Consider the following 115,343-nt stretch of genomic DNA (forward strand, 5'->3'; position numbering starts at 1 on the left):
GCCAGACGCAGGGCGCGGGCGGCGGTATACAGGCCAGCCAGCGGCAGATCTTCAGACAGACCGCCACCACCATGCATCTGCATGGCCGCATCGATGATCTGCTGCGCCATATTCGGAGCGATCACTTTGATCTGAGAGATTTCACTCATCGCCCCCATGGCACCGACTTTGTCGATCATCCAGGCGGCTTTCATGACCAGCAGACGGGCCTGCTCGATGTTCATTCGGGCGTTGGCGATGATGTCGCGGTTACCACCCAGGTTCATCAGTGGTTTGTGGAAAGCGGTACGGCTGGCGGCGCGGATACACATCAGTTCCAGCGCTTTTTCCGCCATGCCGATCAGACGCATGCAGTGGTGGATACGGCCAGGTCCAAGGCGACCCTGGGCAATTTCGAAACCACGACCGGGGCCGGCAATCATATTGCTCAGTGGCACGCGCACGTTATCGAAGCTGACTTCGCCGTGGCCGTAGGGCTCATCGTAGAAGCCGAATACCGGCAGCATACGCTCGATTTTTACGCCCGGCGCATCGAATGGGAACAGCACCATAGAATGCTGCTGGTGACGCGGTGCATCGGGATTGGTCAGGCCCATAAAAATACCGACTTTGCAGTTTGGGTGGCCAATACCTGTGCTCCACCATTTGCGGCCGTTAAGCACAACTTCGTCACCTTCGACGGTGGCCGTGGCTTCCATATTGGTGGCGTCAGAGGAGGCGACCCCTGGCTCGGTCATACAGAAAGCGGAACGGATTTCACCGGCCAGCAGCGGCTTCAGCCATTGCTCCTGCTGTTCCGGTGTACCGTATTTTTCCAGCACTTCCATATTGCCGGTGTCGGGCGCGTTGCAGTTAAAAATTTCCGGAGCGATAAAAGAACGGCCGGTCAGCTCGGCCACAGCGGCGTATTCCTGAGTGCTCAGGCCGGCACCATAGTGTTCGTCCGGCAGGAACATATTCCACAGGCCAGCGGCGCGGGCTTTGGCTTTCAGTTCTTCGATGATGGGCAGCACCACCCACTTGTTTTCCAGGCTGTGCAGCTCGCGCAGGTAATCTTCTTCAACCGGTTCGATTTCATTTTTTATGAAAGCTTTAACGCGTTTGATGTAGTCCTGTGCTTTGGCTGAATGTTCAAAATCCATAGGAATGCTCCGTAGAGTGGATGGTTAATACAGCCAGTCTACGGAGGCTTTTGATATGTATGAACTGAATAATCTGAATTGCTTGGTATTTATGGCGCTTATGTATTAGCCAGGCGAAATGCCCTGTTATGTCGCGCTGCGATGATGGTTACGGCCATTCTGTTTGGCCTGATACAGCGCCTGATCGGCAGCTGAAAGGATGCTTTCCAGGCTGTTGTGATTACGTGCCAGATAACTGCCGGCGCTGAGGGTCAGGGCGATGGGCTGCTGCTGGTCGTCGAGTACCTCCTGCTGTGCGGCAACAGCCTGGCACAGCCGCTCTCCCAGCTGATCAAGCAGTTGCTGGTCATCGGTGCGGATCAGGATCAGGAATTCATCGCCCCCCCAGCGTGCAGCATGATCGTAAGGGCGCAGCAGATCGGTAATGATACTGGCGGTGGTCATCAGCGCTTGGTCACCACAGGCATGACCGTAACGATCATTAATGCTTTTGAAGTGATCGAGATCCAGCCAGATCAGGCCAAAGGGTTCTCCTTCCCGTTGCAGGCGCTGGTATTCAAGGCTGAGTTGCTGGGTCATGCCACGACGGTTAAGCAGGCCGGTAAGGGTATCGGTCTGGGTCAGGCGCTCCAGCGCTTCGGTTCTTTCCCGGACTTTCTGCTCCAGTTCACTGCGCGCCAGCAGAGTACTGGCTGCCATTTCCTGAAAATGACGCAGCAGCCGGCCGACTTCACCGGCGCGGTGGCGTGGCAGCAGCGGCACGGTGTGCTGCCCGGAGCGCAGCTGGCCGATGGCATCTTCGAGCAGGGAAAGTGGCTTAAGGACGTAACGGTTAAGAGCGATATGAAACAGCAGCAGCGCCAGCAGCAGGCTCAGGCCGGCGGCAATAAATATGCTGTTAAAGGTGCTGAGTGGCAGCAGGGTATTGAGATCGAGCAGGGTGATTTCATACCAGTCGATCTCGGGCAGGTAGATCACTCCGGCCAGATAACGCTGCTGTTCTATGGTGAGATACATGCTGCCGACCTGTCCGGGGTTGTGCATAACCTGCGGCAGTAATGCCTGCAGCTGCGCGCGTTCCCGCGGATCACTCAGCAGCTGCTGGATGGTTTTCTTGTCGCTTGCCTGTTTGGTGATGCTGGCAAAATCAATCTGGCTGGGGTCACGGGATACCTGTATCGCGCCTTCATGGTCAAAAAACAGATTACTGATACCGGGCTCGGTCTGGCTCACAACCTGCTCGATAAAGGTGGTGAGGTCGAGACCAGTACCGACCACGCCCAGCACGTGTTCACCATCGCGCAGCAATACATCGATCCACAGCTTGGTGACGCCCAGCGGAATATCCGGATTCACATTCAGGTGAATATCGCGGTTTTGCCCGATGATGCTGTAAAACCAGCGGTCGTTGGGATTATCGGCGCGCAGGGTGTAGCGGTATTCGGCCCCGGCAAACTCGTTGGCGGCATTGTTATGGTAATAATCGCCGGATTCGCGCAGAGCGACAAAATAGCTCTGGTCGGCAAAGTTATGACGGAAGGTCTCCATTTCTGCCAGAGCCTGGGCTTTTAACTGTGCGTCGTCAGGCTGGCGGGCCCAGGCACGTAATATCTGGGAATCGGCAAACTGCCGGGCAAGGGTAACTTCGCGGATGATTGGCTGCAGGGTGCGGGTTTTCTCCAGTTTTACCTGGGTTTCAAAGTGGCGCAGCGCCCATTCCTGCATAATCCCCAAAGCAATCTGCTGGGTGAGCAGCCACAGGCCTGCACCGCTCAGCGCGATCAGAACGGTGGTCAGCAGCAAAAAACGGGGGCGAAGATTCATGTTATATCCTGATTCATTAATGCATAAAGGATAGGCGTTTACGGCCACATCGTGCGGTTAAGGATATAACTGGTTACAAATTTCCGGCAGACGGAAACAGCGTAACCCATGCCAGCGGCTAAAGTGATAGACAGACAACATTATGGGGATGCCGCTATTTCTCCGGATCAGAACAAGGTCCCGCTGCTGGGCCATGATGCCAGTGTTCTGCGCTCAAAGCGTTTGTTGCAGATCACCAGTCTGACGCTGATGGGGCTGCTGCTGGCGGCATTTGTGGCTACAGGGCATACGCAGCTGACAGTACTGGCTGGCTGTGCCGTGTTGGTGTTGGCCGGTTGGTTTGCTCATCAGCAGCAGCCTGGTATTGCCGCCAATATTCTTCTTTGGGCACTGACGGCTATGCTGTCGGTGCTGGCCTGGCACTCCGGAGGCGTGCGCGATATGGCGGTGCTGGGTTATCCCGGCGTGCTGATCTTCGCCGCCATTCTGGGCAATGTGCGGCTGTTTTCGGGGTTATTGTTTTTTATTGTCAGTTATTGCTCGCTGATGGCCGGGCTGACGATTACTGGTTACTTTCATCCTTTTCTGCCGGAAGTCGAATTCAAACATCTGATTTTTACCGATGTGATCCTGCTTATTACCGGTTTCAGCGCTTACCTGTTATTACGTGATCAGCGCCGTCTGATGGATGGACTCAGGGAGGAAAATCAGCGGGTACGGAACAGCCAGAAGACCATTGCCCGGCTGGCCAGCCAGGATCAGCTGACCGGTTTATCTAACCGCCGCTTTGCTGAAGAATCTTATACCCGGTTATATCAGCAATGTTTGCGTGACGAGCATCCACTGGCGGTGCTTTTTCTGGATCTGGATAGTTTTAAGCCGGTGAATGATTCACTTGGGCATGCCGCCGGCGATTTACTGCTGCAGCAGCTCGCCGGACGTTTGCAGGCACTCAGTCGTCCCGATGATGTGCTGTGCCGTTTTGGCGGTGATGAATTTCTGCTGATGGCGGCACTGGATGGTGATGAGGATCAGCTGACCCGGCTGGCGCAAAGTATGACTGCAGCAGCAACCACTCCCTTTTTTATTATGCAAACCCAGATCGAAATCTCCGGATCGGTTGGGGTTGCTCTGGCTCCGGAACACGGCACGGAATTCAATACCCTGTGTAAGTATGCGGATCTGGCGATGTATCAGGCCAAGCATGAAGGGCGCAATGTTTTCCGCATATACAACGATGATATGGGCCGCGCCAATATCGATAAATTCAATCTGATGACGCAAATCCGTCAGGCATTAAAAGACAAACAATTCCGCCTGTTTTATCAGCCCAAAATTGATATCAGCAATGGCCGGGTCTGTGGTGTTGAGGCGTTGATCCGCTGGCCACAGGCGGATGGTTCTTACATTACACCGGATGAATTTATTCCGCTGGCCGAGAGCAGTGGTGTTATTGCCGATATCGGCCACTGGGTATTACAGGAAGCCTGCGCGGCCTGTACGCGCTGGCGCCGGGAGGGACATTACGGGGTGGGAGTTGCGGTTAATTTATCTTATGTGCAATTCCGTGATGGCTCACTGGAGCGCAATGTACAGCAAGTATTGCAGCAGTCCGGCTTGCCATCGTCGGCGCTGGAGCTGGAGTTAACCGAATCGATGTTAATCGGTGAAGGCGATGATATCAGCCGTCAGCTAAGTACGATTCATAGTATGGGAGTGTCTTTTGCCATCGATGATTTTGGCACCGGTTACTCCAACCTGGGTTACCTGCGCCGCTTTAATGCCTCGCGGCTGAAAATTGATAAATCCTTTATTACAGCTCTGAATGTCTCACAACGGGATGAGCCTCTGGTGCGTGCCATTATTCAGATGGCCGCCAGTCTGGGGTTGCAGTCGGTTGCCGAAGGGGTGGAAGACGAAGCAACGCTGAACCTGTTAAAACAACTGGGGTGTGATGAAGCTCAGGGCTATTTCTGGTCGCAGGCACTGCCCGAGCATGAATTAATAGAATGGCTGAATGCTCATAACAGCCATCAGGAGTTACCGCATTCATCGGAATTGTGACAGACTCAAAGCCTTTCAATAATCAGCGGGAGTCTGTGTGAAACGACGTACTTTGCTTAAAACAGCAGTTGCTGTTCCTCTGGTTCTGGCAGGTGGTGCCGCAGGCGTTAGTGCTGTTGCCCGGAGTAAGGAATATGATCTGTCAGGGTTACTGCAGGAATTGCAGGCACTTAATGGTCAGCGTTTACGCAGTGGTACGGCCTGGTCGGTGAGTGAGGTTTTTCAGCACTGCGCACAAAGTATCCGCGGTTCAATGGATGGCTATCCTCAGCATTATTCTTCCCTGTTTAAACACACCGCCGGCAGTGCGGCGCTGGCGGTATTCCGTGCCGCGGGTTCCATGCGTCACAATCTGACCGAAGGTCTGCCGGGTATGGTGGCAGCCGATCCGGCGCTGGAACAGGAGCTGGCATTGCAGAGGTTGCTGGTGGCTCTGCAGGATTTTATGGCTTACAGCGCAGAGCTGGCGCCCCATTTTGCGTATGGTGAACTGGATAAAACAGCCTATGCGGCTGCGCATGAACTGCATATCCGCAATCACCTGCAGCAGATATTTCCCGCCTGATTTTCTTCACCAGAATGTACGGGGCTTAATAATATGCCCCGTTCTGATGCACGATATTTTCTTTTTTGCGCTTAAACCGCGCGCATATTTTCTGCGTTATTCCTGATTTTTTCAGTGGCTGGTTACAGCAAGCCCGCCAATACCGTGGTTTTGGCTCACATTACGCTGACATAGTAAAAACTGGCACGACTGTCGCTCTGTAGCTTGTATACAAGGTTGAACACACTGGCAGTGCTATGAGCGACATCACATCAGAAAAATCGGGAAAATCATTACTGGGCTGGAGTCTTGGTGACTGGAATCAGGTCTATCGTAACGGCGCTAATGCTAGTGAATTGCTGAATGCATTACGGACAGAAGTGCATCAGCAGGAAAGCTGCAACGGCGTGCTGAAAGAAGGCAGCGTCTGGATTGAACTGGCCAGCGAGCAGCAACTGGGTGCGCAGTTAATTCAGTTGCAGCAATTACTGGATGCCGCCGATGGCGATATGCAGGCGCTGCCGTTATACGGCGTTCCTTTTGCGGTAAAAGACAATATCGACGTTGCCTGTTTTGCGACAACCGCAGCCTGTCCGGAGTTTGCTTATGAGCCTCCGGCGGATGCCACCGTGGTGCGTTTACTGCGTAATGCCGGTGCCATTGTATTGGGCAAAACCAATCTCGATCAGTTTGCCACCGGGCTGGTGGGCAGCCGTTCGCCCTATGGCGCGGTGGCTAATCCATTTAATGAAAACTATATCAGTGGTGGTTCCAGCTCAGGTTCTGCGGTTGCGGTTGCGCGCGGTTATGTGCCTTTTTCATTGGGTACCGACACGGCGGGCTCTGGTCGTATTCCGGCAGGCTTTAATCATATTGTCGGGTTGAAAGCCAGTAAGGGGGCGCTCAGTACTCAGGGTGTTGTACCGGCATGCCGCAGCCTGGATTGTGTTTCTGTTTTTGCGTTAAACACCCTCGATGTCGAGCGCATTTTTGCATTGGCCGCGCAATTTGATGCGCAGGATGCGTATTCCCGCCCAGTGGGCAACCCGCCATTAAAAACCATCCGCCGGCTGGCGGTACCAGCCGATATGCCATGGTTTGGTGATGACGTACAGCAGGCTGCATTCACAGCGGCTTTGGCAAAAGCTGAAAGTCTTGGCTTTGAATTAATCACCACCGATTTTTCGCCGTTATCTGAACTGGCTGCGCTGCTCTATCAGGGCCCCTGGGTGGCTGAGCGTTATGCCGCTGTGGGTGAATTTATCCGGCAGGATTTACCCGGCATTAATCCGGTGGTGAAAAGTATTATTGCCGGTGGTAACAGCGGAACAGCGGTTCAGGCCTTTAATGCCGAGTACCGGCGTATGGAACTGCTGCGGGAAATTCAGCAGTTATTTCAGAGCTTCGATGCACTGCTTGTTCCTACCGCACCCTGCTTTCCAACTCTTGCAGAGGTCGAAGCCGAGCCGGTTAAGGTCAACAGCCAACTGGGTACTTATACCAATTTTGTTAATCTTGCCGATTTATGTGCGATTGCTTTACCGGCCAATTTACGCAGCGATGGGCTGCCTTTCGGCATCACGGTTATTGCACCAGCCTTCAGTGAAAATGCATTACTGACTTTTGCTGCGCACTGGCAGGCGGCGCTGCGTTTACCACAGGCGCCGGTATTACTTGGCGCACGCGATGACGAATCGGTGGTGGTGGCGGTGGTCGGCGCCCATTTAACCGGTATGCCGCTGAATCATCAGCTGACCAGCCGTGATGCAATATTGCTGGAGCAAACGCTGAGTGCCAAAAAATACCAGCTTTATGCCCTGGCCAATACAGTGCCGCCAAAGCCAGGCCTGGTGCGCATTAATGATGCATTACTGAATAGTGGCTCTGAAACAGGGCATGAAATCATTGTCGAATTGTGGCGAATGGACGTTGCCGCTTTCGGCAGTTTTGTTGCGGAAATTCCACAGCCCCTGGGAATCGGCACGCTGGAGTTAGCCGATGGCCGCCTGGTAAAAGGCTTTATCTGTGAACCGGAAGCGGTGGCCAGCGCAACCCATATCAGCGGGTTCGGTGGCTGGCGTGCGTATATCGCTCATCTGAAATCCCAGAGCGGAAATTAAGCATGTATCCAACGGATACTGAAGAAAAAAAGCGCCCGCTGAATCTGGCCGAGCGGATTTATCAGCAACTGAAAAACGATATCTTCGATTTCCAGTTGCTGCCCGGTGATCGCTTCAGTGAGAACGAAATTGCCAGGCGTATGCAGGCCAGTCGTACTCCGGTACGTGAAGCACTGTACCGGCTGGAGCGCGATGGGTTTGTGCAGGTGCATTTCCGCAGTGGCTGGCAGGTCCGGCCCTTTGATTTCCGTTATTTTGAAGACTTATACGACGTTCGCACCCTGCTCGAAGTGGCTGCGGTAAAACGTCTATGTGGGCGCGCCGGTCTTAAAGAGCAGCTGGCCGGTTTGCTGACGCTTTGGTGCTGCCATGAAGGCCAGCGGCTGAACGACAGTTCGCTGCTGGCAGAGATGGATGAAGACTTTCATTTTGCTCTGCTGGAGCTCAGCGGCAATCAGGAAATGGCGGCGATTCACCGTATGGTGTGTGAACGTCTGCGCATTATCCGCCGGCTGGATTTCACCCAGCAGGGGCGTATTAAAGCGACCTATGATGAGCACTCTCATATTCTGAATTTAATGCTGAATGGCAACGCAGAAGAAGCGGCCGGTTTTCTCAGCCAGCATATCGATGTCAGTAAAAATACCGTGCGCCATATTACTCTGCACCGCATTCAGGCAGCGAAGAGCCGCTACAACATTAATATCAGAGCAGATTAATGATTTATCTGGCCTGCACCAATGCGGTGAATATTTAAAAGCAGCTGAGCAATAACGGTGCGTGAATTTTCGGTAATGCGGGTTTATTCCTGTATATGGCACCTTGCTGGCTGAAAACTCTTAAAAAACAATTGGTTATAAGTTGGTACAGGCTTTGCTCTACAGGGAATGCTAACTCATAAATGGAGCTGATCAGCAGTAATCGGACTCCGGATAAAATCAAAGTACATTAAGGACGGACTCAAGATGAAAAAACTGGGATTAAACACGCTGTCAAAAGCGACCAAAGTTCTGGCGATGACCACTCTGGCTGCTGGTATCAGTCTTGCCAATGCCGCCGATACCATTAAGGTCGGTGTGCTGCATTCATTGTCCGGCACCATGGCGATTTCCGAAACCACGCTGAAAGATACCGTGCTGATGATGGTGGAAGAGCAGAATAAAAAAGGCGGTCTGCTGGGCAAGCAACTGGAAGCTGTAGTAGTCGACCCTGCTTCTAACTGGCCTTTATTTGCGGAAAAAACCCGTGAGCTGCTGGAGAAAGATAAGGTCGATGTGATTTTCGGCTGCTGGACTTCCGTTTCCCGTAAGTCTGTTTTACCAGTTGTAGAAGAGCTGAACGGTCTGCTGTTTTATCCGGTTCAGTATGAAGGTGAAGAGTCTTCAAAAAATGTTTTCTATACCGGTGCGGCGCCTAACCAGCAGGCTATTCCGGCCGTTGATTATCTGATGAATGACGTTGGCGTTAAGCGCTGGGTTCTGGCCGGGACCGACTACGTTTATCCACGTACCACCAATAAAATTCTGGAAAGCTATCTGAAGTCGAAAGGTGTTGCTGCTAAAGACATCATGATTAATTACACACCGTTCGGTCATTCTGACTGGCAGACCATTGTTTCTGACATTAAAAAATTCGGCAGCGCCGGTGTTAAAACCGCAGTGGTTTCCACCATTAATGGTGATGCCAACGTTCCTTTCTATAAAGAACTGGCGAACCAGGGTGTAAGCGCGGAAGACATTCCGGTGGTTGCCTTCTCGGTAGGTGAAGAAGAACTGTCTGGTTTCGATACCAAGCCTCTGGTTGGTCACCTGGCCGCCTGGAACTACTTTATGAGCGCTGATGGTAAAGAGAACGATGCCTTTATCAAACAATGGCACAGCTTTACCAAAGACGATAAACGCGTAACCAACGATCCGATGGAAGCAACCTATATCGGTTTCAATATGTGGACCAAAGCGGTGGAAAAAGCCGGTACTGCTGACGTCAGCAAAGTACAGGATGCCATGATCGGTATTTCTGTTCCTAACCTGACCGGTGGTATGGCGGTGATGAATAAAAATCACCACCTGTCCAAGCCGGTACTGATTGGCGAAATTCAGGAAGATGGCCAGTTTGATATCGTCTGGCAGACTGAAGGTGTGGTACCGGGTGACGCCTGGACTGACTTCCTGCCTGAAAGCAAAAACCTGATTTCTGACTGGACTGCACCAATCAACTGCGGCAACTACAACACAGCAACCAAAACCTGTGGTGGCGCCGTAGCGGCCGAGTAAGCCCGACCCGCTGCACGTTTGCCGGCGTTGATATAACGCTGCGCAGGCGTGCAGTCCCTTTCCAACAGGATGTTCCCATGTTCACATTATTCAGACGTGTTTTTTTCGCCGTCTTATTACTTTCGGCCAGCCATAATCTACTGGCAAACAATGCTGATACTCAGCCTTCTCTGGCAGAACTCAGTCAGCAATTAATCAGTGCAAACTATAAAGAAAAAGCGGCGCTGGCCGAGCAGATTGCGCTGGCTGAAGATGATCAGGCCATTGTTATTTTGCAGGCATTACTCGACAGCCGCCTGTATTACGTTAAAAGCAACGGGCAATTGTTACTGGTCGACAGTTCCGGTGAGCCGGACAGTGCGCAGGACGCCTTTACCCTGCAAGCCGTCACCGGGCTGGGTAAGCGCGATATTAAAAAAATTGGTGTTAATAATTCATTGCGGGTTGCATTACGCAGCCTGATTTCCCGCGCACAGATTTCATCGAAGCATAAATCACAGCGCATGGCGGCTGCACAGAATCTGCTGAAAAGCAGTGATGATATCGACCGGGCATTTATTGATCAGGCACTGCAGCGGGAAACTGACAATTCTGTGGCTGAGGTTCTGCACCAGGTACGCGCGCTGATGCAACTGAAAGCCGATCAGACTGAAGAGCGGATTGAGGGGCTTACCGCATTGGATGGTGCACTGTATCCGGAAGTGCGTGCCGGACTGAGTGAATTTATCCGCAGTTTCAGTGATGAAGAAAAACTGTCACGTAAAAATGAATACCAGCTGGCGCAAACCACGCTGACCGATATCGAAAAACTGGTCAGCATTAATGGCTATATCGAGAATCTGTATTTTGGTCTGGCGCTGGGCGCGGTCTTGCTGCTGGCAGCTATTGGTCTGGCCATCACGTTCGGCGTGATGGGCGTTATTAATATGGCCCACGGCGAAATGATTATGCTCGGTGCCTATACCACCTATGTGGTGCAGTTGCTGATGCCGGAGCATATCGGCTTATCGCTGGTCGTGGCCGTGCCTGCGGCATTTCTGGTCAGTGGGTTAGTTGGCGTGCTGATTGAACGCAGCGTGATCCGCCATTTATATGGCCGTCCGCTGGAAACCTTATTGGCGACCTTTGGTATCAGTCTGATTCTGCAGCAGGCTGTGCGTTCGATTTTCAGTCCGTTAAACCGTGAAGTGGCCACGCCAGACTGGATGGCCGGTACTTTTATGATTAACCCGGCGCTGGAGCTGACCTGGAACCGTCTGTACATCATTATTTTCAGCCTGATGGTGCTGGCGGTATTGGCACTGGTATTAAAGCGCACCTTGTTTGGTCTGCAGATGCGTGCGGTCACCATGAACCGGCCGATGGCCAGCTCAATGGGGATTAAAACCGGCTGGGTCGATGCGCTGACCTTTGGTCTGGGTTCCGGTATTGCCGGGATTGCCGGCGTGGCCTTATCACAGCTGACCAACGTCGGCCCGAATCTGGGGCAGGCGTATATTATCGATTCCTTTATGGTTGTGGTCTTTGGTGGTGTCGGCAATTTATGGGGCACGCTGGTCGGCGCTATGACGCTGGGTGTGGCCAATAAAATCTTCGAACCATTAGCCGGTGCAGTTCTGGCAAAAATTATGGTGCTGGTATTTATCATTCTGTTTATCCAGAAACGGCCACGCGGATTATTCGCGCTCAAAGGCCGTGCTGTGGATAACGGTTAAGGGGCAGGGATATGACACAGACAAAACAATTCGGCCCTTTAACCCGTTTGCTGATGAACGATGCCGCAGGACGAAAATTACTGCTGATACTGGTGCTGATGGCGGTGTTTATTCCGCTCAGTAATCTGTTATTACCGGAAGGATCATTCTTCCACGTATCGACTTACACCATGACATTGCTGGGCAAATACCTGTGTTATGCCCTGCTGGCGATTGCGGTGGATTTAATCTGGGGCTACTGCGGTATTTTAAGTCTGGGCCACGGTGCATTTTTTGCGCTGGGTGGTTATGCGATGGGCATGTATCTGATGCGTCAGATTGGCGACCGCGGTGTGTACGGTAATCCGGAACTGCCTGACTTTATGGTGTTCCTTAACTGGACGGAGCTGCCATGGTACTGGCTTGGTTTTGATCAGTTCTGGTTTGCCATGCTGATGGTGCTGCTGGCGCCGGGCATTCTTGCTTTTGTATTCGGCGCGCTGGCATTCCGTTCGCGGGTAACCGGGGTGTATCTGTCGATTATTACCCAGGCGCTGACTTATGCCTTGTTACTGGCCTTTTTCCGCAACGATATGGGCTTTGGTGGCAATAATGGGTTAACCGACTTTAAAGATATTCTCGGTTACAGCCTGCAGTCGGATAATACCCGTGCAGTGCTCTTTGTGGCCTCGGTGCTGGCTTTAATACTGGGTTATTTAATCAGCCGCTTTATTGTCACCTCAAAACTCGGCCGGGTGCTGGTGGCTATCCGTGATTCGGAATCCCGTGCTCGCTTCCTCGGTTACCGGGTTGAGCATTACAAGCTGTTTGTCTTTGTGGTGTCGTCGATGCTGGCCGGTGTGGCCGGAGCCTTATACGTACCTCAGGTCGGCATTATTAATCCGGGCGAATTCGCGCCGATTAATTCCATTGAAATTATTATCTGGGTGGCGGTGGGTGGCCGCGGCACACTGTTTGGTGCGGTTATTGGTGCCATGCTGGTGAATTATGCCAAGACCTATTTTACCGGTGCCTTTGCTGAACTCTGGCTGTTTATGCTGGGTGGCTTGTTTGTGCTGACCACTCTGTATCTGCCGAAAGGCGTGGTGGGTTTATGGGCACAGCTGAAAGAAAAATATCAGCAGAAAAAACATCAGGCAGAGGCCGAAGACAATCCGCCGGCGTTGAATACTGAAACGCAAAGCAAGGCTGCACCTGAGCAGCAGGATAAACTGAACTTTGTGCAGGGAGAAAAAGTATGAGCCTGCAAACGCCAAAGCATATTGATAACCCGGCGGTGCTGTATATGGATGGTGTCAGCGTCAGCTTCGATGGTTTTAAAGCGCTGAATTCGTTATCCATGGTCATCGCTCCGGGTGAAATGCGCGCCATTATCGGGCCGAACGGCGCCGGTAAAACCACCATGATGGATGTGATTACCGGAAAAACCCGCCCTGATACCGGCACCATTATCTTTACCGATAATGCCAACAGTCAGCACGACCTGACCCGCTTTGATGAAGCGGATGTCGCCAACCTCGGCGTCGGCCGTAAATTCCAGAAGCCCAGTGTGATCGAAAGCCTGACGGTATTTGAGAATCTGGAAATGTCGCTGAAAGGCGGACGCAGTATCTGGCAGGCGTTGTTGCATAAACTGACCGCCGAAAAAGCACAGAAGCTGGATGAGATTCTGGCCATGATCGATCTGGCGGATAAACGCGATGAACTGGCCGGTAATTTATCCCATGGTCAGAAGCAGTGGCTGGAAATCGGCATGCTGCTCGGACAGGAGCCACAGCTGTTGCTGATCGATGAACCGGCCGCCGGTATGACCGATGAAGAAACCATGAAGACCGCCGAACTGTTTAAGCGCCTGGCGCAGAAACATTCATTAATGGTGGTGGAGCACGATATGGATTTTATCGAAGCGCTGGATTGCAAGGTCACTGTGCTGCACGAAGGTCATGTGCTGGCGGAAGGTTCGCTGGCAACGGTGAAAACTAACCCACAGGTGATCGAAGTCTATCTGGGACGCTGATCCGGTTACGGAGGATGATGGGATGTTAAATGTAAACCAACTGGATGTTTCTTATGGCGCGAGTCAGGCGCTGTATAACGTCTGCATGAGTGCCGCTGTCGGTAAGGTCACCTGTGTGCTGGGGCGCAACGGTGTGGGTAAAACCACGTTAATGAAAGCGCTGTCGGGCCACCTGAGTGCCGGTAAAGGGGATATTCAGTGGCAGGGTACGTCGCTGAACGGCATCGCTCCCTTTGATCGTGCACGTCAGGGCATTGCCTATGTCCCACAGGGCCGGGATATTTTTTCTCAGCTGACGGTGGAAGAAAATCTGCAGACGGCATTTTCAGCGCTGCCGAAAAGTCAGCGCCGTATCGACCCGGAAATCTATTCGCTGTTTCCGGTGCTGCAGCAAATGCTGAAACGCCGTGGCGGTGATTTATCCGGCGGACAGCAGCAACAACTGGCGATTGCCCGGGCGTTATTGCTGAAACCCAAACTGCTGATTCTGGATGAACCGACCGAAGGGATTCAGCCCTCCATTATTAAAGACATCGGCAGTGTGATTAAGCTGCTGCGTGATCGCGGCGAAATGGCCATTGTGCTGGTTGAGCAGTATCTTGATTTTGCCGCCGAACTGGCGGATGAATTTATTATTCTGGAGCGGGGGCGGGTGGTGGCATCCGGCGCTGGCAGCGAGTTAGCCAGCTCGCAGCAGGCGAAAGAGCTGCTGGCGATTTAGCGCGGATGCAGATGCACTAATAGAAAAAGCCGGAGCATGCTCCGGCTTTTTTATGCGCTGCTATTACTGCGTCTGATTCTGCTGCTGTTCCAGCTGGCTGAGTTTGCTTTCCAGCTCCGCCAGTTTCGCCTGGGTGCGGCGCAGCGCTTCCGCCTGTACTTCAAATTCTTCACGGCTGATCAGATTGGCGCTGCTCAGCAGGCTCTGTAACTGGCTTTGCAGCATTAAGCGTACATCGGCTGACAGACCGGCCAGTGGGCTTTGTTGCAACAGTTGTTCGACACGGTTACGGATTTGTTCGCTGTTCATCATAGGGCTTCCTTATATACCGGCGGGAGTTTACCACGCCAGGCAATATGGCCCCAGTAGCGGGCGTGACCTGCGATGCCGCCATGCTTTTGCTTTATGTCAATCCGGGCCTTTGCCCCGTTTTATTTCCCCTGACCTGCTTGTGCATCAATTTAGTGCCTATGCTGATTTGCAGGTGCACCAAAAGGGGCTGAAAAACAGCCCGATGCACCGCCGTTGAACTGCTATGAGGGCTTTTTAGCGGATGGTTGTTGCTAACTCCCTGAAAAACCGCATTTTTTAAAAGTTGGCACAGCCGCTGCTATAAGACATGTACAAGGTAAGTACAGAAAGAAAACGGTGCGCTCACCGGTTTACTTAATAAAAGCTTTGAATAACTGATGAAGGAAAAGAACCATGAAAAAACTGTCTCAAGCAATCGCTCTGGCTGGTGTGATGACTGCAGGTCTGGCCGCTGTTTCTACTGCGCAGGCTGAAGTTGAAGTTTCTGCATCGGCTTCTGTTGCCAACATGTACCTGTGGCGCGGTCAGGATCTGAGTGGCTCAAGCGGTGTTCCTGCTGTATCTGGTGATCTGACTGTTAGTGCATCCGGTGCTTACGCTGGTGTATGGGCTTCCAGTGGTGATGCTGTTCTGGGTCAGGAATATGACCTGTTTATCGGTTACGGCGCTGAAATCGGTGATTTCAGCTACGACGTAAGCCTGTGGACTTATGTTTACCCAAGCGTTGCAGAAACCTCTTATGTTGCGGGCGATGACCCGGAAACTAATGACAAGGTTGAAAGTGCTTACGCTGTAACAGCCGCTGGCCGTGGTAATACGTTTGATGCTTCTGACTTCATTGTCAGCCTGGGCTACAAAGGCGCTTCTTTCGCTTACTACAAGCCAGTTGGTGCTGAAAGCGACGATAACTCCAGCTACATGACTCTGGGTTACGAGATGGATGCTTATTCTGTGACTCTGGGTAAAGCCGATGACGGCGATGACAGTGACTACACCCACCTGGATGTAGGTTATGCCTTTAACGACAACATCGCTTTCACTCTGTCCAAAGTAATCGATCAGAGCGCTGATCTGGACAAAGGCGAAGCCGGTATCGATGAAGATCTGAAAGTGGTTGTTTCTTACAGCCTGCCTATCTCTATGTAAAAAGCATACAATGGCCCGTGCCCCCGCATGGGCCATTAATAAAACCTAAACTCGTAGCGTTTAACAAAGGGGTTTTCTATGAAACTCATTACAGCTGTGGTTAAGCCATTCAAACTCGACGATGTGCGTGAAGCGCTGTCAGAGATTGGCGTTCAGGGCATCACAGTGACCGAAGTAAAAGGTTTCGGCCGTCAGAAAGGTCACACTGAACTGTATCGTGGTGCTGAATACGTGGTGGATTTTCTGCCTAAGGTAAAAATTGACGTAGCGGTAGCTGACGACCTGACTGAAAAAGTCATCGAAGCCATCACCAAAGCGGCGAACACCGGCAAGATTGGCGACGGAAAAATCTTCGTTACCAACCTGGAACAAGTCATTCGTATCCGTACCGGTGAAACCGGCGCAGACGCGATCTGATCCTTCCTCATTAAATGAATCAGAGCCTTATGCGGGGGGCTTAGAATGGAAAATAATATTTTCGAACTCCAGTACGCGTTGGATACCTTTTATTTTCTGGTATGCGGTGCGTTAGTAATGTGGATGGCGGCAGGTTTCGCCATGCTGGAAGCGGGTCTGGTCCGCTCTAAAAATACCACTGAAATTCTGACTAAAAACGTCGCTCTGTTTGCGATTGCCTGCACCATGTATCTGGTGTGTGGTTATCAGATTATGTACGGCGGCGGTTACTTCCTGTCTGGTATCACTGAAGTGGATTCTGCTGCAGTACTGGCTGATTTCGCGGCACGTGAAGATGGTTTCCAGGGTGGTTCTATCTACTCCGGCGCTTCAGACTTCTTCTTCCAGGTTGTGTTCGTAGCGACTGCAATGTCCATCGTATCCGGTGCTGTTGCTGAGCGTATGAAGCTGTGGGCTTTCCTGGCGTTTGCGGTAGTTATGACTGCGGTTATCTACCCAATGGAAGGTGCCTGGACCTGGGGCGGTGCTTCTGTGTTCGGCATGTTCAGCCTGGGCGATGACTTTGGTTTCAAAGACTTCGCAGGTTCCGGCATCGTACACATGGCAGGTGCTGCTGCAGCACTGGCTGGTGTGATCCTGCTGGGTGCCCGTAAAGGCAAGTACGGTCCTAACGGTGAAATCCGTGCGATCCCTGGCGCTAACCTGCCACTGGCTACCCTGGGTACTTTCATCCTGTGGATGGGCTGGTTTGGCTTTAACGGTGGCTCTGTACTGAAACTGGGCGACATTGGTAATGCACACGCAGTAGCTGTTGTGTTCATGAACACCAACGCTGCCGCTGCTGGTGGTCTGATCGGTGCTCTGGTTCTGGCTTACATCCTGTTCCGCAAAGCGGACCTGACTATGGCTCTGAACGGTGCTCTGGCTGGTCTGGTTGCTATCACTGCAAGCCCTGATACTCCAACCCCTTTCGCTGCGACCATTATTGGTCTGGTGGGTGGTCTGATCGTGGTACTGTCTATCCTGACTCTGGATAAAATGAAAATCGACGACCCGGTTGGTGCGATCTCTGTACACGGTGTAGTTGGTCTGTACGGTCTGCTGGTTGTACCGGTAACTGCAGACGGCACTACCTTCGGCGGTCAGCTGATGGGTGCGGCAACGATCTTTGTATGGGTATTCGCGGCTTCTTTCATCACCTGGATGCTGCTGAAAGTCATCATGGGTCTGCGTGTGACTGAAGAAGAAGAGTACGAAGGCGTTGATCTGTCTGAGTGCGGTATGGAAGCTTACCCTGAGTTCACCAATAAATAATTGGTCACTCAGCAAGAGCTGAAATAAAAAAGCCGGTCAGGAAACTGACCGGCTTTTTTGTTGGAGCAATAAACCCGGACGAAAACAGAGTGTGAACTACATCAGACATTCTGTGACACACGCTAATGCTAAAGTGCTGTATTTGGCATTTGGTATGTCGTAATTGTGACAGCCCTTTGCAAGAATGCCCGTTCCTGAGAACAGGGATGGTCTCTTTTGCTGCGCAATGGAATCTGCGCATCTGCGTACTCCAGCGTCCTTCCCTGATTTCATTCTGATTCGCCATACCCCATGGCTTACTCTCTGCTTAGGAAGGAACCGATGGAACATTCGATTTTTAAAAAAGCCAAGCTGGCTGCTGCTATTGCTCTTGTCTCCTCTACAACGCTGATGACAGGCTGTTTGTTTGAGGGTGATGAAGCCAAATCCGTAACAACTGCTGAAGTTGGTAATAACTCCGAGCACGTTCAGACTCCAGTCGGTACCGTAATGGGTACTGTAGTCGACACCAATGGTAATCCTGTTAAAGGGGCTAAGATCTATGTGGGTGGTCGTGCGGTCATAACAGGCCCCGGCGGTAACTATGAGCTGCGTAACGTTCCGGTCAGCAACCTGACTGTTACCGGTAAAGGCGACTATGTTGGTGGTGATATCCGCCTGACCATTGTTCCGCCAGCCGGCTTCCTCGGTGCGATTGTGACTGTTGAGCCGACAGCTGTTATTGACGATGGCCGCAGCGATCAGGGTACCACTGACGAAACCAACACGGGTTCAACCAACTACTTTATTGATGGCTTTACAGCGGTTGCTGGTGATGCGGTTCTTCCGGCTGTCGGTTCCGCCGGAGCGACCGTAACTGGTGTTCTGCGCGATAATAAAACCGGAGAAGCCATTCCTAATAAAAGCATTAACCTTGAGCTGCAGGACGTTAATGGCAGTCCGCATACAAATGGTAGCGGTAGTGCTATCTCGTACACCAGCCTGTCTTATCCGGCAACTACCGATGCCAATGGTGCTTTCTCCATCACCGGCGTACCTAATGACTCCGACCTGAACTTTATTGTTGGTGGTTATGCTGTTACAGATGTTGATGCTAATAACTTCGGCGGACAAGGTGTGACCACGGACGATGAGGTTGAAGAAATCCACGTTGGTAACGTATACGTCGAAATGATTGCCAATGCCGATGAGAAGCGCCCATTCGTTACTTCGATTGCAGAAGTGGCCACCAATGCTGCTCGTGCAAAACTGCATGACGACACCACGAATGTTCTGACTGTGCACTTCAGTGAGCAGCTGCAGGCTGCGATGATTGATGCAAACTCAGTCATCGTACGTGATCTGGATGCTGGCGCTTACCTGAACGTAACCACTGCGGTTGCGGCCGATGCGCGCTCAATGACTCTGACTGCAGACAGCAATTTTGTTGCTGGTAATCGTCTCGATATTTACCTGCTGAAAGTCGATTTCCGCGATATGGCGTCTAACCTGCTGGCTGAAGACAGCAGCGTTGCCGCTGACGATATTCTGTACGACTATGCAGATGTTAATGGTAATGATGATTACATTAAACTTCAGGTTAAAGTTTATCGTGAGCTGAATACCAATGCGGCAGTTGTTACCAATCTGACCCAGCTGACCACCGATGACAGCCCATTACGTCTGGCTAATGATCTGGATAACGCCAGCTCTGCATTCGCCGATGTTAACATGGCGCAGGCTCTGAACGGTATTCAGCAGCTGAACAGTGCTGATGACGATGACTTAGCTTCCGGTATTGATACCAAAGAACGTCTGGGTAAACTGGTGGTTGCACTGGATAAAGCGGGTATCGTTGATGCATCATCCGTCATTCAGTTAAATGAAGATGGTACTCCGGATACTTCCAACCTGGGCCTGAACAGTAACTTCTTAGTTGATGTGGCTCGTGTTAGCTTTACTCCAAGCAATGCTTCTACTTACCGCTACTGGATTCAGCGTACTTCCGGCCCAACCCCTGTTGCGACCAATATTGTTATTGATGAGACCAGCAGCCCGGATGCAAAAACGACTAATACTGGAAGTAATTTCGTCCCACCAAATCCGGCGCTGGCAAATACCAATTACGGTATCATCGAACCTAATGACAACAGCGATTATGCCGATTTCGTTGCAACAGATATTGCGTTCCTGATTTCTGCAGTTCAGCCAGGTGATGTGCTGTATATCCAGTCAATGGATGAGTTCGGCAATGAAGGTTCAACAACGTCTATTACACTGGCAGATAATGTTCCGGTAACCACCGGCCTGCAAGACTCTTACCTTGAGCAGGACCTGACTTCCAGCTCGACTGTATTCGGTGAGCAGTATGGTAACGGTGGTGAGCTGGCGAACCCTGATGCCCAGTCATTGATCGGTGCTCCGCTGCTGAACATCAACGCCGGTATGCTGGCTGACCAGGATAACTATGCCGATCCTACGGAGTCTCTGGATGATCTGTACGAGTCCAATGTGACAAACACCACAACCGGTGACTTCTACATTGACCCTGCACTGGGAATCTACGATGCGACCGCTTATGCAGCCTGGAGCACTGATCTGAGCCGTACCATCGCAGTTGCCTTTACCGAAGATTTGGCGTGGGTCGCTCCTGTTGCAGGTGATCTGACTAAGCCTGATGCGGCGAGCGTACCAGCCAGCACAGTAACAGCGGCACTGAGTAACTGGACGATCATGAACGATATCACTATCGCTTCTGATACTGATGTTGTGAATGCCGACCTTGTAGCATTCAGTGTTAACAATATTTTTACTTTGGGTAATACCGATGGTCAGACCGCTACAGTGATCGATTTCAGTGATCGCATCACCGATAACGCCGGTAATGTCTCAACCGCAGCTGCAAATGCTAAAGTCGTGATTAATGATGCTCTGCCACCAGTAATGACCCGTGCGGTTTATACCGGTAATGCATTGACTCTGACCTTTAACGAACCAGTTAAAGTCAGCACCGACACTGCCATTCCGGTTGTGACGCTGGATGGTGTAAACATCTTCCTGGATGAAGACACTATTGCAGCTCATAATGCTTCGGCTGCAGCCTCTCGTACCACGCTGACCATTCCGTTCACCACGGATAATGCTGATGACATGCTGCCTCTTAACCGTGCAGCTCTCTTTGACCTTGCTCAGTATGACGAGCAGGAAGTCAGCCTTGCTGGTGCAACTGTTGGTTTCCACGGCGCTCTGAGCTTCGTCAATGTACAGGATGACTTCGGTAATACCTGGGCTAATGACGCTGCCAACCTGACGGCGCCGACCTTCGCTGCTTTCGATAACCTGGGTGCGATGCAGATCACTGCACAGCCAGTAGCAACTGCGATTGCGAATGGTGTCAATACCATCACGCTGGTGTATACCTTCAGTCACGCAATTGATCTGGACGCTATGCTGGGTAATGCCTTCGGTACTAACCAGACTACTCTGAATGCTGCTGATGTGTTGACCATCATGACCTATACCGGTGCTGCAACTGTGGATAATGGTACTGCAACTAACGGAACGCTGTCTAACAATGGCAAAACTCTGACCGTTACTGTCGCTATGTCTGCTAATACTTTTGCTACCACTGAGACCTTAGGTTTCAGCGCTGCAGTCCCAAGCTTGTGGGATAGTGTTGATGCCGTTGCTGTTCCTGTACTGACCGTACAGTAAGCAAATTGGGAGGGACTCCGGTCCCTCCCATCTTTTAATGCAGAATTATTTTGAATACCGGTGTATTCAAAATAACTTTGCCTATCTTCGATAAAGGACTGGGTTTTCATGAAACGGATTGTGCTGGGTTTTTTCTTAAGCATGTCGCTGGCAAATGTTTCTGCTTACCAGAGTGGAACTGATGCCGGTGGTTATCGTTATATCGATTCTGCTGAGGAAGAAGTTACTTATGAATTTGCCGATATCAGTGCGAATCCTGATAGTGGCACACTCTCTCTGGGAGATGATCAGAGCACGCTCATCAATATAGGCTTTAGTTATAAATTCTATGATGTCGACTACACGCAGCTTTATGTAAGCTCTAATGGATTTATCTCTTTCACAAGTTCTAATCAGGGTTGCTGTTCTGGCCATCAGATACCGGGAAATAATGCTTTTTCGCGGCTTGGTGCCGGTATAGCGGCCTGGTGGGAGGATCTTAATCCAGGTAGTGGCGGTACGGTTCATTATTTGCTCAGTGGTACAGCTCCAGAGCGTGTATTAATTATCCAATTTAAAAATGTTCCTGCCTTTGGTAACAGTGGTCGCAACACTTTCCAGTACAAATTGTATGAAGGCAAAGAGGTTGCTGAAGTTCACTATCAGGAGCTTTACGGTGACAATGGCAATTATTCTGCGGGGATTTCCAGCAGCTCCACGGTAGGTACATCGCTATACTATGGTGTGGGTGGTAGTAGTCAGAATGCTGTTCCTGGTATAACACTGCCTTATGCTGTTCGTTATGAGCAGGCTGAAATCGGTTTTAGCTATAACGGTGGTAAACCGGTGGAATTGATTGCCCCCGGAAGTCAGCGGACAATGAATATTGATCTGAAGAGCTTTATGCCTACGGATCAGGATATGCAGTTCAGCTATCACAGTGTAAACAAAGCAGTATCGGTTTCTGGTCCGGGTTATCTCTCAATTAATGCCGGGGCAACGATCGTATTGCCACTTGAACTGACCTCGAGTCCGAGCGCAGAAGGTTTCTATGATGTGATCATCAGTGTTTCCAGTCCTGATAATGCCTTCCCTGCATTCACGATCGAGGTTCGCCTGAACACCTACAAGCTGGAGCAGATTACACCTTCCAGTTCTGATATTTCCCGTACGCCATCTCTCAGCTCAGATGGGCAGAGTGCTGCGCTACTTTCCAAAAGAGATCTTGCCAGTACCGGTAAATCAAACCTGGTTTATGATGCTTTCCTGTATAACCGGGCCCTCGACAGTTACCAGCAACTGACGGTTAATCCGGCAGGCAGAAATTGTAATAACGTGGTTATTTCGGGAGATGCCAGTACGGTTGCAATGCTGTGTAACAGCAGCCTTGATCCTACATTTCCTAATACAGGCGTAACCGACGAGCTGTACATTTATGATGTCGACTCCGGAACCCTGAGCAGGGCCCCTTATAATGTTATTGCAGACACGACAGCGGGCCGTTTAAGCATTAATTATGATGGCCAGGTTATCGCTTTTGTCAGCAGCATTAATCCGCTGGGAAGCAACACCGATGGCAGTAAAGAAGTATTCGCTTATCACCGCGGGCGGGAAAAGCTGATCCAGTTAACCGACTTCAATATCAATGGCATTGATAGTGTTGATCTTGATTATAACGGTGAGCGCTTTGTTGTTTCGGCTAACGGTAATCCGCTGGGTGCGAATGCAACGAACAGATATCAGGTATTTACAGGCACGATTGATAATGGCATTCAGCGTCAGATTACCATTGCCACTGCCCGTGATTCGAAGCAGGTAACAATCTCTGCAGATGGTGAGAAAATAGCTTTCAGCAGTAATGCCAGCCTTCTGGATACGAATAATCGCTACAATATTTTCGTGGCTTCATTCCGTGGCGAAGTTGAAAAGCAGATTACAGACTCCGCGTTGTTTGATTCTGTATTACCTTCGTTGTCGGGTGATGCTTCCCGGATAGCTTTTGTTTCCTCCGCCAGCCTCGATGACCGCGGATTGAGCAATAATTCAAATAATCAGGAAGCTTATGTTTATGATCTGAAGCGTGAGCGCGGTTATCAGGTAAGTGAAGTCAATGAAAGCCGTAACGTTGAAGATCTGACTCTTGCAGATAACGGCAATGCATTACTTTTCTCCGGTACAGCTGACTGGGATACCGGCAGCAACCCGAGCCGTACCCGACAGATGTTTATCATTGAAGGCTTTGGAGATAACAGTGTTTCCGGTTATGAGGAAGAAATGACACCATGGCCTGTTGTGAAGTCGGATAACGGGGAGTTTGCAGAGAAATTCATTTCTAACGGCGGTCATACCTCGTTGTTGTGGATTGCCGGATTGGCATTACTCGGTCTGCGACGTCGCAGGAATAAGTAAATAAAAAAGCCCGCTGAATGCGGGCTTTTTTATTGGATTTTGTTTAGTCAGATTTCTTCGGCGTAGAAATCTTCCAGATCGCGTTCCAGTCGCTTACGTTCCAGGTGGGCTTCAATAGCACGGCGTGCCATCAGTTTCTTTGACATCTGGGAGTCTTTATTAACAACGACTTTGCCTTCCTGATCAAAGGAGACAACTTCTTCGTGGGCTTCGAATTTCATTGCTGCTTCCATTATCTTTCCCTCTGGTTGATCACAGTAAATCCTGCTGTGATTTTTCTTTTTATTGGTTGCAAAAGAATGACAGTAAACGCTGTTCAGGCCAAATACTGTTCAGTGGCACTCAGGCGGTACAAAAGTACCCCCTATGGCGCTCAGCCCGCAGAAATAGTGGCATAGCATCCGCAGCTGTTTATTGAGGGATATTCGAAAGGAAGTGTACTGAGCAAAAAGTCATCGGCATTTTGAGGTTGTGTCGTAAAATGTCTGACCGTAAAATCTGGAACCTGACTGGTTAGTCAGATTCTAGCCGTAAAGACTTGATACTGCGCTTAATTGCATTTAGGTGTGCCGCAAACTCGGGTCCACGGCGCTGGGTTACGGCAACGGCCAGCATATCGATCACCATCAGATGGGCGATGCGCGAGGTCATTGGTGTGAATTGTTCGGTGTCTTCTTCAATATTGATATTGATTGGCAGATCGGCGGCCGCACTCAGAGCGGTGTTGGCGGGCGCCAGACTGACCACCATAGCGCCGTGTTGCTGGGCCAGCTGTACCGAGTGCAGCAGATCTTTGGTGCGGCCACTCTGGGAAATCGCCACCACCACATCCTGTTCGCTCAGCGTAACTGCCGACATCGACTGCATATGCGGATCACTGTAGGCAGCCGTGGCCACCTGCAGGCGGAAGAACTTGTGCTGGGCATCAATGGCTACCGCCCCGGAAGCGCCAAAACCGTAAAACTCTACCCGTCGGGCATTACTGATGGCATTGGCCGCGGCGGCCACCTGAGTGCTTTGCAGCTGCGTCTTCACCTGATGCAGACGCTGAATGGTGGTGTCGGCAATCTTGTCGCAGATATCTTCGATACTGTCGTCTTCGATGATGGCGAACTGGCCGATATTATTGGTGATCGCCATTTCCTGCGCGATACGAACCTTAAACTCCTGAAAGCCGTTGCAGCCAATACCACGGCAGAAACGCACGATGGTCGGTTCGCTGACCTGTGCTTCCTGCGCCAGATCGACGATGCGCATATGCATCACCTGTTGCGGGGCACGCAGCACGTACTCGGCAACCTTTACCTCAGACTTGCGCAGGCTGGGGATGGCGGCGGCGATTTCGGCCAGAATCGGGCTGTTTCTCACAACAGGATTTCCTGGTGTCGGCTGGTAAGCAGGGAATTATAAAGGGCTTTTTGCAGTGAAGCCTATGGAATACTGGCCGCAGACAGAATCTGGCCGCAGTGGTGGCGTTATACCAGGGGCGAATGCAGCAGGGTACTGTATAAAACAGCAGCATTTTTACCCCGGCATCTGATAGACTCGCACGCCATGGATATTTCATTACTTCTCGATCAGTTAAACGACGGCCAGCGCAATGCGGTGGCTGCAAGTTCACGTCATCAGCTGGTACTGGCCGGCGCCGGCTCGGGTAAAACCCGCGTGCTGGTGCACCGTATTGCCTGGCTGCTGCAGGTGGAAAATGTCTCGCCGTTTTCAGTGATGGCGGTGACCTTTACCAACAAGGCCGCCAAAGAGATGAAAGGCCGTCTGGAGCAGTTGCTGCAGATACCGGCGAATGGCCTGTGGGTAGGAACCTTCCACGGTCTGGCGCACCGCCTGCTGAAACTGCACTGGCGCGAAGCACGGTTGCCGCAGCACTTTCAGATTCTCGACAGCGACGATCAGCAGCGGCTGATCAAGCGGCTGATGAAAGCCAACAATATTGATGACAGCCGCTATCCACCGAAGCAGATTCAGTGGTTTATCAACGAACAGAAAGATGAAGGTCGCCGCGCAGCGCATGTGATGCCATCGGCCGATCCATTCTCGCGCACCATGCAACAGGTCTATCAGCTGTATGAAGACAACTGTCAGCTGAACGGACTGGTGGACTTCGGTGAGATTCTGCTGCGTGCGCACGAACTGTGGTTACATCACCCGGATGTACTGGAGCATTATCAGCAGCGCTTCCGCAATATTCTGGTCGACGAGTTTCAGGATACCAACAACATCCAGTACGCCTGGATCCGCATGCTGGCCGGGGATCGTGTGTCGGTGATGGCGGTGGGCGATGACGATCAGTCTATTTACGGCTGGCGCGGTGCCAATATCGATAATATCCGTAACTTCCAGCACGATTTCCCCGGTGCCGAACTCATTAAGCTGGAACAGAATTACCGCTCGACCAAAACCATTCTGGAAGCTGCCAACGCGGTGATCGCCAACAACACCGGACGTCTGGGCAAGAGCCTGCACACCGAAGGTGAAGAAGGCGAAACCATCCAGCTGTACAGCGCGTTTAACGAGCAGGATGAAGCGCGGTATATCGCCGATCAGGTTGATGAGTGGGCACGCAGTGGCCGTCAGCGTGCCGAAATGGCCGTGCTGTACCGTTCCAATGCGCAGTCGCGTACGCTGGAAGAAGCCTTGTTGCGTGCCGGTATTCCTTACCGCATTTATGGTGGCCAGCGTTTCTACGAGCGGCTGGAAATTAAAAACGCTCTCGCCTATCTGCGTTTATTACTGAACCGTCAGGATGATGCTTCGGTTGAGCGTGTTATTAATGTTCCGGCGCGCGCAATTGGCGAAAAAACCGTGGATATTCTGCGCAGCTATGCCCGCGATCAGGGCAGCTCGTTGTGGGCGGCGGCAGAAGCGGCGGTACAGCATGGCATGCTGCCGAAGCGTGCCAGTGCTGCGGTACAGAGTTTTCTCGATCTGGTCGAGGAAATGAGCGTCGGTATCGACGAGCTGGAGCTGCATGAAATTGTCGATCAGGTCATTAATCAGAGCGGTCTGATTGAGCACCATAAAAAAGAAAAAGGTGAAAAGGGCCAGGCGCGTCTCGATAACCTTGAAGAATTAATCAATGCCGCCCGTCAGTTTGAAAGCGATGATGGTTTTAATGCTGACGACAACGATGATGCCGAAACCAATGAGCTGGCATTATTCCTCGACCGCGCGGCGCTGGATGCCGGTGACGGTCAAGCCGACGAATATGAAGATGCTGTGCAGTTAATGACACTGCATTCGGCTAAAGGTCTGGAATTTCCACAGGTGGTTCTGGCCGGTCTGGAAGAAGGTTTATTCCCGCATAAAATGTCGATGGACGAAGCCGAAGGCCTCGAAGAAGAGCGGCGTCTGGCCTATGTCGGCATTACCCGGGCAATGGAAAAACTGATTATTACCCATGCTGAAAGCCGGCGTTTACACGGCCAGGAAAATTACAGCACGCCATCGCGTTTTATCCGCGAAATTCCGTCCGAACTGATTGCCGAAGTCCGGCTGAAAAACAGCGTCAGCCGGCCACTGACGGCCCGTGATCCTTCAGCAAGAATGAAGCAGCCGTCTTTCGTGCACGGCAATCTGCCCTACACCTTAGGCCAGCGCGTGTACCACGAAATGTTCGGTGAAGGTACGGTGCTGCAATTTGAAGGGCAGGGCAGCGGTTTGCGTGTGCAGGTTAATTTTGATGACGCCGGCAGCAAATGGCTGGTGGCCAGCTTTGCCAAACTGGATGCACTTTAATTCAGAACAAAATACGGTTGAAACAATAACAAGGAGTAAACGCAACATGAAACGCCTGACGACCCTGCTGCTGTCCGTAGTGGCTATCGCCGGACTCAGTGGCTGCCAGAAAGATGCAGAACAAGCCGCTGTAGCCGCACCGCAGCAAACCTTTAAATGGAAGCTGGTAACGTCCTGGCCAAAAAATTTCCCCGGCCTTGGTACGGCGCCAGAGCGTTTTGCGACGATGGTGAACGATATGTCCGCCGGCCGTCTGCAGATCAAAGTCTACGGTGCCGGTGAGCTGGTTCCGGCACTGCAGGTGTTCGATGCGGTATCTCAGGGTACAGCCGAAATGGGTCACAGTGGTGCGTATTACTGGAAGGGCAAAGCCGCTGCGGCACAGTTTTTTACCTCGGTACCTTTCGGTCTGACAGCGCAGGAAATGAACGGCTGGATTCAGTACGGTGGTGGTCAGCAATTATGGGAAGAGGTTTACGCGCCGTTTAATTTATTACCGCTGCCGGGTGGCAATACCGGCGTGCAGATGGGCGGCTGGTTTAATAAAGGAATTAACAGCGTCTCCGATCTCGAAGGTCTGAAAATGCGTATTCCGGGTCTGGGTGGTGAAGTGCTGGCCCGTGCCGGTGGTACGCCGGTGACCTTGCCTGGCGGTGAAATTTTTACCTCGCTGCAGACCGGTGCCATCGACGCTACCGAATGGGTTGGCCCGTATAATGATCTGGCATTTGGCTTATATAAGGTCGCTAAACATTATTACTATCCGGGCTGGCATGAGCCGGGTTCGATGATGGAATTTGTGATTAATAAAACTGCCTTCGAAAAACTGCCAAACGATCTGCAGGCCATTGTGCGGGTGGCAACCAAAGCTATTAACGAAGACATGCTGGCGGAGTACACCACGCGCAATCAGGCAGCGCTGACTGAACTGAAAGAAAAACACGGCGTGGATGTGCGTGCATTTCCGGATGATGTGCTGAGCAAACTGCAGGTGTTGTCGGAGCAGGTCGTGGCTGAAGTGTCGGCGGCTGATCCGCTGGCACAGAAGGTTTATAACTCGTACAAAAATTACCGTGATCAGGTGAAGGCTTACCATGCGGTGAGCGAGCAGGCCTATATCAACGCGCGGGATTAAATAACAGGGATTGGTTGCGGTACAGGCCGGGCGTCAGATGCCCGGTCTAATATTTATAATTACGGTAGCCAATTCCCAGCTCTTCAAAATTAGCCTCCATCTGCTCAATATCGTATTCACCCAAACCCAGATAGGTTAATACCTCACTGCCGATATTCTGCCATTCCAGATCCTCTGACTGACGGCCAAGAATGCGGTAATTTCCGCAAATATGCTCCGCCAGCTTGAGAATAGCGAGCAGCGTTTTTCCTTCCGAATCTTTATAATTATTGGTGGCAAAAAAGCGCGAGGCGCTGTGGTGTTCGGCAATGACATCGCACAGCAGCTTGGGCAGATTCCACGATTTTGCGGTGTAATAACCGATCACTGCGTGGTTAGTGTTCAGGTGCTGGTTTTCCACATCCACCACCCGCAGTTCTGGGTGGGCGTAAGACTCTTCCATCACCTGCAGATAATTATCGAAGCGTGCCATCAGCAGCGGAATACCACAGTTATGAAACAGACCCAACAGATAGGCCATATCCGGATTGGGATAACCCACCTGTTTGGCAATGGCGGTAGCTACCTGGGATATGTCGTTGGCGGTGTCCCAGAAACGGTTCATATTCACGATGGTTTCGTCGCTCATCTGACTTTTAATGGATAAGCCATTAATGATGTTAACCACACTGTTCAGACCAATCAGGCTGACCGCCTGAGCGACGGATGTAATACGGTTTTTAAGGCCATAAAACGGAGAGTTCACCACCTTAAGCACCGTACCGGCCAGTCCGACATCCTGACTGATCAGTTTGGAAATGCGGCCCAGATCCGGATCGGGCATAAACTGTTCCATTTGCAGATCGACCAGAATCTGCGGCTGTGGCGGGATTTTAATGCCCTGCATGATGTGCAGTATCTGCTCTTCCGACAGTTGCTGAGGCATGACAAGTCCGGAGAAGGGAAACGAATGTCATCAAGAATAGCACCGCTTTCTGGGGAAGTTTGTCAGAGCATGCGTATAATGCGCTCCTTTTTGTAACCGGCCCCAGAGGTGAACCATGCTCCCGACACTGCGACTCAAAGCCAAGGCTGAACGCCGTCTGAAAGGCGGTCACCTGTGGGTATACAGCAATGAAGTGGATATCGCTGTTACGCCACTGAAAAACATGACCGCCGGTACTGAGGTTGTGGTCGAAGCCGCCAATGGCAAAGCGCTGGGAGTTGCTGTGGTCAGTCCGGAACAGCTGATCTGTGCGCGCCTGTTCAGTCGTGACAGTAAACAGACGCTGGATACCTCTCTGATTGTGCATCGTTTGCAGGTAGCGCAGAGTGGCCGTGAGTTGTGGTATCCGCAGTCCTGTTACCGCTGGGTGTTTGGTGACAGCGATGGTCTGCCGGGACTGGTGATTGACCGTTTTGGCGATGTGGTGGTGATCCAGATTTCCAGTGTGGCAATGGAGCTGCGTCGTCAGGCCATTATTGATGCCGTCAATAAAGTCGCCAAACCACGGTGCATCGTGCTGAAAAACGATGGCAAGCTGCGCGCGGTCGAAGGTTTGCCAGAGTACGTGGAAGTGATTCAGGGCGCGCTGGAAGACGATTGTGCCCCGTTGGTAGAAAACGATACCCGTTTTATGGCGCCGGTGATTCACGGTCAGAAAACCGGCTGGTTCTACGATCACCGTGAAAACCGTGCACAGCTGAACCGTCTGGTTAAAGGCAAGCGCGTGCTGGATGTATTCAGCTACGTTGGCGGCTGGGGTGTGCAGGCGGCCAATCATGGTGCGGCGGAAGTACACTGTGTTGACGCCTCTGCTCAGGCGCTCGACTGGGTAGAGCAGAACGCAGCGCTGAATGGCGTGGCAGAAAAAGTACATTGCTGGGAAGGCGATGCCTTTGCAGCGCTGCGCCAGCTGAAGGATAACGGTGAGCGTTTTGATGTGGTGGTGATGGACCCGCCGGCACTGATTCCGCGTCGTAAAGATATAAAAGCCGGTGAGCAGGCTTATCACCGCCTGAACCAGCTGGCGATGCGTCTGCTGAGTAAAGACGGTTTGCTGGTGGCGGCGTCCTGTTCCATGCATCTGGCGGAAGATCGTCTGCCGGATATGTTGCGTGTTATGGGGCGTGAGCTGGATCGTGAAGTGATGATTCAGCATGTCGGCAGTCAGGGGGCCGACCATCCGGTATTACCGGCCATCGCCGAAACCCGTTATCTGAAAGCGGTGTTTGCCCGCGTGTTACCGACCCGCTGAACGGCGGTGGTATAAAAACTGGTGGTATAAAAAAGGGAGCTCAGGCTCCCTTTTTATTATGTGATCGTTCGCTTCAGTTGGCGCTGGCGAGTGGCACTTTAAGGGCGCTGGCGGTGCGTTGCAGCAGCGACATCAGCTCAATAATACGCTGGCGGCATTGCTGACGCGCTTCTGCGTCGGCCACACCCAGTTGCTTCCAGTTTGCCACGCTGTCATCGAGCAGCTGTAACTGCTGCTGCCATTCCAGACTCAGATCCTCGTGGCGCTGGCCAAGCAGAGCCGGTAATCCGGTGCCGGCTTCGGTTTCACTCAGCGGAAAGTACAGGTTGCGAATACCCGCTACGATAGCACCGGTATCAGCCCAGGTGGTCTGGCTGAACTCACTGCTGGTACCACTCAGGCGTTTGGCCAGCAACTCATCTGACAGCAATTTCTGCGTAGCGCTGAAAGCCGCTTTTAATACCTGATCCGGCTCTGAGCGCTGCAGCAGGTTGGCATAGTAACCGTTGCTTGGCTCCCAGCGGCGTTGCAACCGGTGCAGATGTTTCTGCAGCTGTTCGCTCAGCAGCTGTACGTACTGGCGACGGCGGTTATGGTTCTGAACATCAATATCGGCCGGTTCTTCATCGGCGCTGCTGGCGGCATCTTCGTGATGAACCACGTCACCGGTTTCCGCTTCGCTGTTGCTGCCACCTTCGCTGGCTACCACAACGGGAGCAGTGTTTTCCTGTGGAAAGAAGTCGCGCGGCGAACGCTGGCCCTCGGCGCCCCACAGCATAAATTCGAACGCGTGATAGCCCAGACTGGCGTAACTCGGGTCAGAGAAACCGTGCTGTGCCAGCAGGCTGTCTTCATTCAGTTCCAGCGTCAGATCGTTAACGATGCCGCTGAACGGATAGCCGGGCACATGGTCGATATAACCGCCCTCAATCGGCCAGCTGTCGAGCAGGCTCAGGGTATGCTGGTAATCGATGCCTTTCTTGTGCCAGTCCGGTGGATCATTGATCGGCAGCTTGGCGTAGATCAGAGTCTGCAGGTACGCGCTGTAAGCATTACGCCAGGCCTGACGCACCTCGCCGAGGCTCATGGGGTTGGGATGATATAAAAAGGAGGCCAGGCGGCTGTCGAGTTCCTGCGCGGTCTGCGCAGCCATCGACACCTCTGTGTAGGCGCTCAGACCCAGGTGAGCGGCGAATGCACTGCTGTCCGGAATACTGTCCTGTTCGTTTCCAGTATCTGCGGCCCGTTCTGCAGGGCTGTCCTGTTGCAGGGCTGGCTGATCACAGCCGGCCAGTAATCCGCTTAACAACAGGGCGCTGACCAGCACCGGCTTTGCGTACTTCACAGGCTTACTCCTGATCCCTGAGGCTGATAATTGGCCAGCCTTTCTGTGCGGCGATGGCGGCCAGACGGTCATCCGGATCAACCGCTACCGGGTTATCCACAATTTCCAGCAGCGGCAGATCATTATGGGAATCACTGTAAAAGTAGCTGCCGGCCAGTTCAAATCCCTGTTGCTGCAACCAATCCTGCAGGCGTACCACTTTACCTTGCTGGAAACTTGGTATACCGACAATATTGCCGGTATAGCGCTCATCCTGCATCTCCGGATGCGGGGCGATAATATGCTCAATGCCCAGCAGCTCGGCTATCGGGTAGGTCACAAAACCATTGGTTGCGGTGATGATCAGCAGGGTATCACCCAGACGCTTATGGTGGGCAATAAGGTCACGGCTTTTTTGTGAGATCAGCGGCATGATGCGCGCTTTGAGAAACGCGGCGCGGGTATCCAGCATATGTTGCAACGGATACTGGGTCAGAGGCTTAAGCGCAAATGCCAGATATTCGTTAATATCCAGAGTGCCGGCCTTATATTGCTCGTAAAAATAATCGTTACGGAGCTTGTGTTGTTCAGGGTCTGCAAGCCCCTGATCGACCAGATATTGTCCCCAGGCATGGTCGCTGTCGCCATCCAGCAGGGTGTGGTCGAGATCGAAAATAGCCAGTGCCACGAGAGTCAGCCTTTTTCCGGTGCCGGTTAGAAAATTAGTCGCTATTCTAAGGGCAACAGCGCATACTTTCCTTATAATTCTGAGTTTCAAACGAAGAAATAATCGAACATATTGGTTCTAAACAATGCCGGCTGCCAGGGGGCGGATTGTGGCAATTTCCGGACAATTCAGCCTGTCTCCCAGAGTCTGAATTAAGGTGAGTCCGCCACCGGATTCCTGTATGCCTTGCCCCCGTTATTGCCTGCCTTATCTTCAACTGCTTGACCTTTGTGGTGAAATCGGCAAGTTTTGAACCATCAGACTGTACTGGACGGCATTGTGATTGACGAACATGGTTACCGCCCTAATGTCGGTATTATCCTTTGCAACGACAAAGGACAGGTCCTCTGGGCCAGACGCATAGGCCAGGATGCCTGGCAGTTTCCCCAAGGGGGGATCAAAGAAGGTGAATCGCCGGAGAAGGCGCTCTATCGCGAGTTGATGGAGGAAGTTGGCCTGAGTGCGCAGGATGTGCAGATACTGGGCTGCACCCGTGGCTGGTTACGGTACCGCTTACCACGGCGTATGGTGCGCCATGACAGCCGGCCTGTTTGTGTCGGGCAAAAACAGAAATGGTTTCTGCTTAAACTGGTGGGTGACGATTCGCGGATCAACGTCAGCGCTACCGATAAGCCGGAATTTGATGGCTGGAGCTGGGTCAGTTACTGGTTCCCGCTGGGAGGGGTGGTTGCATTCAAACGCGATGTGTATCGCCGTGCCATGACGGAACTGGCACCGCGCATTGCCAAGCTGCAACGGAAAACCAGCTGAGGGTTTATGCTTGATATTCTGAGACGCATTGTACAGGAAGTCAGTTCTGCAACCGACCTGAGCGATGCTCTGAAAGTGGTTGTGGCACGTATCCGTGCGGCCATGAATACCGAAGTGTGCTCAGTCTATCTGTTTGATCCGGAAAGTAAGCGTTATGTGCTGATGGCTACTGAAGGCCTGAAGCAGGAAGCGGTTGGCCGGGTCAGCCTCAGCTCTTCGCAGGGTCTTGTCGGCCTGGTTGGTTCGCGCGAAGAGCCGATCAACGTCGATAACGCGCCAACTCACCCACGCTTTCACTTTTTATCCGAGACCGGTGAAGACCCCTTTTTGTCTTTTCTCGGGGTGCCGATTATTCACCATAAACGCCTGATGGGCGTGATGGTGGTGCAACAGCGCGACAGCCGTCAGTTTGACGAAAGCGAAGAAGCCTTTCTGGTCACTATGTCGGCGCAGCTGGCTGGTGTTATTGCCCATGCCGAGGCCACCGGCAATATTCTCGATATCCCTTCCGCAACCAGCGAACGCAAGAAAAGCACCCGTTTTAACGGCGCGCCCGGAGCTCCCGGGGTTGGGCTCGGCCAGGCTTTTGTGTTGTCTCCCGCGGCCGACCTCAGTGGTGTGGTGGATAAAGAGGCGGAGTCGATTGATGACGAGATTGTGCGCTTTGATCTCGCCCTGGAAGCGGCCCGTGAAGAAATCCGTATATTAGGCGAGAAACTCAGCAGCGAACTGCGCCCGGAAGAGATGGCGTTGTTTGATGTATATCTGAATATGCTGGATGACCATGCGCTTGGCGCAGAGGTTAAAGCACGTATCCGTGACGGTAACTGGGCGCAGGGCGCATTACGCCAGGTGGTCATGCAATACGTTGGTCACTTCCAGCTGATGGAAGATGTTTACCTGCGCGAGCGCGCCACCGATATCATTGATCTGGGAACCCGTATTCTCGCTCATCTGCAGGGCAGTGATGCACACGCGCAGGAGTACGATTTTCCTGCCAATACAATTCTGGTCAGTGAAGAGCTGACACCGGCGATGCTGGGCGAGGTTCCGCCGGGCAAGCTGCGTGGTCTGGTATCGGTTAAAGGCTCATCCAACTCGCATGTGGCGATTCTGGCCCGGGCGATGGGGATTCCTACGGTTATGGGGGTTGTGGATGTTCCCTACGCCCAGCTGCATGGTCTGGAGCTGATCGTTGACGGTTACCGCGGACAGATATTTTCCAGTCCCAACGATGAACTGCGTGAGCAGTATCAGGCGATCTTTGATGAAGAGCAGGCGCTGCAGAAAGACCTGCAGGTGCTGCGCGATGAACCGGCCGAAACCCTCGATGGTCACCGTATTCCGCTGTGGGTGAATACCGGCCTGATTACCGATGCAGTACGCAGTCTCGAACGTGGTGCAGAAGGTGTTGGCCTGTACCGCACCGAAGTGCCGTTTATGATGAAAGACCGCTTTCCCAGCGAGAGCGAGCAGCAGAAAATTTACCGTCAGCAGCTGGAAACCTTTGCCCCGAATCCGGTAACGATGCGAACCCTGGATATTGGTGGTGACAAAGCACTGACCTACTTCCCGATCAGTGAGGCTAATCCGTTTCTGGGCTGGCGTGGCATTCGCGTAACGCTCGACCACCCGGAAATCTTTCTGGTACAGATCCGCGCCATGCTGAAGGCCAGCGAAGGGCTGAACAATCTGCGTATTATGCTGCCGATGATTACCAGCGTCAGCGAAGTCGATGAAGCATTACACCTGATCTACCGCGCCCATGCTGAAGTTCTGGAAGAAGGCTTTGACGTCGAAATGCCCCAGGTCGGAGTGATGATTGAAGTCCCGGCAGCGGTTTATCAGATCCGTGAACTGGGCCAGCGGGTGGATTTTCTCTCTGTCGGCAGCAACGATCTGACCCAGTATCTGCTGGCCGTGGACCGTAATAATCCACGGGTGGCTGATCTTTATCAGGCCTTTCACCCGGCGGTGCTGAATGCACTGAAGATGATTGCCGATATGGCGCACGAAATTGGCAAGCCGGTGAGTGTCTGTGGCGAACTGGCCGGTAATCCACTGGGCGCTGTATTGCTGATGGCAATGGGCTATGACATGTTGTCGATGAACGCCACTAACCTGCCCAAGGTTAAATCGGTAATTCGCGGCATCAGCCGTGAATGGGCTGATCAGTTGCTGGCAGAGGTGCTGCAGATAGAAAGTGCGCCGGTTATTACCGCTACCCTGCAGTTATCGCTGGAGAAGGCTGGTTTCGGCCGTATTATCGGACCAGGGCGTAACTGATACGCCCTTTCTTTTAAAGCCTGATCAGGCTGTCCAGTGCCGGGTGCGTCCGGTATCAATATGAACGAAACCACTCTTCGGGTAATACCCAACACCACCGTTGCCCATCGCCAGTGCGGCGCGGTGCAGATGGCGGTGTGAAACACCGGGAATACGGATATCAATGGCACGTCCCTGCATATGCAGACTGTGCTCGGCGACGCCTGAGCTTGTATAGCGCAGGCTGGCGTTGGATTCGGGGGCACGATAACCGGAAATCACATACAGCGGTTCATGGCTGGCGAACAACTGCTGCAGTTGGTACATGTTCTGATACAGCTCTCGCTGCATGGCCATCACCTGATCGCGACGGTGATCGCGTACCAGAATATCCAGAGATTCCACACCCTCGTCGATATAACGGCCATTCGCCCAGAAAGTACTGGTGGTGAATTCACCGGTATGAATGTTGTACAGGCGCAAAGTACGTTCTTCCTGTTGCCCGGCGAATGCGCGGGTACTGCTCAGGCCGGTAATACCTGCCGCACCAAGGCAGGCTGCCTGCTTCAGAAAGTGACGTCGTTGCAACATGGTGAATAGTCTCCGCTACATCTGGTTATTCAGTGTTGTATGGCTATGGGCGGAGTATGCCAAACACCTGCCAAAAGAAACGGGCATCCTTAGACAAAAATACATAACGCTACATTTGTCATACTGAATAATGTAACTGCTGACGTTTGTACGCCACTTGCGAGAGAAGGTTACAGGCTGACGGCAGGATTGGTAGGCGGCAGGCCGGCGATCAGATCGCGATTGTAGACATCGTCGCGCACCTGCAGATTACCGTCCTGATCAACCCAGGTAGTCCAGTACATCAGATAGACCGGTACATCATCCTGCAGGCGGATGCGGGTAGTGCGGTTCTGGTCGATGGCAGCATCGATATTGTGGCGGTTCCAGCCCTGCTGCCCGCGCAGCAGTTTTTCGGCCAGTAATCTTGGTTTTTCTACCCGTACACAACCTGAGCTTAAGGCGCGGTTGTCTAGGTTAAACAGCTGCGGCTGTGAGGTATCGTGCAGGTAGATGTCTTTATCGTTGGGGAACAGGAATTTGATAGAACCCAGCGCATTGTCATCGCCGGCTTTCTGCACCAGACGGTAAGGAAAGTTACTGGCGCTGACTTTATTCCAGTTAATGGCATACGGCGAAATAAACTGGTCAACACCATCGACCCGGCCGATTACCTGATAGCCTTTCTCTTCCAGATAACCCGGATTGCGGCGAATTTTCGGCAGCAGGCTGTTTACCGCAATACGCTTGGGTACCGACCAGGTCGGAGCCAGTTCCAGTGTACTGATTTTCTGTGCCATAACCGGAGTCCGGCGCTGCAGGTTACCGATAATGACTTTCATATCCAGCTCAACTGAGCCACCGTTTATCAGCTGCAGGCTGTAGTCAGCCATATTCACCATGACATGGCGCTGGCCAAGATCCCGTGGCAGGTGGCGCCAGCGTTTCATATTCAGGGCGACTTTCTGTGCCATCTGGTAAGGCGGAATATTCAGCCATTTCAGCGTATTGGCATCCAGCTCACCGCTTTCGGGTAAATGATGACGTTTCTGAAAGTGGCGCAAGGCGTCAGCCAGAGCACTGTCAAACAGAAACTCCGGACGGCTCAGATCATGTGGCTCATCTTCGGCGGGTGCGCGGGTGCGTTCTTCGGCATCTTTAAACAGCCAGGACAGGGCACCTTTCTGCAGGTCGCCATACTGCCCCAGCATCCAGCGCAGATGTGGCACCAGACGGTGACGTTCATTGTTTTTCAGCTGCAGGTTATCCGGCAGCGGATACCAGCCACCGGAGTTGGCAATGGCTAAGTAACGGTTCAGTTCTTTGCGCAGACGCAGGTAGCCGGGATGAGATGGTGTAAGAGTTTCAACCAGAGCGTCCAGCTCGTTGCGGCGGATGGAGTCATTCAGCAGGTCGATGATCTGTTCTTCACTGAATTGTCCGGGCTTGCTGGCAGCCGACACTTTGCGGATCGATGGGTGGTCGCCCTCACCGGTATCCGGCAGCAGCTCAGCGTTCAGAGCCTGCTGGGCGTAAGTAATGAAAGCGTCGGTCAGCAGTACTTCAACCGCAGTGGCCTGTTTGGGAATATTCGACAGACGGCTGGTTTCGCGTTCGAGGGTGGCCAGTTCATAGCCGTAGTTGCGCCAGTCGTCGGCGGCGGTTTCACGCAGTACCTGCAGCAGTTCGCGACCAGCTTCGGTCAGTTCAAAACTGTTCATCCATACCGGCTGATAATCGCGGCGCAGGTAAAAAGGCTCAATGCTCTGCACATGTTTCAGCCGCACTTCTCCCGCCACATTGCGCGCGGATTCGATTAACCAGTGCTCCATATACTTCTGCGCCACCTTCGGCGGCATATAAGGCTTGGTATTAATGCTGGCTGCCAGAGCCGCAAACAACAGACCGATACACAGCAGGGCAATAAGGCCTGTCAGTGCGACGACGCGTTGCGGTTTCCGGGGTGTATTCATGCTGTTCATGCACGAAGTATGGACGCCAGATAAGCAAAATGTGACGGGAATCGCGCTACCGTTCGCAGAATTTTGTAAGCGACTGCAAACGGTCGTTCGATTGGTTTGCTGGGTGTCAAAAGAAACAACAACTTAGGTTTTTCTTTTGTAACAGGAAGACTGTTTAACGGATTTCTGGCGGCTAATTCTTTGTTCTTAAAGTGAGCAATTGTCTGCTCATTCAAGATCGACCGGCCAGGTAACCCGGCCGGCAATTCTGCCGTTACTGTCCCAGCTGAGCTCGGTTATTTCAACCCGTTCCTGCTGCGCCAGAATGCCACTGGAGCAGCGGGTGCCGTAACCCGGAGCATGGATAAACTGAGCTGAGAGTAAGCGCTCCCACTCCAGTGGAACCCCGGTTTGTGGCAACTGATCGTCGGGGAAGGGGGAGTAATGATCAAGCAGTGCCGCCAGACTGGCACTGCCACCCGGCTGTTGCAGCCAGCGCTGTAGCTGCGTCCGTGCCAGTTCGGTTTTCGGCCAGGGAGTATTCAGCCAGGCATTGCTCAGCGTGTGAATACCGGGCTCCAGCCGTTCCAGTCGCGGTTCGGGATAGTTGCTGGCATACCAGAGCTGGTTGCGGTTGCCGCACAGCAGATTAAACGGCGCGTAGGCATCGCCTTTCTCCAGTACGGCGCGCAGATATTTTTCCGGGTTGCGTGGCTCGCGCAGGTAGTTCAGCACCAGATGACCGCGTGACTGCGGCTCGGCTGGTCCGGCGCCGGGAGCGCGGATATTGGTCAGTGCGGCAAAGCGACCTTCTTTGGTGATACCAAGCCAGGTGCCGCCCTGCTGCAGATCGCGTCCGGCAAACAACCCCGGATATTCGCTCCACTCTTCCAGAGCACTGGCCGGGCGGGGGTAGAATTCATCACGGTTGGCACTCAGGGTCAGCCACTGACTGTCCTGTGGTTGCCAGTTCAGTACGATCAGACACATAGGTATTTCCTGATAATGGTTACCGCAGGCACGCTCTGTTGCGCAGGCGCTGCCGACTTTGCCCGCACTTTAGGTCATAATGCCGCCCCCTTAAACCGGAATTTTCATAGCTATGATGACTTTTCTGCTGTTCCTGGCGGTTGGCTCCGTTGCCGGCCTGTTGGCGGGTTTGTTTGGCATTGGCGGCGGCATGGTGATTGTGCCGGTGCTGGTCATTACTTTTGCCGCACAGGGGGTGAGTGAAACTGTACTCACTCATATGGCTGTGGCTACGTCACTGGCGACCATTGTCTTTACCTCGCTCAGTTCTGTGCGTGAGCATCATCGTCAGGGAGCTGTGGACTGGACGCTGGTGGGTGTTATGAGTATCGGCATTGTGCTGGGCACTATGCTGGGCGTGTCTTTAATTACCGCTGTGCCGGGCCCGCTGCTGCAGAAAATTATCGGTGTCTTTGCCCTGTTACTGGCGGCGAAAATGTTTTTCGGGCTGGAACCAAAAGGCGCTGGTAAGCGTCCAGGTAACCGGGGGCTGATTATGGCCGGTTCGGTGGTAGGTTTTGGTTCGTCCTGGTTTGGCATTGGCGGCGGTACTTTTACTGTGCCTTATCTGAGCTGGATGAAAATTCCCATGCGCCAGGCGGTGGCTACTTCGGCGGCCTGTGGGCTGCCAATTGCGCTGACCGGCGCCATCAGTAATGTTGCGGCGGGCTGGAATCATGCGGATTTGCCGGTATGGAGTACCGGGTTCCTGTACTGGCCGGCCATTATCGGCATCGTGCTGACCAGCGTGCCCTTTGCCAAAGTAGGGGCGCAACTGGCCCACCGTCTGGATCAGGCATTGCTGAAGAAGGGCTTTGCCCTGTTGTTGTGTGTGGTTGGTATTAAATTTCTGTTGTTTTAAGCGCATTTCATAAGGAGTTAAAAATAGGATGTTTTGCTTGAGCCTGACTGTTGTTGCAAGGAAGTCCGTATGCTGACGTACCCTGATATTGATCCTGTTGCGGTCGCGATTGGCCCGCTGAAAATTCACTGGTATGGCCTGATGTATCTGCTGGCGTTTGCTTCGGCCTGGGGCCTGGCTAATTACCGTGCCCGCCGTCCCGGATCAGGCTGGACGCCGGAGCAGGTGTCGGATCTGATTTTTTATGGCGCCATGGGGGTTATCCTCGGTGGCCGCTGCGGTTATGTGCTGCTGTATAATTTTCCGCAATTTCTGCAGGACCCTTTGTGGCTGTTGCGGGTATGGGAAGGCGGAATGTCGTTCCACGGTGGTCTGCTGGGTGTAATGGCCGCACTGGCGTGGTTTGGGCATAAGTATCAGAAGAACTTCTTCGACGTTGCCGATTTTGTTGCGCCACTGGTTCCGGTTGGTCTGATGTTTGGCCGTTTCGGTAATTTTATTGGCGGTGAACTCTGGGGCCGGGTGGCTGATCCGGCGCATGTGCCCTGGGCGATGGTGTTTCCACGTGCCGGCGAGCTGCCACGCCACCCATCACAGTTGTATCAGGCAGCATTGGAGGGTTTCCTGCTGTTTGTTATCCTCTGGTTTTATTCGTCCCGGCCACGGCCACAGAAAGCCGTCAGCGCCATGTTCCTGATTGGTTATGGCCTGTTCCGCACGATTGCCGAATTCTTCCGCGAGCCGGATGCACATATCGGTTTTGATTTATTTGGCTGGATGAGCCGCGGCCAGCTGCTCAGTCTGCCGATGATTGTTATAGGGATCATCCTGCTGGTTATCGCTTACCGCAGCCCGAAATCCGGAGAACAGAAAGTATGAAGCAATACCTCGATCTGATGCGCCATGTACGCGAAAACGGCACCTTTAAAGAAGACCGTACCGGCACTGGCACGTACAGCTGTTTTGGCTATCAGATGCGCTTCGATCTGAGTGAAGGCTTCCCGCTGGTAACCACTAAAAAGCTGCACCTGCGCTCTATTATTCATGAGTTGCTGTGGTTTCTGAGTGGTGATACCAATATCCGCTATCTGAAAGAAAACGGCGTCTCTATCTGGGATGAGTGGGCCGATGAAGACGGCAATCTGGGGCCGGTGTACGGCTCGCAGTGGCGCAGCTGGCCAACCGCCGATGGCCGTCATATTGATCAGATCACCCAGGTAGTGAACCAGATCAAAAACAATCCTGACTCGCGCCGCCTGATCGTCAGCGCCTGGAATGTCGGCGAAATTGAGAATATGGCGTTACCGCCATGCCATGCGTTTTTCCAGTTCTATGTGGCTGACGGCAAATTATCCTGCCAGCTGTATCAGCGCAGCGCCGATATTTTCCTCGGCGTACCGTTCAACATCGCCAGCTATGCATTGCTGGTGTATATGGTGGCGCAGCAGTGTGATCTGCAGGTGGGTGATTTTGTCTGGACCGGTGGTGACGTGCATCTGTACGCCAATCATCTTGAGCAGACTGACCTGCAACTGTCGCGTGAGCCTATGGCGCTGCCAAAACTGGTGATTCAGCGTAAACCTGACAGCCTGTTTGATTATAAATTTGAAGACTTTGTGATCGAAGGCTACGAATCGCATCCTCATATCAAAGCGCCGGTCGCCATCTGATCGGCCGTTGATCGGCTATTGCTCCGTTCCTGTCCTGGGCAGAGGCGGAGCAGACAGCCACCTCCGCTGTAACAATTCTTTTTTGTAATTCTCGTTGTCCGGCCGGACGCCGCAGCATGCTTGTCTATACTGAAGGCATCTTTGACTGCCGGTGCTGCTGGTGAACCCATTACTTGATAGCGAATTGCCGACACTGCTGCTGTTCAGTGCGGATGAGACACTGTCGTTACCGCCGTTGCCAGATGTCAGTCTGCAACAGATGTTATCCCTCGATGACATCTGTGCGGCCTGGCTGGAAGCGCAGCAGGGGGTGGTTTGTCTGTCCAGTAAGCGCTTTGACCGGCATCTGGAAGCTGCGATAGCGCGTGTGCGGCTGATGCTGCCAGAAGCGCCGCTGGTGGTTCTGCTTGAGCACCTGAGTGATGAAACCAGACTGATTACCGCCGGTGTGCAGGAAGTACTGAGTTCGCATCAGGCACAGTCCGGCCTGCTGTTGCATGTGATGCAGATGGCGATGGCTCGCCGTCAGTACGACATTGATCAGAAACATGCCGCCCATCATGACCCCCTTACCGGGCTGGCGAACCGGGGATTGTTTCAGGACCGGCTGGATCATTGTCTGGTTCAGAGCCAGCGCCGTGGTCAGGATGTCAGTCTGCTGTTTGTGGATATCGACCGCTTCCGGGTAGTGAACGAACTGCATGGTCATCAGTTTGGTGATCTGCTGCTGATTGCCTGTGCGCAGCGCCTGCAGCAGACACTGCGCCGTTCCGATACCGTTGCACGTCTGGGTGGCAACAGCTTCGCTGTGATTCTTGAAGCCAGTGGTGATCTGGAAAACGAGTCCATGAGTGCTGCCGTTGCCCATAAAATCAGTGCTGCTTTTCAGAAGCCTTTCAGCATTGGCGATGAAGAAATTTTCTCCACCGTCAGTATTGGCATCGAGCTGGCCAGCCGGGTCAGTTACGACGCCGGGCAGCTGGTGCGTCATGCTGAACTGGCCCTGCATCAGGCCAAGCGCGAAGGACGTAACGTCAGCTATGTGTTCTGCCACCGCAGTTCACCGGCAGACAAGATCCGCGTGGGTCTGGAGAGTGCGTTGCATCATGCGCTGGAGCGTGAAGAACTGCGCCTGGCGTATCAGCCTCAGGTCAGTGTCAGTGAACAGCGCTTTACCGGTGTTGAAGTGCTGCTGCGCTGGGAGCATCCGGTGCTGGGCGATGTGTCGCCATCTATTTTTATTCCGGTGCTGGAAGAGACCGGACTGATCGAACGTTTCGGTGAATGGGTATTACGCAATGCCTGCCGCCAGTATGCTGATTGGCTGAGTCAGGGACTGGTGCCGGCAGACACTAAACTGTCGGTCAACCTGTCGCCACGTCAGTTCCGCCAGCGGGATCTGGCAGACAGCATTCAGCAGCTGCTGGCCGATGCCGGCCTGCCACCACAGAATCTGACGCTGGAAATAACCGAGAGCACGCTGATGTACAACCTGGACCATGGCGTACAGGTACTTAACCGCCTGCGCACATTGGGCGTATCGGTGGCGATTGACGATTTTGGTACCGGCTATTCATCTCTGGCCTATCTTAAAGATCTGCCCATCGACTACCTGAAAATCGACCGGATGTTTGTTAAAGACATCGTCACCGATAGCCACGATGCCGCCATTGCCAGCTCAATTATCAATCTGGCCCACAATCTGGGCCTGAAAGTGATTGCTGAAGGTGTTGAAGACAGTGAAATGCTCGATGTTCTGGCGGTTTTTGGCTGCGACCAATATCAGGGCTTTTTCTTTGCCCGGCCTTTGCCGGCTGATGATATCCCGCCGATGGTCGCGCGCTGCGCCTGACCGTAGCTGAAGCCCAGCCGTGTCTGGAGGCAGACGTAGCCTGAGACCAGACGGAGCATAAGCGCAGTGGTATGATGGCGCTTTTGCACAACGGAAGCTGGCTGTGAAATTTTCCCTGATCGTCGCCCTCGCCGAAAACCGTGTTATCGGTATCGATAATAAGCTGCCCTGGTACCTGCCTAACGACCTGAAATACTTCAAACAGGTCACCATGGGTAAAACCATTGTGATGGGCCGCAAAACCTATGAAAGCATCGGCAAGCCACTGCCGGGCCGTACCAACATCATCATTACCCGTCAGGCCGGTTATCAGGCGCCCAATGCGAACGACAGCGTAAAAGTGGTCGACTCGCTGCAGGCTGCCCGCGAACTGGCAGAGAGCATTGCGCTGATTAACGGTCAGGATGAAGCCATGATTATTGGCGGCGCTGAAATCTACAGCCAGGCGCTGACGCTGGTCGACCGTATGTATCTGACCGAAGTTCACGCCGAAGTCGAAGGCGATGCTTTCTTCCCCGAGTTTGAACGCAGTGCCTGGCAGGAAGTCGCACGCGAAGACTTCGCCGCCGAAGGCCCGAATCCTTATAACTACAGCTTTGTAGTGTACGAACGCGCCTGACCGGGTTTGCAACGGGCTTGAGCGGCTTCTGAACAATTGTGCTGATTTGCTGCGCTGAACCTGATATCAATAGTTGCGTCTAATCCCCGCCGCCGGAGCCTGTTCCGGCGAAGGACGGGACGCCACTCATTTGTTTTATCTGCTGCACAATCCCCTGATTCTGGCTTTAGGTGTATCGCTACTGCTGCATCTGTTGCTATTGGCTGTGCCGATGCAACAGGCAGCAAAGCCATCAGAGCTTATGCCAGTGCTTAGTCTGCAACTACAGTCTGCTTTGCCTGTGCCGACAGTCCCCGACAATGAGCCTCTTCAACGCGTGCCTGAACAACCCGCTACTCCTGCAGCAGAAAGCCCGGCAACAGAAAACCCCGCAGCTCCGGCACCTGCCGTACTGAATAACGCGCAGGAAACCTCAGAAAGCGCTGAACCTTTATTTATCTCGCCGCCGTTACTGCGGCTGCCGGCTGTCAATATGGATGCGGACTGGGGTGCGGAATGGGATGCCCCCAGTGAACCGCCCGGCGCGCAGTCATTAAAGGCTGTGCCTTTCGATCCGCGTCTGCGCCGTCAGCTGGATGCGGTGCGCAGTGAGCGGCCAGAGCCGCAACGTGATTTTATTGAAACCGGTGAGGCTGGCAGTCTTGCGCCACAGCCGTTGCGGGTAGGCGACCATTGCTTTCTCTACAGCGAAAAAGATGCGCTGGATGAAGACAGCTTTGATGTCTGGTCGCCGGTAACATGCGCGCAGTAGTGTGATATTTCCGCAATAAAAAAACGGGCCTCAGATGAGGCCCGTTTTTATACGCTTGCGGTTAAATCCCGGGTATCAGGACTCTTTAGCCTGAGCGCGCAGAATAAACTTCTGGATCTTACCGGTAGAGGTTTTCGGCAGCTCGCCAAACACCACGTGACGCGGAATTTTAAAGTGCGCCATATTGGCACGGCAGAAATCCATAATCGCAGCAGCGTCTTCTTCAGCACCCGGCTTCAGCTTGACGAAAGCACAAGGCGTTTCGCCCCATTTTTCATCCGGCTTGGCAACCACGGCGGCCTCTTCCACATCCGGGTGACGGTAAAGAATATCTTCCACTTCGATGGAGGAAATATTCTCACCACCGGAGATGATGATGTCTTTCGAGCGGTCTTTGATTTCGATATAACCATCTTCGTGCCATACCGCCAGATCGCCGGTGTGGAACCAGTCACCGGCAAAGGCTTCTTCGCTGGCGCGCGGGTTCTTCAGATAGCCTTTCATCACGATATTACCGCGGATGAAAATCTCACCAATGGTTTCGCCATCGCGGGCAACCGGCTGCAGGTTATCCGGATCGGCAACCATCAGATCCTGCTGCATCGGGCTCTTCACACCCTGGCGGGCCTTCAGTGCGGCGCGTTCACCCGGCGTGCGGCTGTTCCAAGCGTCGTCCCATTCACACACCACACACGGGCCGTAGGTTTCGGTCAGGCCATACACGTGGGTCACTTTAAAGCCCATGGCTTCCATACCTTCGATCACGGCAGCCGGAGGCGCTGCACCGGCCACCATGGCGTTAACCTGATGTTCGATGCCTTCTTTCATCTCGGCTGGTGCATTGTTCAGCATGTTCAGCACAATCGGTGCGCCGCAGAAGTGCGAGACTTTGTGATCTTTAATGGCGCCATAAATGGCGTCGGCGCGCACATGACGCAGGGAGACGCTGACACCGGCCGCAGCAGCGATGGTCCACGGGAAACACCAGCCATTGCAGTGGAACAACGGCAGAATCCACAGGTATACCGGGTGCTTGCCCATGTCCCAGGAAATAATATTGTTAGCGGCGTTCAGGTACGCGCCGCGGTGGTGATAAACCACGCCTTTCGGATTACCGGTGGTGCCTGAGGTGTAGTTCAGGGTAACGGCCTGCCATTCGTCCTGTGGCAGATCCCAGGCGAAATCCGCATCGGCTTTTTCCAGCAGCTGCTCGTAGGTCTGTTCGCCCAGCAGTTCACCGCCGTCAAAGTACGGGTCATCAACGGCAATCACCATTGGCTTAACCGCCAGCAGTTTCAGGGCTTTGCTGGCCACGTCGCTGAATTCGCGGTCGACAAACAGAATGCGGGTCTCGGCGTGCTGCAGAATAAAGGCTACGGCTTCTGCATCCAGACGGGTGTTGATGGCATTCAGTACCGCGCCACACATCGGCACACCAAAGTGCGCTTCAAACATCGGGGGAATATTGGCACACAGGAAAGAAACGGTTTCGCCGTGCTGGATACCCAGCGACTTCAGGCCAGAGGCCAGACGCACACAGCGCTCGTAGGTTTCGCCCCAGGTGTAGGTGGTGTCCTGATGAATCTGGGCGATGCGGTGCGGGTAAACAAAGGCCGCGCGCTGCAGATAGCTGATCGGCGATAAGGCGGTGTAGTTGGCCTGATTGGCATCCAGACCCATTTCATAAATGTTGTAGTGCTGCATACAGCCCCCGGATAAGCAATGAATACCGGCGCCTGACACACCCTTGTGCGTTGCGCACGCGATGAATGCGGCGCCGGAGAAAGGCAGGCATTAAAAGCCCGCACCTTCTGGGTGTGAATGCGACATAGGTATAAATGGCTAGGTAGTTCTACGGATCGGGGGCTGGTGGCGGGAGGTGCCAGTGCGCCCCGGATTCAGGGCGCGACAGGAGAGGCAGTGGCTTACTTCTGCGGCATTTTCTGCTTGATGCGGCCGGTGAGGAAGTCTTTGATCATCACCCAGTCACCCATAAAGCTCCACAGCGGATACTTGAAGGTCGCCGGCTTGTTGTGCTCAAAAAAGAAGTGACCAATCCAGGCCTGACCGTAGGCGGCAACAAAGGCCAGTGGGATCAGTGAGTACTGACTGCTCCAGATGGCATAGCTGATGATACTGATGGCACTCAGGGTGCCGGTATAGTGCAGCACCCGGCAGGTGCGGTTGGAATGTTCACCGAGATAAAACGGATAAAACTCCGCGAAGCTGTTGAACTCTTTGGCTGCCGGAGTGTATGCGGACTGCTTGCTCATGGTTACCTGCCTTGCCTGATGGCTTGTTATTAGTCGTTGTTGTTATGAGTTGTCTGATCTGTATTCAACATACGACAGCGCGATGGATGCAGATTGGCTTTTCGGGTCAAGTTGTTATCATAATGAGTCATTTATACCCGGAAGATTGTTATGTCACCGCCGCTACAGATCGGTCAGCCCCCTTTGGCGACGACCTCCAGCGCCTGGGTGCGTTTGCTGTTGCAGGGCGCGGAAGGCTTTGGCCTTAACAGTGCGCTGCTGTGTGAACAGTCCGGAATCGACGCTGCACTGTTGCAGGAGCCGCAGGGGCGGATTCCCCAGACCCGGGTAACGGCGTTGTGGAATGCTATCACCGCGGCTTGCCCGGATGATGATCTGGCCCTGGCCATTGGCCGTGATATCCGCCTCGAGCATGCGCCGGTGATCAGCTTCGCCATGCAGTCCAGCCGTAATCTGCGTGAAGCATTGGAACGGCTGCTGCGTTTTCACCGCCTGATCGGTGAAGCCATCGATTTACCACTGCAGGAAACCGCACAGGGTGTGCGTATCAGCTTTCATGCCCGCCAGCCCGTGCCGTTGTTGTCATTGCATACCTCCATGGTGGCGCTGGTGGCCATGGCACGCTGGCTGACCCATCAGCCGGTCAGGCCTCTGAGCGTCACCCTGCGCAGCCAACCGCCTAAACACCCGGAGCGCTGGCTGCATTATTTTGGCTGCCCGGTGCAGTTCGCCGCGCCACAGAACAGTATCGAATTCAGCCATGAGCTGCTGACGACAGCCGTTGCCGGTGCTAACCCACAACAGGCTGCGGCGCAGGATCTGGCCGCGCGTCATGCGCTGCAACAGCTGAACGAGCAACAGGCGCTGGCTCATGTGCGCTACTGGATCGAACAGTCGCTGGTACTGGGGGAGCCTGACCGCGCCTGGGTGGCTGGTTGTCTGGGATTAAGCATCAGCACCCTGCAGCGGCGCTTGCGTGCCCGTGGTGTGACCTTCAAGCAATTGCTGGAAGAGGTCCGGCGTGAGCAGGCACAGCGCTTATTGCAGCAGGGCGTGGCGCTGCCGGAAATCGCCCTGCGGCTGGGGTATCAGGAGCAAAGCAACTTTCAGCGGGCATTCAAGCGCTGGTTTGGAAAAACGCCGGGGCAGGCGAGAGGAGGAGGCCCTGGCAGGTTATAATAATAAAATTCTTATTTGCGAATAGTTATCGTTAGCTGTATTGTTCGCCGCCTTTGATATTGGTTCTCATTAACGGGTGGCTGCAATGCAACGTTTATTCCTGCCGGTTTTACCGGTTCTGTTTCTGTTGGGCTGTGGTGCGGACAGTGATAACAGCAATGCTCCGGACATCACAGCACCACAGCTCAGTGGTCAATTCCCCGCCGATTCGGCGATTGTACAAAGCCGTCTGCTGACATTGACGGGTAGCGTCAGCGACGACAACAAGCTGAGTAGCGTAGAAATTGTCAGCGATGGGCAAAGCTTTCCCGCTGACTTGCAGCTGGACGACGGTGGCCGTAGTGGGCAATTCAGTGCTGCACTCCGCTTGAGCGGTGGTCTTAATACATTTCAGATTGTGGTGAGCGATGCGGCTGGTAACCAGACCCGTGCAAGCCATCAGGCTTATTTCGGTAAGCGGGTAACGGCTGGTGGTGCGCACTCCGGCGCGATTGTTGAAGGCAAAACCTATGTCTGGGGTCGTAATAACAAAGGCCAGCTGGGACTGGGCATGACCAGCAAGCTGGCCAGTGACGAATCCCATCCGCTGACGCCGGTGTTACTGCCAATCAGCAAGACGTTTGTGTCGCTGGCGTTCAATCAGAATGCCTCACTGGCGCTGGCCGATGATGGCACGGTCTGGAGCTGGGGGGATGGCGCCAATGGTCAGCTCGGACTGGGCAGTGCAGCAGCAGAAACGGCAGATACAAGCACCCGGCTGACGCCGGTACAGGTGCCTGGCATCACTGATGCGGTGTCTGTTGTACGTGGTTACGGTCATTCGCTGGTGCTGCATAACGACGGCACAGTCTCTGCTTTTGGCAGCAATAATCTTGGCCAGTTAGGCGATGGCTCTGCCCTTAACCGTGATTATCCGGTGCGCTTAACTCTGACAGATATTGTGCAGGTAGCTGCATCGTCCGGCAGTTCTTATGCGCTGGATGAGCAGGGCGTTCTCTGGGGCTGGGGCGCCAATGACTACGCCAACCTGGGGTTAGCCAGCGAAGATACCGAGGTTCACAGCACGCCTGTGCAGATTCCGCTGCCGCAAGCGATTACTGCTGTAGCTGCCGGTCGTGATCATGTACTGGCGCTGGGTAAAAGCGGTCAGGTGTATGCGTGGGGTCTGAACTTCAGCAGTCAGGTGGGTTTATTTGTCAGCGAGCAATGGCCGGAAGTGGTCACAAGCCCGCAGCTGCTGCCGTGGTTCAGCGATGTGCAGGCGGTCTGGGCTAATGCTAATCAGAGTTTTGTGAAGCGCGCCGATGGCAAGGTCTATCCCTGGGGACAGAACATGCTTGGTACGCTGGGTATTGAGCAGGACGATGATGTCGAAGCACCACTGAGCCCGATTCTGCAATTTGATAATGCGCTGGATTTAGGTAACGGGGCGCTGCATACCCTTGGCCTGCGCGGCGATGGTCAGTTGTTCTCCTGGGGCTGGAGCTTTGAGGGATCGCTGGGCGGTAGTGATCTTATTAATCTGTGGGGCTACCGCGTACCGGTATTGGTATCCGTACCCGAAGCTGCAGCGGAAGCGGCAACATCTGCGGCGATGGTGACGTCAGCGCCATGATCCGCACTGGTTATTTACTGTTAATCGCGCTGCTGCTGACCGGCTGTGGTGCCTCCGATAACTCCGGCTCCGGCGCTGGCCAACAAACGCAGGTTTGGCTGCCGGTGGGTGGCGCGGCCACGGTTGAATGGCAGGCCTCATTAGGTTTTCTGCAGTTTATTCCGGGCCTGCCACTGGAGGAGCTGGCGCAGGTTTCGCGCGGTCGTGAGCTGTTTGTTGCTGACTGGGAAATGGCGCCCGGTGCACGCCCGCAACTCGATGGACTGGGACCGCTGTTTGTCGCCGGGGCCTGCGATCTGTGCCACACCGCCAACGGCCGTGCCGCCAGCTTACTGGCTGACGGCCAGATAGGCAGCGGCTTGCTGTTCCGTCTGGGCGACGCAAACGGCCGGCCTGATCCGCATCTGGGTGGTCAGCTGCAGCCGTTTGCCACCGTCGGGCGTGGCGAAGGCGATGTCAGCTGGCAGGATGATGGCTCTGGTAAGCCACAGTTTGTGCTGAGCAATCCGAGCCATGCACTGGCTGCCGGCATTCACCTTGGGCCACGCTTATCGCCGCAGCTTACCGGGGTCGGTTTGCTGAATCTGGTGCCGGAGGAACAGATTCTGGCTTATGAAGATGAACCGGACAGTAACGCTGATGGTATTTCCGGCCGCGCCCATCGCCTGCAGCGCGAAGGGCAGGACTGCATTGGCCGCTTTGGCTGGAAGGCGATGCAGTGTTCGCTGCGCGGACAAAGTGCCGGTGCTTTGCAACAGGATATGGGATTAACCAGCGTGGTGAATCCACAGGAGCCCTGCACGGAACATCAGGATATCTGTACCAGCCAACCGTCCGGCGGAAATCCTGAGGTCAGCGAGGAAGCGCTGGGCCAGATCAATGAGTTCCTTACTGTGTTAGCGGTGTACGGACGACGTGTCAGCGATAACGCGGCCTTTGAACGTGGGGCGCAACTGTTTGCCCAAACCGGCTGCGCGGCCTGTCACCGGCCGACATTAACAACCGCCACAGACGCCGTGCTGGCGCCGCTGCGCGGGCAGACGATCTATGCCTATACCGATTTGCTGCTGCACGACATGGGTGCAGATCTCAGCGACGGTGTCGGCGAGGGAAATGCGCAGCCACAGGAATGGCGTACACCGCCACTGTGGGGTTTGGGGTTGCTGGAAGGTGATGGTGTCAGCCGCTTCCTGCACGATGGCCGGGCGCAAAACTTGCCGCAGGCGATTCTCTGGCATGGTGGCGAAGGTCTGGCAGCAAAGCAGGCATTTGAGCAGCTGAGTCAGCAACAACGGGACGATTTACTCAGTTTCTTACGCGCTATCTGAGGTTTTATCTGCGAAACATGGAGCGGACATTATGGATGATGTCCGCTTTGCCCTCCGGCCCTGGCTGTCTGTCGGGCTTTGCTCCTTTCTGTTGATCCGGTGACGGCTTTTTTCGCTGAATTTCTCATGCTAATGGGTGGTTTTTGCTGCCATTCATTCGTTGCCATACAGTTTTAACGGGCCTCATATATAGCTGTCAGCGCGGCTTTTACTAGGGTCTGTGGCGTAAAAACCAGTACCGGTTGCACAAATGACCTGGGGATTTGTCTGTGCTCTTGTTTACAGAGGACAGAAATAGCTCTGATGCGTCTTCCCAAGCGGACAAAAGCTGATCTGCATTGCAGCAAAACCGCTAAGGTTTTCTGATAGGCTAGGGTTATAACAACCAGAATGTTCTCACTGTCACCCGCCGGTGGCAGTCACGGAGGAACGATCATGCTCTACAAAATGAATGCCCAGATTATGGATGCCATGCGCCCGGTGCATGTGCTCGCACGCCATACGCGCAATATGTTTTATCAGCCGTGGAATCCACTGAATTACGGCATCTTTTTTCGTACCGTACGTGCCACGATGGAGCTGACCGAACGACTGACCGATTATTACGAGCAGCCGGACTGGGATCTGGATACCACGGAAATCGATGGCCGTACGATCGGTATTGAATATAAAACCGTGATTGAAAAACCCTACTGCAATCTGCTGCATTTCCGCCGTCGTACCCGCGGTCTGGATCAGCCTAAGGTGCTGTTGCTGGCGCCGTTATCCGGTCACTTTGCTACTTTGCTGCGTGGCACTGTGCGTGAATTTTTACCGGACCATGAGGTGTATATCACCGATTGGCGCAATGCCCGCGATGTGCCCATGAGTGATGGCGGTTTCCGTTTCGATGATTACGTTGAGTACTTAATCGAATTTATGGAAAAGCTGGGCCCGGATACCCACGTACTGGCGGTGTGTCAGCCCTGCGTTCCGGCACTGGTAGCGGCTGGCTATATGGCGATGCATAACAACCCGAATCTGCCGAAAAGCATGAGTCTGATGGGTGGCCCGGTGGATGTGCGTATTAATCCGACCGATGTGAATGACTATGCTTCCGGCCGTGATCTGGAATGGTTTGAGGATAATGTTATCTGCCGCGTGCCGCCGGGTTTTAAAGGCCGTGGTCAGCTGGTTTATCCGGGGTTTATTCAGCTGACTGGTTTTATGTCGATGAATATGGACTCGCACATCAGTAAGCACTTCAAGTTTTTCAGTGATCTGGTGAAAGGCGACGGTGAAAGCGCTGAAGCCCATCGGCAGTTTTATAACGAGTATCTGGCGGTTATGGATATGCCGGCGCAATATTATCTCGACACTATCCGCCGGGTATTTCTGGAGCACCAGTTGCCTAAGGGTGAGCTGGAATTCCGTGGTGAAAAAGTTGATCTTAAGGCGATAAAAACGATGGCCCTGATGACCATCGAAGGTGAGCTTGACGATATTACCGGACGAGGCCAAACCGCCTGTGCCCTGGATTTATGCGCTGGTATTGCCAAGAGTAAAAAACAACATCTGGAAGAAGAGGGGGTTGGCCATTACGGTATCTTTAATGGCCGTAAATTCCGCGAAAGCATTGCCCCTAAAGTAAAAGCCTTTATGCAGAAACACGCCTGAGGCTTTATCAGGGCCGGGCCAATAAAAAAGCTGCCACTGTTATTAACAGAGGCAGCTTTTTTTATGCGCGTCATTTCAGGGCGCTTTTGGCGCCGCCGGTGCTTCCCTGCCGGTATGTAAGCGGGCGATACAGCGCAGCAGTTTTTCTCCGCTCAGTGGTTTTAATACCACATCATCCATGCCAGCGTTCAGACAGGTCTGGCGATCCTGCTCCATGGCGTTGGCGGTAAGGCCAACAATAGGAATGCGGCGATGATAGTCATCCATTTCACGCAGCAATTGCGTGGCACGCAGCCCATCCATTACCGGCATATGCCAATCCATTAAAATCAGATCAAAACGTTGCTGCTGACAGAAGTCGAGGGCCTCCTGACCGTGTTCGGCAACGGTTACCTTAATACCGGCATGGGACAGAATTTTTTTGGTCACTAATTGATTGGTGCGGTTATCCTCAACCAGCAGGATCTTCAGATTGGGTATCCTGGGCAACGGATCAAGCTGGTGCGGCGCCGGAATATCCTGCATTAATGCCGGATAACTGAGATTAAATTCAAACACAGAGCCTTTGCCGGGCACGCTGCTGACTTCGATATTCCCGCCTTTGGCATTCACCAGATCTTTGCAGATGGTCAGCCCCAGCCCACTGCCTTCATAACGGCGGGTGGTTGACTGATCAACCTGACTGAAAGGACGGAATAATTTATTCATATCGTCGGCATGAATACCGATACCGGTATCGACAATCCGGAAGCGCAGCTGGTGTTCCTGGCCAAGGCGCTTACTCAGATCAATGGTCAGAGAGACGCTGCCTTCGTGGGTAAACTTAACCGCATTACTGACCAGATTCAGCAGAATTTGTTTTAGCCTGCCGCCATCACCATGCAGCTGATCGGGAATGCGGCTGTCGATATTTACGCTGAAGCGGATGTTCTTTTCCTGTATCGCATGCTGTACCAGACTCTGCACATCTTTCACTGCTTCGCGCAGAGAGAATGGCGCATTTTCCAGCCGGATATTGCCGCTGTCGATACGGGCATATTCAAGAATATCGGAGGTTTGGCGGGTCAGAGCTTCGGTGGCGTTGAGAATCAGCCGGCACAGCTCTTCTTTTTCCTGCGGATCATCACACTTGAGTAATAACTCGGCAGCGCCACGGATTCCATTTAATGGGGTACGCATTTCGTGGCTCATATTAGCCAGAAATGAGGTCTTTACTTCGTTGGCGGCTTCGGCAGCTTTCTGCGCCTGTTTCAGGCGGGTGATATTGCGCGAAATGCCAAAGATATACTGCACCTCACCGGCGGAGCCAAAAATAGGAGAAAGTGTTGTGCTCCAATATTGTGGGCTGCCATCGTGACTGGTCAGCTCCTCAACTTCTTCGTACTGAATGGGTTCTTTACGTTCCATACAGCGTTTGTAGTTGGCGCTGACCTGTTCGTACAAATCAGGGGGCATCAGTTCTCTGATGCCCATATCTTTGGGGGCGGCGGACACCAGTTCGAGGCTCAGCTGCTGCGACAGATTGGTTTTTACAAAATAAAAATCATCTTCGCCAACCCGCAGGATAAACATGTTATCGGGAGAGTTACGCCAGATCTCGTAAAACAGGTGGGTCTCAAGATCGAGGCCGCTGTCAGGACGTTTCTCTGCGCTCATTTTTCCGCCTGTTCTGTGGTGCAGAGCGTGAGATTCAGGTCTTCAATCGGAATATAGGCGGACACCGCAACGTGGTCTTCCGGGAAGGCACTGAGAATATCGTTCAGGTCATCCATAAACTGGCTGATCACCGGCGTGATGCGGATGGCTTCCGGACAGGCGGTTCCCCACAGAGTACAACTCTGACCTTCGCGGATATCGGCGGTCGACAGTGGCGTACCGGCCGGTGTTGTACCATCGGCTGCCGCCAGCATGATATTGATGCAATCCGGTGCGATGGCATGTGGCCGCCCTTGTTTTACATCCCAGGCCAACAGGCTTTCGTTTTTGTAATACACCCAGTAATCCCCCGCAGGTGCACTGAAAATAATTTTGCCGACATCAAAACCACCGTGGGTACGGTTAATGATTTTGCTGATTTTACCTTCGGTGAATATGTAGTTATGGATATGCAGCAGATCGAGCAGCATTGATAACGCCGGGACGGATGAGGAACTGAGAATCTGCCGGCCGATAATCAGTGCCCGGCCGACGGAGTTATAGACCAGCGAGTTTTTCGCGGCCGGACTCTGCAAAAAGTTGGTGTCCAGCGGATAGCAGGCCATACCACCGACCTGATGATACTCCGGCTGACTGACGGTTTCGCGGGCCTTTTCTTCCAGTTCGGCGGCGCTCAGGTCGAGGAACAGGGTTGAGGCAAAAGGTTCGGCCGTCCAGTCGCAGCGCAGGCCGGCGCCGGTCTGTGTGTCGGAGGCAATCATCGCCGGACAGCTCGGTGCGTTGGTTGCGGCCAGCAGGGTTTCGGTCAGGCGCGGGTCGGCACGGCCCGAGGGATCGGCGTCGATCACGGCAATTTTGCCATCCATCATGGAGGCGATATAAAACGGGATCAGGGTATTTACCGCACCAATTTCACCGGGCAGCAGGTAAGCAATGGTTTTCTGTTCTTTTTCTTTCAGGTAAGCGCTGAGGCTTTTGAAAGCATTGACCGGAGCAGTGAAGCCGTGACCCTCGGCGGCGGCATCGGGAGAGCCCAGATCAACCACCATCAGCGCTGTTTTATCCCGTTCCAGTTGCGTGACCGGCAGCAGGCTGACGGTACCACTCATGCGTTGCAGAAAATCGAGCGCCATACTGATCGGGCCACCGCCGCCTGAGGCAAGAAAACAGGCGCCATAAACCATGGCTTTCAGATCATCGGTATTGAGCGTGGCAGGTGTGGCAATGGGCTGCATAGCGGACTTCCTTTTCCTGAGATCTTTCAACTTTAGACCAAAGGTGAAACCACTGTATAGCGCGAAATGCCCCGTTCGCTCTGAGAATAACGACACAGAAAGCGTCAACAAAGCGAAAACGCAGCAGGAAAAGACAGTCATAATCTTGTCAGCAATGCCGCTTTTTCTTAACCTGCCACTTCTGAATTCTTCTGCGGAGTCCGCACCGACATGATTTAAACGCCCTGCTTCCGTCATTAACCCTTTTCTTTTGGTTTTAATCGGCGGGCAGGACTGCGTATGTCGGGTCTGGCAGTACCTCTCTCTTCTTACACTACCTCTGTGTACCCGCTATGCGCCTGCTGCCGCAGGAGTCGCTTATGTCCCAATCCGTTCTTCTTGAGTGCGCACATCTGTGTGCACAAAGTGCTGCAGGTGAGCATATCCTGCAGGATATTCAGCTGTCGCTGACGGCCGGCCGTTACGGTTTGTGCGGTCGTAATGGCAGTGGCAAATCATGGTTGCTGGAACTGCTGGCCGGGCAGCGCCAGGCGCAGCAGGGCCATATCCGCTGCCGTGGGCGTTGCACCTGGTTACCGCAACAGCAGGCTGATGGCCCCCGTAACGCTCAGAGCCTGGCGGACTACTTAAATCTCAGTCAGCGGTTACAGGCTTTGCAGCGGGTGGAAGAAGGCATAGCCACCGCCGCCGATTTTGAACTGATCGGTGATGACTGGAGTCTGCCGCAGCGTTTGCAGCAGATTCTGCAGCCTTATGGTCTGGCGTATGAGTCAGATACTTCGGCAGCGCAGTTAGTGCAGCGTTTACAACGCCCGGCGCAGGCGCTGAGTGGTGGTCAGCGTATGCGCCTGCAACTGGCGCTGCTGTTTGCATCAGAGCCCGCTGTCCTGTTACTCGACGAACCGGGCAATCATCTGGATGACAGTGGCCGGCAGTGGCTGATCGGGCAGATGGCGGCTTTTCGCGGCGTGCTGATTCTGGTCAGCCATGATGTGCAGCTGCTGCAGGCAATGGAGCATATTCTGGAGCTGCGCAGCGGCCATCTGTATCAGTACGGTGGCAACTATGATCAGTTTTTGCTGCAGCGTCAGCAGGAGCAGCAGGCATTGCTGCAGCAGCTGGAAGGCAGTCGCCAGCGTCTGCAACAGGTGGAGCGCGCCACCCAGCGCAGCCAGGAAAAAGCAGCCCGCCGGGCGCAAAGCGGTAAGCGTGAGCGCCGTGATGGCAGCCAGAGCAAACTGCTGCTGGATAACAAACAACAAAGCGCGGAGCAGCAGCAGGGGCGGCAGAGCCGGGCACGCAGCCGTCAGCATGAGCAGGCTGCCCGTCAGCTGAAAGAGCGTCAGCAGCAATGGTTGCAGGAAGACAGTCCGCTCGCCCAGTGGTATCTGCCCGCGACCGGAAAACTGCGCAGTGGTCTGATTCTGCAGGTAACGGATCAGCCACTGCCGCACCGCCCTGAGCAGCGCCTGACCTTTGCCTTACAGCAGGGCGAGCATCTGTGGTTACGCGGTGCTAACGGCTCCGGCAAAAGCAGCCTGCTGCAGTTGCTTGCGACAGCGGATCAGCAGCCAACGATTCTGCGCCGCAGCGAAATACGTCTGCTCGATCAGCACTGCAGTCTGCTGCATAACCACCTCAGTGCGCTGGATAACCTGCTGCAGGCAACATCACTGGATATAACCAGTGCGCGCACCTTGCTTGCCGGGGTTGGGTTAAATGCAGATGCCTGTCTGCGCCCGGCCGGCATCCTGAGCGGCGGTGAGCGTATGAAGCTGGCGTTGTTACTGGTCACCCAGCAAACTCCCGGAGCGTTGCTGCTGCTCGACGAGCCGGACAACCATCTGGACAGGCACAGCCGTGAACAGCTGGCACAGGCCTTACGGGCTTATCCGGGGGCGCTGATTCTGGTCAGCCATGACGGGCACTTTGCTGCGGGCTGCGGGATCAGCCAGACGCTGGTGCTGTAACAGCAACGGCGTGTTCAGGCTTGCTGCCGCTGCTGTCTTCTGGCGGCAAGCCTGATAAACTCCGCGCCTTAATTGTCAGCTTTCACCAACGCGGGAAACGAACGCTCATGCCGGATGTTATTCCCGACGACTCCGTCGGTCTGGTCACTCCCCAGTTACAGCATTTTGATCAGCCACTGACTCTGCGCAGTGGCCGGGTTCTGCCGCAGTACGATCTGATGTACGAAACCTATGGCAGCCTGAACGCCGATAAATCCAACGCGGTGCTGATCTGTCACGCCCTGAGCGGCGATCATCACGCCGCCGGTTACCACAGCATGGACGATAAAAAGCCCGGCTGGTGGGATACTGCAATCGGTCCCGGCAAAGCCATCGATACCAACCACTTTTTTGTGGTGGCGCTGAATAATTTAGGCGGCTGCTCAGGTTCGACCGGCCCGACCAGCATTAATCCGGAAAGCGGTGAAGTATACGGCCCGGATTTTCCGATTATGGCGGTGCGGGATTGGGTAAACAGTCAGGCGCGGCTGGCCGATGTGCTGGGCATTCAGCAATGGGCCGCCGTGGTCGGTGGTTCGCTGGGGGGCATGCAGGTATTGCGCTGGTCGATTCAGTTTCCTGAGCGCGTACGCCATGCGGTGGTGATTGCTTCGGCACCGAAATTATCGGCGCAGAATATTGCCTTTAACGAAGTTGCGCGTCAGGCGATTGCCAAAGATCCGGATTTCCATGACGGCTGGTATCACAAATTCGGCACCATTCCGAAATCCGGTCTGATGCAGGCGCGCATGCTGGGGCATTTAACCTATCTGTCAGATGATGCGATGCGGCAGAAATTCGGCCGTGAGCTGAAAGAAGGCAAACTGAATTACAGCTTTGCGCCGGAATTTGAGGTGGAAAGCTACCTCCATTATCAGGGCGAAAAATTCAGTACGCGCTTTGATGCCAACACCTACATGCTGATGACCAAAGCACTGGATTATTTTGATCCGGCCGCTGATTTTGATAACGATCTGGTGAAATGTCTGAGCCGCTCGCAGTGCGACTATCTGGTGGTTTCTTTTACCACCGACTGGCGTTTCTCTCCGGCGCGTTCGGAAGAAATTGTAAATGCCCTGATGCACGCCGATAAAAACGTCAGCTATGCCTGTATTGAATCCGACAACGGCCACGATGCTTTCCTGCTGCCGATTCCGCGTTATATGGATATTTTCAAAGCCTATATGCAGCGTGTGGCTGACGGTCTTGGCGTGGAGGGGAAAGTATGACGGTATTACGCGATGATCTGGCCATTATCCAGCAGTGGGTTAAGCCCGACAGTCAGGTACTCGATCTTGGTTGCGGTGAAGGCTCGTTGCTGAGCTACCTGAAGCGCCATAAAAATGTGCGCGGATATGGTCTGGAAATTAATCCGGAAAAAATCACCGCCTGTATTGCCAATGGCGTCAATGTTATCGAACAGGATCTGGATAAAGGTCTGAGTAATTTTGAAGATAACAGCATTGATACCGTCATCATGACCCAGGCGCTGCAAGCGGTGCAGCGCCCGGATTTATTGCTCGATGAAATGCTGCGCATCGGTGACGAAGCCATTGTCACCTTCCCGAACTTTGGTTACTGGCGTACACGTTTTTATCTGTTGCTGAAAGGCCGTATGCCAATGTCGGAAACGCTGCCGTATAACTGGTACGACACGCCCAACATTCATATGTGTACCTTCCGCGATTTTGAGATGCTGTGCCGTGAAAAAGGCATCCGCATCCTCAATAAAACCGTGGTCGATGACCAGCATAAAGAACACTGGACGATTCGCCTGTGGCCGTCCATGCTGGGTGAAATAGCCGTTTATCACATCACAAGGAAATGATCATGAAAGCACTGACTCAGGTTTTTACCGCATGTTTATTCACCCTGTGTGCCGCCTTCAGCCCACTGCTGCTGGCCGCCGACCGTGGTGAGCAGAAACAGGTATTTGGTGACTACGAAGTTCACTATATCGGCCTTAACTCCAGCTTCCTGCCACCGGAAGCTGCTGAAGCCTATGGCATCACTCGTTCACGGGCGCTGGGCTATATCAGCGTGTCGATTCTGCATAACGAAGAAGGCAGCGATGTGCCGGCTGCGGTCAGCGGTAAAGTGACCGGCACTATCCGCAACCTGCTCGGTCAGAGCCGCGAACTGGAATTTCAGGAAATCAAAGAAACCAATGCGGTGTATTACATCACCACTTTCCGTTTCGATGATGAAGACATGTATAACGTTAACCTGAAAGCAACTCCGGAAGGCCAGAGCCGCACCTTTGATGTGAAATTCAGCCAGCGATTTTACGAAGAATGAACAAAATAGTACTCGCCAGCGGTAACGCCGGAAAACTGCGGGAATTTTCCGCACTGTTCGACACCCATTTTGCCGGGCTGAATATTGAGCTGATTCCGCAGACCCGGCTCAATGTGACAGAAGCCGAAGAAACCGGTCTCAGCTTTGTTGAAAATGCCATTCTGAAGGCACGCAATGCCTGCGCCGCTACCGGTCTGCCGGCACTGGCCGATGACTCCGGTCTGGAAGTCGATGCCCTGCAGGGCGCACCGGGTATCTACAGTGCCCGTTATGCCGCTGAGGATGATGGCTTCGGCCTGGGTGACAGTGCCAACAATGCCAAGCTGCTTAACGCTCTGCAGGATGTACCTGAGGCGCAGCGTACTGCCCGTTTCCAGTGCGTACTGGTGTATATGCGTCATGCCGCCGACCCGACGCCACAGGTGTTTCAGGGTTGCTGGGAAGGACGTATTTTAACCGCACCGGAAGGCCGTGATGGCTTTGGCTATGATCCGCTGTTCTTTGTGCCGGGCGAAGGTTGTGCAGCAGCCAGTCTGAATAAAGAGCGTAAGAATCAGCTCTCTCACCGTGGTCAGGCGATCCAGCAACTTCTGGCGCGCTGGCACGTCTGATATTTCCCCGCTCAGGGATGCAGGTCTGGCCCGCGCTTATGGTGCGGGCTTTTTTATTATTTTTTAAAAAGAGTGATGTGTGGATATTTTTGATCAGTTAGAACAGAAAGTGTTACGTACCATCAGCAGCATCGAAACCCTGCAGCTGGATAATATGCAGCTGCAGGAAGATGTGCAGAAACTGAACAGCGAACAGCAACAGACCCGGCAGCAGCTGGCTGAAGCTGCTGCGCAACTGGTTGAACGCGATGCTGCAGCTCTGGCTCAGCAACAGCAGATTGAGCAACTGAATGCGCAAATACTACAAATGCAGCAAGACAACGAGCGTCTGAAAAAAGACAATACCCGACTGTCACACGAAAATAATGAATGGGCCGCGAAGGCGGAAGCCTTGTTGCAGGCCCTGGATCTGGCTGAAGTCTGAGCCGGAATTTGAGGAAGTAGTCATGCTGCATCTGCCGCCGCTGAGCCTGTATATCCACGTTCCCTGGTGTATCCGTAAGTGTCCGTATTGCGATTTTAACTCGCATCAGGCTGAAGGTGATCTGCCGGAACGGGAATATATCCGCGCATTGCTGGCCGATCTGGACGAAGACCTGCGCTGGGTGCAGGGGCGTGAGATTCACAGCATCTTCTTTGGCGGCGGCACTCCGAGCCTGTTGTCGGCCAGGGCTTACGAAGCGCTGTTTAAAGGACTGAAGCAGCGCCTGACCTTTGCCAAAGATATCGAAATTACCCTCGAAGCCAACCCGGGTACGTTCGAAGCTGAAAAATTCGCAGCGTACCGCAAGCTGGGAATTAACCGTTTATCCATCGGCATACAGAGCTTTCAGCCAGAACATCTGCAGAAGCTTGGCCGGGTACATGATCGCGAGCAGGCACTGCGGGCCATTAAACTGGCGAAAAAAGCCGGTTTCGATAATTTTAATCTCGATTTAATGCATGGTCTGCCGGGGCAAACTGTCGAACAGGCGCTGGACGATCTGCAACAGGCACTGGCGTTTAAGCCCACGCATTTATCCTGGTACCAGCTGACCATAGAACCCAATACCGAATTTTATAAACGTCCGCCACAGTTACCGGAAGACGACGCATTATGGGATATTCAGGAGGCCGGGCTGGCATTACTGGCGGAGCACGGTTTTGACCACTACGAAATATCGGCGCATTGCCAGCCGGGTAAAGCCTCGAAACATAATCTGAATTACTGGCAGTTTGGTGACTATCTTGGCATTGGCGCCGGAGCGCACGGCAAAATCACCCTGGCCGATGCCAACGTCATCTACCGCACACAGAAAACCCGTCTGCCGCGGGATTATCTCAATCCGGATAAAACCTTCCTGACCGGTAAGCAAACCATTGAGCCGGAAGATATTGGCCTCGAGTGTTTAATGAATGGCCTGCGCCTGCGTGAAGGTATGCTGGTCGAGGATTTTGAATACCGCACCGGCCTGACACTGGATGCGGTGGCAGAACCTGTGGCAAAAGCTCAGCAGCTGGGTTTATTAAATGTGGATAAACGTATTTATCCAACAGAAAAAGGCCAGCAATATCTGAATGAACTGCTGGCGCTTTTTTTAACGGAGTAAAATTCAGACCGCCCGATCTGAATTTTTCCGGTTTTTGCTACGGTCTTTTTCTCCGCTTATTCAGCTGTTTTCTTCACCGTCTTCATCCGGCGGCAGTACCACCATCTCCAGAAAACGCTCATTCTGCAGCAGGCTTTCAAAGCTGATATCGCGGCCAGCCTGTAAGCGCAGTGAGTCGGCTTTATCGATGGCGTTCTGCAGGTCGCGCAGGGCTTCTTCGGTTGCACCGCTTTCGGCATGGGCACAGGCACGCTGATAGAGTGCGTGGCTGTTTTCCGGGTCGACTTCCAGTGCGCGGTTGGCAAGGCTGGTTGCCCATTGTGCCTGACCCAGTAATAACGCTGCATCGGCTTTGTAAGTCAGGGCTTCAACGTCGTCCGGACGCAGTTGCAGAATCTGATCGTAAATGGCGATTTTGCTCTGTGGCGTATTTTCCTGTGAGGCTTTCAGCCACAGCGAGTGAATTTCGTTGGTGAGTTCAATTTCTTCCTGCGCCTGGGCAATATGCCGTGATTTTCGGTGCAGTTCGTCTTCGAGTTTATCCAGACGTTTTTCATAGCTGGCGGTGATGCGGCGGATTTCGTCGTTGGCAAAAGCGCCAACCCGTTCTTTGATATCACGTAATGAATTCCAGCCGATTAATACCAGCAGCGTGGAAGCACCGGCAATCAGATAGAAAAAATAGGTGACGGTATCGGTGGCATAGGTCAGCGCCTTGCTGGATACATCAATTTCTTTATCGACAATTTTTTCGGTCAGTTCAACCCGCGCATCAGCAATCTGCTGACGCAGATTTTTAACCTCATCGAGCAGATAGCGTTCGGTAAAAGCGCTGTACAGCGGCGCCTGTAATTCTTCGATCGTCTGCTCTGCCTGCTGGTCGTTCTGCTGCTGTTTTTTATCGTCGCTGTCAACGGACTGTGCAGCCGCTGGCATGGCCAGGGCTGCACAGAAGGCGCTGATGCTCAGCAATAAAGTCAGGGTCAGGCGGTTTTTTGGTCTGGCCATGTATCGGATTGCTCAATCAGTTTTGAATGAAGTGCTTTTACGGCACTGGCGTAGTCGCTGTCGCTGACCAGGAACATGATGTCCACCTGACGCATGGCCTGGTGTACCGAGTGAATATTCACCCCGGCGTCGGACAGTGCTCCGGCGGCCTTTTGCAGCAGACCGGTAATTTTCATGTCGCTGCCGATGGCGCTGACCATGGCCAGTTTTTCGACGCGGATATCGGCCTGCTGATAGGCTTGCTGTACGCGTTCCATCAGCCAGTTAATCCGGCGTTTATTACCTTTTAAATAAAAGGTAACGGTGTTGGCGTTAAAGTCTTTGGTCAGTACCCGTACCCCGGATTCCAGTACCAGATCATTCATGCGCTGGCTGTAGGACGGATCGCCGACCATATCCTGATCGAAAATCTCCAGAGCCCAGACATTGCGTGTTCCGGCAATAATTTCCACTTTAGGGGTACTACTACAGTAGTCGCTGTGAATCACAGTGCCACTGTGTTCCGGCTCAAAGGTGTTTTTAATGCGCAGCAGAATATTCTGTTTGCGCAGCCCGGCGGCGGCACGCGGGTGAATGGCTTCCATCCCGAGGTTGGCCAGCTGGTCGGCCACGTCGTAGTTGGTCTGGCCGATCGGGTGCACTTTGCCATCACCGACCAGCATAGGGTCGGCGGTGCTTAAGTGGTATTCCTTGTGAATAACGGCTTCGCGCGCGCCGGTAATGGTGGCGATTTTGCTGAAGGTCATTTCGCTGTAGCCACGGTCAAAGGTGCGCATCAGCCCTTCGCGGCACTGGGTGTAGCCGGTGACGATGGGCATTTCTGTGCTCATATCGACATCACTGAAGGCCTGGGCAATATGGTCATCCAGACTCAGCTGTTCGTCGGAGCGCCAGTTGGTGAGGTCGATAAAGCGCGCGTTCACATCGTGGCTGCGCAGCAGTTGCACGGAATTAAAGGCACTGTGTGCTTCACCCAGTGCACTGAGCATTTCGCGTACACGATGCAGGTGATCATCCAGCTGGAAATGGCCGAAGCTGCACACCACTTCCAGATGCTCGAGGCATTCCTGCACATCACGCATACGCTCCTGAATAAACTGGTCCGCGCGTTTATGCATTATGCTGTCCGGGGCAAACATTTCAGCATTGACTGCCAGCATGTTGTTCAGCACTTCATGCAGTTTGTCCTGCCATGGGCGCTTTTCATCCATTTCGGCAAACAGGGCATACACACCCGGTTCACCGCTTTTTTTATGCTCGAGCAGACCATTGGTCATACCGGCGTAAGCAGAAACGACAAATACGCGCTGGTACAGGGTTTCGCCCTGCGTCTGGTGCTGGTACGGGCGCAGCCAGATATTGTGCAGAACATCCTGGTACTGACTCATCGACGTGCCGCCGATTTTTTCTACCGTATGCAGAGTCATGGTGTCTCCTTTCAGGCTTTCAGAGGGTCGGCATCCAATGCATAAACGCCGTCTTTGTCGTGTACTTCGTTGCCGATTAATGGCGGATTAAAGACACAGGCCATCTGCATATCGCTGAAACCGCGCAGCAGGTGCTGATCGTGTTTGTCGAGCACGTACAGGGTGCCGGGCTTGATCGGATAAACCTTGCCGTCGGCGGTAGTTTCGATTTCGCCTTCGCCGCTGATGCAGTACACCGATTCAAGGTGGTTCTGATACCAGATAGGGGTTTCGGTTCCGGCAAAAATGGTGGTGATGTGGAAGGAGAAGCCCATGTTGTCTTCTTTCAGCAGCATACGCACACTTTTCCAGTTGCCGCCGTTGATATTACGTGGGGAGTTTTCGCATTCTTCCAGAGTTCTTACGATCATAGTGATTACTCGTTATCGGTTGGATAAACCGCCAGCCGGGTTTCCCGGCGGCTGGCGGTTTTCTGATGGGCAGTATCAGTTAGGAGGGGATGCTCAGGAGGCTTTGGAAATCTGCTCCGCCATCACATCGCCGATGCACTCGGCAAGAATGCCAAGGCCGGCTTTCAGGGTGTCTTCTTCGATGGTCAGTGGCGTCAGGATTTTTACCACCTGGCCGTCGGAACCGCTGGTTTCAATAATCAGGCCGCGCTTGAACGCCAGCTCGGTAATACGGCTGGCAACCTGGCCATTCACACATTCCAGACCCTGCATAATGCCGCGCCCTTTGTGCTTCATCTGGCCGCCGTGCTCGGCCTGAATTTCTTTCAGGCGGCTGCGGATCAGCTGCGCTTTTTTCTTCACGCTCTGGCTGAAGCTGTCATCGGCCCAGTAGGTTTCCAGCGCCATGCGCGCGGTAATAAAGGCATGGTTATTACCGCGGAAGGTACCGTTGTGCTCGCCTGGCTTCCAGGTATCGAGCTTTTCTTTCAAAAGCACAATGGCCATTGGCAGACCGTAGCCGCTGAGGGATTTGGACAGGGTGATAACGTCCGGCTCGATACCGAATTCTTCAAAGCTGAAGAAGGTACCGCTGCGGCCACAACCCGCCTGAATATCGTCGACAATCAGCAGCATGTTGTAGCGCTTACAGAGTGCCTGCAGGCCCAGCATCCAGGCGGCAGAAGCGCTGTTCAGACCACCTTCGCCCTGAATACATTCAACGATTACCGCGGCCGGATGTCCCAGACCTGAAGAGCCGTCCTGCAGCGCTTTTTCAAAATAGTGCAGCGTATTGAAATCGCCGAGATAACCGTCGTACGGCATAAACTGCACACCCGGCAGCGGCATGCCGATGGCGTTTTTGTAGTAGTTGTTGGCAGTCACCGCGGCGGCGCCCTGGGTCACGCCGTGGAAGCCATTAGTGAACGACACAATGGTCTGACGGCCGGTATTTTTGCGCGCAATCTTCAGTGCCGCTTCCACCGCATTGGTACCGGTCGGGCCGGTAAACTGCACTTTGTACTTCATTTTGCGCGGCTTGAGGATGCGCTCGTTGAAGCTCTGCAGGAACGCCGTTTTCGCCTCGGTATGCATGTCCAGACCATGGGTGATGCTGTCCGACTCGATGTATTCCAGCAGTGCCTTCTTAAACACCGGGTTGTTGTGCCCGTAGTTCAGCGTGCCGGCACCACCGAGGAAGTCGATGTATTCATTGCCTTCGTTGTCAGTGAGGATGGCGTTCTGTGCCTTGGTGAAAGTCACCGGAAAAGAGCGGCAGTAGCCACGCACGTTGGATTCGAGTTCGTGATAGATATCCATGGTGTTTTTTACTCCTGTGCAAAAAGCATGAAGGGACCAATATGAACCAGCGTTTCGCTGTCGTGAGCGCCGCCAAAGTGTTGTTCGCGGTCAAACAGTTCGCTGGTCTGGAGAGGGGCGCCAAGGCTGTGAGCCAGGCGACGGAAGGTATTCCACGAGGCATCGTTCCCCGGTGTGATACTGGTGTGCAGGTGATGCACAACGTGTTGATGGCGCTTAAGCAGCGCGTGGAGCATGCGACTGGCAAGACCCTGACCGCGGGCTTTGCTGTCGACCGCAACCTGCCAGACGAACAGCGTGTCGGGCTGGTGCGGCAGGCGATAGCCGGAGATAAAGCCGACCATGTCGCCGTTCTGTTCTGCCACGATGGCAGTGTCGGCAAAGTGCGAACACTGCAGCAGGTTGCAGTACATTGAATTGACATCTAAAGGCTTGCAGCGCTCAACCAGAGAGAAAACGGCATGGCCGTCGGTTGCTGCAGGCTTCCGGAAGGTAATATTGTTTTGATCTGTAATGTTTTTTTCTGACGTTTCTGTCGAAAAAGTATCCATTTCTCGCTTTCAGTTGCCACGTACCGATTAATCAGCCTGAATTTGATTCAGTTTGGCTAAGGATTAATCATTACGGCAACTGCCATTTACTTAGAACCCTAAACAATTTAGCATCGTGGTAATTTATTTACAACTCTAAATAAAACGAGGTGAGCTGATGAACGCTCAGAAATGGCTCACATTCCGTCTGGATGAAACCTGTTACTGCCTGCCAGTGCGTCAGGTGCGTGAAGTTGCGCACTTTCAGCCGCCGGAGCCTGTTCCCGGTGCGCCGGCGGTGGTGTCGGGCATCATTAATCAGCGCGGCGATGTGGTCACTGTACTGGATGGCAGGGCGCTGCTGGGGCTGGCTGCTCAGGAAGCCACGGATGACAGCCGTATCATGACGCTGGAACTGGAACATGAAGTGGTCGGCATGGTGATTGATCAGGTGCAGGAAATCATAGAGCTCAATGAATCGGATATTGAGCCGCCAGCGCAGACGCAGGCACTGATTCTGGGGACTTATCAGCAGGGTGAAGAATTGCTGGTGGCCCTTAATGCCGATCAGCTGGGAAAACTGCCGGAGGCTGATGGATAATGAATGTTTTGAACCCTAACGATGTTAGAATCGGCTCTTATCAGAATGATCCGGACAACGACATGAACCGCTACGATGAGGTGCTGGTAGCCCTGCGCCGTATTATCCGCGCCACCGATCTGCACTCACGCCAGCTGAGCAAGATTGCTGGTCTGACCGCGCCGCAGTTATTGATTCTGCAGCTGCTGCGCCAGCACACCGAATTAACGGTGGGTGAGGTTGCCCAGCGCGTGAGCCTGTCACAGGCGACGGTGACCACCATTATCGACCGTTTGGAAAAGCGCGGTTTTGTTAAGCGTGAGCGCGGCAGTGCCGATAAGCGCAAAGTCTACGTGTATCTGACGCCGGAGGCGGATGCGGTGTTGCTGAATGCCCCGAAACCGCTGCAGGAAAGCTTTGTGCAGCAGTATCAGGATCTGCACGACTGGGAGCAGACGATGATTCTCAGCTCGCTCGAGCGGGTCGCCTATATGATGGATGCCCAGCATATCGACGCTTCGCCGGTACTGGATGTGGGCGCTCTCGACCGCGTAGACCGTGACGCCTGACTCGTCACGCCTTATCCGAATCCCCGATCTTTACCCCTGCCAAACGTGCCACTTATGGCCTGATAAGCACAAAGCCTGTTCCTGACCTGCACCAATGGCGGACGGCATCAGGCCGTCTTTCGGGTATAATGGCGCGCCTGCACCTGCCCGGCGTCCGGTTTTCACTGCGCCCGACAAAGAGGACAAGCGCCAGCCGTTGGACTGAATTAGCGGCTGAGGTTCATGAATTCGTCATCCTCGCTGTGCTACTCAATGCAGGCCCTCATATTCTGGAGAATTTCTATGACTGACGTAGTAATCGTTGCCGCTACCCGTACCGCTATTGGCTCATTTGCCGGCTCACTGGCCAGTGTTCAGGCGGTGGATCTGGGTGCGACGGTAATCCGTTCATTGCTGGAAAAAACCGGCATCAATCCGGCCGAAGTCGATGAAGTGCTGATGGGCCAGGTATTAACCGCCGCAGCGGGCCAGAACCCGGCACGTCAGGCCGCCATCAAAGGCGGTCTGGCAGATACCACGCCGGCGATGACCATTAACAAAGTGTGTGGCTCCGGTCTGAAAGCACTGCATCTGGCGGCTCAGGCAATTAAGGCCGGTGACGCAGACCTGATTATTGCCGGTGGTCAGGAATCTATGTCCAATGCGCCCCACGCTCTGCCAAATTCACGTAACGGTCAGCGTATGGGACCGTGGAACATGGTCGACACCATGATTGTGGATGGCCTGTGGGATGCGTTTAACGATTACCACATGGGTATCACCGCCGAAAATATTGCTGATGAGTATCAGATTTCCCGTGAAGAGCAGGACGCATTTGCCGCCGCTTCACAGGAAAAAGCGCTGGCTGCGATTGCCGCCGGTAAATTCAAAGATGAAATCACTCCGGTAGTAATCCCACAGCGTAAAGGCGACCCCAAGGTATTCGATACCGACGAAAACCCACGCGCTGGCACCACGGCTGCCAAGCTGGCTGAAATGCGTCCGGCCTTTAAGAAAGACGGCAGCGTTACCGCGGGTAATGCCTCTTCACTGAACGACGGTGCCGCTGCAGTAATGCTGGCCAGCCGTGAAAAAGCCGAAGCGCTGGGCCTGCCGATTCTGGCCACCATCAAAGCTTATGCCAATGCCGGTGTTGATCCGAAAATCATGGGCACTGGCCCGATTCCGGCGACTAAAAAGTGTCTGGAAAAAGCCGGCTGGACTCTGGCCGATCTGGATCTGGTAGAAGCTAATGAAGCCTTTGCCGTGCAGGCGCTGTCGGTTAATAAAGGTCTGGGCTGGGATGCAGACAAGATCAACGTTAATGGCGGTGCTATCGCTCTGGGTCACCCGATTGGTGCATCAGGCTGCCGTATTTTTGTATCGCTGCTGCATGAAATGATGCGCCGTGATGCGAAAAAAGGTCTGGCAACCCTGTGTATCGGTGGTGGTATGGGTGTTGCTTTGGCAGTAGAGCGTGCTTAAGCACGGCTTTTGCCGGGTAGAATCTGGGGACTGAAATTCGGAGATTGAAATCCGGATTCTGAATCCCGGAAAATAAAAAGGGCAGCTAAGGCTGCCCTTTTTTATTCAGCGCATTATTGCGCGGCTTTTTCGGCGAGTTGTTTTACAACCTTGCCGTTCATATACAACGCATAGCGGTCACGGGCTTCGGACTGGGTTTCGTCATCCCAGTCGGTGACGACAAAGCTGTCGTAATCGACATCGTGCAGTATCTGCGTCGGCTCGTAGCTCTCGCGGTGATAAATATGTCTGGCGTCTTTCAGATAGCCGCGATTCAGAACTTCCATGGTTTGCGGATCGGCTCCGGCAATCGGTGCTGAACGCTCACCGATCAGGTCGTAGACGGCGGCACGGTCACGGGCGTAGCCATCGGTATCGGGTAACAGCACAAAGCTTGGCGCATCGGCCATCGGCAAAATAATTTTTTCCAGATAATAAATGTGCTGGCGGTCTTTGGCCAGAAACGGCGTAATAATACTGATTTCATCCGGGTTCACTTCGCCAATGCGCTCAGCATCGTAATACAGCGTGGTGCCGGAAAGGGCATAGGCGGACGGGCTGCCCCAGGCATCCGGCACCCGTTTGAACTGTGCCGGGTCAGCACCGGGAATGGCCTTGCCGCCGAGGTAAATCTTTTGGTTATCGACCCAGTATTCCTCGTCACTGTCCAGCGCCCGGAAAGAAGCAGCGTCGGCATCCGCCAGCAGTTCTCCGCGGAAATACACCTGCTTATTATCGCGGGCATAACCTTGGGAATAATAATTGTTGCCCAGCACTTCAAAGCTTTCGCTATCGGCCCCGGCAACCGGACGGGCGTTGTAATACACCTGATTATTGACGTTGGAATAACCACTGCTGGCGATGCCGTTTAAGGCATTTTTCAGCAGCGAGCCATAGCCGAACACACTCAGTGCCAGCACGATAATAACCGTGGCGCCCAGGGTCAGGGTACGGCCGGAAATACCGAACAGCTCGGCACCGAATATCCAGTACAGCGCGCACAACGGAATGGGGTAACAGAGGAAGATCATCATCCCGATGATATGTTCGCGGTTATTTTCTGAACCCGGTGCATCAAATGCCATCGGCGACATCATCATGACCATTGGCCAGAACAGCAGCATCATGGTGGTTATGATCTGAAAGATTAAAAGCATCGGAATATCCTTTCCGTAAGAGTGGCAAGGTTGTCAGCCGGCCGCATGCCGGAGCAAAAAAGCATCATACAAAAAACGGCCAGCAACGGCTTTCCATTTTTATTGAGAGTTTGCTTGATATAAAAAAGGGCAGCGGATGCTGCCCTTTTTTATTCCCTGCTTTGTTCTATGGCTGTCAGAGATCGACAGACAACTCTGCCGGAATGTCATTCACAACCGGGTAATACAGATCGTATTGCAGCTCTGTACTGGTCTGATCGTCAATGAATACCTGAAAGGCGAGCAGCACAAAACCGCTATCTGGTGCAGTAATACTTGCTGCCAGTTCGATAGTGTCATTCTGCTCTACCTGCTGAGTATCAAGATCAGTCTGACTGCCATCACTGTTTACCTGAATCAGTTTCAGGGTGGCCGTCGTGCCGTAGGTGTATTCTCCACCAATATTGATTTCCTGAATTTCTCCGGCGATAACCGGTGTCTGACTCATTGGTGAAAATGTCGGCTGCAGATACGTTTCGCGTTCAAGATAGCGCGGGAAGGTACCTGCTTCGCGTTTGATGCTGATGTCATCAACCAGCCAGCCGCGGAAGCCGTTATACAGTTCGTCCTGGGTATTAAAGCGGAAGCGCAGTTTAATTTGCTCGCCGGCCAGATCTGAGATATCAATCGGCTCCTGCCATAACCACGCTGGCGCCTTGTTATAGCCGCGGTTGGAGTAGGGCAGCGGTGCACGGTCCTGATCATCCAGACCCACCGGATCTGACAACGGATTCAGACGGGCAATGGGTGTCCATTGAATATCATCGGTGCTGTATTCAATGGTCATCAGATCAAAGCCATTTTCATTCGGATTAACCGCCTCAATTTCCCACCAGGTACGGAAGGTAAGAGACAGTGGGCCGGTTTCAGCGCTCAGATCAATATCGGGTGAAACAATTGCGCCACCGTTCGGCGTTAGCGATGTCCCTCCATCGAGTTCCTCTTGTGGTTCTTCCGGCTCACCGAGGAAATTCCCCTGAGTGACACCTCCGGATGCGGCCTGGCCATACCAGCAGGCGCGGTTGCTCAGTGGGTCTGGGACTTTACCGGCAGAAGTATCATCCGGAGCAAGGAGTACCAGATCGTTGGTCAGCGCCTGATTTATGATGTCAAGGCCGGCATTGTGGCTGTGCCAAAGGTTCTGCAATTCTTCATCTGTTGCTTCAGCCGGAGCGTCTTCTGCATTCAGCGTGGCCAGAGGCTCCGGCCCTTCTCCAGCACCGGTATAAGATTGCGAAACGCTGACGGTCATCCAGCTACCACAGGCCGCTTCGCTGACGGGCTGCTCAAAATTTTCACTGTAAAGAGCATCACTGTTGCCAGTAGCTGCCTGCAATGAAAAATTCAGACCGCTGAGGGCAGATATCTGAGTCAGATCCAGAGGAATTACCCGTGTGCCATAGCCATCGCGGCTGATACGGATGGTGGCCGTTTTTATAGCTAACAATTTGCTTAGCGATACGTTAACGATCAGTACGAAGTGGCCGTCGTTATCGGTGGTCGCTGTGGCAATGGCACCGTTGGTTGCTGCGCCGCCAGAAATCTCAATCTGAGCATTATTCAGCGGACCATCGGCATCAAAAATAATACCGCTAAGAGAAGCGAAGAATCCCTGGCCTTCGAGGCTTTCGGCGCCGTTGTCAGTGATGACCAGAGGGGCCGCTACAGTGCTGCTGCCGGAGGCATTTTCTGCACGGATTTCCAGTGTCGTGGTTACGGTGACACCGGAGATGGTAATGGTCAGGGTATAACTTCCCGGAGCGAGATCAGGGAAGGTGATATGACCGTTGCTGTCTGTCGTCAGTTGTACACTATTGCTGGCAAAAACTGCGGCTACCGCGATGCCGGCAGTGTTTTTCGGGCTGATGGTTACCTGGGCCTCTGAAAGAGGCTTGCCGCTGGCATCCAGCAGAGACAATTGGCTCAGATTCTGGGTGACAGGAGTGTAATTGCCCGGTGGAGTACCGTTGTCACCACCTCCTGAATTGCCTGAACTACCCGAACCGCCGCCGCAAGCTGCCAGAAGGCCAGCCAGTATAAGAATGGAATAAGCTTTCATAGGGTAACCCTCCTTTGGTTAACGCGCTGAATCCTATCAGGCAGGAGGGAAAAATTCACAGACCCGAAGGTTTGTCTTACCAGACGTTTACTGTTTTTTTATCGCAGGTTTATGTCGTCGGCCACGGATAAAAACAAATGGCTCAATTTGCCCGGAGCGGTGAAAAGTGCCTAGGGCCTGTTAACATTAATTAAACAGGCCTGTTATCGGCTAAAAATTCCTCAGGCAAGGCGCTGGGAGTGTGGGATGTTCAGCACATCCCTGTGCTTCACCCCTTCGGGGTTGGCACGCCAATCTGTTCCAGACAGATTGGTAACGGGTTCAGCGAGCGAACAGCAACGCAGGATGAGGGATTTTTAGCCATAACCCTTCGGGCTGAGGCCAGTTTTCCCCATTAACGTCGTCGTTCGTTATTCATTTAACCCGTTAATATCCCTCCTCACTCCTTGTTCTGAGAAAAACTGGCTCTCAGCAGGCCCGATTCAATTAGTGTTAACAGACCCTAGCATCTCATTCTATGGGAGGAGACACGCTAACAAAGCGGCCTTTGCCTCTGGCTAACAGGCGCTAAGGCTTTTAAGCTGGAGCAAACAATTCGCCATGGAACGCATTATGACACTCACTGCTTCTTCTTTTGCCCTTGCCCAAAGCGGTCAGATGATGACTCAGCCACTGATTATTTCAGACCTGCTGGAATACGCTGCTGCGCATCATGGTACGCGTGAAATTATCAGCCGCCGGCTGGAAGGTGATATCCACCGCTATACCTACCGCGATGCGTTAAAACGCAGCAAGCAGCTGGCCAATGCATTGCTGGCTTTGGGAGTTCAGCCTGGTGACCGGGTGGCGACGCTGGCCTGGAACGGCTACCGCCATTTTGAATGTTATTACGCGATCTCCGGTATCGGTGCCATCTGCCATACCGTCAATCCACGGCTTTATACCGAGCAGGTAGAATACATTATTAATCATGCCGAAGACTGTTATGTCTTTCTGGATGCCTGCTTCGCGAAATTACTGGAACCGGTGGCGGATAAATTAACCTCGGTCAAAGGCTTTATCTTTATGATCGACGCCGACCAGATGCCACCGACCAGCCTGCCAAATGCGATTAATTATGAAGATTTAATGACAACATACAGCAGCGAACTGGTGTGGCCGCGTTTTCCGCAGGATACCGCCTCCGGCCTGTGTTACACCTCGGGCACTACCGGCAACCCTAAAGGCGTGTTGTATTCCCATGCCTCCACTGTGCTGCATGCCTATGCCAGCCGTAATCCGGATGCACTGAATGTTTCTGCCGATTCGGTGGTGATGCCGGTTGTTCCTATGTATCACGTCTGCGCCTGGGGTATGCCTTATATTGCTCCGATGAGTGGTGCGACGCTGGTGCTGCCCGGTGACGGTATGGATGGCCAGAGTCTGCATGAATTAATCGAGCTGGCCGAAGTGGATTTAATGCTGGGCGTACCAACGGTTTGGCTGGGTCTGATCGATTATTTAAAACGTAATAATAAACGCATGGATTCGGTTAAAACCGTCGGCGTTGGCGGTTCGGCCTCACCAAAATCGTTGGTGGAAACATTGGATAAAGAATACGGCGTGTATTTATTACCGATTTGGGGCATGACCGAAACCTCGCCGCTGGCAACACTGGGGGCACCAACCAAAGCCATGCAGAAAATGAGCGGCGATGAGCGCTATCGCCTGCAGACCACCGCCGGCCGGCCAATGTTTGGTATCGAGCTGGAAATTTTTGGTGAGGATGATCAGCCACTGCCACACGACGGAACATCACGCGGCTATTTACGTGTGCGTGGCCCCTGGGTATTGACGGCGTATTATAAAAATGAAAAACCGGATTCGTTCTTTATCGATGCGGATGGTAAGCAGTGGTTCGATACCGGTGATATCGCCGTGATTGATGAAAACAGTTATCTGCAGATTGTTGACCGCGCCAAAGACGTGGTGAAATCCGGTGGCGAGTGGATTTCCAGTATTGATCTGGAAAACGCAGCAGTAGGGCACCCGGACGTAAAAGAAGCCTGTGTCATTGGTGTGCGTCATCAGAAGTGGGATGAGCGGCCATTACTGTTTATTGTAAAAAGTGAAGAAAGCGATATCGATAAACAGGATATCTATAACTATCTGGAAAGCCGTGTTGCCAAGTGGTGGCTGCCGGACGACATTCTGTTTGTTGAGGAGCTGCCGCACACGGCCACGGGCAAACTGCAGAAACGTACGCTGCGTGATGAGTATATTGATTATCTGGTGGAGAAGGCCTGAGGGTATCTCCTCCGTCTGAATAAATAAAAAGCCCGGCAGTTGCCGGGCTTTTTTATATTGCAGGACGTTTTACTTTCTGACGCCAATACATAAAGAATACGATGTTTATCAACAGCAGAAATGCAAAAACTCCGCCGAGAATATACATCAGATTATTATCTCTGCCAGAAGCAGAATAGTCGGGTATGGCCAGCGCGGGTATGGATACTTTGCCTGAAGTTGTTGCAGCGCTCCGAGCTGGTTCAACGAGTACAGGTTGCGGTAATTCTGCGCTGATCAGACGGCCTTCTTTGGTCCCAAACTCCAGTTGCTTAACCTGAACAATACCTGGCTTGGTATTCTTAAACGCAATTGTGGCAAGGATGCCAGAGCCGCTGACTGCAGGTGCCGGATTAAGCAGGCTGAGAGCAAGGCGAATGCTGTGCTTTCGAGTATCAACGCTGTTGCTGACCTCAAAGGCGGACGTACCGAACAGACTCCCACTTTGGATCTGTATCCCTGATTTTCCGGAATCCAGATCAACGACCTCAAGCGCGGCTGCATCGTAGTCGAGAATCAGGTCGACACCATAGATATTATCCAGTGCAGTTGCTTCCAGAATCAGCCAGCGAATGCCTTCCTTGTCCTGAGTTGAAAAACTCAGGACCGGGGTTCCGGCAGAGGATGTGCTGGCTATCAATGTGAAAATTAAAAGAAGAATTCGCATGAAATATTCCAGATAATTATGAAGCAGGCGGGGTTTCCCCCGCCTGAATTTTATTGCGGGTTACACTGAACAGAGCCGAAGTGGCTGGCAAGAATAGCCAGATCCTGAACATTGATTACACTGTCTTTATTCAGATCTGCTTTCTGATCGTACAACTCATCACCATTGGCAGAGCCATACTTTCCGGCAAGGTAGGTGAAATCCGCGATATTGATTTCACCATCATCGTTGATATCACCGGCAAAGAGAGTGATCTGGCCAACATCAATATTCGCACCTTCGGAAATACTGTGATTCATGCAGCTTTGAACATAGTTATCAGCATTGAAAGCGATGGTAAAGTCGCCGTCGCGCAGTTCGTCAAAACTGAAGTTTCCTGCACTATCAACACCGGTGGTAATCGTCCGGCCATTGATGGTTACCGATACGGTAATGTCTTCAGGATTGACCCCAACCGGAATTTCAATGCTGCCACTGAATCCGCCATTACCACCGTGAATGCCATCATCGATAGTGATCGTCGCATTCTGGACTGTCACCGGAATCAGATTACCCGAAGCGTCTGATAAGGCTGCTGAACAAACAACATTCGCGGTTGTTGTTGTCATGTCCGCAAACAGATCCGCGCTAAGCAGCGTTCCGTTTTCTTCCAGCTCAGTATTTCCGGTATGTGTAATAGCCCCGGACATGTTCTGGCTTCCCCAATTGAGAGGCAGAGTCAGACGATTCTCACCGCCCCAGTCACCATAGCTACTACCAGTAATATTCAGAGCAGTGGTATCTACAGAGCAGGATACTTCGGTGGCGTAGGCCTGGCCCTGAATATCAATGGTCAGTGAAGAATATGCATTCTGGTATGGGTCAATTGTCAGCTTTTCCGGGTTGACAACAATGGAGGCCGCTTGAGCTGCTAGGTCTGAGAATGAATACTTACCGCCATCAAAATAGATTGCACCGTTCACGAAATCATAATGAAAGAACGGCATAAATCGAAGATCGTTGTTTACCGATGGTGCGCCAATGAATACCGGAGCGCTTAAAATCATATTGGCAATGATCGCACGGTATTGGACAAGTGTAATATTCTCAGGCAGACCGCTGGCGGCAGGGTCTTCAGGCAGGTTGGGGTAGTTACTGATTAGTCCGGGAATCGTTGTATCGATTACAGAGAACAGGCGGTCTACGGCATTTTTATAACCAGAGTCGATCAGCGACTGTAGTAACATATTATTTAAACTATCACTTTCCTGATTCTGATCGTTATAAGAAATTAAGAGTAGCCCATAAGAGCTTAACGGCGAATTTAACTCATTCATTAGTTTTAAACCCATATGTTGGGTATGGCCACTACTATTTACATAAGGGTAGGGACGTGTAACTGATGCCGAATCGACAAGATGTTCACTATCGTTAAAGCAACCAATGGTATAAATACGGGACTCGAGATCGGCATATGCAGGGTAATAATAACCATCAACGAGGTCTTTGAACTCGGCGTCTGAAATACCGGAAGGAAAAGTACTCTGCAGATCATAATCGATAATCAGCTGTTCATAGTTATCTGGTTTAAGTGGATAGGTACTGAGGATAGCTCCTCCCCAGCCGCCTTGAGCATTGACGTCAATAAAGGCTTCGTACGTATATTCCTGAGAGAAATCTAATGTATCTTTCTGGCAGAAGAACATCTGACTGTCCCGCACGTAATAAATCCGGTCTCCGGCGATATCGAAAATATCTCCTTGCGGGTAATCTGAATTTCTGTGGAAATCCGAGATCGCACCATCCAGCTCTCTGAGTTCACCGTTAATAAAGTGATAAGCATGCTCGCTGTTATTGGTGTCTCTGTAGATAATATAAGGATTTTTACCTGAGGTAAGAGTTACTTTTTTGTATTCGCCGTTTACCTCACCAGAAGCGAGTGTTATTGGAGCCCGTCCTGGCGAAAGCAATAGCAACTCGGCAAGTGGTGTATCACCGGGGAGTTGACGTTTAACTATACCAATCCCATCATATTTGAAATTGTCCTCGTATCCTGAGCCACTGAAATTAAGGTCTTTTAGATCCACAAGGTAAGTAGCATAGCCAAGATCCTGGCAAGAGCTCAGATTGTCGGAGAATAACTGATTAAAATCCCAGTTACCGACATTACAATAGTGTATATGACCCTCGCTGGCAGTAACTTCAAAGTCTGCAACTAAAATATGATTACCGCTGACAGCCCTGGCGGTATAGCCAGTAATATCTTTGTATAAATATTTTTTACCAATGATTTCGGCCCGAAGCGCAACAATTATACCGTCAGCGATGGCTTTGTATTCCTGCGACGTTGTTGATTCATTAATGCCTAGATGTGTAAATCTGATGGGATTGTCTGGCAATGCAGGATAATTGCTCAGTAATCCGCTGGCATAACCATCAGGCCAGGGTAAAAGATTTTCCAGATATTGTTCGCTTTGAGCCAACAGATCAGTCAATGATGGATCATAGTTGGTATCAATCATACTTATGGAAATAGAAGCATCTTCGTCTCCTATTTGTCTGGCAATCACGGCAACCCCGTCGGTTGTTGTACCAACGTAATTGGTATCATTCACTGCTGGGCTGGTTTCATAGTTGATGGGGGTGAATGTTCCAGCATAGGCTGAAGATATTGCGCCCGTTAGAGTTATGGTGAGAAGAGTTTTTTTCATTGTTATTATCCATATAAACAGGACTGGTGATGCTAATTATGTACTGGTGTACCAGTCAAACGCTTCTACTTTACTTAGTGCATAAGTATGAGATTTGTTTGTTTCACATAATAGAAAGCCCGGCAGTAGCCGGGCTTTTTTATTCTTTCTGAAATCAGAAAAACTCAGCTCTCCTGAATCTCTTCTTCGCCATCTTCCTGCGGCTTTTTAATCAGCCTTGAGGCCAGTACACCGGCTTCAAACAGCAGCCACATCGGTACGGCCAGAATGGTCTGGGAGATAACATCCGGTGGCGTAACCAGCATGCCGACAACAAAGCAGCCAACAAAAATATAAGGGCGCTTTTCTGTCAGGGCGGCAACGGTGGTAATGCCGCTGAGTACCATCAGGAAAGTCGCAATCGGTATCTCAAAGGCGATGCCAAAGGCAAAAAAGATTTTAAGAATAAAATCGAGAATATTGCTGATGTCCGGCATAAAGGAAATGCCTTCTGGTCCGGCGGCGGTAAAGAAGCCGAAGGCCAGTGGCAGCACCACAAAGTAGGCAAAGGCGATGCCTGTATAAAACAGGACAACGCTGGAGACCAGCAACGGAATACCGAATTTCTTTTCGTGCTGATACAAACCGGGAGAGATAAAACTCCATACCTGATGCAGCAGAAAAGGCACTGCCAGCAGTACCGCCAGAACCAATGTCAGTTTAAACGGCACCAAAAAAGGCGAGGCCACACCGGTGGCGATCATATTGCCGCTGTCGGGCAACAATACTGACAGTGGTTTTACCAGAATCAGGTACAGGTCGTTGGCAAAGTAGAACATGCCAAGAAACAGCACCAATACCACCAGTACCGATTTCAGCAAACGGTTTCGCAGTTCTATCAGGTGGGCAATCAGGGGTTGTTCATGATCGGTCATGATGACGCATCGGTATTATCAGGTTTTGAATTGGTAGCAGGCTGCTGCGGGCCAGATTGTTGTGGCGCTGGTTGTTGTGGACCTGGCTGCTGAGGACCAGCGACAGCTACCGGTTTATTGTCCGGCTGCGTTTCTGCTTTAGGCTTGGGCTGAATGCTGTTAGCCGATGGCGAATCGTCATCGAGAAACGTGGCATAAGGGTCTTTCAGCTTTTCGCGTAATTCTTCGGTGCGGACCTGGCGCTCAAGATCATCCTGGATATTGCTCATGGTGCGGCGCATACGGCCAAGAAACAGACCTACTGTGCGGGCTGCTTTTGGCAGTCGTTCCGGGCCGAGCACCAGCAGGCCCAGAATGGCTACCACCATTAATTCCAGAAAACCGATATCGAACATCAGATTTTATCTTGGTCTTTGTTGGTGCTTTTGAATTCGGCGTCTTTGGCTGCGCCTTCTTTATGCTCCAGTGTTTTTGCCGGCTCTTTACTGTCGTCTTCATCGGCTTTTGCACTGCTGTCGTCATTCACAGCTTTTTTAAAGCTCTTGATTGCTCCGCCCAGGTCGCCACCCAGGTTGCGCAGTTTTTTGGTACCGAAAATCATAATAACGATGGCCAGAACGATTAATAATTGCCAGATACTGATTCCGCCGAGCATAGGAAAATCCTCTTATTCTTAATTTAAAAATTACATCAGAAACCGGGCAGCTGATCGCCGCCCAGTATATGAAAGTGCATATGGAAAACTTCCTGCCCACCTTCTTTACCGGTATTGGTAATGGTGCGGAAGCCGGTCAGGTTTTGTGTGCGGGCAATGGCCGACAGGCTGAGCATTAAATGGCTCATCAGGCTGGCATCAGCCTCGCTCAGATCATTCAGGTTAACGATATGGCGCTTGGGAATGACCAGCAGGTGGGTGTCTGCTTTAGGCGCAATATCGTGAAACGCCAGCAGGTGCTCATCTTCATAAACGACATTGGCCGGAATCTTTCCGGCGACAATCTGGCAAAACAGACAGTCCGGCATACTCAATCTCTCAGTTCTCTGGTCTGTACCGGTTTACTTGGGCGTACGTGACGCCTTTTCTTCCAGGCCGGACATATTAAAGCGTCGTGCCAGTTCGTTAACCACGGCTTCCGGGCGCTCACCCAGCTTGGCCAGTGCCACCAGGGTGTGGAACCACAGGTCGGCGGTCTCGTAGATAACATCGCTGTTATCGCCACTGGTCTCGGCGTCTTTGGCGGCCAGAATGGTTTCGGTGGCTTCTTCGCCAACCTTCTCCAGAATCTTGTTCAGGCCCTTGTGATACAGGCTGGCCACATAGGATGAATCGGCGGCCGCGCTCTTACGTTCTTCAAGGATATCGCCGAGGGCGGAAAGTATATCGCTCATAGCTGTTTCAGTTTCGTTAAGTAGCAATCAATAAATGTCTTTCGGATCTTTCAGCACCGGATCAACGCTGACCCATTCGCCATCCTGATAGACCCGGTAGAAGCAGCTTTCGCGGCCGGTGTGACAGGCGATACCGCCAATCTGTTCCACCTGCAGGGTGATGACATCGGCGTCACAGTCGAGGCGCACTTCGTGCAGCTGCTGCACATGGCCGGAAGACTCGCCTTTACGCCACAGTTGCTGGCGCGAGCGGGAATAGTAGATGGCGCGGTTTTCCTGCACCGTCAGCGCCAGTGCTTCCCGGTTCATCCAGGCCATCATCAGGATACGGCCGGTCTTATAATCCTGCGCAATGGCCGGCACCAGACCATCGGCGTCCCACTTTACGGCATCAAGCCAGTTACTCATAACATCCCCCGCGTTCAGAGGTCGCAGGATACCCCATGCCCGGGGTTTCGGGTAGGGCTTCGCCGCCTGTGGATGCAGGTGAAGAAGGCAGCAAACAAGACGCACCAGAACAACGCCGGCGTTATTGTCCGGCGCGCCTTTATAGTGCTGACGGTTTTATCGTTAATAGCGGGCACTAACAGTACGTAACAATTCTGATCAAATTGTCAGTATTGGCCTCTTTAGGTACCCCATCAGAGGTAGGTTTGGCCTGTTAACTCAGGCATTGGCATGGGCGCTGCTCTTCACTCCTGCAGACTCACAACAAGAGCTGCAAACCATGACGTTAACCAAGCAAAAAAGTAAAACCAGAAACCTGTCCCGCCGCGTATTCACTCCGGCACCGCTGGCGGCCTGTATCGCAACCCTGCTGTTGTCGGCGGTGATGCCGGCGGCGCAGGCAGAGCCCTTTAAGCCGGAAGTTTTTACGGTCGAGAAAACCATTCAGCCCGGGCCGAATGTGTTTATGAACGAAGCCGCGTGGGGGGGCGCCAGCCAGATTCACGTCTTCGCTCAGGATGACCTGCACTATAAAGGTTCGATGCCGGCGGGGATTACCTCGCAGATGAAAGTCTCGAAAGACGGCAAAACCGTTTACGTGCTGTCGGACTTTGCCAAGCGCATTACTTATGGTCCGGTAGAAAGTGTGGTGCAGGTGTATGACGTAGAAACCCTGAGCCGTAAGAAAGAAATCATCGTGCCTAATAAAGCCGTAAAAGCCATTGGCATGACCCAGCTGCTGGAATTAAGCGCCGATGAAAAACTGCTGTATGTGCAGAATGCCACACCGGCCACCTCGGTTTCGGTCATTGATATTGCCGCCGGCGAAGTGATTACTGAAGTGCCGACCCCGGGATGTTACGGCGTTTATCCGGCACTCAAAGGCACCAGCTTCAGTACGCCCTGTGGTACCGGTCAGCTGAAAACCTTCACCCTGAAAGGTAAGGAATACAGTGTTGAAGCATCGGGCAAATTATTCGATGTGGATGCCGACCCGATTTATATCCACAGCGAACGCCGTAAAAACGGTGAGCTGATCCTGACCACCTTCGGCGGTGCCCTGTACCTCGCCGATGACAGTGGCAAAACCGTAAAAATGAAAGAAAAACTGCAGGTGAATGCCGGCATCGAAGGCGACTGGGCTCCGGGTGGTTATGCCATCACGGCTTACAGCAGCACGCTGGATATGGTGTTTATGCTGATGCATTCAGGCGCTTATGACGGCAGCCATAAAAACGGCTCTGAAGAAATCTGGGCTTACAGTCTGAAGAAGAAAAAACTCATCAGCCGTTCTCCGGCACCGCATATGGTGGCGCTGAGTGTGACTGAGGGCAAAACCCCGGTGCTGTTCGGTTCCAATGAAGAAGATGAAACCATCGACAAGTACGTACTGAGCAGCGATGGCGACTTTATGTTTGAGAAGGCGGCGGCCGACGAAAAAGCCGGTTGGACCACCTCGCTGGCGGTGTCTCATGACTGAGTTACTGCCACTGGCGAGCCTCACGCTGCTGGTGTTTACCCTGCTGGTATTCCTGCGCGCTGCACTGCACAAAGCACTGGATTTTCTCGAATTCCAGGGCTTTGTTGCCGACTACGAACTGCTGCCGGAAGCTTTGGTTAAGCCCGCTGCTGCTGCCTTGCTGGCTCTCGAAGGCGTGCTGGTGCTGATGCTGTTATTCAGCGCCAGCCGTGTTGCCGGACTGGTGCTGGCGGCGCTGTTGCTCGGGGGATATGCCATCGCTATGGGCATCAATATCCATCGCGGTCATACCCGCATCGAATGTGGCTGTGGCGGTACTCCGCAACTGCTGAGCAAAACCCTGTTGCTGCGTAATGCGCTGCTGATGGTCTTCGCTCTGCTGCCATTGCTCGGTCTGCCGGAAGCACTGCAGAGCGCCGAAATCGTGGTGGCCATCGCTGCTGCCGTCTTTATGTCGCTCGCCTTCCTGTTATTTGAGCAGGTGAACGCCAACCTGCTGGCCATCCGTGAAATGGCCAACTCACTGAAACGAATTTAAGAGGTCGTTATGACTGCTTTGTATTTTGCTGTCGCATTTTTATTTGTTGCCGTAATGGCGCTGGCCCTCGCCTTTTTTGTGCTGGCCCGCCAGATCGGCGTGTTGTTTGAACGTATCGCGCCGATGGGTGCGCTGATGAATGACTCCGGGCCGAAAGTCGGTGATTTAACCCCGGCCTTTACCCTTAACAGCCTGACCGGTGGTGCTGTGCATATTGGCCGCGATAAAGAAAAAGCCATGCTGGTGTTTTTCCTGTCGCCGACCTGTCCTGTATGTAAAAAACTGCTGCCGATTCTGCGCTCGGTAAAAGCCAGTGAAAAAGACTGGCTGGATGTGGTGCTGGCTTCCGATGGTGAAGAAGAAAAACACCAGCGCTTTATTCAGCACGTGGGTCTGCAGGAATTTCCGTACGTACTGTCGACTGAACTGGGGCTGGGTTACCGCGTATCGCGTCTGCCGTTTGCGGTGCTGATGGATAAGCAGGGCGTGATTCGCTCGAAAGGTCTGATCAACAGCCGCGAGCAGCTTGAGAGTCTGTTCAATGCCATGGAAATGGGTGTTGGCTCGGTACAGAGTTTTCTTGAGCAGCATTCCTGAACAAGCCACTCCTGAGTAAACAACTCCTGAGCAAACAACTCCTGAGCATCACTCAGTAGGCAACGATTTTTAGGCAACAAGAGATATCACTATGAAACGATTTTTCGACAGCGTATTAACCGGCCTGGATAAAGGCACCGAACATTTAACCCGCAAAGTCGCACAGCGTAGCAGCCGCCGCAGTTTTTTAAGCCGCGCCGGGATGCTGATGCTGGGCAGCGCCATGCTGCCGGTTCTGCCCTTTGACCGTAATGCCGGCAAAGCCTGGGCCGGAGAAGCGGAAGACGAAGCCCCGGCCGATCCGAATGATCCGACCGCCTGTGAATACTGGCGCTACTGCGCGCTCGACGGCAATCTGTGCAACGACTGTGGCGGCACATTAACCAGCTGTCCGCCGGGCTCGGAAGCGTCCAAGGTGTCCTGGGTTGGTACCTGCCGCAACCCGAATGACGATAAAGACTATCTGGTGTCGTACAACGATTGCTGCGGCAAAGTGGAGTGCAATGGCACCTTCTGCTTTACCAGCGAGCGTGAGCGTCCGGGCTACCGTATGGGTCTGCATAACGACATTAACTGGTGTATGGCCAACGCGTCGCAGGGTTATCACTGCACCGTTGCTGTGCTGGTTGGTATGGCAGATGCCTGAAGCCGGGAGCTGAGATGATGGTTCTGAAAAAATTCACCTTATCTCTGCTCTCGCTGGCAGCACTGGGAGCCGCGCTGGCGGCTCCGGTGTCTGCTGCCGGAGCAAGCGAGAATAATGGCGAAGCGCTGTTTAATCAGCGTTGTGCGGCCTGTCACCAGCCGGGGGGTATTGGTACGCCGGGGCTGGCACCGCCGCTGGTGAACAGCCTGCTGTGGCCGGCACTGGCCGAACAGGCTCCGGCGTATTTCTGGGGCGTATTAAATAACGGTTTGTCCGGCACTATCGAAGTGGGTGGCATCGGTTATTACGGCCTGGTGATGCCGGCACAGGCGGATTTAACGGCGGCACAAATGAAAGCGCTGGCCGCCTATGTGCTGGGCGATCTTAACGGTCTGAATGCAGTGCTGGCTGATGAGGTGTTGGAGCACGCCCGCAACACGCCTCAGTCTCACAGCCAGCTGCGCGGAGTACGGAAAAATGCACAATAAACAAGACGGGAAAATGCACACAAAAATGGCTGCGGGCTGGTTGTTGCGCGGCAGTCTGCTGCTGGCACTGTCAGCCGGATCCTGTGTTTATAGTCAGGCGGCTGATGATGTTGCGCAGATAAAGTCAGCTCCGGCCCCACAGGGTGAACTCAGCCCGCAGGCTAACTATGTGCTGCGTTGTCTGGGCTGTCATCGTCCGGATGGCGCAGGTTCTCCGGCGGGAGGTATTCCCGATTTTAATAATTACGTTGCCTCATTTGCCGAAACCGAACGCGGCCGTGAATATCTGATGCACGTACCCGGCGTGGTGGGGGCCAGTCTGAGTGATAATGAAATTGCCGAGGTGATGAATTACATCATGCAGCGCTGGGGCGGGACTTCCCTGCGGGCAAATTTCCAGCCGTTCAGCGCGGAGGAAGTGGCAAGGCTGAGACAAACGGACGTCGGCGATGTGGTGAAATATCGCCGTATTGTGGTGGCGGAACTGCAGGCGATGGGACTGCCGGTCGCGGATTATCCCTGGCCTTAATTCCTGATCTTAATTTTGGGCTTAATTTCAGAGCAGCAGCACCATTGGCATTGTAAGACCTGCGGAAAATTGCACCATCGTCTTACAATGCACTTTTGGCCGGAGTCTGCTGGTGTCTTTATTCAAAGCTTATCCTGCGCTGCAAAAGCTCATTCCGCTGGCGGATATTCCCGGCCAGCAGACTCCGACACCTGTTACCCATAGCCTCGATACGCCGCAACTCTGGCTTAAGCACGATGATTTAACCAATGCGGTTTATGGCGGTAATAAAAGCCGCAAGCTGGCGTTTATTTTTGGCAAAATGCAGGCAGAAGGAAAAACCCGCCTGCTGACCTTTGGCGGCACCGGCACCAATCACGGCGTGGCCTGTGCCGTACACAGTAAAGCGCTGGGTTTTGACTGTGAGATTCTTCTGTTCGATCAGCCGCAGAGTCCGTCCATCAGAAAAAACCTGCAGGTGATGCAGCGCTATGGCGCGACGCTGCGTTATTGCGGCAGCCTGCTGAATACCGTGCTGCGTTTTTATACTCTGCAGATCCGTGACCGGTTATTGCGCGGCAAACAGACCGAATATTTATTTGCCGGAGGCTCGTCGCTGCAGGGCGTTATTGCCTTTATTGATGCTGCATTTGAATTACGTGAGCAGATTGAACGGGGTGAATGCCCAGTGCCGGAAACCATTATTTGCCCGGTGGGCTCCAGTGCGACCTTAGCCGGTCTGACGTTGGGCGTGGAGCTTTCTGGTCTGCCGTCGCGGGTTATTGGTGTGCGCGTGGCACCTGCGCATCTTGGCCCTTTTCCCGCCTGCACCGTGGCGACGGTGAAACAATTAATGCAGCAGACACAGCAATATTTGCTGCGATTGCAGGGCGGTATTCCACCATTCAACATTCCGCAACCGGTACTGCTCGACCAGTATTATGGCGAGGGCTATGGCGTTGCCTCCGCGGCCGGTGAGCAGGCTGAGCAATGGTTCCGTAATCAGCGCTGGGCCGATGGTTTAACCGTACAGTCTGAATGCACCTACACCGCTAAAGCGTTGGCGGCCTTGCGTGATGAACTGGCAACGGCCAGTGGCCCGGTGTTGTACTGGCATACACTGAACTCGGTGCAGGGGATTTATAGCGAAGCGGAAGCGGTTTAACCGGTGTAGAAATTCTGTGCGTTGATTTTGCAGCAATAAAAAAGCCGCAGATTCTGCGGCTTTTTTATTATTCAGCGTTTTGGTTTGTTAACGATCAGCCAAACACTTTACGACCATCAATAAACACGGCGTTAACCGCGCCTTTTAAGGTCTTGCCGGCCACCGGGCTGTTCCGTCCTTTTGACAGCAGCGTCGAGCGGCGGAAGCTTTGCTCAGCATCCGGATTAATCAGCACCGCATTAAACCAGTTACCTTCGCTCAGTGACTGATTCTGGCCCAGAACCTGCGCCGGTAAGGCGCTGGTGGCGCGGATAAAGGCCGATAATTCCAGCTCACCGCGTTCCACCAGTTGCAGTGCCAGCGGCAGGAAACCATCAAAAATACTCATGCCCGGTTCGGCATCGGCAAAAGGAGCTTTCTTGGCGGCCACTTCGTGCGGACGGTGGTTGGAGCTGATGGCCAGTTCGCCGGCATTAACGGCGGCGAGCAGGGCCTGACGGTCGCTTTCACTGCGCAGTGGTGGCTGCACATTGAACTGGCTGTTGTAGCCGGTGACGGCTTCGTCGGTATAAATCAGGTTGGCCAGCGGGGTGTCGGCACTGACGCGGATACCCTGCTCACGTGCCTGTGCCAGCATACGCACACTGCGTGCACAGCTGATCTGGCTGATATGGGCGCGTACGCCGGTCTGCTCAACCAGTAACAGCATCTGCGCCAGGGCGATGGTTTCAGCAGTTTGCGGAATACCGGTCAGGCCCAGACGGGTAGCGGTCGGGCCTTCGTGCATGCAGCCGCCGTCCGACAGCGCGGCGTCGTCAGGGTTAAGGAATACCGGAATATCGTAAGTCGCGGCGTATTCCATTACCCGGCGCAGTACATAACTGTCTTTGAACGGCGCGCGGGCGTTGCTCAGTGCCACACAACCGGCTTCGCGCAGGCTGAACATGGAGGCCAGTTGCTCGCCGGCCAGACCCTGGGTCAGGGCGCCCAGCGGCAGTACTTTGGCAAAGCCGGCTTTGGCGGCTTTTTCCTGAATTAACTGAATCACTGCCGGGCTGTCGGCCACCGGTTTGGTGTCCGGTAAGGCGCAAACGTGGGTAAAGCCACTGGCGCAGGCGGCGCGGGTTTCACTGGCGATGGAGCCTTTATGGGTAAAACCCGGTTCGGCCAGGTGAGCACCAAGATCGATCAGGCCGGGCACCAGTAACAGGCCGCTGGCGTCGATGCTGTGCTCAATACCGCCGCTCGCAGGCTTGTGGCCAATGGCGTGGATGCGTCCTTCAGCGACGTAAACATCGGTGACCTGATCGAGATTCTGTGACGGGTCGATCAGGCGGGCGTTTTCAATATGCAGGTATCTCATGCTTATGCCTCCTCCTGACCGGGTTCGTTGTTATGTACATCGCTCTGTTCGCTGTTTTGTTCGGCGAGTTCGTTACGCTCCTGCTGCTGACCACTCATGGCCATCGCCATGACGGCCATACGCACGGCGATACCGTAGCTGACCTGATTGAGGATCACCGATTGCGGGCCGTCGGCAACGTTGGATTCAATCTCGACGCCGCGGTTAATCGGCCCCGGATGCATCACGATGGCATCGGGTTTGGCGTAGGTCAGCTTCTCTTCGGTCAGGCCGTAGAGCTTGAAGAATTCGCCTTCGCTCGGCAGCAGGGCGTTTTGCATACGTTCTTTCTGCAGGCGCAGCATGATGATCACATCGCAGTCTTTCAGGCCGTCTTCCATGCGGTAGTAGGCCTTACAGCCCAGCGCTTCGATATCGCGCGGCAGCAGGGTGCCGGGGCCGATCACGCGGATTTCGGCGGCACCTAAGGTACGCAGCGCATGAATCTGTGAACGGGCAACACGGGAATGCAGAATATCGCCGACGATGGCGACGATTTTACCTTCGATAGAACCCTGATGGCGGCGGATAGTGAGCATGTCCAGCATCGCCTGGGTCGGATGTGCGTGGCGGCCGTCGCCGGCGTTGATGATGGCGACGTTGGGGGTGACGTGTTCGGCAATAAAGTGGGCGGCACCGGAATCGGCATGACGCACGACGAACATATCAGAATACATGGCCTCGAGGTTCCACAGCGTATCCATCAGGGTTTCGCCCTTGGCGGTCGCGGATTTGGCGATATCGAGGTTAAGAATATCGGCCGACAGACGCTTGGCTGCCAGCTCGAAGGTGGAACGGGTACGGGTACTGTTCTCGAAGAACAGGTTGACCACGGTCTTGCCGCGCAGCAGCGGGACTTTTTTCACGTCCCGCTCCTGAGTGCTGATAAAAGAATCGGCGGTGTCGAGAATCTCGGTCAGGAGTTCACGGCTCAGGCCCTCGGTGGTGAGGAAGTGCTTCAGACGCCCGTCGGCGGTCAGCTGCACCTGGCTTGGGTCAGTGGTCATTGTTGCTACTCACAATATGTTGGTCAGTCAGGTGGTGATCAGGACAGGGTCAGCTGCAGTGGCTGCGGGCCACTTAACTTAACCAGCTGGCCTTCTTCCAGTTCCAGCCGGACACCGCACAGGTCTGGCTGGATAGGGAGTTCGCGGCGGCCGATATCCAGCAAACAGACCAGGCTGATGCTGGCCGGGCGGCCATAATCGAACAGCTCGTTCATGGCGGCGCGGATGGTGCGGCCGCTCATCACAACGTCGTCGATCAGAATAATATGGCGGTCTTCGATACTGTCCGGCAGTTCGGAGCCCATGACCTGCGGGTGCAGGCCGTGACGGGTGAAATCGTCACGGTAGAAGCTGATGTCGAGGGTGCTGACGCCGTCTTCGGTCTGCAGTTGTTGTTGCAGGCGTTCGGCAATCCATACGCCACCGGTACGGATACCGACCAGCAGCGGTTGTTCAATATTGTTCTGTTGCAGATAAGCCGCCAGACGCTGGCCCAGCTCGGTGCAGGTTTGTTCGATATCAGGCAGATGCATAGGTGTCCTTTACTCAGGCGGCGTGTCGGTTAATGGCCAGGCCGCCATCCAGCTTTCGAGAATTAATTGTGCGGCAATACCGTCGACAGAGTTGGCGCCAAAATCGCGGCTGCCACCCTGGGCGATCACCATGCCTTTGGCTTCGTAACTGCTCAGACGCTCGTCGTGGGTAAACGACGGGCGGTGAAAACGGCCTTCGAGACGACCGGCAAACTTCTTCGCGCGGCGGCTCATATCGCTGGCTGTGCCATCCATATTCAGCGGCAGACCAACGACAAAGGCATCGGGCTGCCACTCATCAATAATGCGCTGCAGTACATCCCAGTCGGGTACGCCGTCGCGCGCTTTAACCGGATTCAGCGGGCGGGCGGTGGCGGTAATGCGCTGGCCGGTGGCGATGCCGATCCGCTGAGTGCCGAAATCAAAAGCCAGCAGGGTTTTAACCCGCGCTGACGGTGCCGGGCTGCTCATCAGGCATGCCCCGCATCGGAACTCAGAAATTCGGCACTGACGCCAAGCTGGCTGAGCGCGGCCTGATACAGCTCGTCGTGGGGCACTTCAAACAGCAGATGCTCGGTGGCTTCAATCGTGAGCCAGGAGTTGGCCAGTATTTCTTCGTCCAGCTGCTGCGCATCCCAACCGGCGTAACCCAGAGTCAGGCGGTAATCCTGCGGGCCGGAGCCGGCGGCGATGGCCTTGAGAATATCTTTTGACGAGGTCAGGTGCGCCTGTTCGGTGACGTTCAGCGTTGCCCCCCAGTTGCCCTGCTGACGGTGCAATATAAAGCCATGTTCCTGGCTGACCGGGCCGCCGGCGTAAATCTCCGGATCGATACCGGCCAGGCGGGTGATTTCCAGCTGTTCACAGATCTCGTGAAAGGTAACCGGCAGCGGTTTGTTCAACACGATGCCCATAGCGCCGTCGGCGTTGTGTTCACACAGATAGGTGACAGTGCCGGCAAACCAGGAGTCTTCCAGTTGCGGCATGGCAATCAACAGATGGTTTTTCAGGCTGTTAAGCTGTTGCATTAATTGGCGTCCGAAATGTAGCGGTTACCCTTGAACTGCCAGGTACGGATAATTTCCAGAATATCGGTCTGCTTGCGCATTTCTTCGGTAAAAGGAGCGAAAGGGGCAGACAGGCGCACGATGCGCAGCGCGGCATCATCGAGCACTTTTTTACCGGATGATTCGAGAATGCGCAGCTCGTTGATGGTGCCATCGGGGTTGATGGCAACCAGCAGACGCAGGCGGCAGTTGTCGAAGCAGCTTTCCGCTTCGCGTGGATAGTTAAGGGCACCCATCTGTTCAATCTTGCGCCGCCAGCTGTTCACGTAATAGGCATCGTTGGCCTTCATGGTGGACGCGGCGGTCAGGCGCTGAATGCGGGGTTGTTTGGCATAAGTCTGACGCAGGGAATCAAGTTTGGCCTCAAGGCTGGCCATTTCCAGACTGCGTTCCAGTAAGGTTTTTTCCGGGCCGTCGGGCAGCTCGACCTGCATGCTGCGGCGTTCTTTCTCACTGGGCGCTTTATTGCGGCTGCTGCCGCTGGTGGTCACCAGCTGGCGATCGCCCTGTACCTGACGCGGAGCGCTGGCCTGTTGTTCCTGCGGTGAGGTTTCGTTGATTTCGTTGGCGTGGAAGGTGGCTTCGACATCGGTGGTCAGCATACGCGCTTCATCTAAGGTGCCACTGCCTTCCTGATTTTCCTGAGCGAGAAAATCGGCCTGTTCCGGCGCTTTGTCGCTTTTGTAGGTCGCCAGAGTGACTTCCAGCGTCTTGGACAGGTTATCGCGGTCACTGGCGGTGAAGCTGATGCCGAGAATAAGAACGGCATGGATCAGCAGAGCCAGAAACAGGGCGAAGGACAAGCGATCGGAGCTGGTCACGGCGGTGGCTGACATGCGTGCGGAAGTACCTGTTTAAAGTCCGGAAAACGGGTGCAAGTCTGCGCTTTCAGGGCGGATTTGTCCATATTCGGACTGAGTGGCCGCCGCCCCGTGGTTTCCGGTGCGGCGGCGGCTGCCAGTGCTGCGGGCGGGCGTGTTGCCCTGTTGGTCTTTCAGCTTTATTGCGTGAGCTTAGCCAGCAGACAGTCGATCAGCAGACCGGCCACGTCAATGCCGGAATCGCGGCTGATTTCACGCACACAGGTCGGGCTGGTGACGTTAATTTCCGTCAGGTTGTTGCCGATGATGTCGAGGCCAACAAAATACAGGCCTTTTTCTTTCAGGACAGGTCCGACTTTTTCGGCAATGGCGCGGTTCTCATCACTCAGAGGCTGGGTTACGCCCTGACCACCGGCGGCCAGGTTGCCGCGGGTTTCGCCCTGCGCCGGAATGCGCGCCAGGCAAAAAGGCACAGGCTCGCCATCAATCATCAGGATACGTTTGTCGCCGGCGGTGATTTCCGGGATAAAACGCTGCGCCATAATCTGCTGGCTGCCGTGGTTGGTCAGGGTCTCAATGATGACGCTGACGTTCGGGTCGTCGGCGCGCAGACGGAATATAGAGGAGCCGCCCATGCCATCGAGAGGTTTGAAAATCACGTCGCCGTGTTCCTTGTGGAAAGCCTTCAGCAGATCGGCACGGCGGGTAACAATGGTCGGGCTCATCAGTTCCGGGAATGCCGTGGCGAATACCTTCTCATTACAGTCGCGCAGGCTCTGCGGCTTATTGGCAACCAGAACGCCTTCCTGTTCGGCACGCTCAAGGATGTAGGTGCTGTAGATAAACTCGCTGTCGAACGGTGGGTCTTTGCGCATAAGAATGATGTTCAGCTCAGCCAGCGGCTGCTCGCGGTAGTCACCCAGATCGAACCAGTGATCCGGATTCATGGCGACTTTTAACGGCGCCATGCGCCCCATGGCTTTGCCGTTCTGGATCGACAGGTCGCTCTGCTCCATATAAAAGAGTTCACAGCCACGTTCCTGAGCGGCGTGCAGCAGGGCCAGCGAGGTGTCCTTTTTAAAGGCGATGTCGGCGATGGGGTCCATCACCACACCCAGTTTAATGCTCATATAAAGGCTCCGTAAGATCAGGTGCTCAACGATGGCGCCAGTGTAACCTATGCATTGTCCCGGCGGCGTAACTTAATTGTGTGACGCAGCGCAGCGCGCCGGCCTAGCCTTTGTTGCATAATCTGTGATACAAACGTGCGCAATGGCGTCTCCTGCGATTGTTGAACACAACCGCTCACTAAAACATAAGAAATGGATGGTTAAAGGCCTCCCTATGGACGATAACTTTCAGAATATTAAAGTCATGGTCATCGACGACAGTAAAACCATTCGTCGTACGGCTGAGACTTTGCTTAAAAAGGTCGGCTGCGAAGTCATTACCGCCACAGACGGTTTTGATGCGCTGGCCAAGATTGCCGATACTCACCCGGATATCATCTTTGTCGATATCATGATGCCGCGTCTGGATGGTTATCAGACCTGCGCCCTGATCAAAAATAACTCCAAATTCAAATCGACACCGGTAATCATGTTGTCCAGTAAAGACGGTTTGTTCGATAAAGCTAAAGGGCGCATTGTTGGATCTGATGAATATTTGACCAAGCCTTTCAGTAAGGAAGAGCTGTTGGGTTCAATTCGTCAGTACGTAAAATCCTGAGCCAGCGACAGCTGAAAGAGTTTTAAGAGGTAACAGGCATGGCCCGTATTTTGGTAGTAGATGATTCTCCGACAGAAACTGAAGCGTTCCGCTCCATGCTGGAGAAAAATGGTCACGAAGTTCTGACCGCAGAAAACGGTGCTGATGGTGTGGCACTGGCGCGCAAGGAAAAGCCGGATGTAGTGCTGATGGATATCGTGATGCCGGGCCTTAATGGTTTTCAGGCAACGCGTCAGCTGACCAAAGATCCGGAAACTCAGCATATTCCGGTGATTATTGTCACCACCAAGGATCAGGAAACTGACCGTGTATGGGGTAAGCGTCAGGGCGCCAGTGGTTATCTGGTTAAGCCGGTTGCAGAAGCAACCCTGCTGTCCGAGATTGCTTCCGTAATGGCTGGCTGATATGCATCCGTACGCGCAGCTGCTGGACATCGCCGAACGTAGCCGACGCAATGCGTCGGCTTTGCCGCAACAGGTGGAAGCGGTTTCTTACTGGCGTGGCGTAGGCTTTATGCTTGCCGGTCAGACCTTTGCTGCAGACATGATTGATGTCGCGGAAATTCTGCAGCCGCCACGTCTGACCAAAGTGCCGGGTGTGCGCAGCTGGGTTCTGGGTGTGGCCAATGTGCGTGGACGCATGGTGCCGGTTATGGATCTGGCGGGCCTTCTGGGTCTGCCATCCAAAGCCAACTGGCGTAGTCGCCGGGTTCTGGTCGTCGAACAGGACGACCACCTGACAGGCCTGTTGGTGGATGCTGTGTTGGGGATGCAGCAATTTGCAGTCGATCGCCGGGTGGATGTTTTCGAACTTGATCCGGCTTTCAGAAAATTTGTAGAACATGGTTTCGAGCGGGATGGGCGCGAGTGGCCGGTATTTCAGTTGCGTGAGCTGATCCGGGCGCCGGAGTTCCTGCAGATTGCGGTATAACAATGCCCGCGCAGCGGGTATGGTTAGGTAATCTGATCGAATCTGCCATCAGGCAGATAATAATTAAAATACATGCAGTGAGTGTGGAGAGAACGGCATGAGCGGAAATACAGGAAGCGTCTTGTCGACGGTCTTCAGAAACCGGATTAACGGTGTTCTGGCAGGTCTGTTGTTCGTGTTTCTGGCGGTGTTTATCGGTATTACGGTGTACGTAAACCGCTTGGCGAACCAGGATGAGCAATACATTGATCACGCCGGTGAGCTGCGCGTACTGTCGCAGGAACTGGCAAAGAACGCGGTAGAAGCCGCGGGTGGTAAACGGGAAGCATTCGGTCAGTTGAAAATTGCCCGTGATAACTTCGCGACCCGCTGGGGTTATCTGACCAAGGGTGATTCTGCTAACGGCCTGCCGGCAGCAGAAGTTGCTACCATGACCAACGTAGAAGGCGTCTGGAATAAGGTTCAGGGTAACGCTGACCAGATTATCCGTGCTCAGGATATTATTCTCTCCCTCCACGAAGTTGCCGCGACGCTGGCAGAAACCATTCCGCAGCTGCAGGTGGAATACGACGAGATTGTAGAAATTCTGCTGGATAACGGTGCGCCGGCCGATCAGGTTGCGGTAGCACAGCGTCAGTCCTGGCTGGCAGAACGTATCGTACGTTCCGTTAACAAAGTACTGGCCGGTGGTGAAGATGCGGTAATGGCCGCGGACGCCTTTGGCCGTGACGCCTCGCTGTTTGGCCGCGTACTGAACGGTATGATTCAGGGCAACGTGGCCATGAACATCTCTCAGGTAAAAGATGAAGAAGCAATTTACGCATTGGCGGAAGTTGCTGAACTGTTTGAATTCGTATCCGGCTCCGTTGATGAGATTCTGGAAACCTCTCCTGAACTGTTCCAGGTGCGTGAAGCATCGGACTCTATCTTTAACGATTCCCGTACGCTGCTGGATCAGACGTCCAAGCTGACTGAAACCATTCAGGCGGGTGCCGGTGAGCGGGGCATTCTGCAGGCCGTCGGTTATATCTCTGCGGTACTGGCACTGGTAATGATGATGGCGTTTGGCGTGGTGTCTTACCGCGAAACCCGTCGTGACCTGGATGCAACGGCGAATAAGAACGAACAGAACCAGATGGCGATTCTGCGTCTGCTGGACGAAATTGCTGACCTTGCAGACGGTGACTTAACAGCCTCTGCGACGGTAACCGAAGACTTTACCGGTGCGATTGCTGACTCCATCAACTACGCGATCGACCAGATGCGCTCTCTGGTATCGGCGATTAACGAAACAGCGGTACAGGTATCTTCGGCGGCCCAGGAAACTCAGGCCACGGCGATGCACCTGGCGGAAGCGTCTGAACACCAGGCGCAGGAAATTGCCGGTGCTTCTGCGGCGATTAACGAGATGGCGGTGTCCATTGACCAGGTATCGGCCAACGCCTCGGAATCATCTGCGGTTGCGGAGCGGTCGGTAGCGATCGCCAACAAAGGTGCGGAAGTGGTACAGGCAACCATTAACGGCATGGATAACATCCGTGAACAGATTCAGGAAACCTCCAAGCGTATTAAACGTCTGGGTGAATCCTCACAGGAGATTGGTGACATCATCTCCCTGATTACCGATATTGCTGACCAGACCAACATTCTGTCCCTGAACGCTGCGATTCAGGCATCCATGGCCGGTGACGCCGGCCGGGGCTTCGCGGTGGTTGCGGACGAAGTACAGCGTCTGGCAGAACGTTCAGCCGCTGCGACCAAGCAGATTGAAGCACTGGTTAAAACGATTCAGAACGATACCAACGAGGCGGTAATTTCGATGGAAACCACCACCTCCGAGGTGGTGCGCGGTGCACGCCTGGCGCAGGACGCGGGTGTGGCACTGGAAGAAATTGAAAACGTATCTAAAAACCTTGCGGAACTGATTCAGAACATTTCCAACGCAGCCCGTCAGCAGGCGTCGTCTGCGGGTCATATTTCCAACACGATGAACGTTATTCAGGAAATTACTTCGCAGACTTCTGCGGGTACTACTGCAACCGCGAAGTCGATTGGTAATCTGGCGGAAATGGCCAACAAGCTGCGTGAATCAGTAGCCGGCTTCAAACTGCCGGAAGCAGAGCTGGACCTTCATCAACGACAGGTGCTGTAACCTGACAGATGGTTGGATGACTTTTAATGAACCATCAGTTACGTACAGGTTTGAGCACCGTTCCGGAAATGGACGACGCTCAGTTCGTTCGCTGGCAGAGTCTGCTGGAAGAGCGCACCGGGATGTGCCTGGCGCCACAACGCCGCTCGTTTCTGCAGACCAGTCTTGGTCTGCGGATGCGCGAAGTCGGCTGTGACAACTATCAGGAATACTACGAGCGCATTGTTAATGGTGCCTCGGGTGCGATTGAATGGAGCACGCTGGTCGACCGTCTGACCGTTCAGGAAACCCGCTTCTTCCGTGATCCCGATGCTTTTGCTTTTGTTGAACAATTTGTGCAGCAAAAAGCAGCAGAAGCTGGCAGCGATGACACGCTGGAATTCTGGAGTGTCGGTTGCTCTTCCGGCGAAGAAGCCTACAGCCTGGCCATGGTGGCAGAGCGTTACCTGACTCCACAGGGTAAACGTTATGCCGTCACCGGCACTGATATATCCACCATCGTATTACGTAAAGCCCGTGCCGGCCGTTATCAGCCACGTGCCCTCGATTGGGTCGCGGATGAATACCGCCAGCTGGGGTTCAGGGATCTGCAGCCGGGCAGCCCGGTGCAGGTATCCGACACGCTGCGTCAGCGCTGTTGTTTCAGTCAGGTTAATATCCTGAATCTGGCCAACTGCCCGCTGCAGTCTCAGCATGTTATTTATTGCCAGAATGTACTGATTTATTTCCGTCGCTGGCGTCGCCGTGAAATTCTTAATGTCCTCGCCGAGCGTCTCGCTCCCGGTGGCATATTAGTGATTGGTCTTGGGGAAATGGTGGACTGGCAGCATCCGTTACTGGAACAGGTTCATAGCAGCCGGGTATCCGCGTTTGTGCGTAAGCAATCGAATTCGACAGGGGAGACCACAAGGCGATGAGCCAGGACTACATCGCCCTGGAATGGGTAAAAGGGGAAATCGAAGAGACTCTGCAACAGGCCCAGCAGGCGCTGGAAGCTTATGTGGAGAATCCCCAGGACAAAAGCCGGCTGAAATTCTGCCTGAGTTACCTGCATCAGATTCACGGTACTCTGCAGATGGTCGAATTCTATGGTGCCGCTCTGCTGGCTGAAGAGATGGAGGCTATCGCGTCAGCGCTGGCCGACTCTGCGCTGGGCAATGAGCGCGACGGTCTCGAAGTGCTGATGCAGGCCATTATTCAGCTGCCGCATTACCTTGAGCACGTCAAAGTCGGTCGCCGCGATCTGCCGGTGGTACTGCTGCCAATTCTTAACGAACTGCGTTCAGCGCGGGGCGAAAGCTTCCTGTCTGAAACGGCTCTGTTCGCCCCGAACATTCAGCAGAATGCTGCACTGACCGACGCTCAGGCGGCGACTTATGCCAGTGATGATTTCCGTAACTGGGCACGCAAAATCCGTCAGATGCTGCAGACTGCCACCCTGCAGTTGCTGCAGAACAAACAGCCGGATGTCGCCAAACAATACCTGAACAAAGCCTTCGCCCGACTGCACAAAGCGCTGGGTAAAACGCCACAGGGTCTGGTGTGGTTGCCGGCGCTGGCATTCAGCGAATGGCTGCTCAAGCAGCAACATTTGCCAAACAGTGCCAAACAACTGCTGCGTCAGCTGGATCATTTGCTGAAAACCGCCATTGAAGAAGGCGCGGCGGCCATTAATCAGCCGCCATCGGATGAGCTGCTGAAGAACCTGCTGTTTTATGTCGCCCGTACAGATGTCAGCGGTGAAGCTATCCGTCAGGCGCAGGAACAGTTTGGTCTGCGTCAGGCGCTGCCGACAGAAGCAGAAATCCAGCAGGAACGTGATGCGTTATCCGGCCCCGACCGCGATACCGTCGGTCATGTGCTGGGCGCACTGGTTGAAGAAATTGCGGCTATTAAAGATCGTCTTGATCTGCTGGTACGCAGTGACGATGACCGTAAAGATTCTCTGGCCGCGATTGCGCCAAACCTGAAACAGGTTGCCGATACCATGGGTATGCTCGGTCTGGGCATGCCGCGTAAGGTGATGCAGGAACAGCAGAGTCTGGTTGCCCGTCTGCTGGACAGTGGTGATATTGATGACAGTCATCTGCTCGATATGGCCGGAGCCTTGCTGTATATCGAAGCCACCCTCAGTGGTATGCAGCGTGAGGGTGACCTGAATGCCCATGCCGGTGAAAGCACCCTGTCTGATGCTCAGAAGGCGGTGCTGCGCGAAGCGCGTAATGTGCTGGAGCAGGTAAAAGACGCCATCGTTGAATACATCGCCAAGCAATGGTCGGTTGACGAGTTGCAGGATGTTCCGGGCCTGCTGCACACCATTGAAGGTTCGCTGAACATGATCCCGCTGCCACGGGTGGCGGGTATACTGTCGCGTGCTGCCGCTTTTGTGCAAACGCAGCTCATTGATGAACGTCTGAAGCCACAATGGTCGGTGCTGGATATTCTTGCCGACGTCCTGAGTGGTGTTGAATACTTTATTGAGCGTTACTCTGAGAACCCGCGCAGTGCCGGTGCTGAGTTGCTGGATAAAGCTGAAGTCTCACTGCAGGATTTACCGGCGACAGAATCATTGAACGACTCGCTCGATGATATTTCCTTTGAAGGGGATGAAAACCTGCCGGAAGTAGATGTCACTTCGTTTGGCGAAGCACTTGCTATTGATGACGATGAAGACGCAGAGATTGTTCATGCAGAACCCGAGCTGCATCAGGCTGTACAGCTGGAAGAAGCCGATCTTGATCTGAGCGCCGAGGATGTTGGCCCTGATGTCGTAACCGATATTGAATTACCAGAGCCTGAGACTGACCGCGACGATAATGTGGTCAGCCTGGATAGTGTGGCTGGTGAGGATATCAGTTTCGATTTTGACGAACTGCAGGCAGAAGATGATACGGCTGATCTGCATGAGCTGGTCGATCACCTGCGTGAAGAGCAGGCTGCAGAAGAACAGAGTGCTGCAGAATACGATATTACAGCTGCAGAGTCCGACAGTGCAGAGGTTGTTTCTGAGGCAGAAGTTGTTACTGCAAGCGCTACTGCAGCGGCGGATGACGATGACGACGACCTGATCGACGATGAAATTATCGAAATCTTCCTCGAAGAAGCTGAGGAAGTGACCGAAACCCTGAATGAATTCTGGCCACAACTGGTATCAGATCCCGCCGATAAGGAAGCGCTGACCACGGTGCGTCGTGCGTTCCATACTCTGAAAGGCAGTGGCCGTATGGTCAGAGCCGAATTTATCGGTGAGCTGGCCTGGTCCATTGAGAACATGTTTAACCGTGTACTCGACAACACCATTGAGATTGATGCCAACCTGATTGCACTGGTTGACCATGTAATCACCCAGCTGCCATTGCTGATTGATGATTTCCGCCAGAAGCGTCCTGCATCCATCCCGACACAACCCCTGATGGATTACGCCACTGCTCTGGCCGCTGGTGAGAGTGTTACTGCCTTTTCTCAGACACTGCAGCCGCAAGGCGGAGAAGAGCCGCTGGCCGTTGCCGATACTCAGACCGTCGCCGAGACGGAAGACAGCAGTGATGAAGATGAAGACGACGCTCTGCTGGAAGTGTTTGAAGGCGAAGCCCGCTCGCATCTGGTGACGCTGGATGAGTTTGTTCAGGAGTCACGTACAGAAGACTTTATCAACGCCCTCAGCGATCAGCTGCAGCGTGCGCTGCATACGTTAAAAGGCAGTGCGCATATGGCCGGTATTACCGCCATCGCCAATGTGGCTTCGCCACTGGAACGCCTTGTTAAAGAACTGCGTGCCTACCAGATTAACAACAGTGCAGAAGTCGTCGGGCTGATTGCCACAGGTTCGGCGCTGATCGCTTCAGCACTGGAAACCCGCGAGCTGCTGCTGGCCGAACATATTGAGGGTGCCGACGCTTATGTTGAGCGTCTGCAGCAACTGGAAAAACAGCTGCTGGAACCTTTGCGAGTTGAGCATTCTTCCCGTCGTGGACCGAATCCACAGGCGATTGCCCAGTTCCTGGCGCAGGGCATGGATTCACTGCTGGATGCCGACCGCCTGCTGAACCGCTGGCATAAAGATCATGATGACAGCGTACTGACTGCGCTGGGGCAGGATCTGCAGGAAGTTGCTGGCGGTGCTGCCGAAGCGGAAGTTCCGCATATTCAGGCGCTGGCTGATGCACTGAATAATCTCTACCTGCGCATCCAGAATGAGCAGGCTGAGCCAACCGAAGATTTACTGGCACTGGCAGCTGAAGCTCATGAAGCCGTGCTGGCTATGATGGATTGCCTGGCGGCTGGTCAGGAAACCCAGAGTCCGGATGAATTGCTGATGCGCATCCGCAACTGGCAATTCCCGCTGCCGGAAGTCGCCGCTGATGATCTGCCGGTACTGCAGCTGGATGACATCGTTGCCGATGAAACAGCTACCGATACCACCGACGCTGATGATGCCGACAGTACAGACCTGACGATTGATATCGACGAAGACGACATTACTCTGGCCGATATTGCTGGTGATGTTTTGGATGCCGGCGACGATACGGATGCCGGGGTTGAAGACGTTGCCGGTTCTGCCTTCGACCTGAGTGATGAAATCGACGAAGAGCTGCTGTCAGCTCTGCCAGAAGAACAGGGCCTGCAGGATGAAGATTTGCCACGTGCGTCTGAATTGCAGCCTGCTGTCCCCCCTGTTGTTCAGCCAACAGCACAGACCGAAACGCGCAACGAAATGGAAATGCTGCCGCTGCCGGCGGTAGAAGATGGTGACGAAGACGAGATTCTGGAGATTTTCCTCGAAGAAGCGCAGGAAATCACCGAATCCGTCGAAACCGCTATCCAGCGCTGGCGCCAGCATCCGGATAACTTACTGCATGTTGCCCAGCTGCAGCGTGAACTGCACACCCTGAAGGGTGGCGCACGTATGGCTGAGTTGTCGGAAGTTGCTGACCTCTGCCATGAGCTCGAGACGCTGTACGAAAATATTAATGACGGCCGTCTGGCGGTTCAGGTGCAGATTTTCGATCTGCTGGACCGTGCCCATGATGAGCTGGGAAGCCAGTTGGATGCTGTGCGCGAAGGCGTACGCCCGCAGGCTGCGGATGAAATGATCGTGGCTATCCGCCAGTATCTGAAAGGTGAAGCCTATGGCGAGTTGCCGGAAGAGCTGGATGAGCTGACAGCTGAAGAAAATGACGCTGATGAATTAAGCGTACAGCCTCCTGTGCCGGTGGTGCAGTCGGAAACGCTGGATGAGTCAGACCGTGAAATTCTGGAGATCTTCCTCGAAGAAGCTCACGAGCTGCAGGAGTCTCTGGATCGTGCGCTGCACAGCTGGGAACAGGAACCGGCCAACACCGAAGGTGCCGAAGAAGCCCAGCGGGTGCTGCACACCCTAAAAGGCGGTGCGCGTCTGGCCGGTCTGACTGAGATCGGCGATCTGGCGCACAACTTTGAAGCCAATATCCTGAAGGCTCAGCAGGGGCAGATTGATCGCTCGCCAGCGTTCTTCCAGGCAGCTTATCAGCGTCAGGATGAGCTGATTAATAAGATTGATGCGGTCGAAGCGATGCTGGCTTCTGACGGTCTGGTGGTGCTGGGTGAAAAATCCCTGGTTATTGAACCGCTGACAATTGATGCCGAGCCTGACAGCAGCGCTGATGCTGAGATTCAGCCGCAGGAAAGTGCAGCTGAAGAGACTCTTACTGCAGTAGCCCCGGTTGAAAACACGGCTCCGGCAGCAGCCGATTCAGCTTCGAATGTTGTGCCATTGCGCCGTGCCGCGCCGGAAGCACCAAAACAGGATAAAGCTGCCGCTCAGCAGGCTGCGCGTAAGGCGCCGCAGGAGCTGGTGAAAGTATCTGCCGATCTGCTCGATAATCTGGTTAACCTTGCCGGTGAAACTTCCATCGGCCGTGGTCGTCTGGAACAGCAGGTTACTGACTTCTCCCATACCCTCGAAGAGATGGATATGACGCTGGATCGTCTGCGCGATCAGCTGCGTCGTCTGGATATGGAAACCGAGGCGCAGGTGATCTTCCGCCAGGAACGTCAGGGCCCTGATTATGAAGATTTCGACCCGCTGGAAATGGACCGCTATTCGGCCATGCAGCAGCTGTCGCGTGCGCTGGTGGAATCGGCTTCGGATTTGCTCGACCTGAAAGAGACGCTGAGTCACAAGACCCGCGATGCAGAAACCCTGTTGCTGCAGCAGAGCCGGGTTAACACGGAACTGCAGGAAGGTCTGATGAAGACCCGCATGGTACCGTTCCAGCGTCTGGTTCCGCGTCTGCGCCGTATTGTGCGTCAGGTCAGTCTGGAACTGGATAAACAGGTCGAACTGCGCGTTCACAACGCCGACGGCGAGATGGACCGTACCATCCTTGAGCGTATGATTTCGCCGCTGGAGCACATGGTGCGTAACGCGGTTGACCATGGTATCGAGAACCCGGCGCAGCGTGCTGCTGCCGGTAAACCGGATGTCGGTAATATCGAACTGGACATCAGCCGCGATGGCGGCGACGTGGTTCTGACCATGAGCGATGATGGCCGTGGGGTGAATCTCGAGGCGGTTAAACGCAAAGCGATCGAACGCGGACTGATGGATCCGGATGCTCACCTTTCCGATCAGGAAATTATGCAGTTTATTCTGCAGGCTGGTTTCTCTACCGCCGAAGCGGTGACCCAGATTTCCGGTCGTGGTGTGGGGATGGACGTTGTATCCAGCGAAATCAAACAGATGGGCGGCAGCGTTGAGATTCAGTCTGAAGCCGGCGCCGGTACCCGCTTTATTATCCGTCTGCCGTTCACTGTGTCGGTTAACCGTGCGCTGATGGTTCGGGTTGGTGACGACCTGTACGCGGTACCGCTGAATAACATTCAGGGTATCGTACGGGCGCCGGTGGCGCAGTTGCAGTCACTGTACGAGCAGCCGCAGGCCGAACGCAAATATCACTACGCAGGTACCGACTACCGTATCGAATACCTGGGCGTGATGCTGGAAAACGAAGCGCAGCCAAAATTCAGTGCTCAGCATATGCCGTTACCGGTACTGCTGATTCGTGGCGCGATACCTTTTGCTCTGCAGGTGGATTCGCTGCTCGGCTCACGTGAGATCGTGGTAAAAACCCTCGGTCCGCAGTTTGCCAGCGTAATGGGCGTATCCGGCGGTACCATTCTGGGTGATGGTAGCGTGGTTATCATTCTTGATCTGCCGGCGATGATCCGTACTCAGGCGAGCCTGGAATATCAGCAGGCGAAACTGCTCGACAGTCAGGCGGCCGAGCGTCGTCACGAACTGGAAAACCGCTTGCCGCGTATTCTGGTAGTGGATGACTCGGTGACGGTACGTAAGGTAACGACCCGTCTGCTGGAGCGTAATGGTATGGAAGTATTCACAGCTAAAGACGGTGTGGATGCGATGGCGACGCTGCAGGATCACAAACCGGATCTGATGCTGCTCGATATCGAAATGCCACGTATGGATGGTTTCGAGGTTGCCTCGCTGGTGCGCCACGATTCCCGCCTGAAAGATATTCCGATCATTATGATCACCTCGCGTACCGGTGATAAACACCGTGAACGGGCGATGTCGATTGGTGTGAACGAATATCTGGGTAAACCTTTCCAGGAAGACTTGCTGCTCGGCACTATGAACCGTCTGCTGGGGCGCGAGGAACACTGACATGGCCTTGCCCAGGGTAGGCATCCTGGCCGACGACCGGCTGCAGCAACACCTGCTCAAATCCGCTTTGATTCATTTCGGGTTTGATGTGGTGATTAACACTGATCCGCAGCGTTTTGTGCTGCTGGATCACAGTGAGCTGCAACTGGACGCCTGGCTGGTGGATCTCCGTCAGGAAGACGACGAAGAAAATATGCAGTGGCTCGAACAGCTGCTGGATGGCGATGTGCCGGTCTTGCTGGGCCTGGAAAAAGCGCCGCAAAAAACCTGCACCACGTATCCGAAATGGGAAAAACGCCTGTACGGCAAGATGCGTGAAATCATCAAAGTGACGCCGGTGGTGGCCGAAGATGTTTCCGTGCTGGATCGTCTGAACACACCAACAACGTCCCCCCGTATTCCGCTCCCCGGTGTGTTTGCCAATCAGGATTTTACCGGCAAAGCCGCGGCTCAGGTCTGGGTGCTGGGTGCGTCATTAGGCGGGCCGGGAGCGGTCAAAGATTTTCTTGACGCCTTACCCGGTGGTTTACCAGTGGCGTTTATTTACGCTCAGCATATCGATCCGCGCTTTGAAGAATCACTGTGCAAGACCATTGGTCGTCATGCGCAGTATCAGTTGAAAAACTTTGTTGCCGGTGAAGTGCTGAACTGCGGTGAAGTGCTGGTGGCGCCCATCAGCGATGAATTCCGTTTTGACAGTAACGGGCTGCCACACAGTCTGGAACGCGCCTGGCCTGGCCCTTATGGACCATCCATTGATCAGGTGATTCTGAATGTGAACGAATACTTCGGCCAGCGGGCCGGGTATATTTTGTTCAGCGGCATGGGCAATGATGGCTCTGAAGCGGTAATGAGCCTGAATGACAGTAAAGTGCCGGTATGGGCGCAGGCACCGCAGAGCTGCGCTAATGCCTCTATGCCGGAAAGTGCGATTGAAACCAATCGCGTTAACTATATCGGCGACCCTTATCAGCTGGCACTGCAGCTGGTGAATTGCGTTAAACACAGCTGGATAAATATTCATGAGCCAATCCATCACTAAAACCAATACACCGGATCAGGTCGATTGCCTGTTGATTCCGCTGAAGGATAAAAACCTGCTGCTGCCTAACGTTTCGGTGGCGGAAATTATTCCTTTTTCCCATCTGTTAACTACAGCTTCCAGTGTTGACTGGATTCTTGGCCGTATCGACTGGCGTGGTACTCCGGTGCCGGTGTTATGTTATGAAATGCTTAACCGCCAGGCTGCTCCGGCTCCCAACCCCAATGCCCGCTTTGCCATCGTGAATGGTGTGGGTGCCCACCCGCAGATGCCTTTTTATGCGGTGCTGGTTCAGGGGATTCCAAGTCTGGTGCATATCCGCGAAAGCGAAATTCAGGAAGTAGAAGCCATGCATATGGGGGACTATGACCAGAGTGCAGTCAGCATTGGCCAGGATGCTGCCATGATTCCTAATCTGGAGCTGGTTGAACAGGCACTGTTACGGCATATCTGACACAGACAGTCATCATGCCTTTATTTTCGTAGCAGTTGCTTACGAATGCGCGGATCTATGAAACGAATTCTTATTATTAAGATGTCTGCTTTGGGGGATATCTTACATACGCTGCCGGCTGTAACCGACGCCTTAAAAGCCAATCCTGATATCTGTTTTGACTGGCTGTGTGAACAGCCCTTTATGGATGTTGCCCGTTTGCATCCGGCTGTCAGGCAGGTTATCGGACATCCGCGCTTACGCTGGAAAAAAAATCGCTGGTCGATGCAAACGCTGCGCGAGCAGTTGTCGTTTTATAAAGCGCTGCGGCACGAAAAATACGATCTGGTGATTGATGCCCAGGGCCGTATTAAATCGGCACGGGTCGGCTGGCTCAGCGGCAGTCCGGTGGTCGGACTCGACAAAGATTCAGCTACGGACTCTGAAACACGCTTATTTTACCGCCAAGGGTACAACGTACCACGCGATATGAATGCTGTGGAGCGGGTGCGTAAATTGTTCGCACAGGCGTTGGGCTACCAGTACCAGGGGGAACCTGATTTCGGTATTCAGGGTCACAGGCTGGATAATGCTTTTCCTGAATATACCGGTGCCTGGATTTGTTTTCATGGAACGACCTGGGCGTCCAAGCACTGGCCTGAAGCTAACTGGATTGACCTTCTGGCTCAGGCAAAACAGGAACAGCAAATGGTGTTGCTCCCCTGGGGGAGTGAACAGGAAAGACAAAGGGCGGAACGGCTGACCACGGAGGCGCAGTGGGGTGTGGTGCTGCCGAAACTGTCGCTGTGGCAGTTATCCGGAATTATCAGTCGCTGCGCTGCTGCTGTTGGTGTTGATACCGGCCTGATGCATATTGCGGCTGCCTGTGGTGTGCCTACCGTTTCAGTATTCGGCAGCACCAGTATTGCCTTAACGGCTGCCCATGGTGAGCGGGTGATTAATCTGGCGTCTTCGTATTCATGCTCTCCCTGTCTGAAAAAAGTATGTCCCCTGAATGAAGAATCACCGCCCTGTTATGCAGAATTAAATGCGACCAGAGTCAGGGACACAGTAAGAGAACTGTCAGGTAAATATTGTGAATAAACTGCTCGTGTGTGGTTTCTATACCGAGAGCTATCGTGACGACATTGAGCGTCTGGAAATATCTCTGAAACGTTTTTCGATGGACTATCAGTTCACTCCGGTTGAGCCACAAAGCTGCTGGGAAGCAACCACAGGTCTAAAGCCCAAGGTGCTGCGCCAGTGTTTACTGGATAACCCTGAACGCGATGTTCTGTACATCGATGCCGATGCATTTGTGCGGCGCGAAATTACCGGCTTTGATGACTTTGACGGTGATATTGGTATTCACTTTAATGAGCAGGGTGGTAAGCGCGCGTCACACAGTATCCGCACCGGGACGATTTTTCTGCGTAATACTCCGGCTACGCTGGAGTTTCTTGATCAGTGGATTGCCAAACAGGCACTGAATGAACACTACTGTGATCAGGACAGTTTTCAGCTGGCCTACGACGAACCCCATACCGCGACCTTCTTTAACCTGCCGGTTGAGTACGTAAAAATTTTCGACAAGGATAATGTGAAATCCTATATCGAACATTTTCAGGCCAGTCGCCGCAATGAAGATAATAAAGCTGTCAGCCGTAAAAGGAAGAAGAAAGTCCGCAACCTGATCCTTCTGCTGGTGAATTTTGCGCTTTATGGTCTGTTTTATTATCTGGGGGGGCTGTAGGAATGGCAGAGAACAGAAAACTGGCCATCCTGATGTACCACCAGGTGGGTGATTTCAGAAACATAAAAACGCTGAAGGCAAACTATTGCCACTATAAGCGTTTTGCCCGACAGATGCTGATGCTGAAACTGACCGGGCAGCATGTTATTCCAATGAGTGAAGTGCCTCGTTTTCTGAGTGGTGAGGGGGAATACCCTGAGCACTGTGTCGCCATTACCTTTGATGATGGCTACGAGAATTTTTATCAGTATGCGTACCCGGTTCTGAAAAAATACCAGCTTCCTGCCATGGTTTATATAGTATCCGGTGAGCTGTCCGGGCGATCGGAATGGCTGAAAGAGGATGGCCATCGGCCGCAGCCGTTAATGAGCCGTGAGCAGATTTGTGAGGTGTATGCCAATGGTATTGAAATCGGCAGCCACAGTGTCACTCACCCAAGACTGGCGCAGCTGAATGCAGATGCTTGCTTTCAGGAATTACAACAGAGCAAACAGGATCTTGAAGAGCTTCTCGGTGATACGGTTGATCATATCTGTTACCCCTACGGTAGTTTCAGTGAAGAGGTCGGGCAGCAGGCAGCCAAAGCCGGATATCGTGTTGGCACAACCACCGTAAAAGGTCTGGCACTGCCTGATCAGAATCTCCTGAGCTTACCGAGAAAAGCGGTGTCGTTTAATGATGGCGTACTGAAAACCTGGAAAAATATTCACAGATTATGAACTCTGATTCACGGACGAATGCCGAGCATGGTCAGGATATGACAGGGCATCTTTTTATCGTTGAGACTGAACTGCAACTGTTGGCAGCTATGGCGATAGAAGATCAGTATTTATCGGTGGACCGTGATGTTGCCCATTACTTCGTGACATCAGATAAGCTGCAGAATGCGGCGGCTGAACGGGGAAAAAATAATCTGACCTTGCTGGACCGTAATCACCACGGCGGTCTGCTGGGTAAGATCCGTTTTATTAAGGAAAATACCCGCACAGTGTTGAATGTTGCTGAATCTCTTTCAGTGGGTAGTGATTCCTGCGTTTTATATATCCCCCGTATAGACGATATTTATAACAATGTTCTGACTGCTCAGTTCAGGAGAAAGAAACTCGGCAAGGTCGCACTGTTACCGGATGGTGCATTAAATATCTTCAGCAGTAATATCACTGCCGCCTGCCGTAAGAATTTAAAAAAGTGGAGTCTGAAACTCAGGCTTCTGGCGCCGGGCTACCGCGTTCTGCAATATGACGGCGACGAGCTTGGGGCAGATTCTGAGTGGGTTGATGTTATTTATTCGTTTAATGGTCTGAATACGGGTTATTGTGCGGATAAAGAGCGTTATATAGAGTTTCCTGTACAATTTTCAAAGACAGGTGAATCTGATAGCGCAATGATTATCGGACAAAATTTTCTTGCCTATCATCAGGCCAATCATGACTTTGTCGCCACAGTTACTGCTGAGATACATAGCCTGCTTGGTGTATTGAAGCCGCAACGTATTTTTTATGCTCCTCACCCTCGCGCTGTAACAGCAGAGTTCAGAACAGATGGGATGGAACCGGTTTCCGGTCCTTACCTCTGTATTGAGGAAATGATTGCTGTGCTTGGCTGCCGTTATGTTATTTCCTGCAACAGTACAGCTCTTTTTACTGCCCGTCTGATTGATCCATCCATCCGGTGTTATGCTGTTGGTGCAGAGAGCTCTCCCATTCAGAATCAATATCAGCGGGAGAGTCTCCTGAGTGCTATGCAGGATGCCGGGATTAACGTTGTAACGCTGCCTTCTGCTGTCCATGCAACATAATACCGAGCATTACTCCCAGTAACGTCAGATGTTTTTCAGCAATAAATCGTATAAAGAACCCATCGACGGTTAAGGAATAACCGGCGATTGTCAGCGTGATAATCACCACCGCATATTTGTGTGGATAGTCAGGCCGGACATTCAGGCTTTCCCTGCACAGGAAAAAACCAAACAGCATCAGGCAAGTAAGGCCTGTCAGTCCCATAGTAGCCAGAGTGTTAAAATACAGACTGTGGGCCTGAACAAAATAGCGTCCTCCCCCTGTGTCGTAATCGCAACCTAAGCTCTGGTCCTGGCTTGCTGGGCGGAACTGATGCGTTCCAATACCGAACACAGGCTTCTCTTTGGCCATACAGATTGCGGTTTCCCAGAGTACCAATCTGGCACCGGTAGAGTTTTGGTTGTTGCTTTCACCTTTAACGTAGCTGGTTACGCTTTTTACTGCCCGATCAATGCCGGATTGTAGTGGTGAATAATAAACAGCCGTTGACAGGAGAGTGAAGACTGCCAAGCTGGCAAAAATGATTTTCACATTTCTGAAATGGATAATGAAAAAAAGAAAAATCACTGGGAGTGCCAGAAAGCTGCCACGAGTGCCAGAGGCCATTGCAGCATACAGATAGAACATTGAGGCCAGTAAGGCTAAAGCAGAAATCTGCTTACCTGATTTCCAGAATGAAAAGCTGAAATAGGCTGAGATTACCGTCAGGAGAAAAGCGCCATTGCCAAAGCCGACAGAATTTTCATCACCGAAGACTCTGCGTACAATTTTAAACCCACCTAACTGGTCATGGGTGACCCAAACATAACTGATACTACCGAGTAATAATGCAAAGACCAGTTGAGGAGCACGCAGGCCTGAGAAATAAATACCGGCGATTATCAGTGGCAGTAACAATAAACGGAATTCAGGTTCCAGCTTCTGCAGATCCGCGGGGTAGTCCGACAGCAGTAATGAAATCAATGCCACAAAGAAAAATGCAAATCCAGCAAGAATGGTTTTACGATAAGGAGCCAGAGCGCGGATTTTTACTTTTCCGGATATCAGAACAATGGCCCCAAGCAGCCAGAACAGGATACTGACATCGGTTGCTATCGATTTTTTGATGGGCTGTACGATTAGAAAAATTGCAACAAGCAGTGTAATAATATACGACAGAGGATTAGCAGAGATATCGCGCCAGAGATTTTTGAGCAGGCTGGTCGTATGGTTGGTAATGTATGTCATTCGGTTCCTGCAAATATGTAAGTTTTACTATAGCGGCGATGTTTTAAGATAAGAGGCACCATGATAAAAAGAACGCTAACACACAGTGTGTATCAGCGTTGATCAAGATGAGAGATGGTTTCCATTGTAGTAATGCCAATATTTTCAAATAATTTGTAGAAATCAGGCTTCTCAGAAGTAAATGCTGTTACTTTTAAGGTTGGTCGGAGCCAGCGTGCTATGACCATTGTTGAGGACAAATCGCCCCACACTTCACATTGATCTGACAAATAGGGGAGCAAAGCCTCAAAACTGACCTGAGAAGGTAACAGGCAAACACCTTCAGCAGCGAGTGACAATGGATCCGGCTGTTTATTACGGGGATGGTATTTGACGGCAACCCGCTTACCTTGTGTGCTCTGTTGCCGGATGATAGCGAGGATGCGTTTCTTATAGTCCGGGTCTCGCTCAAATAATGACTCATGAGGCAGTGTGACAAAAGTATCTATCTCTGCCAAAGCAGCTGGCTCAACTCCGTTATTCAGCATCATCGTTTCTGACAGCTCCAGCATGGCCGGGCTGTTGAAACGGGAAGCATCAAGCGGTGTTATATGCTTCCCGCGTAATAACGGATGTACCAGGTCGGGAAAAGCCGGATGTATATAACTTATCCAGTCGGAACCGCCGATGGTTGGAGGATTTTTCCACCACATACCATAGCTGATTTTTTTAATAAAATTATCAATGATCATGTCCTTGAATGAACGGGAGGCTTTTCTGCCCACATAGGTGAATACTCCCTCGTCCATATAATGACCAACAGGATTGCAACCAAGAGTTGTGGCCGCGTGCATAGCAAACTGGAATTCAATACGGCGGTCATTGCCGACAAATATATGTTCCGGTAACAATTCGGCCAGTTTACTTTTCAGGGTGCTAAACAGCTGTCTGCGTCTTTTCAGTTTATTCAGCAGGCCGGGAAAACGGCCATAATACAAACTGACAGAAGAAAAAGGTGAGTCCGGCCAATTACAGACAATATCGTACAGCGCATACGGTTTCCCTTCGGGCTGATCGATGAATATCAGATGAGCATCCTCGCCGGGACGGCCGGCAGCGATAGCGGCGGCGGTATAGAGGTGGAGAGTTGTTGATGCGAAGTAAACTGAGTTAGCCATACGGGGTCCATGTACTGTTCGCGGTGCAGTCTACCTTTCAGTGCTGGTAGGGGGCAAATGTTTATCCGTGCATATCTCAAGGCTTACCTGACCTATACAGTTGGAAGCTAGAAGGTCAAATAATTCACAATTGGAACTTATGAGGTCGAACAAGGGCAATTTATGGAGGCCTGCCATGAGCAGATTAATACCACTCTAGCCAAGATATACTGGCAAGCTTCTCCTTCTCTCATTATGTTCAGCATCAAAAAATTCGCTATCTTCTTGTCGCTAACAATTATTCATCCACTGACTGCTGATCATTTTCTGTCGTTACTCAGGTAAGTATTCAGCGTACAACGGGTAATGCCGAGTTAGCATTCTAGCAGAAAATCTTTGGCTTGTTTTCCGCTTCAACCATCATTGGATAGGATTATGGTCTGAATTCGGCTATGTGATATTTATCTATATGTATCCCATAAATGTGATGAAAATTAAGAAGATTCTTGGTTTATGAACAGAATCTTAACCTATCCGGTTTGTTTCTTCGGCTGGGTGATCAGGCTTAAATCTAGCTCACTTCGATCTGATGCCCAATAGAGGAAGTGATACGTCAGGGCCCTATAATGTTACAGCATGTATATACAAGAAAGTATAGCCAGCATCAGGGGAGCTTTTAATATTAATACTGGCTATGAACGTTGATGACAGATTAAGGTCTCCGCCCCCATGTGTGCCTGAGATTCTTAGTAAAAATTCTATCGTGGAGTATTGGCAGGTGTATATTTTTTCTTTTTGTGCATTGTCCACGCATCCTCTTCTTTAAGTGAATATTTACTATTGAAAATATCGCACTCATTGCAATAAATTTTCTTTAATGTCGTACCGTCAGAAGAAATATTAGTCATCCCAATGATGCTGTCAAAGATAAAATCATTAGGAAATAACTCCTCTTTATTTTCTAAGAGGTTTGAAAAAGACTTATCATATAATACTTTGTATTGTTCGGACAGCCAAAAGATAGCAGGTGATTCAACCATAGCCTGAGAGTAATTTGATGTAGAATGTCCAGCCCCACGTAATACATCTTCACCATGATCGGAAAAATAGACAAATCCCCCTACTTTCGAACTACCTAAGCGTTCCTTTAAATTGTGCAGGATAGTAGAAACAACGGTATCATTATATCTAACACTATTATTGTAGCATTCAAGAGACTTACCAAGGCCGCCATCAATTATCCGAGTCCATATACGCTCTGAAATAGGTGCTTTGAAAAACTCAAAATCTTCAGGATACCTCTTACAATAATCTGTATGACTACCTGCAAGATGTACAAATATTACTGTATTCTCGCCGTTGCGATGTTCATCCAGAGCTTTATTTATATACGGCAGAAGTTCTTCATCAAAACGACGGAGATTTGAATTGGCTGTACCAAATTTAGCATCATGCAAGAGTGTGATATTCATTGCTTCTTTTGCAACAAGACCGAGCATCATATCATAGCTTGTGGAAAGAGGTTGATTTCCTATCCAGTGGGTGGAAAAACCTGCTTTATTCAGAACGCGTATAATACCTTGAGAGTTTGTATGGTTTTTCGTATTCCTTTGGTTAGCATCTGTGAGTGCCTGGGATAACGCAGGGATAGTAAGTGGATAGTTGGAGTATGAATTCCTTGCAATAATCAGCTCTCCCTGGTTGTACATTTCTTGTAGTTTGGGTGTTGTATCTGATTGATATCCATAAAGAGACATGTGATATTTATTTAGTGATTCACCGATTACAACTATATAAATCTCACCAGACTTATTTTTGAAAAATGAATATTCTTCTTTTTTGATTTTTGAGTATTCCGCTTCGCGTTCTTTCAGCTCCATGGAGTCTTCTTTGAATTCTATATAGGAGTGTACCGGAAAAGTGAATAGTCCTCTTTCTACAGGTGATACTGAAATTGCGAAAATACAGAGGATGACAACTGAAGATAACTTCAGTAAGGGTGATGGGTTTGCGTTTTTATCGTGAAGATTTCGCATAAACACATAAGGAAATGCAAGAAATACCAGTGTTCCCAGTATCACCAGCAGAGAAATAAAGCTCTTCGCATATTCGAGAGATTCCCTAGGGTTGGATTGTAATAGGGCAAATATAGTATCTTTGTTGAGAGCTCCACCGACAATGAAGAAATGTGATATGTATATGAAAGTGACAGACGTAGGAATTATCAGTGAAAGGTATAGTACAGGTCTGTTGCGCTTTCTTGGGTTTGAAAACCCCAGAAAAATCCCAAGGAAAATCGCAAAAACGAAAAGATCAGTTGATATTCCATATGGGTATATTTTCCCGGAGGAAAACACAGACAGAACTATTGAGAAGAACGACATGGAAAGCATAAACTTTGCTAATGCTTCATGATTTTGGTGTCGTGCAACTTCAAAAAGCTTTTTCCAGCAGTATCCTGCAAGGAAAATAAATAAGATTTTTATTGGTATTAAGCTGAATATTTCCACATGATGTCCGGTTGATTGTACTGTTGGAACGGTAGTAATTTCTTTATGTTTTCAAAATGCATTGATGTTTTCAAAATGCATTGATGTTATCAGAATGCTCGTGCTCTTCAAGATAGATGCATCTGGCTATTCCCTAAAGGTATCAATATATCTCCAGCAGAAATTTTTGGATGAAAATTTTTGGGAAGAGTAAGTTGATGTGATTTCTAATTTTGTAAATGAAAATGTTACCACCATCAGGAAATTTGTTGCTGTAGTAATGCAGTGGATGCTGAGCGAGCATGTTTCTTCGGCTGTAAGCCATTAGCCTATCGTTATGATGAATCGGCCAGGCGTTACAGCTTTCTGAGCAGAGTGAAGCAGCTTTCAATTCAAATGCAGTTAAAAACTCATTTAACCTAAGAACTTTCTTTCGCATTCGGCAATAAAACTTTTCTCCGGAAAGGGGCCATTTTTCCCGAATGACGTTTTCCTTAAATTTTCATTCCAAAGGTGAACGCCATAGCTCTGCGCAATTACTGGGCTCTCTAGTGTGATTGTACCGTCAAAGAGAGCCCCCCAACATTTGGCATGAACTGGGTAAAATGCTAAGTAGTTGTGTGCAAGTTTGGACTCGCCAGTATATTGAACATACTTGCTGAATCCCTGAACACCGCCTCCTTCGCCCCATTTAATGTTGCCTCTTTTGTTGCCCTGCAGGTATTTCCGGATGAATTTTCTGAGTTTGTGGCCAGGTTTGTCATACGGTAACAGGGTGTTGGGGTTACGACACAGGTAGGCGAGGTATTTTGGTGTTTCATGCCCTTTGGGATAGCCAACTACAGCACCATTGATTGTTTCTGTATCCTGCCATCCAAATATAACTTCGCTATCGAAATCGAATGGCCTGATGCATATCATATCTGTATCAATCCAGCAGCCACCTTTCTGATACAGAACTTCCCAGCGGAACAAATTCGAGAATGCTGAATAACTAC

At 52.7% G+C, this 115,343-nt stretch carries 100 protein-coding genes (2 of these 100 cut by a window edge); 59 read left to right on the top strand and 41 right to left on the bottom strand.

Annotated elements, in window-relative coordinates; all coding sequences use genetic code 11:
* Positions 1–1,142, bottom strand: the 5' portion of a protein-coding gene (locus HUF18_RS05200; protein WP_225691389.1) for an acyl-CoA dehydrogenase family protein. It extends 82 nt beyond the left edge of the window; the window shows 1,142 of its 1,224 coding nt (coding positions 1–1,142); its start codon is at positions 1,140–1,142; its stop codon lies beyond the left edge, outside the window.
* Positions 1,143–1,268: 126 nt separating this feature from the next.
* Complete coding sequence (locus HUF18_RS05205; RefSeq protein WP_225691390.1) at positions 1,269–2,966, bottom strand: GGDEF domain-containing protein; 1,698 nt, start codon at positions 2,964–2,966, stop codon at positions 1,269–1,271.
* A gap of 108 nt (positions 2,967–3,074) precedes the next feature.
* Here HUF18_RS05205 and HUF18_RS05210 point away from each other — a divergent pair, with 108 nt between their 5' ends.
* From HUF18_RS05210 to urtE, 9 genes are all read left to right on the top strand, one after another.
* Entirely contained in the window at positions 3,075–5,030 is a 1,956-nt protein-coding gene (locus HUF18_RS05210) for a putative bifunctional diguanylate cyclase/phosphodiesterase (RefSeq protein ID WP_225691391.1), read from the top strand.
* A 37-nt stretch (positions 5,031–5,067) separates the two neighbouring features.
* A complete protein-coding gene (locus tag HUF18_RS05215; protein WP_225691392.1) occupies positions 5,068–5,595 on the top strand; it encodes a DUF1569 domain-containing protein in 528 nt (175 codons plus the stop codon).
* A 236-nt stretch (positions 5,596–5,831) separates the two neighbouring features.
* On the top strand, positions 5,832–7,694 hold the full coding sequence (atzF, locus tag HUF18_RS05220) for an allophanate hydrolase (RefSeq protein ID WP_225691393.1): 1,863 nt from the start codon (positions 5,832–5,834) through the stop codon (positions 7,692–7,694).
* 2 nt (positions 7,695–7,696) lie between these two features.
* On the top strand, positions 7,697–8,413 hold the full coding sequence (locus HUF18_RS05225; RefSeq protein ID WP_225691394.1) for a GntR family transcriptional regulator: 717 nt from the start codon (positions 7,697–7,699) through the stop codon (positions 8,411–8,413).
* A gap of 297 nt (positions 8,414–8,710) precedes the next feature.
* Positions 8,711–9,967 carry an urea ABC transporter substrate-binding protein gene (gene urtA, locus HUF18_RS05230; protein WP_225691493.1) on the top strand — a complete coding sequence of 419 codons (1,257 nt, stop codon included), beginning with the start codon at positions 8,711–8,713 and terminating at the stop codon, positions 9,965–9,967.
* A gap of 77 nt (positions 9,968–10,044) precedes the next feature.
* On the top strand, positions 10,045–11,682 hold the full coding sequence (gene urtB, locus HUF18_RS05235; RefSeq protein ID WP_225691395.1) for an urea ABC transporter permease subunit UrtB: 1,638 nt from the start codon (positions 10,045–10,047) through the stop codon (positions 11,680–11,682).
* An 11-nt stretch (positions 11,683–11,693) separates the two neighbouring features.
* Positions 11,694–12,923, top strand: a complete 1,230-nt coding sequence (urtC, locus tag HUF18_RS05240) for an urea ABC transporter permease subunit UrtC (RefSeq protein ID WP_225691396.1) — start codon at positions 11,694–11,696, stop codon at positions 12,921–12,923.
* Positions 12,920–13,699, top strand: a complete 780-nt coding sequence (urtD, locus tag HUF18_RS05245; protein WP_225691397.1) for an urea ABC transporter ATP-binding protein UrtD — start codon at positions 12,920–12,922, stop codon at positions 13,697–13,699. The genes urtC and urtD overlap by 4 nt, the downstream gene beginning before the upstream one ends.
* Positions 13,700–13,721: 22 nt before the next feature.
* Complete coding sequence (gene urtE, locus HUF18_RS05250; RefSeq protein WP_225691398.1) at positions 13,722–14,420, top strand: urea ABC transporter ATP-binding subunit UrtE; 699 nt, start codon at positions 13,722–13,724, stop codon at positions 14,418–14,420.
* A 63-nt stretch (positions 14,421–14,483) separates the two neighbouring features.
* Here urtE and HUF18_RS05255 read toward each other — a convergent pair whose 3' ends face one another.
* Complete coding sequence (locus HUF18_RS05255) at positions 14,484–14,729, bottom strand: accessory factor UbiK family protein (RefSeq protein ID WP_225691399.1); 246 nt, start codon at positions 14,727–14,729, stop codon at positions 14,484–14,486.
* A 396-nt stretch (positions 14,730–15,125) separates the two neighbouring features.
* On the opposite strand from HUF18_RS05255, the gene HUF18_RS05260 reads away from it, so the two are divergent.
* The 5 genes from HUF18_RS05260 (at position 15,126) to HUF18_RS05280 (ending at position 23,690) form a co-directional block, all read left to right on the top strand.
* Complete coding sequence (locus HUF18_RS05260) at positions 15,126–15,878, top strand: TorF family putative porin (RefSeq protein WP_225691400.1); 753 nt, start codon at positions 15,126–15,128, stop codon at positions 15,876–15,878.
* A 78-nt stretch (positions 15,879–15,956) separates the two neighbouring features.
* Positions 15,957–16,295 (top strand): P-II family nitrogen regulator, encoded by a 339-nt coding sequence (glnK, locus tag HUF18_RS05265; RefSeq protein ID WP_145467055.1) that lies wholly within the window; start codon positions 15,957–15,959, stop codon positions 16,293–16,295.
* 45 nt (positions 16,296–16,340) lie between these two features.
* Entirely contained in the window at positions 16,341–17,609 is a 1,269-nt protein-coding gene (locus tag HUF18_RS05270; RefSeq protein WP_145467053.1) for an ammonium transporter, read from the top strand.
* A 321-nt stretch (positions 17,610–17,930) separates the two neighbouring features.
* Positions 17,931–21,302, top strand: coding sequence for a carboxypeptidase-like regulatory domain-containing protein (locus HUF18_RS05275; protein ID WP_225691401.1), 3,372 nt, complete (start codon positions 17,931–17,933; stop codon positions 21,300–21,302).
* A gap of 108 nt (positions 21,303–21,410) precedes the next feature.
* Positions 21,411–23,690 (top strand): hypothetical protein, encoded by a 2,280-nt coding sequence (locus HUF18_RS05280; RefSeq protein WP_225691402.1) that lies wholly within the window; start codon positions 21,411–21,413, stop codon positions 23,688–23,690.
* A 47-nt stretch (positions 23,691–23,737) separates the two neighbouring features.
* Here the strand turns inward: HUF18_RS05280 and HUF18_RS05285 are convergent, their stop codons facing one another.
* A complete protein-coding gene (locus HUF18_RS05285; RefSeq protein ID WP_225670593.1) occupies positions 23,738–23,911 on the bottom strand; it encodes a PA3496 family putative envelope integrity protein in 174 nt (57 codons plus the stop codon).
* Between the two features lie 292 nt (positions 23,912–24,203).
* On the bottom strand, positions 24,204–25,058 hold the full coding sequence (locus tag HUF18_RS05290; protein WP_145467045.1) for an SIS domain-containing protein: 855 nt from the start codon (positions 25,056–25,058) through the stop codon (positions 24,204–24,206).
* Positions 25,059–25,244: 186 nt separating this feature from the next.
* Between HUF18_RS05290 and uvrD the strand changes: the two genes are divergently transcribed.
* Both uvrD and HUF18_RS05300 read left to right on the top strand, forming a co-directional pair.
* Positions 25,245–27,443 carry a DNA helicase II gene (gene uvrD / locus HUF18_RS05295; RefSeq protein ID WP_225691403.1) on the top strand — a complete coding sequence of 733 codons (2,199 nt, stop codon included), beginning with the start codon at positions 25,245–25,247 and terminating at the stop codon, positions 27,441–27,443.
* A 46-nt stretch (positions 27,444–27,489) separates the two neighbouring features.
* Entirely contained in the window at positions 27,490–28,578 is a 1,089-nt protein-coding gene (locus tag HUF18_RS05300) for a TRAP transporter substrate-binding protein (RefSeq protein WP_225691404.1), read from the top strand.
* 46 nt (positions 28,579–28,624) lie between these two features.
* Here HUF18_RS05300 and HUF18_RS05305 read toward each other — a convergent pair whose 3' ends face one another.
* Positions 28,625–29,503: an HDOD domain-containing protein gene (locus tag HUF18_RS05305; RefSeq protein WP_145467039.1), complete on the bottom strand. Its 879-nt coding sequence runs from the start codon at positions 29,501–29,503 to the stop codon at positions 28,625–28,627.
* Positions 29,504–29,618: 115 nt separating this feature from the next.
* Here HUF18_RS05305 and HUF18_RS05310 point away from each other — a divergent pair, with 115 nt between their 5' ends.
* Positions 29,619–30,815: a class I SAM-dependent rRNA methyltransferase gene (locus HUF18_RS05310; protein WP_225691405.1), complete on the top strand. Its 1,197-nt coding sequence runs from the start codon at positions 29,619–29,621 to the stop codon at positions 30,813–30,815.
* Between the two features lie 73 nt (positions 30,816–30,888).
* On the opposite strand, the gene HUF18_RS05315 is transcribed toward HUF18_RS05310, so the two are convergent.
* Complete coding sequence (locus HUF18_RS05315) at positions 30,889–32,160, bottom strand: imelysin family protein (RefSeq protein ID WP_225691406.1); 1,272 nt, start codon at positions 32,158–32,160, stop codon at positions 30,889–30,891.
* A gap of 4 nt (positions 32,161–32,164) precedes the next feature.
* The gene (locus HUF18_RS05320) at positions 32,165–32,827 is read right to left on the bottom strand and encodes a histidinol-phosphatase (protein WP_145467033.1); all 663 of its coding nucleotides are present in this window, start codon (positions 32,825–32,827) and stop codon (positions 32,165–32,167) included.
* A gap of 318 nt (positions 32,828–33,145) precedes the next feature.
* Here HUF18_RS05320 and rppH point away from each other — a divergent pair, with 318 nt between their 5' ends.
* Together rppH and ptsP are read left to right on the top strand one after the other, a co-directional pair.
* Positions 33,146–33,637 (top strand): RNA pyrophosphohydrolase, encoded by a 492-nt coding sequence (gene rppH / locus HUF18_RS05325; protein ID WP_225691494.1) that lies wholly within the window; start codon positions 33,146–33,148, stop codon positions 33,635–33,637.
* Between the two features lie 6 nt (positions 33,638–33,643).
* A complete protein-coding gene (ptsP, locus tag HUF18_RS05330) occupies positions 33,644–35,923 on the top strand; it encodes a phosphoenolpyruvate--protein phosphotransferase (protein WP_145467031.1) in 2,280 nt (759 codons plus the stop codon).
* Positions 35,924–35,947: 24 nt separating this feature from the next.
* Here the strand turns inward: ptsP and HUF18_RS05335 are convergent, their stop codons facing one another.
* From HUF18_RS05335 to HUF18_RS05345, 3 genes are all read right to left on the bottom strand, one after another.
* Entirely contained in the window at positions 35,948–36,493 is a 546-nt protein-coding gene (locus HUF18_RS05335) for a DUF882 domain-containing protein (protein ID WP_225691407.1), read from the bottom strand.
* A 170-nt stretch (positions 36,494–36,663) separates the two neighbouring features.
* Entirely contained in the window at positions 36,664–38,445 is a 1,782-nt protein-coding gene (locus tag HUF18_RS05340; protein WP_186435798.1) for a L,D-transpeptidase family protein, read from the bottom strand.
* Positions 38,446–38,661: 216 nt separating this feature from the next.
* A complete protein-coding gene (locus HUF18_RS05345; protein ID WP_225691408.1) occupies positions 38,662–39,423 on the bottom strand; it encodes an NRDE family protein in 762 nt (253 codons plus the stop codon).
* Positions 39,424–39,535: 112 nt separating this feature from the next.
* Between HUF18_RS05345 and HUF18_RS05350 the strand changes: the two genes are divergently transcribed.
* The 6 genes from HUF18_RS05350 to HUF18_RS05375 all read left to right on the top strand — a co-directional run bounded on the left by HUF18_RS05350 (position 39,536) and on the right by HUF18_RS05375 (position 45,216).
* The gene (locus tag HUF18_RS05350) at positions 39,536–40,324 is read left to right on the top strand and encodes a sulfite exporter TauE/SafE family protein (RefSeq protein WP_328296341.1); all 789 of its coding nucleotides are present in this window, start codon (positions 39,536–39,538) and stop codon (positions 40,322–40,324) included.
* A gap of 69 nt (positions 40,325–40,393) precedes the next feature.
* Positions 40,394–41,203: a prolipoprotein diacylglyceryl transferase gene (gene lgt, locus HUF18_RS05355; protein WP_145467022.1), complete on the top strand. Its 810-nt coding sequence runs from the start codon at positions 40,394–40,396 to the stop codon at positions 41,201–41,203.
* Positions 41,200–41,994: a thymidylate synthase gene (thyA, locus tag HUF18_RS05360; RefSeq protein ID WP_225691409.1), complete on the top strand. Its 795-nt coding sequence runs from the start codon at positions 41,200–41,202 to the stop codon at positions 41,992–41,994. The genes lgt and thyA overlap by 4 nt, the downstream gene beginning before the upstream one ends.
* A 160-nt stretch (positions 41,995–42,154) precedes the next feature.
* Complete coding sequence (locus HUF18_RS05365) at positions 42,155–43,846, top strand: putative bifunctional diguanylate cyclase/phosphodiesterase (RefSeq protein ID WP_145467017.1); 1,692 nt, start codon at positions 42,155–42,157, stop codon at positions 43,844–43,846.
* 103 nt (positions 43,847–43,949) lie between these two features.
* Positions 43,950–44,465, top strand: a complete 516-nt coding sequence (locus HUF18_RS05370; RefSeq protein ID WP_225691410.1) for a dihydrofolate reductase — start codon at positions 43,950–43,952, stop codon at positions 44,463–44,465.
* A 316-nt stretch (positions 44,466–44,781) separates the two neighbouring features.
* Positions 44,782–45,216, top strand: coding sequence for a hypothetical protein (locus HUF18_RS05375; protein ID WP_145467013.1), 435 nt, complete (start codon positions 44,782–44,784; stop codon positions 45,214–45,216).
* Positions 45,217–45,291: 75 nt separating this feature from the next.
* Here the strand turns inward: HUF18_RS05375 and HUF18_RS05380 are convergent, their stop codons facing one another.
* The gene (locus HUF18_RS05380) at positions 45,292–46,920 is read right to left on the bottom strand and encodes an acyl-CoA synthetase (protein WP_225691411.1); all 1,629 of its coding nucleotides are present in this window, start codon (positions 46,918–46,920) and stop codon (positions 45,292–45,294) included.
* Positions 46,921–47,141: 221 nt separating this feature from the next.
* Complete coding sequence (locus HUF18_RS05385; RefSeq protein ID WP_145467009.1) at positions 47,142–47,489, bottom strand: DUF962 domain-containing protein; 348 nt, start codon at positions 47,487–47,489, stop codon at positions 47,142–47,144.
* A 150-nt stretch (positions 47,490–47,639) separates the two neighbouring features.
* On the opposite strand from HUF18_RS05385, the gene HUF18_RS05390 reads away from it, so the two are divergent.
* The 4 genes from HUF18_RS05390 to HUF18_RS05405 all read left to right on the top strand — a co-directional run bounded on the left by HUF18_RS05390 (position 47,640) and on the right by HUF18_RS05405 (position 53,267).
* The gene (locus tag HUF18_RS05390) at positions 47,640–48,668 is read left to right on the top strand and encodes an AraC family transcriptional regulator (protein WP_225691412.1); all 1,029 of its coding nucleotides are present in this window, start codon (positions 47,640–47,642) and stop codon (positions 48,666–48,668) included.
* Between the two features lie 85 nt (positions 48,669–48,753).
* Positions 48,754–50,283, top strand: coding sequence for an RCC1 domain-containing protein (locus HUF18_RS05395; RefSeq protein WP_225691413.1), 1,530 nt, complete (start codon positions 48,754–48,756; stop codon positions 50,281–50,283).
* Positions 50,280–51,611, top strand: coding sequence for a di-heme oxidoredictase family protein (locus tag HUF18_RS05400; protein WP_225691414.1), 1,332 nt, complete (start codon positions 50,280–50,282; stop codon positions 51,609–51,611). Before HUF18_RS05395 ends, HUF18_RS05400 begins: the two co-directional genes overlap by 4 nt.
* Positions 51,612–52,046: 435 nt before the next feature.
* The gene (locus HUF18_RS05405; protein WP_145467001.1) at positions 52,047–53,267 is read left to right on the top strand and encodes a polyhydroxyalkanoate depolymerase; all 1,221 of its coding nucleotides are present in this window, start codon (positions 52,047–52,049) and stop codon (positions 53,265–53,267) included.
* A gap of 75 nt (positions 53,268–53,342) precedes the next feature.
* On the opposite strand, the gene HUF18_RS05410 is transcribed toward HUF18_RS05405, so the two are convergent.
* The gene (locus HUF18_RS05410; protein WP_225691415.1) at positions 53,343–54,923 is read right to left on the bottom strand and encodes a PAS domain-containing sensor histidine kinase; all 1,581 of its coding nucleotides are present in this window, start codon (positions 54,921–54,923) and stop codon (positions 53,343–53,345) included.
* On the bottom strand, positions 54,920–56,158 hold the full coding sequence (locus HUF18_RS05415) for a DUF917 domain-containing protein (RefSeq protein ID WP_225691416.1): 1,239 nt from the start codon (positions 56,156–56,158) through the stop codon (positions 54,920–54,922). The genes HUF18_RS05410 and HUF18_RS05415 overlap by 4 nt, the downstream gene beginning before the upstream one ends.
* A gap of 359 nt (positions 56,159–56,517) precedes the next feature.
* Between HUF18_RS05415 and HUF18_RS05420 the strand changes: the two genes are divergently transcribed.
* The 7 genes from HUF18_RS05420 (at position 56,518) to hemW (ending at position 62,665) form a co-directional block, all read left to right on the top strand.
* Complete coding sequence (locus tag HUF18_RS05420; RefSeq protein WP_225691417.1) at positions 56,518–58,128, top strand: ATP-binding cassette domain-containing protein; 1,611 nt, start codon at positions 56,518–56,520, stop codon at positions 58,126–58,128.
* 107 nt (positions 58,129–58,235) lie between these two features.
* Positions 58,236–59,396 carry a homoserine O-succinyltransferase MetX gene (gene metX, locus HUF18_RS05425; protein WP_145466993.1) on the top strand — a complete coding sequence of 387 codons (1,161 nt, stop codon included), beginning with the start codon at positions 58,236–58,238 and terminating at the stop codon, positions 59,394–59,396.
* Positions 59,393–59,995 carry a methionine biosynthesis protein MetW gene (gene metW, locus HUF18_RS05430; protein ID WP_145466992.1) on the top strand — a complete coding sequence of 201 codons (603 nt, stop codon included), beginning with the start codon at positions 59,393–59,395 and terminating at the stop codon, positions 59,993–59,995. The genes metX and metW overlap by 4 nt, the downstream gene beginning before the upstream one ends.
* A 2-nt stretch (positions 59,996–59,997) precedes the next feature.
* Positions 59,998–60,465 carry a DUF4426 domain-containing protein gene (locus HUF18_RS05435; RefSeq protein WP_145466990.1) on the top strand — a complete coding sequence of 156 codons (468 nt, stop codon included), beginning with the start codon at positions 59,998–60,000 and terminating at the stop codon, positions 60,463–60,465.
* Entirely contained in the window at positions 60,462–61,076 is a 615-nt protein-coding gene (gene rdgB, locus HUF18_RS05440) for an RdgB/HAM1 family non-canonical purine NTP pyrophosphatase (protein WP_225691418.1), read from the top strand. Before HUF18_RS05435 ends, rdgB begins: the two co-directional genes overlap by 4 nt.
* 79 nt (positions 61,077–61,155) lie before the next feature.
* Positions 61,156–61,500: a hypothetical protein gene (locus HUF18_RS05445; RefSeq protein ID WP_225691419.1), complete on the top strand. Its 345-nt coding sequence runs from the start codon at positions 61,156–61,158 to the stop codon at positions 61,498–61,500.
* 22 nt (positions 61,501–61,522) lie between these two features.
* Positions 61,523–62,665: a radical SAM family heme chaperone HemW gene (gene hemW / locus HUF18_RS05450; RefSeq protein ID WP_225691420.1), complete on the top strand. Its 1,143-nt coding sequence runs from the start codon at positions 61,523–61,525 to the stop codon at positions 62,663–62,665.
* 60 nt (positions 62,666–62,725) lie between these two features.
* On the opposite strand, the gene HUF18_RS05455 is transcribed toward hemW, so the two are convergent.
* The 5 genes from HUF18_RS05455 to ectA all read right to left on the bottom strand — a co-directional run bounded on the left by HUF18_RS05455 (position 62,726) and on the right by ectA (position 67,420).
* Complete coding sequence (locus tag HUF18_RS05455) at positions 62,726–63,673, bottom strand: TPR end-of-group domain-containing protein (protein ID WP_225691421.1); 948 nt, start codon at positions 63,671–63,673, stop codon at positions 62,726–62,728.
* Entirely contained in the window at positions 63,649–65,100 is a 1,452-nt protein-coding gene (locus tag HUF18_RS05460) for an aspartate kinase (RefSeq protein ID WP_225691422.1), read from the bottom strand. Before HUF18_RS05460 ends, HUF18_RS05455 begins: the two co-directional genes overlap by 25 nt.
* Before the next feature lie 11 nt (positions 65,101–65,111).
* On the bottom strand, positions 65,112–65,510 hold the full coding sequence (locus HUF18_RS05465) for an ectoine synthase (protein WP_225691423.1): 399 nt from the start codon (positions 65,508–65,510) through the stop codon (positions 65,112–65,114).
* 93 nt (positions 65,511–65,603) lie between these two features.
* On the bottom strand, positions 65,604–66,869 hold the full coding sequence (gene ectB, locus HUF18_RS05470; RefSeq protein WP_225691424.1) for a diaminobutyrate--2-oxoglutarate transaminase: 1,266 nt from the start codon (positions 66,867–66,869) through the stop codon (positions 65,604–65,606).
* Positions 66,870–66,877: 8 nt separating this feature from the next.
* Entirely contained in the window at positions 66,878–67,420 is a 543-nt protein-coding gene (ectA, locus tag HUF18_RS05475) for a diaminobutyrate acetyltransferase (RefSeq protein ID WP_145466974.1), read from the bottom strand.
* A 157-nt stretch (positions 67,421–67,577) separates the two neighbouring features.
* On the opposite strand from ectA, the gene HUF18_RS05480 reads away from it, so the two are divergent.
* From HUF18_RS05480 to HUF18_RS05490, 3 genes are all read left to right on the top strand, one after another.
* Positions 67,578–68,000, top strand: a complete 423-nt coding sequence (locus HUF18_RS05480) for a chemotaxis protein CheW (protein WP_225691425.1) — start codon at positions 67,578–67,580, stop codon at positions 67,998–68,000.
* Positions 68,000–68,548, top strand: a complete 549-nt coding sequence (locus HUF18_RS05485) for a MarR family winged helix-turn-helix transcriptional regulator (protein WP_328296342.1) — start codon at positions 68,000–68,002, stop codon at positions 68,546–68,548. Before HUF18_RS05480 ends, HUF18_RS05485 begins: the two co-directional genes overlap by 1 nt.
* Positions 68,549–68,830: 282 nt before the next feature.
* A complete protein-coding gene (locus HUF18_RS05490) occupies positions 68,831–70,012 on the top strand; it encodes an acetyl-CoA C-acetyltransferase (protein WP_225691426.1) in 1,182 nt (393 codons plus the stop codon).
* Between the two features lie 113 nt (positions 70,013–70,125).
* On the opposite strand, the gene HUF18_RS05495 is transcribed toward HUF18_RS05490, so the two are convergent.
* On the bottom strand, positions 70,126–71,208 hold the full coding sequence (locus tag HUF18_RS05495) for a DKNYY domain-containing protein (RefSeq protein ID WP_225691427.1): 1,083 nt from the start codon (positions 71,206–71,208) through the stop codon (positions 70,126–70,128).
* A 175-nt stretch (positions 71,209–71,383) separates the two neighbouring features.
* Positions 71,384–73,306, bottom strand: a complete 1,923-nt coding sequence (locus HUF18_RS05500; protein WP_225691428.1) for a carboxypeptidase regulatory-like domain-containing protein — start codon at positions 73,304–73,306, stop codon at positions 71,384–71,386.
* 612 nt (positions 73,307–73,918) lie between these two features.
* On the opposite strand from HUF18_RS05500, the gene HUF18_RS05505 reads away from it, so the two are divergent.
* Positions 73,919–75,592: a long-chain-fatty-acid--CoA ligase gene (locus HUF18_RS05505; RefSeq protein WP_225691429.1), complete on the top strand. Its 1,674-nt coding sequence runs from the start codon at positions 73,919–73,921 to the stop codon at positions 75,590–75,592.
* Between the two features lie 52 nt (positions 75,593–75,644).
* On the opposite strand, the gene HUF18_RS05510 is transcribed toward HUF18_RS05505, so the two are convergent.
* The 8 genes from HUF18_RS05510 to hisI form a co-directional block, all read right to left on the bottom strand.
* Positions 75,645–76,298 (bottom strand): cohesin domain-containing protein, encoded by a 654-nt coding sequence (locus HUF18_RS05510; protein ID WP_225691430.1) that lies wholly within the window; start codon positions 76,296–76,298, stop codon positions 75,645–75,647.
* A gap of 50 nt (positions 76,299–76,348) precedes the next feature.
* Positions 76,349–78,988, bottom strand: a complete 2,640-nt coding sequence (locus HUF18_RS05515; protein WP_225691431.1) for a dockerin type I domain-containing protein — start codon at positions 78,986–78,988, stop codon at positions 76,349–76,351.
* A 164-nt stretch (positions 78,989–79,152) separates the two neighbouring features.
* On the bottom strand, positions 79,153–79,902 hold the full coding sequence (tatC, locus tag HUF18_RS05520) for a twin-arginine translocase subunit TatC (protein ID WP_225691432.1): 750 nt from the start codon (positions 79,900–79,902) through the stop codon (positions 79,153–79,155).
* On the bottom strand, positions 79,899–80,297 hold the full coding sequence (gene tatB, locus HUF18_RS05525; protein ID WP_225691433.1) for a Sec-independent protein translocase protein TatB: 399 nt from the start codon (positions 80,295–80,297) through the stop codon (positions 79,899–79,901). The genes tatC and tatB overlap by 4 nt, the downstream gene beginning before the upstream one ends.
* Positions 80,297–80,557, bottom strand: a complete 261-nt coding sequence (tatA, locus tag HUF18_RS05530; protein ID WP_145466952.1) for a Sec-independent protein translocase subunit TatA — start codon at positions 80,555–80,557, stop codon at positions 80,297–80,299. Before tatA ends, tatB begins: the two co-directional genes overlap by 1 nt.
* Before the next feature lie 35 nt (positions 80,558–80,592).
* Positions 80,593–80,925, bottom strand: a complete 333-nt coding sequence (locus HUF18_RS05535; RefSeq protein WP_225691434.1) for a histidine triad nucleotide-binding protein — start codon at positions 80,923–80,925, stop codon at positions 80,593–80,595.
* Between the two features lie 33 nt (positions 80,926–80,958).
* Positions 80,959–81,291, bottom strand: coding sequence for a phosphoribosyl-ATP diphosphatase (locus HUF18_RS05540; RefSeq protein ID WP_145466948.1), 333 nt, complete (start codon positions 81,289–81,291; stop codon positions 80,959–80,961).
* 27 nt (positions 81,292–81,318) lie between these two features.
* A complete protein-coding gene (gene hisI, locus HUF18_RS05545; protein ID WP_145466946.1) occupies positions 81,319–81,699 on the bottom strand; it encodes a phosphoribosyl-AMP cyclohydrolase in 381 nt (126 codons plus the stop codon).
* Between the two features lie 319 nt (positions 81,700–82,018).
* Between hisI and HUF18_RS05550 the strand changes: the two genes are divergently transcribed.
* The 7 genes from HUF18_RS05550 to HUF18_RS05580 all read left to right on the top strand — a co-directional run bounded on the left by HUF18_RS05550 (position 82,019) and on the right by HUF18_RS05580 (position 87,160).
* Entirely contained in the window at positions 82,019–83,218 is a 1,200-nt protein-coding gene (locus HUF18_RS05550) for an amine dehydrogenase large subunit (RefSeq protein WP_225691435.1), read from the top strand.
* Positions 83,211–83,756, top strand: a complete 546-nt coding sequence (locus tag HUF18_RS05555) for a MauE/DoxX family redox-associated membrane protein (protein WP_225691436.1) — start codon at positions 83,211–83,213, stop codon at positions 83,754–83,756. The genes HUF18_RS05550 and HUF18_RS05555 overlap by 8 nt, the downstream gene beginning before the upstream one ends.
* Positions 83,757–83,765: 9 nt before the next feature.
* The gene (gene mauD / locus HUF18_RS05560; protein WP_145466940.1) at positions 83,766–84,353 is read left to right on the top strand and encodes a methylamine dehydrogenase accessory protein MauD; all 588 of its coding nucleotides are present in this window, start codon (positions 83,766–83,768) and stop codon (positions 84,351–84,353) included.
* Positions 84,354–84,444: 91 nt separating this feature from the next.
* Complete coding sequence (locus HUF18_RS05565; protein WP_145466938.1) at positions 84,445–84,999, top strand: methylamine dehydrogenase light chain; 555 nt, start codon at positions 84,445–84,447, stop codon at positions 84,997–84,999.
* 14 nt (positions 85,000–85,013) lie between these two features.
* Positions 85,014–85,487, top strand: a complete 474-nt coding sequence (locus HUF18_RS05570) for a c-type cytochrome (protein WP_225691437.1) — start codon at positions 85,014–85,016, stop codon at positions 85,485–85,487.
* Between the two features lie 13 nt (positions 85,488–85,500).
* A complete protein-coding gene (locus HUF18_RS05575) occupies positions 85,501–86,016 on the top strand; it encodes a c-type cytochrome (RefSeq protein WP_225691438.1) in 516 nt (171 codons plus the stop codon).
* Positions 86,017–86,128: 112 nt separating this feature from the next.
* A complete protein-coding gene (locus tag HUF18_RS05580; RefSeq protein ID WP_225691439.1) occupies positions 86,129–87,160 on the top strand; it encodes a 1-aminocyclopropane-1-carboxylate deaminase/D-cysteine desulfhydrase in 1,032 nt (343 codons plus the stop codon).
* Positions 87,161–87,254: 94 nt separating this feature from the next.
* Here the strand turns inward: HUF18_RS05580 and HUF18_RS05585 are convergent, their stop codons facing one another.
* The 7 genes from HUF18_RS05585 to gshB form a co-directional block, all read right to left on the bottom strand.
* Complete coding sequence (locus HUF18_RS05585) at positions 87,255–88,523, bottom strand: dihydroorotase (protein ID WP_225691440.1); 1,269 nt, start codon at positions 88,521–88,523, stop codon at positions 87,255–87,257.
* 2 nt (positions 88,524–88,525) lie between these two features.
* The gene (locus HUF18_RS05590) at positions 88,526–89,569 is read right to left on the bottom strand and encodes an aspartate carbamoyltransferase catalytic subunit (RefSeq protein ID WP_145466927.1); all 1,044 of its coding nucleotides are present in this window, start codon (positions 89,567–89,569) and stop codon (positions 88,526–88,528) included.
* Positions 89,570–89,607: 38 nt separating this feature from the next.
* Complete coding sequence (pyrR, locus tag HUF18_RS05595; RefSeq protein ID WP_145466925.1) at positions 89,608–90,102, bottom strand: bifunctional pyr operon transcriptional regulator/uracil phosphoribosyltransferase PyrR; 495 nt, start codon at positions 90,100–90,102, stop codon at positions 89,608–89,610.
* 9 nt (positions 90,103–90,111) lie between these two features.
* A complete protein-coding gene (gene ruvX, locus HUF18_RS05600) occupies positions 90,112–90,573 on the bottom strand; it encodes a Holliday junction resolvase RuvX (RefSeq protein ID WP_145466923.1) in 462 nt (153 codons plus the stop codon).
* Complete coding sequence (locus HUF18_RS05605; protein ID WP_145466921.1) at positions 90,573–91,130, bottom strand: YqgE/AlgH family protein; 558 nt, start codon at positions 91,128–91,130, stop codon at positions 90,573–90,575. Before HUF18_RS05605 ends, ruvX begins: the two co-directional genes overlap by 1 nt.
* Positions 91,130–92,005, bottom strand: coding sequence for an energy transducer TonB (locus tag HUF18_RS05610; RefSeq protein WP_225691441.1), 876 nt, complete (start codon positions 92,003–92,005; stop codon positions 91,130–91,132). The genes HUF18_RS05605 and HUF18_RS05610 overlap by 1 nt, the downstream gene beginning before the upstream one ends.
* Positions 92,006–92,169: 164 nt before the next feature.
* On the bottom strand, positions 92,170–93,120 hold the full coding sequence (gshB, locus tag HUF18_RS05615) for a glutathione synthase (protein WP_225691442.1): 951 nt from the start codon (positions 93,118–93,120) through the stop codon (positions 92,170–92,172).
* A 214-nt stretch (positions 93,121–93,334) separates the two neighbouring features.
* Here gshB and pilG point away from each other — a divergent pair, with 214 nt between their 5' ends.
* From pilG to HUF18_RS05675, 12 genes are all read left to right on the top strand, one after another.
* Positions 93,335–93,718 (top strand): twitching motility response regulator PilG, encoded by a 384-nt coding sequence (gene pilG, locus HUF18_RS05620; RefSeq protein ID WP_145466915.1) that lies wholly within the window; start codon positions 93,335–93,337, stop codon positions 93,716–93,718.
* Between the two features lie 38 nt (positions 93,719–93,756).
* Positions 93,757–94,122 carry a twitching motility response regulator PilH gene (gene pilH / locus HUF18_RS05625; protein WP_145466913.1) on the top strand — a complete coding sequence of 122 codons (366 nt, stop codon included), beginning with the start codon at positions 93,757–93,759 and terminating at the stop codon, positions 94,120–94,122.
* 1 nt (position 94,123) lies between these two features.
* Complete coding sequence (locus HUF18_RS05630; RefSeq protein ID WP_225691443.1) at positions 94,124–94,648, top strand: chemotaxis protein CheW; 525 nt, start codon at positions 94,124–94,126, stop codon at positions 94,646–94,648.
* A gap of 97 nt (positions 94,649–94,745) precedes the next feature.
* Positions 94,746–96,800 carry a methyl-accepting chemotaxis protein gene (locus HUF18_RS05635; protein WP_225691444.1) on the top strand — a complete coding sequence of 685 codons (2,055 nt, stop codon included), beginning with the start codon at positions 94,746–94,748 and terminating at the stop codon, positions 96,798–96,800.
* A gap of 26 nt (positions 96,801–96,826) precedes the next feature.
* Complete coding sequence (locus HUF18_RS05640) at positions 96,827–97,717, top strand: CheR family methyltransferase (protein WP_145466907.1); 891 nt, start codon at positions 96,827–96,829, stop codon at positions 97,715–97,717.
* On the top strand, positions 97,714–104,466 hold the full coding sequence (locus HUF18_RS05645) for an Hpt domain-containing protein (protein ID WP_225691445.1): 6,753 nt from the start codon (positions 97,714–97,716) through the stop codon (positions 104,464–104,466). The genes HUF18_RS05640 and HUF18_RS05645 overlap by 4 nt, the downstream gene beginning before the upstream one ends.
* A gap of 1 nt (position 104,467) precedes the next feature.
* Positions 104,468–105,508 (top strand): chemotaxis protein CheB, encoded by a 1,041-nt coding sequence (locus HUF18_RS05650; protein WP_145466903.1) that lies wholly within the window; start codon positions 104,468–104,470, stop codon positions 105,506–105,508.
* Positions 105,489–105,962 carry a chemotaxis protein CheW gene (locus tag HUF18_RS05655; RefSeq protein WP_145466901.1) on the top strand — a complete coding sequence of 158 codons (474 nt, stop codon included), beginning with the start codon at positions 105,489–105,491 and terminating at the stop codon, positions 105,960–105,962. The genes HUF18_RS05650 and HUF18_RS05655 overlap by 20 nt, the downstream gene beginning before the upstream one ends.
* A gap of 57 nt (positions 105,963–106,019) precedes the next feature.
* Entirely contained in the window at positions 106,020–107,045 is a 1,026-nt protein-coding gene (gene waaC, locus HUF18_RS05660) for a lipopolysaccharide heptosyltransferase I (protein ID WP_145466899.1), read from the top strand.
* A complete protein-coding gene (locus HUF18_RS05665; protein WP_225691446.1) occupies positions 107,038–107,694 on the top strand; it encodes a putative nucleotide-diphospho-sugar transferase in 657 nt (218 codons plus the stop codon). Before waaC ends, HUF18_RS05665 begins: the two co-directional genes overlap by 8 nt.
* 2 nt (positions 107,695–107,696) lie before the next feature.
* Positions 107,697–108,413, top strand: coding sequence for a polysaccharide deacetylase family protein (locus tag HUF18_RS05670; protein WP_225691447.1), 717 nt, complete (start codon positions 107,697–107,699; stop codon positions 108,411–108,413).
* A gap of 38 nt (positions 108,414–108,451) precedes the next feature.
* Positions 108,452–109,492 carry an alpha-2,8-polysialyltransferase family protein gene (locus HUF18_RS05675; protein WP_225691448.1) on the top strand — a complete coding sequence of 347 codons (1,041 nt, stop codon included), beginning with the start codon at positions 108,452–108,454 and terminating at the stop codon, positions 109,490–109,492.
* On the opposite strand, the gene HUF18_RS05680 is transcribed toward HUF18_RS05675, so the two are convergent.
* The 4 genes from HUF18_RS05680 to HUF18_RS05695 form a co-directional block, all read right to left on the bottom strand.
* Positions 109,452–110,720, bottom strand: a complete 1,269-nt coding sequence (locus HUF18_RS05680) for an O-antigen ligase family protein (RefSeq protein WP_225691449.1) — start codon at positions 110,718–110,720, stop codon at positions 109,452–109,454. The genes HUF18_RS05675 and HUF18_RS05680 overlap by 41 nt on opposite strands.
* A 92-nt stretch (positions 110,721–110,812) precedes the next feature.
* Entirely contained in the window at positions 110,813–111,877 is a 1,065-nt protein-coding gene (locus HUF18_RS05685) for a polysialyltransferase family glycosyltransferase (RefSeq protein ID WP_225691450.1), read from the bottom strand.
* Positions 111,878–112,614: 737 nt separating this feature from the next.
* On the bottom strand, positions 112,615–114,366 hold the full coding sequence (locus HUF18_RS19765; RefSeq protein WP_225691451.1) for a sulfatase-like hydrolase/transferase: 1,752 nt from the start codon (positions 114,364–114,366) through the stop codon (positions 112,615–112,617).
* Positions 114,367–114,759: 393 nt separating this feature from the next.
* On the bottom strand, positions 114,760–115,343 hold the 3' portion of the coding sequence (locus HUF18_RS05695) for a glycosyltransferase (RefSeq protein WP_225691452.1). It continues 199 nt past the right edge of the window; 584 of the gene's 783 nt are visible here — the last part of the coding sequence; its start codon lies beyond the right edge, outside the window; its stop codon occupies positions 114,760–114,762.

Source organism: Thalassolituus sp. ST750PaO-4, from assembly GCF_020320405.1.
Taxonomy (GTDB): domain Bacteria; phylum Pseudomonadota; class Gammaproteobacteria; order Pseudomonadales; family Oceanobacteraceae; genus Venatoribacter; species Venatoribacter alkanivorans.

Bases quoted from the DNA above. Each gene is read 5' to 3' on its own strand.
- HUF18_RS05205 (WP_225691390.1), bottom strand. From the start codon at position 2,966: ATGAATCTTCGCCCCCGTTTTTTGCTGCTGACCACCGTTCTGATCGCG.
- HUF18_RS05210 (WP_225691391.1), top strand. From the start codon at position 3,075: ATGCCAGCGGCTAAAGTGATAGACAGACAACATTATGGGGATGCCGCT.
- atzF (WP_225691393.1), top strand. From the start codon at position 5,832: ATGAGCGACATCACATCAGAAAAATCGGGAAAATCATTACTGGGCTGG.
- HUF18_RS05225 (WP_225691394.1), top strand. From the start codon at position 7,697: ATGTATCCAACGGATACTGAAGAAAAAAAGCGCCCGCTGAATCTGGCC.
- urtA (WP_225691493.1), top strand. From the start codon at position 8,711: ATGACCACTCTGGCTGCTGGTATCAGTCTTGCCAATGCCGCCGATACC.
- urtB (WP_225691395.1), top strand. From the start codon at position 10,045: ATGTTCACATTATTCAGACGTGTTTTTTTCGCCGTCTTATTACTTTCG.
- urtC (WP_225691396.1), top strand. From the start codon at position 11,694: ATGACACAGACAAAACAATTCGGCCCTTTAACCCGTTTGCTGATGAAC.
- urtD (WP_225691397.1), top strand. From the start codon at position 12,920: ATGAGCCTGCAAACGCCAAAGCATATTGATAACCCGGCGGTGCTGTAT.
- urtE (WP_225691398.1), top strand. From the start codon at position 13,722: ATGTTAAATGTAAACCAACTGGATGTTTCTTATGGCGCGAGTCAGGCG.
- HUF18_RS05255 (WP_225691399.1), bottom strand. From the start codon at position 14,729: ATGAACAGCGAACAAATCCGTAACCGTGTCGAACAACTGTTGCAACAA.
- HUF18_RS05260 (WP_225691400.1), top strand. From the start codon at position 15,126: ATGAAAAAACTGTCTCAAGCAATCGCTCTGGCTGGTGTGATGACTGCA.
- glnK (WP_145467055.1), top strand. From the start codon at position 15,957: ATGAAACTCATTACAGCTGTGGTTAAGCCATTCAAACTCGACGATGTG.
- HUF18_RS05270 (WP_145467053.1), top strand. From the start codon at position 16,341: ATGGAAAATAATATTTTCGAACTCCAGTACGCGTTGGATACCTTTTAT.
- HUF18_RS05275 (WP_225691401.1), top strand. From the start codon at position 17,931: ATGGAACATTCGATTTTTAAAAAAGCCAAGCTGGCTGCTGCTATTGCT.
- HUF18_RS05280 (WP_225691402.1), top strand. From the start codon at position 21,411: ATGAAACGGATTGTGCTGGGTTTTTTCTTAAGCATGTCGCTGGCAAAT.
- HUF18_RS05285 (WP_225670593.1), bottom strand. From the start codon at position 23,911: ATGAAATTCGAAGCCCACGAAGAAGTTGTCTCCTTTGATCAGGAAGGC.
- uvrD (WP_225691403.1), top strand. From the start codon at position 25,245: ATGGATATTTCATTACTTCTCGATCAGTTAAACGACGGCCAGCGCAAT.
- HUF18_RS05300 (WP_225691404.1), top strand. From the start codon at position 27,490: ATGAAACGCCTGACGACCCTGCTGCTGTCCGTAGTGGCTATCGCCGGA.
- HUF18_RS05305 (WP_145467039.1), bottom strand. From the start codon at position 29,503: ATGCCTCAGCAACTGTCGGAAGAGCAGATACTGCACATCATGCAGGGC.
- HUF18_RS05310 (WP_225691405.1), top strand. From the start codon at position 29,619: ATGCTCCCGACACTGCGACTCAAAGCCAAGGCTGAACGCCGTCTGAAA.
- ptsP (WP_145467031.1), top strand. From the start codon at position 33,644: ATGCTTGATATTCTGAGACGCATTGTACAGGAAGTCAGTTCTGCAACC.
- HUF18_RS05335 (WP_225691407.1), bottom strand. From the start codon at position 36,493: ATGTTGCAACGACGTCACTTTCTGAAGCAGGCAGCCTGCCTTGGTGCG.
- HUF18_RS05340 (WP_186435798.1), bottom strand. From the start codon at position 38,445: ATGAATACACCCCGGAAACCGCAACGCGTCGTCGCACTGACAGGCCTT.
- HUF18_RS05345 (WP_225691408.1), bottom strand. From the start codon at position 39,423: ATGTGTCTGATCGTACTGAACTGGCAACCACAGGACAGTCAGTGGCTG.
- HUF18_RS05350 (WP_328296341.1), top strand. From the start codon at position 39,536: ATGATGACTTTTCTGCTGTTCCTGGCGGTTGGCTCCGTTGCCGGCCTG.
- lgt (WP_145467022.1), top strand. From the start codon at position 40,394: ATGCTGACGTACCCTGATATTGATCCTGTTGCGGTCGCGATTGGCCCG.
- thyA (WP_225691409.1), top strand. From the start codon at position 41,200: ATGAAGCAATACCTCGATCTGATGCGCCATGTACGCGAAAACGGCACC.
- HUF18_RS05380 (WP_225691411.1), bottom strand. From the start codon at position 46,920: ATGCAGCACTACAACATTTATGAAATGGGTCTGGATGCCAATCAGGCC.
- HUF18_RS05385 (WP_145467009.1), bottom strand. From the start codon at position 47,489: ATGAGCAAGCAGTCCGCATACACTCCGGCAGCCAAAGAGTTCAACAGC.
- HUF18_RS05390 (WP_225691412.1), top strand. From the start codon at position 47,640: ATGTCACCGCCGCTACAGATCGGTCAGCCCCCTTTGGCGACGACCTCC.
- HUF18_RS05395 (WP_225691413.1), top strand. From the start codon at position 48,754: ATGCAACGTTTATTCCTGCCGGTTTTACCGGTTCTGTTTCTGTTGGGC.
- HUF18_RS05400 (WP_225691414.1), top strand. From the start codon at position 50,280: ATGATCCGCACTGGTTATTTACTGTTAATCGCGCTGCTGCTGACCGGC.
- HUF18_RS05405 (WP_145467001.1), top strand. From the start codon at position 52,047: ATGCTCTACAAAATGAATGCCCAGATTATGGATGCCATGCGCCCGGTG.
- HUF18_RS05410 (WP_225691415.1), bottom strand. From the start codon at position 54,923: ATGAGCGCAGAGAAACGTCCTGACAGCGGCCTCGATCTTGAGACCCAC.
- HUF18_RS05415 (WP_225691416.1), bottom strand. From the start codon at position 56,158: ATGCAGCCCATTGCCACACCTGCCACGCTCAATACCGATGATCTGAAA.
- HUF18_RS05420 (WP_225691417.1), top strand. From the start codon at position 56,518: ATGTCCCAATCCGTTCTTCTTGAGTGCGCACATCTGTGTGCACAAAGT.
- metX (WP_145466993.1), top strand. From the start codon at position 58,236: ATGCCGGATGTTATTCCCGACGACTCCGTCGGTCTGGTCACTCCCCAG.
- metW (WP_145466992.1), top strand. From the start codon at position 59,393: ATGACGGTATTACGCGATGATCTGGCCATTATCCAGCAGTGGGTTAAG.
- HUF18_RS05435 (WP_145466990.1), top strand. From the start codon at position 59,998: ATGAAAGCACTGACTCAGGTTTTTACCGCATGTTTATTCACCCTGTGT.
- rdgB (WP_225691418.1), top strand. From the start codon at position 60,462: ATGAACAAAATAGTACTCGCCAGCGGTAACGCCGGAAAACTGCGGGAA.
- hemW (WP_225691420.1), top strand. From the start codon at position 61,523: ATGCTGCATCTGCCGCCGCTGAGCCTGTATATCCACGTTCCCTGGTGT.
- HUF18_RS05455 (WP_225691421.1), bottom strand. From the start codon at position 63,673: ATGGCCAGACCAAAAAACCGCCTGACCCTGACTTTATTGCTGAGCATC.
- HUF18_RS05460 (WP_225691422.1), bottom strand. From the start codon at position 65,100: ATGACTCTGCATACGGTAGAAAAAATCGGCGGCACGTCGATGAGTCAG.
- HUF18_RS05465 (WP_225691423.1), bottom strand. From the start codon at position 65,510: ATGATCGTAAGAACTCTGGAAGAATGCGAAAACTCCCCACGTAATATC.
- ectB (WP_225691424.1), bottom strand. From the start codon at position 66,869: ATGGATATCTATCACGAACTCGAATCCAACGTGCGTGGCTACTGCCGC.
- ectA (WP_145466974.1), bottom strand. From the start codon at position 67,420: ATGGATACTTTTTCGACAGAAACGTCAGAAAAAAACATTACAGATCAA.
- HUF18_RS05480 (WP_225691425.1), top strand. From the start codon at position 67,578: ATGAACGCTCAGAAATGGCTCACATTCCGTCTGGATGAAACCTGTTAC.
- HUF18_RS05485 (WP_328296342.1), top strand. From the start codon at position 68,000: ATGAATGTTTTGAACCCTAACGATGTTAGAATCGGCTCTTATCAGAAT.
- HUF18_RS05490 (WP_225691426.1), top strand. From the start codon at position 68,831: ATGACTGACGTAGTAATCGTTGCCGCTACCCGTACCGCTATTGGCTCA.
- HUF18_RS05495 (WP_225691427.1), bottom strand. From the start codon at position 71,208: ATGCTTTTAATCTTTCAGATCATAACCACCATGATGCTGCTGTTCTGG.
- HUF18_RS05500 (WP_225691428.1), bottom strand. From the start codon at position 73,306: ATGAAAGCTTATTCCATTCTTATACTGGCTGGCCTTCTGGCAGCTTGC.
- HUF18_RS05505 (WP_225691429.1), top strand. From the start codon at position 73,919: ATGACACTCACTGCTTCTTCTTTTGCCCTTGCCCAAAGCGGTCAGATG.
- HUF18_RS05510 (WP_225691430.1), bottom strand. From the start codon at position 76,298: ATGCGAATTCTTCTTTTAATTTTCACATTGATAGCCAGCACATCCTCT.
- HUF18_RS05515 (WP_225691431.1), bottom strand. From the start codon at position 78,988: ATGAAAAAAACTCTTCTCACCATAACTCTAACGGGCGCAATATCTTCA.
- tatC (WP_225691432.1), bottom strand. From the start codon at position 79,902: ATGACCGATCATGAACAACCCCTGATTGCCCACCTGATAGAACTGCGA.
- tatB (WP_225691433.1), bottom strand. From the start codon at position 80,297: ATGTTCGATATCGGTTTTCTGGAATTAATGGTGGTAGCCATTCTGGGC.
- tatA (WP_145466952.1), bottom strand. From the start codon at position 80,557: ATGCTCGGCGGAATCAGTATCTGGCAATTATTAATCGTTCTGGCCATC.
- HUF18_RS05535 (WP_225691434.1), bottom strand. From the start codon at position 80,925: ATGCCGGACTGTCTGTTTTGCCAGATTGTCGCCGGAAAGATTCCGGCC.
- HUF18_RS05540 (WP_145466948.1), bottom strand. From the start codon at position 81,291: ATGAGCGATATACTTTCCGCCCTCGGCGATATCCTTGAAGAACGTAAG.
- hisI (WP_145466946.1), bottom strand. From the start codon at position 81,699: ATGAGTAACTGGCTTGATGCCGTAAAGTGGGACGCCGATGGTCTGGTG.
- HUF18_RS05550 (WP_225691435.1), top strand. From the start codon at position 82,019: ATGACGTTAACCAAGCAAAAAAGTAAAACCAGAAACCTGTCCCGCCGC.
- HUF18_RS05555 (WP_225691436.1), top strand. From the start codon at position 83,211: ATGACTGAGTTACTGCCACTGGCGAGCCTCACGCTGCTGGTGTTTACC.
- mauD (WP_145466940.1), top strand. From the start codon at position 83,766: ATGACTGCTTTGTATTTTGCTGTCGCATTTTTATTTGTTGCCGTAATG.
- HUF18_RS05565 (WP_145466938.1), top strand. From the start codon at position 84,445: ATGAAACGATTTTTCGACAGCGTATTAACCGGCCTGGATAAAGGCACC.
- HUF18_RS05570 (WP_225691437.1), top strand. From the start codon at position 85,014: ATGATGGTTCTGAAAAAATTCACCTTATCTCTGCTCTCGCTGGCAGCA.
- HUF18_RS05575 (WP_225691438.1), top strand. From the start codon at position 85,501: ATGCACACAAAAATGGCTGCGGGCTGGTTGTTGCGCGGCAGTCTGCTG.
- HUF18_RS05585 (WP_225691440.1), bottom strand. From the start codon at position 88,523: ATGAGATACCTGCATATTGAAAACGCCCGCCTGATCGACCCGTCACAG.
- HUF18_RS05590 (WP_145466927.1), bottom strand. From the start codon at position 89,569: ATGACCACTGACCCAAGCCAGGTGCAGCTGACCGCCGACGGGCGTCTG.
- pyrR (WP_145466925.1), bottom strand. From the start codon at position 90,102: ATGCATCTGCCTGATATCGAACAAACCTGCACCGAGCTGGGCCAGCGT.
- ruvX (WP_145466923.1), bottom strand. From the start codon at position 90,573: ATGAGCAGCCCGGCACCGTCAGCGCGGGTTAAAACCCTGCTGGCTTTT.
- HUF18_RS05605 (WP_145466921.1), bottom strand. From the start codon at position 91,130: ATGCAACAGCTTAACAGCCTGAAAAACCATCTGTTGATTGCCATGCCG.
- HUF18_RS05610 (WP_225691441.1), bottom strand. From the start codon at position 92,005: ATGTCAGCCACCGCCGTGACCAGCTCCGATCGCTTGTCCTTCGCCCTG.
- gshB (WP_225691442.1), bottom strand. From the start codon at position 93,120: ATGAGCATTAAACTGGGTGTGGTGATGGACCCCATCGCCGACATCGCC.
- pilG (WP_145466915.1), top strand. From the start codon at position 93,335: ATGGACGATAACTTTCAGAATATTAAAGTCATGGTCATCGACGACAGT.
- pilH (WP_145466913.1), top strand. From the start codon at position 93,757: ATGGCCCGTATTTTGGTAGTAGATGATTCTCCGACAGAAACTGAAGCG.
- HUF18_RS05630 (WP_225691443.1), top strand. From the start codon at position 94,124: ATGCATCCGTACGCGCAGCTGCTGGACATCGCCGAACGTAGCCGACGC.
- HUF18_RS05635 (WP_225691444.1), top strand. From the start codon at position 94,746: ATGAGCGGAAATACAGGAAGCGTCTTGTCGACGGTCTTCAGAAACCGG.
- HUF18_RS05640 (WP_145466907.1), top strand. From the start codon at position 96,827: ATGAACCATCAGTTACGTACAGGTTTGAGCACCGTTCCGGAAATGGAC.
- HUF18_RS05645 (WP_225691445.1), top strand. From the start codon at position 97,714: ATGAGCCAGGACTACATCGCCCTGGAATGGGTAAAAGGGGAAATCGAA.
- HUF18_RS05650 (WP_145466903.1), top strand. From the start codon at position 104,468: ATGGCCTTGCCCAGGGTAGGCATCCTGGCCGACGACCGGCTGCAGCAA.
- HUF18_RS05655 (WP_145466901.1), top strand. From the start codon at position 105,489: ATGAGCCAATCCATCACTAAAACCAATACACCGGATCAGGTCGATTGC.
- waaC (WP_145466899.1), top strand. From the start codon at position 106,020: ATGAAACGAATTCTTATTATTAAGATGTCTGCTTTGGGGGATATCTTA.
- HUF18_RS05670 (WP_225691447.1), top strand. From the start codon at position 107,697: ATGGCAGAGAACAGAAAACTGGCCATCCTGATGTACCACCAGGTGGGT.
- HUF18_RS05675 (WP_225691448.1), top strand. From the start codon at position 108,452: ATGACAGGGCATCTTTTTATCGTTGAGACTGAACTGCAACTGTTGGCA.
- HUF18_RS05680 (WP_225691449.1), bottom strand. From the start codon at position 110,720: ATGACATACATTACCAACCATACGACCAGCCTGCTCAAAAATCTCTGG.
- HUF18_RS05685 (WP_225691450.1), bottom strand. From the start codon at position 111,877: ATGGCTAACTCAGTTTACTTCGCATCAACAACTCTCCACCTCTATACC.